General features: G+C 65.9%; 87 protein-coding genes and 2 tRNA genes (1 of these 89 only partly in view). 62 read left to right on the forward strand and 27 right to left on the reverse strand.

From position 1 onward, the window contains the following. Window positions 1–1839 carry the 5' portion of a PAS domain S-box protein gene (locus EJI00_RS09730; RefSeq protein ID WP_126747258.1) on the reverse strand. The gene continues 702 nt to the left of window position 1, outside the view, so only the first 1839 of its 2541 coding nucleotides appear in the window; the start codon lies at window positions 1837–1839; its stop codon lies beyond the left edge, outside the window. Between the two features lie 216 nt (window positions 1840–2055). Here EJI00_RS09730 and aceE point away from each other — a divergent pair, with 216 nt between their 5' ends. From aceE to lpdA (EJI00_RS09750), 4 genes are read left to right on the forward strand one after another with little or no spacing between them, the layout of a single operon-like run. Beyond that, complete coding sequence (aceE, locus tag EJI00_RS09735; RefSeq protein WP_126747259.1) at window positions 2056–4770, forward strand: pyruvate dehydrogenase (acetyl-transferring), homodimeric type; 2715 nt, start codon at window positions 2056–2058, stop codon at window positions 4768–4770. A gap of 49 nt (window positions 4771–4819) precedes the next feature. Then, window positions 4820–6487 (forward strand): dihydrolipoyllysine-residue acetyltransferase, encoded by a 1668-nt coding sequence (aceF, locus tag EJI00_RS09740; RefSeq protein WP_126747260.1) that lies wholly within the window; start codon window positions 4820–4822, stop codon window positions 6485–6487. Then, complete coding sequence (locus EJI00_RS09745; RefSeq protein WP_126747261.1) at window positions 6484–7077, forward strand: MFS transporter; 594 nt, start codon at window positions 6484–6486, stop codon at window positions 7075–7077. The genes aceF and EJI00_RS09745 overlap by 4 nt, the downstream gene beginning before the upstream one ends. Next, window positions 7074–8900, forward strand: a complete 1827-nt coding sequence (gene lpdA, locus EJI00_RS09750) for a dihydrolipoyl dehydrogenase (RefSeq protein ID WP_126747262.1) — start codon at window positions 7074–7076, stop codon at window positions 8898–8900. The genes EJI00_RS09745 and lpdA (EJI00_RS09750) overlap by 4 nt, the downstream gene beginning before the upstream one ends. Window positions 8901–8984: 84 nt before the next feature. Here the strand turns inward: lpdA (EJI00_RS09750) and EJI00_RS09755 are convergent, their stop codons facing one another. Then, window positions 8985–9566, reverse strand: a complete 582-nt coding sequence (locus tag EJI00_RS09755; RefSeq protein ID WP_126747263.1) for a C40 family peptidase — start codon at window positions 9564–9566, stop codon at window positions 8985–8987. Window positions 9567–9840: 274 nt separating this feature from the next. On the opposite strand from EJI00_RS09755, the gene EJI00_RS09760 reads away from it, so the two are divergent. Then, complete coding sequence (locus EJI00_RS09760; RefSeq protein ID WP_260590633.1) at window positions 9841–10938, forward strand: PQQ-dependent sugar dehydrogenase; 1098 nt, start codon at window positions 9841–9843, stop codon at window positions 10936–10938. Window positions 10939–10947: 9 nt separating this feature from the next. On the opposite strand, the gene EJI00_RS09765 is transcribed toward EJI00_RS09760, so the two are convergent. Next, entirely contained in the window at window positions 10948–11754 is an 807-nt protein-coding gene (locus tag EJI00_RS09765; protein ID WP_126747265.1) for an alpha/beta fold hydrolase, read from the reverse strand. Between the two features lie 75 nt (window positions 11755–11829). Between EJI00_RS09765 and EJI00_RS09770 the strand changes: the two genes are divergently transcribed. From EJI00_RS09770 to EJI00_RS09800, 7 genes are all read left to right on the forward strand, one after another. After that, entirely contained in the window at window positions 11830–12426 is a 597-nt protein-coding gene (locus tag EJI00_RS09770; RefSeq protein ID WP_126747266.1) for an isochorismatase family protein, read from the forward strand. Window positions 12427–12553: 127 nt separating this feature from the next. Further along, a complete protein-coding gene (locus tag EJI00_RS09775) occupies window positions 12554–14506 on the forward strand; it encodes a propionate--CoA ligase (RefSeq protein WP_260590647.1) in 1953 nt (650 codons plus the stop codon). Window positions 14507–14684: 178 nt separating this feature from the next. Continuing rightward, entirely contained in the window at window positions 14685–17561 is a 2877-nt protein-coding gene (locus tag EJI00_RS09780) for a 2-oxoglutarate dehydrogenase E1 component (RefSeq protein ID WP_126747268.1), read from the forward strand. Window positions 17562–17616: 55 nt separating this feature from the next. Further along, window positions 17617–18879 carry a 2-oxoglutarate dehydrogenase complex dihydrolipoyllysine-residue succinyltransferase gene (odhB, locus tag EJI00_RS09785; RefSeq protein WP_126747269.1) on the forward strand — a complete coding sequence of 421 codons (1263 nt, stop codon included), beginning with the start codon at window positions 17617–17619 and terminating at the stop codon, window positions 18877–18879. Between the two features lie 13 nt (window positions 18880–18892). Beyond that, a complete protein-coding gene (lpdA, locus tag EJI00_RS09790; RefSeq protein ID WP_126747270.1) occupies window positions 18893–20323 on the forward strand; it encodes a dihydrolipoyl dehydrogenase in 1431 nt (476 codons plus the stop codon). 4 nt (window positions 20324–20327) lie between these two features. Further along, window positions 20328–21428 carry a cell division protein ZapE gene (gene zapE / locus EJI00_RS09795; protein WP_126747271.1) on the forward strand — a complete coding sequence of 367 codons (1101 nt, stop codon included), beginning with the start codon at window positions 20328–20330 and terminating at the stop codon, window positions 21426–21428. After that, window positions 21425–22099, forward strand: a complete 675-nt coding sequence (locus EJI00_RS09800; protein WP_126747272.1) for a hypothetical protein — start codon at window positions 21425–21427, stop codon at window positions 22097–22099. The genes zapE and EJI00_RS09800 overlap by 4 nt, the downstream gene beginning before the upstream one ends. Window positions 22100–22133: 34 nt before the next feature. Here the strand turns inward: EJI00_RS09800 and EJI00_RS09805 are convergent, their stop codons facing one another. After that, window positions 22134–22904 (reverse strand): PP2C family protein-serine/threonine phosphatase, encoded by a 771-nt coding sequence (locus tag EJI00_RS09805; protein WP_126747273.1) that lies wholly within the window; start codon window positions 22902–22904, stop codon window positions 22134–22136. Between the two features lie 106 nt (window positions 22905–23010). On the opposite strand from EJI00_RS09805, the gene EJI00_RS09810 reads away from it, so the two are divergent. Then, the gene (locus tag EJI00_RS09810) at window positions 23011–23214 is read left to right on the forward strand and encodes a DUF465 domain-containing protein (protein ID WP_126747274.1); all 204 of its coding nucleotides are present in this window, start codon (window positions 23011–23013) and stop codon (window positions 23212–23214) included. Then, window positions 23211–25277, forward strand: coding sequence for an ATP-dependent DNA helicase (locus EJI00_RS09815; RefSeq protein ID WP_126747275.1), 2067 nt, complete (start codon window positions 23211–23213; stop codon window positions 25275–25277). The genes EJI00_RS09810 and EJI00_RS09815 overlap by 4 nt, the downstream gene beginning before the upstream one ends. Window positions 25278–25358: 81 nt before the next feature. Here the strand turns inward: EJI00_RS09815 and EJI00_RS09820 are convergent, their stop codons facing one another. After that, on the reverse strand, window positions 25359–26168 hold the full coding sequence (locus EJI00_RS09820) for an outer membrane protein assembly factor BamD (RefSeq protein ID WP_126747276.1): 810 nt from the start codon (window positions 26166–26168) through the stop codon (window positions 25359–25361). Between the two features lie 56 nt (window positions 26169–26224). On the opposite strand from EJI00_RS09820, the gene EJI00_RS09825 reads away from it, so the two are divergent. The 21 genes from EJI00_RS09825 (at window position 26225) to EJI00_RS09925 (ending at window position 47504) form a co-directional block, all read left to right on the forward strand. Next, complete coding sequence (locus EJI00_RS09825; protein WP_126747343.1) at window positions 26225–27208, forward strand: RluA family pseudouridine synthase; 984 nt, start codon at window positions 26225–26227, stop codon at window positions 27206–27208. 129 nt (window positions 27209–27337) lie between these two features. Next, window positions 27338–28255 carry an SMC-Scp complex subunit ScpB gene (gene scpB, locus EJI00_RS09830; protein WP_126747277.1) on the forward strand — a complete coding sequence of 306 codons (918 nt, stop codon included), beginning with the start codon at window positions 27338–27340 and terminating at the stop codon, window positions 28253–28255. Then, window positions 28252–30060, forward strand: coding sequence for a pseudouridine synthase (locus EJI00_RS09835; protein WP_126747278.1), 1809 nt, complete (start codon window positions 28252–28254; stop codon window positions 30058–30060). Before scpB ends, EJI00_RS09835 begins: the two co-directional genes overlap by 4 nt. Before the next feature lie 151 nt (window positions 30061–30211). Then, entirely contained in the window at window positions 30212–30637 is a 426-nt protein-coding gene (ndk, locus tag EJI00_RS09840; RefSeq protein WP_126747279.1) for a nucleoside-diphosphate kinase, read from the forward strand. Window positions 30638–30658: 21 nt separating this feature from the next. Next, complete coding sequence (rlmN, locus tag EJI00_RS09845; RefSeq protein ID WP_126747280.1) at window positions 30659–31810, forward strand: 23S rRNA (adenine(2503)-C(2))-methyltransferase RlmN; 1152 nt, start codon at window positions 30659–30661, stop codon at window positions 31808–31810. 4 nt (window positions 31811–31814) lie between these two features. Then, window positions 31815–32669 (forward strand): type IV pilus biogenesis/stability protein PilW, encoded by an 855-nt coding sequence (pilW, locus tag EJI00_RS09850; RefSeq protein WP_126747281.1) that lies wholly within the window; start codon window positions 31815–31817, stop codon window positions 32667–32669. Next, entirely contained in the window at window positions 32662–33642 is a 981-nt protein-coding gene (locus tag EJI00_RS09855; RefSeq protein ID WP_126747282.1) for a helix-turn-helix domain-containing protein, read from the forward strand. The genes pilW and EJI00_RS09855 overlap by 8 nt, the downstream gene beginning before the upstream one ends. Next, entirely contained in the window at window positions 33639–34916 is a 1278-nt protein-coding gene (ispG, locus tag EJI00_RS09860; protein WP_126747283.1) for a flavodoxin-dependent (E)-4-hydroxy-3-methylbut-2-enyl-diphosphate synthase, read from the forward strand. Before EJI00_RS09855 ends, ispG begins: the two co-directional genes overlap by 4 nt. A 17-nt stretch (window positions 34917–34933) precedes the next feature. Next, window positions 34934–36244, forward strand: coding sequence for a histidine--tRNA ligase (hisS, locus tag EJI00_RS09865; RefSeq protein ID WP_126747284.1), 1311 nt, complete (start codon window positions 34934–34936; stop codon window positions 36242–36244). Between the two features lie 5 nt (window positions 36245–36249). Then, a complete protein-coding gene (locus tag EJI00_RS09870) occupies window positions 36250–36942 on the forward strand; it encodes a YfgM family protein (RefSeq protein ID WP_126747285.1) in 693 nt (230 codons plus the stop codon). A 12-nt stretch (window positions 36943–36954) separates the two neighbouring features. Then, window positions 36955–38097 (forward strand): outer membrane protein assembly factor BamB, encoded by a 1143-nt coding sequence (gene bamB / locus EJI00_RS09875; protein ID WP_126747286.1) that lies wholly within the window; start codon window positions 36955–36957, stop codon window positions 38095–38097. Window positions 38098–38145: 48 nt separating this feature from the next. Beyond that, on the forward strand, window positions 38146–39489 hold the full coding sequence (gene der, locus EJI00_RS09880) for a ribosome biogenesis GTPase Der (RefSeq protein WP_126747287.1): 1344 nt from the start codon (window positions 38146–38148) through the stop codon (window positions 39487–39489). 164 nt (window positions 39490–39653) lie between these two features. Next, window positions 39654–39899 carry an RNA chaperone Hfq gene (hfq, locus tag EJI00_RS09885; protein ID WP_012747311.1) on the forward strand — a complete coding sequence of 82 codons (246 nt, stop codon included), beginning with the start codon at window positions 39654–39656 and terminating at the stop codon, window positions 39897–39899. A 54-nt stretch (window positions 39900–39953) separates the two neighbouring features. Then, complete coding sequence (gene hflX, locus EJI00_RS09890) at window positions 39954–41123, forward strand: GTPase HflX (protein ID WP_126747288.1); 1170 nt, start codon at window positions 39954–39956, stop codon at window positions 41121–41123. Window positions 41124–41197: 74 nt separating this feature from the next. Next, on the forward strand, window positions 41198–42562 hold the full coding sequence (hflK, locus tag EJI00_RS09895) for an FtsH protease activity modulator HflK (RefSeq protein ID WP_126747344.1): 1365 nt from the start codon (window positions 41198–41200) through the stop codon (window positions 42560–42562). A 16-nt stretch (window positions 42563–42578) separates the two neighbouring features. Next, complete coding sequence (hflC, locus tag EJI00_RS09900; protein ID WP_126747289.1) at window positions 42579–43481, forward strand: protease modulator HflC; 903 nt, start codon at window positions 42579–42581, stop codon at window positions 43479–43481. Window positions 43482–43500: 19 nt separating this feature from the next. Next, window positions 43501–43689: a DUF2065 domain-containing protein gene (locus EJI00_RS09905; protein WP_126747290.1), complete on the forward strand. Its 189-nt coding sequence runs from the start codon at window positions 43501–43503 to the stop codon at window positions 43687–43689. Between the two features lie 44 nt (window positions 43690–43733). Further along, complete coding sequence (locus tag EJI00_RS09910; protein ID WP_126747291.1) at window positions 43734–44894, forward strand: ATP phosphoribosyltransferase regulatory subunit; 1161 nt, start codon at window positions 43734–43736, stop codon at window positions 44892–44894. 23 nt (window positions 44895–44917) lie between these two features. Further along, window positions 44918–46249 carry an adenylosuccinate synthase gene (locus EJI00_RS09915; protein ID WP_126747292.1) on the forward strand — a complete coding sequence of 444 codons (1332 nt, stop codon included), beginning with the start codon at window positions 44918–44920 and terminating at the stop codon, window positions 46247–46249. Between the two features lie 18 nt (window positions 46250–46267). Continuing rightward, complete coding sequence (locus EJI00_RS09920; RefSeq protein ID WP_126747293.1) at window positions 46268–46792, forward strand: phosphoribosyltransferase; 525 nt, start codon at window positions 46268–46270, stop codon at window positions 46790–46792. Between the two features lie 178 nt (window positions 46793–46970). Then, window positions 46971–47504 (forward strand): hemerythrin domain-containing protein, encoded by a 534-nt coding sequence (locus EJI00_RS09925; protein ID WP_126747294.1) that lies wholly within the window; start codon window positions 46971–46973, stop codon window positions 47502–47504. Window positions 47505–47530: 26 nt separating this feature from the next. On the opposite strand, the gene EJI00_RS09930 is transcribed toward EJI00_RS09925, so the two are convergent. Beyond that, complete coding sequence (locus EJI00_RS09930; protein WP_126747295.1) at window positions 47531–47983, reverse strand: VOC family protein; 453 nt, start codon at window positions 47981–47983, stop codon at window positions 47531–47533. A 63-nt stretch (window positions 47984–48046) separates the two neighbouring features. Beyond that, entirely contained in the window at window positions 48047–48913 is an 867-nt protein-coding gene (locus tag EJI00_RS09935; RefSeq protein WP_185868103.1) for an AraC family transcriptional regulator, read from the reverse strand. 52 nt (window positions 48914–48965) lie between these two features. On the opposite strand from EJI00_RS09935, the gene EJI00_RS09940 reads away from it, so the two are divergent. Genes EJI00_RS09940 through EJI00_RS09950 form a run of 3 tightly spaced genes read left to right on the forward strand, consistent with a single transcriptional unit; the run spans window position 48966 to window position 51412 of the window. After that, entirely contained in the window at window positions 48966–50159 is a 1194-nt protein-coding gene (locus tag EJI00_RS09940; RefSeq protein WP_126747297.1) for a PLP-dependent transferase, read from the forward strand. A 16-nt stretch (window positions 50160–50175) separates the two neighbouring features. Further along, window positions 50176–51165, forward strand: a complete 990-nt coding sequence (locus EJI00_RS25070) for a hypothetical protein (protein WP_126747298.1) — start codon at window positions 50176–50178, stop codon at window positions 51163–51165. 43 nt (window positions 51166–51208) lie between these two features. Then, complete coding sequence (locus tag EJI00_RS09950) at window positions 51209–51412, forward strand: hypothetical protein (RefSeq protein ID WP_126747299.1); 204 nt, start codon at window positions 51209–51211, stop codon at window positions 51410–51412. A 76-nt stretch (window positions 51413–51488) separates the two neighbouring features. On the opposite strand, the gene EJI00_RS09955 is transcribed toward EJI00_RS09950, so the two are convergent. Further along, a complete protein-coding gene (locus EJI00_RS09955) occupies window positions 51489–52169 on the reverse strand; it encodes an arylesterase (protein WP_185868104.1) in 681 nt (226 codons plus the stop codon). Here EJI00_RS09955 and EJI00_RS09960 point away from each other — a divergent pair. Genes EJI00_RS09960 through rlmB form a run of 3 tightly spaced genes read left to right on the forward strand, consistent with a single transcriptional unit; the run spans window position 52168 to window position 54647 of the window. Next, entirely contained in the window at window positions 52168–52890 is a 723-nt protein-coding gene (locus EJI00_RS09960) for an ABC transporter ATP-binding protein (RefSeq protein WP_126747300.1), read from the forward strand. The genes EJI00_RS09955 and EJI00_RS09960 overlap by 2 nt on opposite strands. Then, on the forward strand, window positions 52887–53867 hold the full coding sequence (locus EJI00_RS09965; RefSeq protein WP_126747301.1) for a hypothetical protein: 981 nt from the start codon (window positions 52887–52889) through the stop codon (window positions 53865–53867). Before EJI00_RS09960 ends, EJI00_RS09965 begins: the two co-directional genes overlap by 4 nt. Window positions 53868–53900: 33 nt before the next feature. Continuing rightward, window positions 53901–54647 carry a 23S rRNA (guanosine(2251)-2'-O)-methyltransferase RlmB gene (gene rlmB, locus EJI00_RS09970; RefSeq protein WP_126747302.1) on the forward strand — a complete coding sequence of 249 codons (747 nt, stop codon included), beginning with the start codon at window positions 53901–53903 and terminating at the stop codon, window positions 54645–54647. Window positions 54648–54687: 40 nt separating this feature from the next. Here rlmB and EJI00_RS09975 read toward each other — a convergent pair whose 3' ends face one another. The 3 genes from EJI00_RS09975 to EJI00_RS09980 form a co-directional block, all read right to left on the reverse strand. Beyond that, window positions 54688–55899 carry an NAD(P)/FAD-dependent oxidoreductase gene (locus tag EJI00_RS09975; protein ID WP_126747303.1) on the reverse strand — a complete coding sequence of 404 codons (1212 nt, stop codon included), beginning with the start codon at window positions 55897–55899 and terminating at the stop codon, window positions 54688–54690. Between the two features lie 116 nt (window positions 55900–56015). Continuing rightward, the gene (locus EJI00_RS24995; RefSeq protein WP_148110631.1) at window positions 56016–56186 is read right to left on the reverse strand and encodes a SoxR reducing system RseC family protein; all 171 of its coding nucleotides are present in this window, start codon (window positions 56184–56186) and stop codon (window positions 56016–56018) included. 121 nt (window positions 56187–56307) lie between these two features. Next, a complete protein-coding gene (locus EJI00_RS09980; protein WP_126747304.1) occupies window positions 56308–56895 on the reverse strand; it encodes a helix-turn-helix domain-containing protein in 588 nt (195 codons plus the stop codon). A 68-nt stretch (window positions 56896–56963) separates the two neighbouring features. Here EJI00_RS09980 and EJI00_RS09985 point away from each other — a divergent pair, with 68 nt between their 5' ends. Continuing rightward, window positions 56964–57485: a GNAT family N-acetyltransferase gene (locus EJI00_RS09985; RefSeq protein ID WP_126747305.1), complete on the forward strand. Its 522-nt coding sequence runs from the start codon at window positions 56964–56966 to the stop codon at window positions 57483–57485. Here EJI00_RS09985 and EJI00_RS09990 read toward each other — a convergent pair. The 3 genes from EJI00_RS09990 to EJI00_RS10005 all read right to left on the reverse strand — a co-directional run bounded on the left by EJI00_RS09990 (window position 57482) and on the right by EJI00_RS10005 (window position 59747). Next, complete coding sequence (locus EJI00_RS09990; RefSeq protein WP_126747306.1) at window positions 57482–58441, reverse strand: aldo/keto reductase; 960 nt, start codon at window positions 58439–58441, stop codon at window positions 57482–57484. The genes EJI00_RS09985 and EJI00_RS09990 overlap by 4 nt on opposite strands. Window positions 58442–58468: 27 nt before the next feature. Beyond that, the gene (locus tag EJI00_RS09995) at window positions 58469–59077 is read right to left on the reverse strand and encodes a chromate transporter (protein ID WP_126747307.1); all 609 of its coding nucleotides are present in this window, start codon (window positions 59075–59077) and stop codon (window positions 58469–58471) included. Window positions 59078–59156: 79 nt separating this feature from the next. Beyond that, window positions 59157–59747, reverse strand: a complete 591-nt coding sequence (locus tag EJI00_RS10005) for a chromate transporter (RefSeq protein ID WP_126747308.1) — start codon at window positions 59745–59747, stop codon at window positions 59157–59159. Window positions 59748–59827: 80 nt separating this feature from the next. On the opposite strand from EJI00_RS10005, the gene EJI00_RS10010 reads away from it, so the two are divergent. After that, window positions 59828–60739, forward strand: a complete 912-nt coding sequence (locus EJI00_RS10010) for a YihY/virulence factor BrkB family protein (RefSeq protein WP_185868105.1) — start codon at window positions 59828–59830, stop codon at window positions 60737–60739. Here EJI00_RS10010 and EJI00_RS10015 read toward each other — a convergent pair whose 3' ends face one another. Then, window positions 60740–61291, reverse strand: coding sequence for a DUF924 family protein (locus EJI00_RS10015; RefSeq protein ID WP_126747309.1), 552 nt, complete (start codon window positions 61289–61291; stop codon window positions 60740–60742). Window positions 61292–61415: 124 nt separating this feature from the next. Here EJI00_RS10015 and EJI00_RS10020 point away from each other — a divergent pair, with 124 nt between their 5' ends. The 6 genes from EJI00_RS10020 to EJI00_RS10045 all read left to right on the forward strand — a co-directional run bounded on the left by EJI00_RS10020 (window position 61416) and on the right by EJI00_RS10045 (window position 67171). After that, on the forward strand, window positions 61416–61865 hold the full coding sequence (locus tag EJI00_RS10020; RefSeq protein ID WP_126747310.1) for a CHRD domain-containing protein: 450 nt from the start codon (window positions 61416–61418) through the stop codon (window positions 61863–61865). A 50-nt stretch (window positions 61866–61915) separates the two neighbouring features. After that, window positions 61916–63115, forward strand: a complete 1200-nt coding sequence (locus EJI00_RS10025; protein ID WP_126747311.1) for a patatin-like phospholipase family protein — start codon at window positions 61916–61918, stop codon at window positions 63113–63115. Between the two features lie 84 nt (window positions 63116–63199). Beyond that, the gene (locus EJI00_RS10030) at window positions 63200–63982 is read left to right on the forward strand and encodes a 3-hydroxybutyrate dehydrogenase (RefSeq protein WP_126747312.1); all 783 of its coding nucleotides are present in this window, start codon (window positions 63200–63202) and stop codon (window positions 63980–63982) included. 125 nt (window positions 63983–64107) lie between these two features. Next, entirely contained in the window at window positions 64108–65130 is a 1023-nt protein-coding gene (locus EJI00_RS10035) for a tripartite tricarboxylate transporter substrate binding protein (protein WP_126747313.1), read from the forward strand. Window positions 65131–65173: 43 nt separating this feature from the next. Next, window positions 65174–65647 carry a tripartite tricarboxylate transporter TctB family protein gene (locus EJI00_RS10040; protein ID WP_126747314.1) on the forward strand — a complete coding sequence of 158 codons (474 nt, stop codon included), beginning with the start codon at window positions 65174–65176 and terminating at the stop codon, window positions 65645–65647. 15 nt (window positions 65648–65662) lie between these two features. Next, window positions 65663–67171, forward strand: a complete 1509-nt coding sequence (locus EJI00_RS10045) for a tripartite tricarboxylate transporter permease (RefSeq protein ID WP_126747315.1) — start codon at window positions 65663–65665, stop codon at window positions 67169–67171. On the opposite strand, the gene EJI00_RS10050 is transcribed toward EJI00_RS10045, so the two are convergent. After that, on the reverse strand, window positions 67158–68114 hold the full coding sequence (locus EJI00_RS10050) for a helix-turn-helix domain-containing GNAT family N-acetyltransferase (RefSeq protein WP_260590639.1): 957 nt from the start codon (window positions 68112–68114) through the stop codon (window positions 67158–67160). The genes EJI00_RS10045 and EJI00_RS10050 overlap by 14 nt on opposite strands. Before the next feature lie 152 nt (window positions 68115–68266). Between EJI00_RS10050 and EJI00_RS10055 the strand changes: the two genes are divergently transcribed. Continuing rightward, entirely contained in the window at window positions 68267–70666 is a 2400-nt protein-coding gene (locus tag EJI00_RS10055) for a YgiQ family radical SAM protein (protein WP_126747317.1), read from the forward strand. 2 nt (window positions 70667–70668) lie between these two features. Here EJI00_RS10055 and EJI00_RS10060 read toward each other — a convergent pair whose 3' ends face one another. Then, on the reverse strand, window positions 70669–70947 hold the full coding sequence (locus tag EJI00_RS10060; RefSeq protein WP_260590640.1) for a DUF1294 domain-containing protein: 279 nt from the start codon (window positions 70945–70947) through the stop codon (window positions 70669–70671). A gap of 346 nt (window positions 70948–71293) precedes the next feature. On the opposite strand from EJI00_RS10060, the gene EJI00_RS10065 reads away from it, so the two are divergent. The 3 genes from EJI00_RS10065 to EJI00_RS10075 all read left to right on the forward strand — a co-directional run bounded on the left by EJI00_RS10065 (window position 71294) and on the right by EJI00_RS10075 (window position 75402). Further along, window positions 71294–72211, forward strand: coding sequence for a DMT family transporter (locus EJI00_RS10065; RefSeq protein WP_260590642.1), 918 nt, complete (start codon window positions 71294–71296; stop codon window positions 72209–72211). Between the two features lie 36 nt (window positions 72212–72247). Continuing rightward, the gene (locus EJI00_RS10070) at window positions 72248–73168 is read left to right on the forward strand and encodes a hypothetical protein (RefSeq protein WP_185868107.1); all 921 of its coding nucleotides are present in this window, start codon (window positions 72248–72250) and stop codon (window positions 73166–73168) included. A gap of 119 nt (window positions 73169–73287) precedes the next feature. Next, window positions 73288–75402 carry an esterase-like activity of phytase family protein gene (locus EJI00_RS10075; RefSeq protein WP_312846481.1) on the forward strand — a complete coding sequence of 705 codons (2115 nt, stop codon included), beginning with the start codon at window positions 73288–73290 and terminating at the stop codon, window positions 75400–75402. Here EJI00_RS10075 and EJI00_RS10080 read toward each other — a convergent pair whose 3' ends face one another. Further along, window positions 75403–76281, reverse strand: a complete 879-nt coding sequence (locus tag EJI00_RS10080; RefSeq protein ID WP_126747320.1) for a CoA transferase — start codon at window positions 76279–76281, stop codon at window positions 75403–75405. A 146-nt stretch (window positions 76282–76427) separates the two neighbouring features. On the opposite strand from EJI00_RS10080, the gene EJI00_RS10085 reads away from it, so the two are divergent. Both EJI00_RS10085 and EJI00_RS10090 read left to right on the forward strand, forming a co-directional pair. After that, complete coding sequence (locus EJI00_RS10085) at window positions 76428–77330, forward strand: SDR family oxidoreductase (protein WP_126747321.1); 903 nt, start codon at window positions 76428–76430, stop codon at window positions 77328–77330. A 69-nt stretch (window positions 77331–77399) separates the two neighbouring features. Further along, on the forward strand, window positions 77400–78008 hold the full coding sequence (locus EJI00_RS10090; RefSeq protein WP_126747322.1) for a glutathione S-transferase: 609 nt from the start codon (window positions 77400–77402) through the stop codon (window positions 78006–78008). Between the two features lies 1 nt (window position 78009). On the opposite strand, the gene EJI00_RS10095 is transcribed toward EJI00_RS10090, so the two are convergent. Together EJI00_RS10095 and EJI00_RS10100 are read right to left on the reverse strand one after the other, a co-directional pair. Further along, entirely contained in the window at window positions 78010–78402 is a 393-nt protein-coding gene (locus EJI00_RS10095; protein ID WP_126747323.1) for a DUF488 domain-containing protein, read from the reverse strand. Window positions 78403–78428: 26 nt separating this feature from the next. Further along, window positions 78429–80282, reverse strand: coding sequence for a PhoX family protein (locus tag EJI00_RS10100; protein WP_126747324.1), 1854 nt, complete (start codon window positions 80280–80282; stop codon window positions 78429–78431). A 96-nt stretch (window positions 80283–80378) separates the two neighbouring features. Here EJI00_RS10100 and EJI00_RS10105 point away from each other — a divergent pair, with 96 nt between their 5' ends. Continuing rightward, window positions 80379–81206, forward strand: coding sequence for a crotonase/enoyl-CoA hydratase family protein (locus tag EJI00_RS10105; protein ID WP_126747325.1), 828 nt, complete (start codon window positions 80379–80381; stop codon window positions 81204–81206). A 243-nt stretch (window positions 81207–81449) separates the two neighbouring features. Then, the gene (locus tag EJI00_RS10110; RefSeq protein ID WP_126747326.1) at window positions 81450–81761 is read left to right on the forward strand and encodes a hypothetical protein; all 312 of its coding nucleotides are present in this window, start codon (window positions 81450–81452) and stop codon (window positions 81759–81761) included. A gap of 68 nt (window positions 81762–81829) precedes the next feature. On the opposite strand, the gene EJI00_RS10115 is transcribed toward EJI00_RS10110, so the two are convergent. The 3 genes from EJI00_RS10115 to EJI00_RS10125 all read right to left on the reverse strand — a co-directional run bounded on the left by EJI00_RS10115 (window position 81830) and on the right by EJI00_RS10125 (window position 84416). After that, window positions 81830–82972 (reverse strand): DSD1 family PLP-dependent enzyme, encoded by a 1143-nt coding sequence (locus EJI00_RS10115; protein ID WP_126747327.1) that lies wholly within the window; start codon window positions 82970–82972, stop codon window positions 81830–81832. A 116-nt stretch (window positions 82973–83088) separates the two neighbouring features. Continuing rightward, window positions 83089–83403, reverse strand: coding sequence for a hypothetical protein (locus tag EJI00_RS10120; protein ID WP_260590643.1), 315 nt, complete (start codon window positions 83401–83403; stop codon window positions 83089–83091). A 65-nt stretch (window positions 83404–83468) separates the two neighbouring features. Beyond that, a complete protein-coding gene (locus tag EJI00_RS10125; RefSeq protein WP_126747328.1) occupies window positions 83469–84416 on the reverse strand; it encodes a LysR family transcriptional regulator in 948 nt (315 codons plus the stop codon). A 111-nt stretch (window positions 84417–84527) separates the two neighbouring features. Between EJI00_RS10125 and EJI00_RS10130 the strand changes: the two genes are divergently transcribed. The 5 genes from EJI00_RS10130 to EJI00_RS10150 all read left to right on the forward strand — a co-directional run bounded on the left by EJI00_RS10130 (window position 84528) and on the right by EJI00_RS10150 (window position 89679). Continuing rightward, window positions 84528–85592, forward strand: a complete 1065-nt coding sequence (locus EJI00_RS10130) for a tartrate dehydrogenase (RefSeq protein ID WP_126747329.1) — start codon at window positions 84528–84530, stop codon at window positions 85590–85592. Between the two features lie 127 nt (window positions 85593–85719). Beyond that, window positions 85720–86658, forward strand: a complete 939-nt coding sequence (locus EJI00_RS10135) for a tripartite tricarboxylate transporter substrate binding protein (protein WP_260590652.1) — start codon at window positions 85720–85722, stop codon at window positions 86656–86658. 249 nt (window positions 86659–86907) lie between these two features. Next, window positions 86908–88461 (forward strand): S8 family serine peptidase, encoded by a 1554-nt coding sequence (locus tag EJI00_RS10140; RefSeq protein WP_260590645.1) that lies wholly within the window; start codon window positions 86908–86910, stop codon window positions 88459–88461. A 5-nt stretch (window positions 88462–88466) separates the two neighbouring features. Beyond that, complete coding sequence (locus EJI00_RS10145) at window positions 88467–88709, forward strand: hypothetical protein (protein WP_148110632.1); 243 nt, start codon at window positions 88467–88469, stop codon at window positions 88707–88709. Between the two features lie 55 nt (window positions 88710–88764). Then, window positions 88765–89679 carry a DNA/RNA non-specific endonuclease gene (locus EJI00_RS10150; protein ID WP_185868108.1) on the forward strand — a complete coding sequence of 305 codons (915 nt, stop codon included), beginning with the start codon at window positions 88765–88767 and terminating at the stop codon, window positions 89677–89679. Between the two features lies 1 nt (window position 89680). Here EJI00_RS10150 and EJI00_RS10155 read toward each other — a convergent pair whose 3' ends face one another. The 4 genes from EJI00_RS10155 to EJI00_RS10170 all read right to left on the reverse strand — a co-directional run bounded on the left by EJI00_RS10155 (window position 89681) and on the right by EJI00_RS10170 (window position 91512). Further along, window positions 89681–90202, reverse strand: coding sequence for an arsenate reductase ArsC (locus tag EJI00_RS10155; RefSeq protein WP_126747334.1), 522 nt, complete (start codon window positions 90200–90202; stop codon window positions 89681–89683). A 370-nt stretch (window positions 90203–90572) separates the two neighbouring features. Beyond that, window positions 90573–90649 (reverse strand) — tRNA-Arg (locus tag EJI00_RS10160). Between the two features lie 45 nt (window positions 90650–90694). Further along, window positions 90695–90771 (reverse strand) — tRNA-Pro (locus tag EJI00_RS10165). 36 nt (window positions 90772–90807) lie between these two features. Then, window positions 90808–91512, reverse strand: a complete 705-nt coding sequence (locus EJI00_RS10170; RefSeq protein ID WP_126747335.1) for a glutathione binding-like protein — start codon at window positions 91510–91512, stop codon at window positions 90808–90810.

Here is a 91512-nt window from a genome sequence, read left to right on the forward strand (position 1 = left end):
GTTGAGCTCGTGCGCCACGCTGGACGCCATTTCGCCCATCGTGATCAGGCGGCTCGCGGCTTGGGCGCGGTCGGCCTGCGCGGCGGCCTGCTCCTCTGCATCGCGCCGCGGCGTGATGTCGGTGGCAATCACCAGCTGGGCGAGCCGGCCGTCGACCCAGGTGAGATAGCGTGATCGCACTTCGAGCCACTTGCCCAAGTGCGGCACGAAGATCTCGTTATTGGCGGTCTGGGCGGCGGTCAGGGTATCGATCGGCAGGCCGGCGTAGGGGTCGACGTCGTCCAGGCCTTCGTCGTGCGCATTGGAGGCCGGCACGCCCGCCTGCGCCACCATGCCCAGGTGGCCTACGGTGTCGGAGCCGAACCAGAGCCGGTACAGCTTGTTAGCGAACAGCAGCTCCTCGCTGCCGATGGGGGCGACCGACACCGCGGCGTCCAGAGCTTCCAGCACGGTGGTGAAGCGCTCGTACGAGGCCGACAGCTGCTCGCGGATGCGCGTGGGCTCGGTGATGTCGGTCATCGAGGTCATCCAGCCGGTCTGGTGGCCGCGCGCATCGATCAGCGGCGACACGTAGAGGCGCGCATTGAACACGCTGCCGTTCTTGCGCTTTACGCGCACCTGGAAGCCGCCGGGCAGGGCGCGCCCGTGCAGCTCTTCTTCGAGCCGCTCGTTCATGACTTCGCGGTCCGACTCCAGCCAGTAGGGGAAGGGCGGCGCCTGGCCCACCAGTTCGGCTTCGCTCCAGCCCGTCATGGCGCAGAAAGCGGCGTTCACGTAGGTGATGCGCCCCTGCAGGTCGAGCACGCGCATGCCGGTGAGCATGGAGTTTTCCATGGCGCGCCGGAAATTGGTTTCGGCAACCAGCCGCTGCTGCGCCTGCTGGCGCCTTCGGGTGTGCCGCCAGGTGCCGATCAGCATCCAGCTCGTCAGCACGCTGAGCGCACAGACCAGCCAGAACAGGCCATTGCCGACCACCCCTTGCGAGGTGCGATAGGCCTGTGCTCGCAGCACCAGTGCATTGCCCACCGGCGACACCGGCACCTCGTATTCGTTGGTTCTTTCGGACCAGGGCAGCAGGCGCGTGCCGCCTTCCCTCGGGCTGACGGTGTTGCCCGCAATCGGATTGCCCTTGGCGTCGAGCAGCGACACCGCATAGCGCGCCTGCACTTCCGAGGGCATGCCGTAGCGCAGCAGGCCGTCGATCGAAAATTCGCCCAGCACGACACCCGCGAACAGGCCCTGGTCGAAAAGCGGGATGTGCAGCTGCAGCATCGCCGTGGGGTCGCCGCCGGCCGTCGGCTGGGAGAAAACGGGCTGGCGCAGCTCGCGTGCCAGCGCATAGTTGCTCTCGACGTCGCCCGGGCGCAGCACGTCGCCGATGAGGTGCTGCTGCGAGGGATGCACGCTCGGCGCGGAATAGCCGGCCTTGAAGCGGCGGCGGTCGTCGATCCACGTGACCGTTTGCAGTTCGGGGAACTGGCTCACCAGCGACTCCGCGCGGCTCGCGAACTCGACCGGATCGATTTCCCGGTTCGATGCATCGCGCGCAATGCGCATCAGCTGCTCCTGCCGCTCCAGCAGGCGCAGGCGCATGCGCTGCTGTGCGTACTCGACGTCGCGCCGGACCGATTCCTGCTCGCGCTCCACCTCTTCTGTGCGCAAATACCAGAACGCCGAAACGATGGCGGCAAGGAACAGCAGCACCGCCGCGATGGGCGCGAGCATGGCGACGGCGTCCTGCAGCACCGGCGTTTGCCGGCGCCACCAGCGGCGCCACCAGGAAAGAGGTGACGCGGTCACGGCGCTGCGGGCCACCGCCAGCGGAGAGGAAAGAGGCATCTTCCGAGTTTAGGGGATGCTCTCCTGCGCGGCGCGCCGAAGGCCCGGTGCCATTGGTTCTGGCGCGGTCGCAGCCAAACGAGTGCGGATTGCAAATATCACATTAAGAAATCGATATGCGCCATTTGAAATAGAAGCATTTCTATGCGAAACTCGCCCGCGTTTATCGAAGACCGCACTTAAATTACAGCCACAGCCCTAATAGGAGAGACAAGCATGTCGGCAAATCCCGAGAACCTGTTCGGCTCGGCCGCGAATGACGCGGACGCCCAGGAGACCCGTGAATGGATGGATGCACTGTCCTCCGTCATCCAGAGCGAGGGCCCTGAGCGGGCTCACTTCCTTCTCGAGCAGTTGCTCGAGCATGCCCGGCAGCACAGCATCGACAAGCCGTTCTCTGCCAACACCGCCTACGTCAACACCATCGAGCCCGATCAGGAAGAGCGTTGCCCCGGCAACCTCGAGATCGAAGAGCGCCTGCGCGCCTACATGCGCTGGAACGCCATGGCGATGGTGGTCAAGGCCAACCGCCATCATCCCCCCGAAGGCGGCGACCTCGGCGGCCACATCGGCTCTTTTGCCTCGTTGGCCAACATGTTCGGGGCCGGCTTCAATCACTTCTGGCACGCCGAGAGCGAAAACCATGGTGGCGACTGCCTTTATATCCAGGGCCACGTGTCGCCCGGTATCTATGCCCGCGCCTACCTGGAAGGCCGCCTGACCGAAGAGCAGCTGCTCAACTTCCGCCAGGAAGTCGACGGCAAGGGCCTGTCCAGCTACCCGCATCCGAAGCTGATGCCTGAGTTCTGGCAGTTCCCCACGGTGTCGATGGGCCTCGGCCCGCTGATGGCCATCTACCAGGCCCGCTTCCTCAAGTACCTGCACGCCCGCGGCATTGCCAACACCGAGAACCGCAAGGTCTGGGTATTCTGCGGCGACGGCGAAATGGACGAAGTCGAGTCGATGGGTGCCATTGGCCTGGCGGCGCGCGAAGGCCTCGACAACCTGATTTTCGTCATCAACTGCAACCTGCAGCGCCTCGATGGCCCGGTGCGCGGCAACGGCAAGATCATCCAGGAGCTCGAAGGCGAATTCCGTGGGTCGGGATGGAACGTCATCAAGCTGATCTGGGGCAGCAACTGGGACCCACTGATCGCACGCGACAAGGAAGGTGCGCTGCGCAAGATCATGATGGAGACCAACGACGGCGACTACCAGGCCTTCAAGGCCAATGACGGCGCCTACGTTCGCAAGCACTTCTTCGGCCGCGATCCGCGCACGCTCGAGATGGTGTCCAAGATGAGCGACGACGACATCTGGCAGCTGCGCCGCGGCGGCCACGATTCGCAAAAGGTCTATGCGGCCTTCGACGCGGCCGTGAAGCACAAGGGGCAGCCCACGGTGCTCCTGATCAAGACGGTCAAGGGCTTCGGCATGGGCAAGATCGGCGAGGGCAAGAACAACGTCCACCAGACGAAGAAGCTCAGCGACGAGGACATCATGGCCTTCCGCGACCGCTTCAACATTCCGATTCCGGACAGCAAGATTGCAGACCTGCCGTTCTACAAGCCGGCGGACGACACGCCGGAAATGAAGTACCTGCACGAGCGCCGCAAGGCCCTCGGCGGCTACCTGCCGCACCGCCGCACCAAGGCTGACGAAAGCTTCACGGTGCCTTCGCTCGACACCTTCAAGTCGGTGATGGAACCCACGGCCGAGGGCCGCGAGATCTCGACCACGCAGGCCTACGTGCGCTTCTTGACGCAGCTCTTGCGCGACAAGGCGCTGGGCCCGCGCGTCGTTCCCATTCTTGTGGACGAGGCGCGCACCTTCGGCATGGAAGGGTTGTTCCGCCAGATCGGCATCTACAACCCCGCAGGCCAGCAGTACACCCCGGTCGACAAGGACCAGGTCATGTACTACAAGGAAGACAAGGCCGGCCAGATCCTGCAGGAAGGCATCAACGAAGCCGGCGGCATGTCCAGCTGGATTGCCGCGGCCACCTCGTACAGCACCAACAACCGGATCATGGTGCCGTTCTACGTGTACTACTCGATGTTCGGCTTCCAGCGCATCGGCGACCTGGCCTGGGCAGCCGGCGACATGCAGGCGCGCGGCTTCCTGCTGGGCGGTACGTCGGGGCGCACCACGCTCAACGGCGAAGGCCTGCAGCACGAAGACGGCCACAGCCACATCCTGGCCAACACCATTCCCAACTGCGTGAGCTACGACCCGACCTTCGCGCACGAAGTGGGCGTGATCCTGCACCATGGCCTGAAGCGCATGGTCGAGAAGCAGGACAACGTCTATTACTACCTGACGCTGCTCAACGAGAACTACGCGATGCCAGGCCTGCAGCCCGGCACTGAAGAGCAGATCATCAAGGGCATGTACCTGTCGAAGCAGGGCCCCGCACTCAAGGCCAAGGCGCCCACGGTGCAACTGCTCGGCAGCGGCACCATCCTGCGCGAAAGCTTTGCCGCGCAAGAACTGCTCGAGAAGGACTGGGGCGTGTCCGCCTCGGTGTGGAGCTGCCCGAGCTTCAACGAGCTGACCCGCGACGGCCAGGACGCCGACCGCTGGAGCCTGCTGCACCCGGACCAGACGCCGCGCGTGCCCTTCGTGGCCGAGCAACTCGCGCCTACCGCAGGCCCGGTGATCGCGTCGACCGACTACATGAAGGCCTATGCCGAGCAGATCCGCCCCTTCATTCCGAAGGGCCGCAACTACAAGGTGCTGGGCACCGACGGCTTCGGCCGCAGCGACTTCCGCAACAAGCTGCGCGAGCACTTCGAGATCAACCGCCACTACATCGTGGTGGCCGCGCTCAAGGCGTTGAGCGAAGATGGCACCGTGCCCGTAGCCAAGGTGGTGGAAGCGATCAAGAAGTACGGCATCAATGTCGACAAGGTCAACCCGCTTTACGCCTGAACATCAACAACCAACGAACGAACGGCGCCTCACGGCGGGAGACAACGATATGGCAGCAGTGGAAGTGAAGGTGCCGGACATCGGCGATTTCGATGAAGTCGCGGTGATCGAGGTGCTTGTGAAGGTGGGCGACACGGTCAAGGCCGAGCAGTCGCTCATCACCGTCGAATCGGACAAGGCATCGATGGAAATTCCGTCGTCGACCGCCGGTGTGGTGAAAGAAATCAAGGTCGAGGTCGGCGGCAAGGTGAAAGAGGGCTCCGTGGTCCTCGTGCTCGAGGCCGAAGGGGCAGCGCCGGCACCGGCGCCTGTAGCAGCGGCTCCGGCGCCTGCGGCTGCCGCCCCGGCGCCCGCAGCCGCGGCGCCTGCTCCGGCTGCCGCGCCCGCGGCTTCGGGCCCCATCGAGATCAAGGTGCCCGACATCGGCGATTTCAAGGATGTCGCGGTCATCGAGTTGCTGGTGAAACCCGGTGACACCATCGCGGCCGACCAGTCGCTCATCACCGTCGAATCGGACAAGGCCTCGATGGAAATTCCGTCGTCGGCAGCGGGCGTGCTCAAGGAGCTCAAGGTCAAGGTGGGCGATACGGTCAATATCGGTGACCTGATTGCCGTGCTTGAAGGCGCAGCAGGTGGTGCGGCGCCCGCGCAGGCTGCTGCAGCCGCGCCGGCAGCTGCAACCGCCAGTGCGCCAGCTTCGGTTGCCGCTCCGCCAGCGGCCGCCGCAACTCCGCCGGCTGCTGCCGCACCGCACGAGCCCACTGTGGCGCCCACCGGCAAGCTGCCGCACGCGTCCCCCTCGGTGCGCAAGTTCGCGCGCGAACTCGGTGTGCCGCTCGAAGAAGTCAAGGGTTCCGGTCCCAAGGGCCGCATCACTCAGGAAGACGTCCAGAGCTTCACCAAGGCCGTAATGAGCGGCCAAGCGAGCACCAAGGCATCTGCAGCCAAGGCGCCAGCCGGTGGCGGCGGCGCGGACGGCGCGGCATTGGGCCTCATTCCATGGCCAAAGGTCGACTTCGCCAAGTTCGGCGCGGTCGAGCGCAAGGACCTGTCGCGCATCAAGAAGCTCAGCGGTGCCAACCTGCACCGCAACTGGGTGATGATTCCGCACGTCACCAACAACGACGAAGCCGACATCACCGAGCTGGAGGCCTTCCGCGTCTCCACCAACAAGGAAAACGAAAAGTCGGGCGTCAAGGTCACGATGCTGGCCTTCGTGATCAAGGCGGTCGTTGCGGCGCTCAAGAAATTTCCTGACTTCAACGCCAGCCTCGACGGCGACCAGCTCGTCTACAAGCAGTACTACAACATCGGCTTTGCGGCCGACACGCCCAACGGGCTCGTGGTGCCGGTGCTGAAGGATGCGGACAAGAAGGGCATCCTGCAGATCAGCGCGGAGATGGGCGAACTCGCCAAGAAGGCGCGCGACGGCAAGCTCGGCTCGGCCGACATGCAGGGCGGCTGCTTCTCGATCAGCTCGCTCGGCGGCATCGGCGGCACGCATTTCACGCCCATCATCAACGCCCCCGAAGTGGCCATCCTCGGCCTCTCCAAGGGCCAGATGAAGCCGGTGTGGGACGGCAAGCAGTTTGTGCCGCGCCTGACGCTGCCGCTGTCGCTGTCCTACGACCACCGCGTGATCGATGGTGCCCTGGCTGCGCGCTTCAACGCCTACCTGGGCCAGGTGCTCGCGGACTATCGCCGAATCCTGCTATGACCACGGTTGTGGCCGTCCGCAAAGGCGGCCAGGTCACGATGGCGGCGGATTCGCTGGTGACCTTCGGCGACACGCGGCTTTCGCACCGCGCCGAGGCGAACCAGAAGATCTTCACCATCGACGATGCGGCGGGGCAGAGCCTCTTTGCCGTGGCCGGGGCTGCTGCGCACTTTCTGGTGCTGCAGCATGCGCTGGCCGCGCAGCCGCGCGAGGCGCTGCTGTTCGGCAGCAAGCACGAGATCTTCCGCACCTTCACGCTGCTGCACCCGGTGCTGAAAGACTCGTTCTTCATGCAGACCAAGGAAGACGAGCATGAGCCCTACGAGTCGAGCCAGTTCACGATGCTGATGGCCAACCAGAGCGGCATCTACGGCATCTACAGCTACCGCGAGGTGTTCGAGTTCAAGCAGTTCTGGGCCATTGGCTCAGGGCGCAGCTTTGCACTTGGCGCCATGCACGCGGCCTACGACATGAAGTCGCGCACCTCGCGCGACGTGGCGGAGGCGGGAATTGCCGCCGCCTGCGAATTCGATCGCAATTCGGCCCCACCGGTCGACGTTCTCACACTCAAACTGAAAGTGTCCAAATGAGCGAACAACAAATCAAGGTGCCGGACATCGGCGACTTCGACGAAGTCGCGGTCATCGAGGTGCTGGTCAACGTCGGCGACACGGTCAAGGCCGAGCAGTCGCTGATCACGGTCGAGTCGGACAAGGCCTCGATGGAAATTCCATCGTCGGCTGCCGGCGTGGTGAAGTCGCTCGCCGTCAAGGTGGGCGACAAGGTCAAGGAAGGCTCCGTGGTGCTGACGCTGGAGGTGGACGGTGCCGCAGCGCCCGCGCCCGCAGCAGCCGCTCCTGCGCCAGCCGCCGCGGCGCCCGCTCCCAAGGCGGCTCCGGCACCCGCGCCGGCCGCAGCGCCCGTTGCTTCCACCTACGGCGGCAAGGTCGATGTCGAGTGCGACGTCGTCGTGCTCGGCGCCGGCCCTGGCGGCTACTCGGCCGCATTCCGCGCGGCCGACCTCGGCCTGAAGGTGGTGCTGATCGAGCGCTACGCCACGCTCGGCGGCGTTTGCCTCAACGTGGGCTGCATCCCCTCGAAGGCACTGCTGCACGTGGCGTCGGTCATGGACGAGGTCAAGCACTTCGCCGACCTGGGTGTGAGCTTTGCGGCGCCCACGGTCGATCGCGCCAAGCTGCTCGGCCACAAGAACAAGGTGGTGGGCAAGCTCACCGGCGGCCTCACGGCCATGGCCAAGATGCGCAAGGTGACGGTGCTGCGCGGTCTCGGCAACTTCATCGACCCCTATCACCTGGAAGTGGATGAGACGTCCGGCACCAGCTGGGACACCACCGGCAAGAAGCAGACCGTCAAGTTCCGCAACGCCATCATCGCGGCCGGTTCGCAAGCCGTGAGCCTGCCGTTCATGCCGAAGAACGACCCGCGCGTGGTCGACTCCACAGGCGCGCTCGAAATGGGCACGGATCCCAAGCGCATGCTGATCCTGGGCGGCGGCATCATCGGCCTGGAGATGGGCACGGTGTATTCGACGCTGGGCGCGCGCCTCGACGTGGTCGAAATGCTCGACGGCCTGATGCAGGGCGCCGACCGCGATCTGGTCAAGGTGTGGCAGAAGATGAATGCGCCGCGCTTCGACAACATCATGCTCAAGACCAAGACGGTCGGCGCCGAAGCCACGAAGGAAGGCATCAAGGTCACCTTCGAGGGCGAGAACGCACCGAAGGAGCCGCAGGTGTACGACCTGGTGCTGCAGGCGGTGGGCCGCAGCCCCAACGGCAAGAAGATCGGCGCCGAGAAGGCGGGAGTGGCGGTGAGCGACCGCGGCTTCATTCCGGTCGACATCCAGATGCGCACCAACGTGCCGCATATCTTCGCCATCGGCGACATCGTGGGCCAGCCCATGCTGGCGCACAAGGCGGTGCACGAGGCGCACGTGGCGGCCGAGGTGATTGCCGGCGAGCAGAAGGGCGACAAGGAGCTTTCGAGCGCCGCCTTCAATGCCCGCGTGATCCCGAGCGTGGCCTACACCGACCCCGAGGTGGCATGGGTCGGCCTCACGGAAGACCAGGCCAAGGCAGAAGGCATCAAGATCAAGAAGGGCCACTTCCCGTGGAGCGCTTCGGGCCGTGCCATTGCCAACGGCCGCGACGAGGGCTTCACCAAGCTGCTGTTCGATGCCGAGACGCACCGCATCCTGGGTGGCGGTATCGTGGGCACGCACGCAGGCGACATGCTCGGCGAAATCGCGCTGGCCATTGAAATGGGCGCCGACGAGATCGACATCGGCAAGACCATTCATCCGCACCCTACGCTGGGCGAAAGCATCGGCATGGCAGCCGAGGTGGCGCACGGGACCTGTACCGACCTGCCGCCGGCAAAGAAAGCCGCTTGATCGAGGCGCCATCGAGCGCCCACAAAAAATCCCGCCGCGGCGGGATTTTTTTTCGTCCTGATCCGGCGGGATCGGAAGGGGAAATCAGTCGCCGGTTCGGGCGTTGGCCGCAGCCGCCTTGATCTCTTCGGTCGGCGCGCCGCCGAGCACGCGGCGTGCGCCGTCGAAGCGGCGGCTCCAGTAGCTGCCGTTCATGTCTTCCACCCGCACCTGAGCGCCCGTGCGCGGCGAATGGATGAACTTGCCTTCGCCGACATAGATGCCGACATGGCTGAAGGCGCGGCGCATGGTGTTGAAGAAAACGAGATCGCCGGGCTTGAGCTGGCTGCGGTCGATCTTCTCGGTGGCGGCGGCTTGTTCCTCGGCACGGCGGGGCAGCAAATGGCCGACCGTCTGGTTGTACATGGCGCGAACGAAGCCGCTGCAATCGAAGCCGGATTCCGCTGTATTACCGCCGCGGCGATAGGGCACGCCGAGGAAGCCGATGGCGGTCACCACCAGATCGGAAGTCCGTTCGGTGACGGTTTGACGAACCTGCTGAAGTTGTCCGATCAGGCCCTTGTCGGCAAGCAGACGGGCCAGTTCGTCATCGGTTCGGTCCTGTTGAGGAGCGGCCTGGACGGCGACGGCAAACAGGAGGGAAGCGGGTAGGACGAAAAAACGCATGGCGCGTAGGATATTGATGACGCGCGGTTATGTCAACCTCATCTCAATTGGCGAATGTATCTGCAAATGATTGATTTGCTTGAAATTTTTTGATTTGGCTGAAGAAAAAATGTAACGGCGGACCTTTATGAACCATAAGCGATTGCCTACGAATGGGCCTTCGGGCCGAAGGCAAATCCGCTAACGGCATCGGTTGATTCGACAAAATCTCGCAACACTGGCGCAACTTCCCGCAAAAGTAATGAACTTGCAAATTCAATCGAACTTTCGGCTTATGGGCCGCACAGCTGTCTTGGCCGGGTTGGCGTTCGCGGGCACCGTTGTAGCGCAGATACGCCCTGAGACGATTTCGTCCGGTCTCGAGAATCCATGGAGCGTCGCCTTCCTGCCGGACGGCCGTTTTGCAGTGACCGAGCGTGCCGGCCGTCTGCGGGTGATTGCCGCGGACGGAAAAATCAGCCCGCCAGTGACCGGGCTGCCCGCGATTGCGGCGGGCGGCCAAGGCGGCCTGCTCGACGTGCTGGCGGATTCAGCCTTCGACAAGAACCGCACGCTGTACTTCTGTTTTTCCGAACCCCAGGCCGGGGGCTCGGCCAACGGTACCGCGCTCGCGCGCGCACAACTCTCGGAAGACGGCGCGAAGCTGGAGAACCTGCGCATCATCTTCAGCCAGCAGCCCAAGGTGGCCAGCCGCAGTCACTTCGGCTGTCGGATCGTCGAGGCGCGAGACGGCACGCTGTTTCTCACGCTGGGCGACCGGTACAGCCGCAAGGAAGATGCGCAGAAGCTCGACAGCCATATCGGGAAGGTCGTGCGCATCGCAAAGAATGGAGCCGTGCCCAAGGACAACCCTTTCGTCGGCAGGGCGGGTGCGCTGCCCGAGATCTGGAGCTACGGCCATCGCAACGGCCAGGGCGCGGCGCTTGCGCCCGACGGCCGTTTCTGGATGACGGAGCATGGTCCGCAAGGCGGCGACGAAATCAATGTGCCCCAGGCCGGCCGCAACTACGGCTGGCCGGTGATCACCTATGGCGAAAACTACGGCGGCGGCAAGATCGGAGACGGCCTCACCTCCAAGGATGGCCTGGAGCAGCCGCTGCACTACTGGGTGCCGTCGATTGCGCCATCGGGCATGGCGTTTCTGACCAGCGACCGCTATGGCGCAGGGTGGACGGGCAACCTGTTCGTCGGGTCGCTCAAGTTCGGCTATCTCGATCGCGTCGAACTGAAGGACGGCAAGGTGGTTGCCGAGCACAAGCTGTTGGCCGACGGCAGGGCACGCATTCGCGACGTGAAGCAGGGCCCGGACGGTTTGCTCTATGTGCTGACCGACGAATCCGACGGCAAGCTGCTGCGCCTGCGGCCGAACTGAATTTGCTCTTCAGCCGGGGCAGCCCGGCAGAGGCAGCGTGGGCAGCATGCGGCGCCAGAGCCGCATCCACTCGGGCCAGTCATGGGCACCTTCGGTCGTGAACACGCGGCCCTCCGGCAGCGCCGCGGCCAGCAGCCGGTGGCTGAAAGCAAAGCGGTCGTCGATGCCGTAGCCCAGGTAAAGCGGCGGGCGCGGGCCGAACGTGGCGCTGTGGCCGACGTAGCCGCGTAGCCATTGCCAAAGCTGCGTTTCGCTCGGCGTTCGCGGGTCGCTGCCTGGCGGAGCGTCCAGCGGCCCGGTCCAGCGCGCCATGCCGCCTGCATTGGCGATGTCCAGGCTGAGCGCGCGTTCCCCCAGATAAGGCGCGATGGCCACCAGGCCGGCCAGTTCGCCGGGGTGGGTTTGCGCATAGAGCAGCCCACCGAAACCGCCGACGGAAATGCCGACGATCCAGATCGACTTGTAGCCCTTGCTGCGTGCCGGTGCCATCACGTCCTTGCTCAGTCGGTCGAGGATGGTCTTGTTGTTGTAGTAGCCGAGGTGCGCATCGACCAGCATCGCGGCTACCGCGAGCCTGTTGTCGCCCAGCGCCTTGACGAAACCCTCCCGCGTGAATTCGTCCGGGTGCGAATACGCGCCGGGCAGCAGCACCAGCAGCGTGTCGGCATTCGGCGTGCAGCTGCTCTTTTCGAGCGTGCCTTTCAGCGGTGCATTGGCCGTTCGCAGCCCGCCGCAGCCGGCGACCAGGAGCACGGCGCAAAGGCTCAACAGCGAGAGAGGGCGCTGCACCGAAAGGCGCCGTGAAAAGATCCGCATCCAGCGGAGTCTAGGTGCACGGCTTTTCGGTGGTACGGTCTAGCCCAATCAATTTTCATCTGAAAGAATCAGTTCATGCTGCTCGACGCCTCGCAATCCCAACTCGTGCTGATCGACTACCAGGCGCAACTGATGCCTGCGATCTTCGAGGCCGATGCCGTGGCGCAGAACGCCGTGCGCCTGGGCAAGATGGCGCGCCTGTTCGAAGTGCCGGTCTGGGGCACCGAGCACAACCCGTCGAAGCTTGGCGAAACGGTGCCCGACATTCGCGCGCTGTACCAGCGAACCTTGCCCAAGATGCATTTCAGCGGCATGGAGGAGGGCCTCGGCGAGTGGCTGCGCGTACCGCCCAAGGCGCCGCAGGGCAATGCCCGCAGCCTGCCGAAGCACCTGCAGAAGCCCGCCGCCGAAGAGCGCAACACCGTCGTGGTTGCCGGCTGCGAGGCCCATGTGTGCCTGCTGCAGACCGCGCTCGATCTTCTGGAAGACGAGTTTGAAGTTTGGGTGGTGACCGACGCCTGCAGCTCTCGCACCGAGCGCAACCGCGATGCGGCCTTCGACCGGTTGGCCGGCGCGGGCGCCGAACTGGTGACCACCGAGATGGTCGGGTTCGAGTGGCTTCGCACGGCCGAGCACCCGGCGTTCCCCGAAGTGCTGAAGATCATCCGATAACGGGCTTGCGATCGGCCCTCGAAGCGGCCCGGAGCGGGAGCGACGCGGGCGACACCTGATTGTCCGGCGCGTCAGCTTGCTGCAAGATCGATCTCCATAATTATGAATTCAGTTTTAGGCCGCGCTGATCGCCGAGGCTGATTTCCATAACCAGGAGACATCGCAGATGAGCCGCTACGAAGAGTTCTATCGCCAGTCGGTGGATGCGCCAGAGGCGTTCTGGGCCGAGCAGGCCAGGCTGATCGACTGGAAGACGCCGCCGACTCAAGTCCTGGACGCCAGCCGGCCGCCATTTGCCCGCTGGTTCGTGGATGGAACCACCAACCTGTGCCACAACGCGGTCGACCGGCACCTGGCCGCGCGTGGCGATCAGCCTGCGTTGATCTTCGTGTCGACCGAAACCGGCACTGAAAAAACCTACAGCTTTCGCGAGTTGCATGCCGAGGTGCAGCGCACCGCGGCCAGCCTGATCGCGCTCGGGGTGGCCAAGGGCGACCGGGTGCTCATCTATATGCCGATGGTTCCGGAAGCCGCGTTCGCAATGCTGGCCTGCGCCCGGATCGGCGCGATCCACTGCGTGGTTTTCGGCGGCTTTGCCAGCGGCTCGCTGGCGGCGCGCATCGAGGACGCCGAGCCCAAGGTGGTGGTGAGTGCGGACGCCGGTTCGCGCGGCGGCAAGGTCATTGCGTACAAGCCGCTGCTCGACGAGGCCATCCGCATTTCGAAGCACAAGCCACCGGCCGTGCTGCTGACCGACCGCGGCCTGGCGCCCATGGCGTTGACTGCCGGCCGCGACCATCTGGCGGCCGAGCTGAACCTGAAGCACGGCGGCACCGAAGTGCCGTGCACCTGGCTGGCTGCCACGGGCATCAGCTACACCATCTACACGAGCGGCACCACCGGCAAGCCGAAGGGCGTGCAGCGCGATGTCGGCGGCTATGCGGTGGCGCTGGCCGCCAGCATGAAGCACATCTTCGACGGACGGCCGGGCGAAACCTATTTTTCGACCAGCGACATCGGCTGGGTGGTGGGCCACAGCTACATCGTCTATGGGCCGCTGATCGGCGGCATGGCCACCCTCATGTACGAGGGCCTCCCCACGCAGGGCATCGACAAGCAGCCCGACGGCGGCATCTGGTGGCGCCTGGTCGAGAAGTACAAGGTGACCGTGATGTTCAGCGCGCCCACCGCGGTGCGCGTGCTCAAGAAGCAAGACCCGGCGCTGCTGAAGAAGTACGACCTGTCGAGCCTGCGGGCGCTCTTCCTGGCGGGCGAACCGCTCGATGAGCCCACCGCGCGGTGGATTGCCGGCGGACTGGGCGTGCCGATCATCGACAACTATTGGCAAACCGAATCGGGCTGGCCGATCATCACCATTGCCAACGGGGTCGAGCAAAAGCCCAGCAAGTTCGGCAGCCCCGGCGTGCCGATGTACGGCTTTCGCGTGAAGATCCTGCACGAGTCCACCGGCGAGGAGCTGACCGGCGCTAACGAGAAGGGCGTGGTCGTGATCGAAGGCCCCACGCCGCCGGGCTTCATGCAAACGGTGTGGAAGGACGACAAGCGCTTCGTCGACAGCTATTGGAAATCCATACCCGGCAAGATGGTCTATTCGACCTTCGACTGGGGCATTCGCGACGAAGACGGCTACTTCTACATCCTCGGCCGCACCGACGACGTGATCAACGTGGCCGGCCACCGCCTCGGCACGCGCGAGATCGAGGAGAGCATTTCGGGCCATGCGGGCGTGGCCGAGGTGGCGGTGGTCGGCGTGGCCGACGCGCTCAAGGGGCAGGTGGCCATGGCCTTTGTCGTGCCCCGGGACGGCGGGGCTGTTACCAATGCCGGTGCGGCGTTGAAGCTCGAGGGCGAGATCATGAAAGTGGTGGCCGACCAACTCGGCGCCCTGGCACGGCCGGCTCGCGTGCGCTTTGTGAACGGGCTGCCCAAGACCCGCAGCGGCAAGCTGCTGCGGCGGGCCATCCAGGCCGTGTGCGAGCAGCGCGACCCCGGGGACCTGACCACCATCGACGACCCCGCCACGCTGCAGCAGATCAAGCAACTACTTTCTTCTGACTGAATGAGCAAGGCCTATCTTGCGAAGTTGCGCCGAGCCGTCATATGTCTGACGTGGCACAATGCCAAGGTACTCAGGCCCTTCCCCAGCCACAGTCGCATCCGCCAACCGGTTCAGCCGTGTCGCGGAAGGTTTCTTAACCAGCTAGTGCTTCCTTCAGGGAAGCGAAGGTCAGCGGAATATGAGCGATTCATCTACGCCATCGGCGTACACCGCCTATCAAGGCAACACCTACCTCTTCGGCGGCAATGCGCCCTATGTCGAGGAGATGTACGAAAACTACCTTGCCAACCCCGGCAGCGTGCCTGACAACTGGCGCTCGTATTTCGATGCGCTGCAGAACGTACCCGCCGTCGACGGCACCAATGCGCGCGACGTGCCGCACCAGCCGGTCATCAACGCCTTTGCCGAGCGTGCCAAGCAGGGCACCACCCGCGTGGTCCAGGCCAGCGGCGCAGACTCCGAACTCGGCCGCAAGCGCACCGCTGTCCAGCAACTGATTGCCGCCTACCGCAACGTCGGCGCCCGCTGGGCCGACCTCGACCCCCTCAAGCGCGCCGAGCGCCCGGCCATTCCGGAACTCGAGCCCTCGTTCTACGGCTTTACCGACGCCGACCTCGAGACGGTGTTCAACACCAGCAACACCTTTTTCGGCAAAGAGACCATGTCGCTGCGCGATCTGCTCAATGCCCTGCGTGAAACGTACTGCGGCACCATGGGCGCCGAGTACATGTACACCACCGACCAGAACCACAAGCGCTGGTGGCAGCAAAAGCTCGAAAGCGCGCGCACCAACCCCAAGCTGACGGCCGAGCAGAAGAAGCACGTGCTGAACCGCCTGACCGCGGCCGAAGGCCTCGAGCGCTTCCTGCACACCAAGTACGTGGGCCAGAAGCGCTTTTCGCTCGAAGGCGGCGAGAGCTTCATCGTCTCGATGGACGAGCTCATCAACCAGGCCGGTATCAAGGGCGTGCAGGAAATCGTGATCGGCATGGCTCACCGCGGCCGCCTGAACGTGCTGGTCAACTCGCTGGGCAAGCTGCCGGCCGACCTGTTCGCCGAGTTCGACCACACCGCACCTGAAGACCTGCCGAGCGGCGACGTCAAGTACCACCAGGGCTTCAGCTCCGACGTGACCACCCCCGGCGGCCCGGTGCACCTGAGCCTGGCGTTCAACCCCTCGCACCTTGAAATCGTGAACCCCGTGGTCGAAGGTTCCGTGCGCTCGCGCATGGACCGCCGCGCCGACCCGCAGGGCAAGCAGGTGCTGCCCGTGCTGGTGCACGGCGACGCAGCCTTCGCGGGCCAGGGCGTGGTGATGGAAACGCTGGCGCTGGCAGAAACGCGCGGCTACTTCACCGGCGGCACGGTGCACATCGTCATCAACAACCAGATCGGCTTCACCACCAGCGACCCGCGCGACAGCCGCTCGACGCTGTACTGCTCGGACATCGTCAAGATGATCGAGGCGCCGGTTCTGCACGTGAACGGCGACGACCCCGAAGCCGTGGTGCTGGCCACCCAGCTCGCCCTTGAGTTCCGCATGGAGTTCCAGAAGGACGTGGTGGTCGACATCGTCTGCTTCCGCAAGCTGGGCCACAACGAGCAGGACACCCCCTCGCTCACGCAGCCGCTCATGTACAAGAAGATCGCCCAGCACCCCGGCACGCGCAAGCTGTACGCCGACAAGCTGGCCGCCCAAGGCCTGGGCGACACGCTCGGCGACGACATGGTCAAGGCGCAGCGCGCCGCCTTCGACGAAGGCAAGAACACCATCGACCCGGTGCTCACCAACTTCAAGAGCAAGTACGCGGTCGACTGGAGCCCCTACCTCAACAAGAAGTGGACCGACGCCGGCGACACGGCCATTCCGTCGAGCGAGTGGAAGCGCCTGGCCGAGAAGATCACCACGGTGCCGGCCGGCTTCACGGTGCACCCGCTCGTGAAGAAGGTGCTGGACGACCGCGCCGCCATGGGCCGCGGCGACGTGAACGTCGACTGGGGCATGGGCGAGCACATGGCGTTTGCCTCGCTGGTCGCCAGCGGCTACCCGGTTCGCCTGTCGGGCGAAGACTGCGGCCGCGGCACGTTCACGCACCGCCACGCCGTGCTGCATGACCAGAACCGCGAGAAGTTCGACGAAGGCACCTACACGCCGCTGCAGAACGTGGCTGAAAACCAGGCACCGTTCGTCGTCATCGACTCCATCCTCTCGGAAGAAGCCGTGCTCGCGTTCGAATACGGCTACGCCTCGAACGACCCCAACACGCTCGTCATCTGGGAAGCCCAGTTCGGCGACTTCGTGAACGGCGCGCAAGTGGTGATCGACCAGTTCATCGCCTCGGGCGAAGTGAAGTGGGGCCGCGTCAACGGCCTGACCATGATGCTGCCGCACGGCTATGAAGGCCAGGGCCCCGAGCACAGCTCGGCGCGCCTGGAGCGCTTCATGCAGCTGAGCGCGGACACCAACATGCAAGTGGTGCAGCCGACCACGGCCAGCCAGATCTTCCACGTGCTGCGCCGCCAGATGGTGCGCAACCTGCGCAAGCCGCTGGTTATCCTCACGCCCAAGTCGCTGCTGCGCAACAAGGATGCAACGTCGCCGTTGTCCGAATTCACCAAGGGCAGCTTCCAGACGGTCATTCCGGACAGCAAGGGCTTGAAGGCAGAGAAGGTCAAGCGCCTGATCGCCTGCTCGGGCAAGGTCTACTACGACCTGTCCAAGAAGCGCGAAGAGCAGGGCAACGACGACGTGGCCATCGTCCGCGTCGAGCAGCTCTATCCGTTCCCGCACAAGGCCTTTGCCGCCGAGATCAAGAAGTACCCCAATCTCGTCGACGTGGTCTGGTGCCAGGACGAGCCGCAGAATCAGGGCGCCTGGTTCTTCGTGCAGCACTACATCCACGAAAACATGCAGGACGGCCAGAAGCTCGGCTACTCCGGCCGTGCCGCCTCGGCATCGCCCGCGGTAGGCTACTCGCACCTGCACCAGGAACAGCAGAAGGCGCTGGTCGATGGCGCATTTGGCAAGCTCAAGGGCTTCGTGCTGACCAAGTAATCAAAAGCCTCTTTTCACGCGAACACCCTCAAGAACAAAACGGAGCTCACTCCAAATGTCTATCGTAGAAGTCAAAGTCCCCCAGCTTTCCGAATCCGTGGCCGAAGCCACCATGCTCACCTGGAAGAAGAAGGCCGGCGAAGCCGTCGCCGTCGATGAAATCCTGATCGAGATCGAGACCGACAAGGTCGTGCTGGAAGTGCCCGCGCCTTCGGCCGGCGTGCTGGCCGAAATCGTGCAGCCCGATGGCGCCACCGTGGTGGCCGATCAGCTGATCGCCAAGATCGACACCGAAGGCAAGGGCGCGGCCGCCGCGCCTGCCGCAGCACCCGCTGCCGCCCCGGCTCCGGCCGCGGCACCTGCCCCGGCAGCCGCTGCTGCAGCCACCGGCGGTTCGAAGTCGGACGTTGCCATGCCCGCCGCCGCCAAGCTGCTGGCCGACAACAACCTGAAGACCGGCGACGTGGCCGGCACCGGCAAGGACGGCCGCGTCACCAAGGGCGACGTGCTCGGCGCCGTGGCTTCGGGCGCCAAGCCCGCCGCCACCGTGGCCGCACCGGCCGCCAAGCCCGCTCTGCCGCAAGTCTCCGCGCCCGGCAGCGCAGCCGACCTGGGCGAACGCCCCGAGCAGCGCGTGCCGATGAGCCGCCTGCGCGCCCGCATTGCCGAGCGCCTGCTGCAATCGCAATCGACCAACGCCATCCTCACGACGTTCAACGAAGTGAACATGGCGCCCGTGATGGAACTGCGCAAGCGCTTCCAGGACAGCTTCACCAAGGAACACGGCGTGAAGCTCGGCTTCATGAGCTTCTTCGTGAAGGCCGCGGTGCATGCACTCAAGAAGTACCCGGTGATCAACGCCTCGGTCGACGGCAACGACATCCTGTACCACGGCTACTTCGACATCGGTATTGCCGTCGGCTCGCCGCGCGGCCTGGTGGTGCCCATCCTGCGCAATGCCGACCAGATGAGCTTTGCCGACATCGAGAAGAAGATCGCCGAATACGGCAAGAAGGCGCAAGACGGCAAGCTCGGCATCGAAGAGATGACCGGCGGCACGTTCTCCATTTCGAACGGCGGCACCTTCGGCTCGATGCTCTCGACTCCGATCATCAACCCGCCCCAGTCCGCGATCCTCGGCGTGCACGCCACCAAGGACCGCGCCGTGGTCGAGAACGGCCAGATCGTCATCCGCCCGATGAACTACCTCGCCATGAGCTACGACCACCGCATCATCGACGGCCGCGAAGCCGTGCTGGGCCTGGTCGCCATGAAGGAAGCGCTGGAAGATCCGTCGCGTTTGCTGTTCGACATCTGAGGAGACGAATCAGATGGCCAACAAACAATTCGACGTCATCGTCATCGGCGGCGGCCCCGGCGGCTACATCGCCGCCATTCGCGCCGCGCAACTCGGCTTCAACGTCGCGTGTATCGACGAGTGGAAGAACGGCAAGGGCGGCCCGGCACCGGGCGGCACCTGCACCAACGTCGGCTGCATTCCGTCGAAGGCGCTGTTGCAATCGTCGGAGCACTTCGAGCAGGCCGGCCATCACTTTGCCGACCACGGCATCAAGGTCGAAGGCCTGGGCCTCGACCTCGACAAGATGCTGGCCCGCAAGGACCAGGTCGTGAAGCAGAACAACGACGGCATCCTGTACCTGTTCAAGAAGAACAAGATCACGTTCTTCCATGGCCGCGGCTCGTTCGTGAAGACCGATGCAACCGGCTACGAGATCAAGGTGGCCGGTGCCGCCGAAGAGTCGATCAGCGGCAAGCACATCATCGTGGCCACGGGCTCCAACGCCCGCGCATTGCCCGGCACGCCTTTCGACGAAGAGAACATTCTCTCGAACGACGGCGCGCTGCGCATCGGCGCGGTGCCGAAGAAGCTGGGCCTGATCGGCTCGGGCGTCATCGGCCTGGAAATGGGCTCGGTGTGGCGCCGTCTTGGCGCCGAAGTCACGGTGCTCGAAGCGCTGCCGACTTTCCTCGGCGCGGTGGATGAGCAGATCGCCAAGGAAGCCAAGAAGGCCTTCGACAAGCAGAAGCTCAAGATCGAACTCGGCGTCAAGGTCGGCGAGATCAAGTCGTCGAAAAAGGGCGTGAGCGTTGCCTGGACGAACGCCAAGGGCGAAGCCCAGACGCTCGAGGTCGACAAGCTGATCGTCTCGATCGGCCGCGTGCCCAACACCATCGGCCTGAACGCCGAAGCCGTGGGCCTGAAGCTCGACGAGCGCGGCGCCATTGCCGTGGACGACGACTGCAAGACCAGCCTGCCGAACGTGTGGGCCATCGGCGACGTGGTGCGCGGCCCGATGCTCGCGCACAAGGCCGAGGAAGAGGGCGTTGCCGTGGCGGAGCGCATTGCGGGCCAGCACGGCCACGTCAACTTCAACACCGTGCCGTGGGTGATCTACACCAACCCCGAGATCGCGTGGGTCGGCCAGACCGAGCAACAGCTCAAGGCCGCAGGCCGCGCCTACAAGGCCGGTACGTTCCCGTTCCTTGCGAACGGCCGCGCACGCGCGCTGGGCGACACGACCGGCATGGTCAAGTTCCTGGCCGATGCAACGACGGACGAAATCCTCGGCGTGCACATCGTGGGCCCGCAGGCCAGCGAGCTGATCTCCGAAGCCGTCGTGGCCATGGAGTTCAAGGCGAGCGCCGAAGACATCGCGCGCATCTGCCACGCGCACCCGTCGCTGTCGGAAGCCACGAAGGAAGCGGCACTCGCCGTGGACAAGCGCACGCTGAACTTCTGATCCATTGACCAGCGTCAAAGAGGCCTACGAGGCGGAACTCGCGGTGCGCGGGTTCCAGAGCGACCCCGCGCAGCTGCGTGCCGTCGAGGCGCTGGATCGCTGCGCGCGGGAGTGGGCCGGCTACAAGGCCCAGCGCTCCAACGCGCTGAAGAAGTTCATCAACCGGCCCGATCTGCCGCGCGGCGTCTACATGTATGGCGGCGTCGGGCGGGGCAAGAGCTTCCTGATGGACTTGTTCTTCAACGCCGTGCCGCTGCGGCGCAAGACCCGCCTGCACTTTCACGAGTTCATGCGCGAGGTGCACCGCGAGCTGCGCGAGCTGCAGGGCACGGTCAACCCGCTCGACGAGCTGGGGCTGCGGATTTCGAAGCGCTACAAGCTGATCTGCTTCGACGAGTTCCACGTCGCGGACATCACCGACGCGATGATTCTTCATCGCTTGCTGGTGTCGCTGTTCGAGAACGGCGTGGGCTTTGTCACCACCTCCAATTTCAGGCCCGACGACCTCTACCCCGGCGGGCTGCATCGCGACCGCATCCTGCCCGCGATCGCGCTGCTGAACGAGAAGCTCGAAGTGCTGAGCGTTGACAACGGCACCGACTACCGGCGCCGCACGCTCGAACAATTGCGCATGTACCTCACGCCCAACGATGCGGCGGCCGAGAAGGAAATGCGCAAGGCTTTCGACAAGCTGGCTGAAACGGCCGACGAAAACCCGATCCTTCACATCGAGCAGCGCGAGATCCGCGCAAGGCGCAAGGCAGGCGGCGTGGTCTGGTTCGACTTCAAGACGCTCTGCGGCGGACCGCGCTCGCAGAACGACTATCTCGAAATAGCCAGCCAGTTCCACACGGTGCTGCTCTCCGACGTGCCGCACATGCCGGTGCGCATGGCCTCTGAAGCACGCCGTTTCACCTGGCTCGTCGACGTCTTGTACGACCGCCGCGTCAAGCTCATCATGTCGGCTGAGGTGGCGCCGGAGGCGTTGTATACCGAGGGACCGCTTGCGCATGAATTTCCGCGAACGGTCTCCAGGTTGACCGAAATGCAATCGAGCGAATTTCTCTCCCTGGAGCGCCGGATCGTCGACACTCGACTGACATGAAAAATATCGTTTTCGCCGTGCTGATGAGCTTGGGCAGTCTGCCGGTCTGGGCGCAGTCCAATGCGGCCGCGGGCATTGCCGACTTCGAAGCCGAACGCAGCAGGCTGGCCGCCGAGCGCGCAGCCATCGAGGCACGCGTCGAGAAGGAGCGCGCCGCCTGCTACCAGAAGTTCGCGGTCGAGGATTGCCTGCGCGACAGCCGCAGGCGCCGCCGCAGCGAAACCGATCACATCAAGCGCCAGGAAACGGCCATCAACGATATCGAGCGCCAGCGCCGCGGTGCCGCCGAGCTCGAAAAGCTCGATCAGAAGGCCGCCACACGGCGCCCGCAAGACACGCCCGAGAAGCAGGACGAGTCCCGCCAAGCGCAAAAAGACCGCGAGCAGCGCGCTGCCGACCACGCGGCGAGCCGTGCTGCCACCGCTGCCGAGGCGGACGAGCGCCGGCGCCAGCTCGCTGCCAAGCAAAGGGCAAACGCCGAAGACCGGGCCAAGGCTGCCCAGCGCCGTGCCGAAGCACCGGCGGAGGTCGAGCGCTTCGAGAGCAAGCAGCAGAAGGCAGCGGAGCGCCGCGCCAGCCGCGAACGACAGAACGCCGATCGGAGCAAGCCGCGTGGGGCGCCTTTGCCCCCGCCGCCACCGGCATCGCCGGCGTCGTCTCCTTCTCGTTGAGCGCCGGGGCCGAGCACCGCTCGGCTGTCGGAGGTCAGGCTTCGGCTGGCAGCGCTTCGAGTTTCAACACCGCAATGGAGATGTTGTCGCCCGTACCCCGGGCGCGGCGGCGCGCCTCGCCCACCAGGATTTCAACCGCGTCGCGCGGCGGCTCCGCATACAGCACGCTCGCCAGTTCCTCGGGGCTGAAGTAATGCCAGAGCCCGTCGCTGCACGCCATGAGCAGGTCGCCAGGCTGCATTGCCGGAATGTAGTGGGGCTCGATCGGCGGCGGAGTCGTTGTCATGCCCAGGCAGCCCAGGAGAATGTTGCCCTTGGGATGGACGTTGGCCTCGGCCTCGTTGATTTCGCCGCGGTCGATGAGCACCTGCACATACGAGTGGTCGCGCGTGCGCGTGACGAGCTCGCCGTCCTGGAAGTGATAGATGCGGGAGTCGCCGGCATGAATCCAGGCGCAGTCGCCCTTGGGGTTCATGAGAAAGGCCGCCAGCGTGCTGTGCGGCTCCTGTTCGCTCGACAGGGCCGTGAGCTTGATGACCGTGTGCGCGTCTTCCAGCAATTGGCGCAGCACGGCCGTGGAGCTGTCGCGATCGGGGTGGTAGCGGGTGAAGAGCTGGCGCGCCGTCATCAGCACCTGGTCGGACGCCTTGCGCCCGCCGCTGCGCCCGCCCATGCCGTCGGCAATGACGCCCAGCATGCAGCCCGGCACGCGCGGATGGCTCATCATCAGCACCTGGTCCTGCTGGTAGGGGCGGTCTCCCTTGTGGAGGCCTGTGGCGGCGGCAAGTCGAAAGCCTGGGGTCATGAGCGCAATGCGCCAATGGCGCGCTTTCTGTCTTCTCGTGGATTCGTGTCAGGACGTATTATCGAGTGAACACGAGTGCGCGCGGAATAAGCGCGCATCGCCCACGTTGGACTCCAATCTCCACTCCCTTTCCCGCCAATTGATCGAGTTGCGCATCGAGCATGCCGACCTTGATGCCACCATCGACCGCCTGGCCGAGGCGTTGCCGCAAGACGAACTCCTGCTGCGGCGCCTGAAGAAGCGCCGCCTCGGGTTGCGCGACCAGATCGTGCGGCTGGAAAACCTGCTCGATCCGAGAGAACCCGCGTGACCGACACACTCGAGGACAAGGTGCGCGACGCCTTCGCGCACGGCGGTGCGCTTTCCCGTGCCGCCGATCAGTTTCGCGAGCGCTCGGGGCAAACCGAAATGGCGCTGGCCGTGGCGCGCACCATCGAAGACGGCGGCGTGCTGGTGGTGGAGGCCGGCACCGGCGTCGGCAAGACCTTTTCGTATCTGGTGCCGGCGTTGCTGAGCGGCGAACGCGTGCTGCTGTCGACCGCCACCAAGACCCTGCAGGACCAGCTGTTCGGCCGCGACTTGCCGCGCCTGGTCGAAGCGCTCGAACTGCCGGTGCGAACGGCGCTGCTCAAGGGCCGCGCGAGCTACCTGTGCCTGCACCGGCTCGACCTGGCGCGCCACGACGCATCGCTGCCCGAGCGCGGCAGCCTGCGAACGCTCGCCAAGATCGAGCAGTGGTCCAAAGCCACGCGAACGGGCGATCTGGCCGAGTTGCCCGGGCTGGACGAGCGCTCGCCGCTCATTCCGCTGATTACTTCCACGCGCGAGAACTGCCTGGGCGCGCAGTGTCCGCAGTTCAAGCCCTGCCACGTCAACCTCGCGCGGCGCGAGGCGCTGGCCGCCGATGTGGTGGTCATCAACCACCACCTGTTCTTCGCGGATCTCGCGGTGCGCGAGACCGGCATGGCGGAACTGTTGCCCACCGTGAGCGTGGTGGTGTTCGACGAGGCGCATCAGCTCAACGAAACCGGCGTGCAGTTTCTCGGGGCGCAGCTCGGTAGCGGCCAAGCGCTCGATTTCGCGCGCGATCTGCTTGGCGCAGGTTTGCAGCACGCGCGCGGACTGGTCGATTGGCAGCAGCTGGCAGCGGCCGTGGAGCGTGCGGCGCGCGAGCTGCGCCTTGCGGTCGGCAAGCAGTGGCCCGGCACCAAGCTGCGCTGGGTGGGGCCGTCGCCGGAAGGCATCGATCCGGGCATATGGCAGGGCGCCCTCGACGACTTCCAGCATGCATTCGAAATGGCGGCCGAAGGGCTCGATACCGTCAGCGAGATATCGCCCGATTTCGTGCGCCTGTACGAGCGGGCGCAGCAACTCGCCAAGCGCGCGGCGCGGTTCGCGCTGCCGTGCGAGCTCGAATCGGTGCGCTGGGTCGACGTGGGCACGCAATTGCGACTGGTCGAGTCACCGCTCGACATTGCCGAGGCGATGCGCACGCGCGTGCTCAAGATCAGCCACGGCGAGCGTGAACTCGATGCCTATGGCGAAGAACAGGAAGACAGCCACCCGGCGCCGGAAGACAGCGGCCGCGCCTGGATCTTCACTTCCGCCACGCTGGGCGACGAGCCCACGCTGCGCTGGTTCACCGAGCCGTGCGGCCTGGGCGATGCCGAGGTGCTGCGCGTGAAGAGCCCCTTCGACTACGCCGCCCAAGCGGGGCTCTATGTGCCGCGGATTTTTCCGAAACCCAATGATGCTTCTCACAGCGCGCGGGTTGCGCAACTCGCTGCGCGAGGCGCGAGCGAACTCGGCGGGCGCACGCTGGTGCTGACGACCACGCTGCGTGCCTTGCGCACCATCGGCGACGAGATGAAGCAGCAATTCGAGCGGCTCGAATCCGACGTGCGGCCCGAGGTGCTGGTGCAGGGCGAACTGCCCAAGCGCGTGCTCATGGATCGCTTTCGCGAAGGCGCGCAGGGCGGCCGCGCGGGTTGCGTGCTGGTGGCCTCGGCATCGTTCTGGGAAGGCTTCGACGCACCGGGCGACGCGCTGCAACTGGTGGTGATCGACAAGCTGCCGTTTCCTCCGCCGAACGACCCGCTGGTCGAGGCACGCTCGCAGCGGCTCGAAGCCCAGGGCCGTAGTTCATTCAGCGACTACTCGCTGCCCGAGGCGGCCGTGGCGCTGAAGCAGGGCGCGGGGCGGCTGATTCGCCGCGAAACGGATTGCGGGGTGCTTGCGATCTGCGACACCCGCCTGGTGGCGATGGGCTACGGACGGCGGTTGCTGTCCGCGTTGCCGCCGATGCGAAGGCTGGAGAGCGAAGCGGATTTCGAGGCCGCCATCAGCGACCTGAAGAATTCGCTGTCGGCCTGAAAGGCGAGGAGGCCAGAGGGGCAGGGGTCTGCCCTCGTCCAGACGAAGAAAAAGCCCCGAAGGGCTTTGTTCTTTATCGAGTTACCAGACTTTCCACCACGGATCGTCCTTGCCCTTGAAGCCGCGGGCCAAGTACTCGCTTTGCGGGTAGTTGGTGGTCAACACGCGCTGGGCGTCGTCGCGCAGGTCCTTCATGCCGAGCGCGTCGTAGGAGCGCACGATGATGTACAGCGCTTCTTCGAGCGCGGGCACTTCGCGGTAGTCGGACAGCGCAAGCTGCGCCCGGTTGATGGCTGCGAGGTAGGCGCCGCGGGAGTAGTAGTAGCGTGCCACGTGCACTTCGTACTGCGCGAGCGAGTTCACGATGTAGTTCATGCGCTGGCGCGCGTCGGGGGCGTAGCGCGATGCAGGGAAGCGCGTCACGAGTTCCTTGAACGACTCGAACGATTCCTTGGCCGCCTTCTGGTCGCGTTCTGACAGGTCTTGCCGCGTCAGGAACGAGAACATGCCCAGGTCGTCGTTGAAGTTGATCACGCCCTTGAGGTACAGCGCGTAATCGAGCGCAGGGCTCGCCGGGTGCAGCTTCATGAAGCGGTCGAGCGTGGAAACTGCGTTGGCCTTTTCACCCGCCTTGTATTGCGCGTAGGCCTTCTCGAGCTGGGCTTGCTGCGCGAGCGGCGTGCCGGCGGCGCGACCTTCGAGCTTCTCGTACAGCGGCACGGCCTTGTCGTAGGCACCGGAGCCAGCTTCGTCCTTGGCTTCGGCGTAAATGCGGTTGGGGCTCCAGCTCGCCGTCTTGTCGGCGGTGGGGGTGGAGGAGCAGCCGGCTGCAAGCAGCGCTGCTGCGCTGAGCGCGATCCAGGAGGGGACCGATAATTTGGCGCGAAACATCACATACGGCTTTCGTGAAACAGTTGCCTTCAATTATATCGACCGACCCTCTCGACCTGGTGCCTGAAACAGCCGAGGCCGACGAGAGCGCCGACCCGGTCGAATCCAGCGAGTTGCGGCCCTTTGCCATGGGGGTCGCCGAGCACGGCCAGCGGCTGGACCGCGCGCTGGCCGTCCTGGTGCCGGAATTTTCTCGCAACTATTTGCAACAGCTGATCGAAGCCGGGGCCGTGGAGCTGGAAGGGCGCACGGTGCTGAAGGCGTCGGCCACGGTGCGCGCCGGGCAGGCCGGCCGCATCGAACTGCGGCCCACGCCGCAAAGCCAGGCGTTCCGGCCCGAAGCCATGGACATCGTGACGGTGCACGAGGACGAGCACCTGCGAATCATCGACAAGCCGGCGGGCCTGGTGGTGCACCCGGCGCCGGGCCATTGGAGCGGTACGCTCCTGAACGGGCTGCTGGCGCTCGACCCCAAGGCCTCGCTGCTGCCGCGCGCCGGCATCGTGCACAGGCTCGACCGCGACACCAGCGGGCTGATGGTGGTGGCGCGGACCCGGGCCGCCATGGATGCCATGGTGGCGCTGATTGCCGCACGCGAGGTGAAGCGGCAATACCTTGCCGTCGGGCACAAGCCCTGGGCGGGCGCAGCCGCCCGGCAGGTCGACGCACCCATTGGCCGCGATCCGCGGAACCGTTTGCGCATGGCGGTGGTCGATCTGGAGCGCCACGCTGGCAAGACGGCCCGTACCCTCATCGAGCGGCTGGACAGCAATGCGCAGGGCTGCGCCGTGCGGTGCACGCTCGAAACCGGCCGAACCCACCAGATTCGGGTGCACATGGCATCCATCGGGCATCCGCTGGTCGGCGATGCGCTCTATGGAGGCGCCCCCGCCGCCGGGCTGGAGCGGCAGGCGCTGCATGCCTTCAGGCTGGCGTTCGTGCACCCGGTCACCCAGGCGCCGATGGAGTTCCGCTCCCTTCCGCCCGCCGATCTTGTTCATGCGCTGCAGACCTGGGGGCTGGATTACAATCGCGCCTGACGGCCCGAGGGCCGCGCCGGCCACTCGATGCCGGCCTTGCGTTGCACTCGCCGCGTGCCGGCAACGCCTACTCCTTCCATCCCTGTGAGCCAGCGTCCAACAGACGCCTTTTCCCGGATAACGCGAACCATGAATACGGCGGATGCCAAGCGCATTCTAGAAACCGCCTTGATCTGTTCGAGCCAGCCGCTGCCAGTGCGCGACATGCGCGTGCTGTTCGACGATGAGCTGGGCGTGGACACCATCAAGGTGCTGTTGCTTGAACTGCAGGAAGACTGGGCGCAACGCGGCCTGGAGCTGGTGAACGTCGCCAGCGGCTGGCGCTTTCAAAGCCGGCCGGAGATGCGCGACCACCTCGATCGCCTGCACCCCGAGAAACCGCCGCGCTACACGCGGGCTGCCCTCGAAACGCTGGCCATCATTGCCTACCGCCAACCGGTCACGCGCGGCGACATGGAAGACATTCGCGGCGTCACCATCAATTCCCTCATCTTGAAGCAGCTCGAAGACCGAGGCTGGGTCGAGGTGATCGGCCACCGCGAAACCGTGGGACGGCCGGCGCTCTATGCCACCACGCGGCAATTTCTCGACGATCTCGGCCTGGCCTCGCTGGACCAGTTACCGCTGATCGAGACGCCGGCCCAGCAGGCGGCATTGGTCGACGCGCTCGACCAGGCCTCGGGCAACCAGCCCGGCCTGCCGATGGAAATCGCCGGCGAATCAGACGCCGATGCCTCTGCTGCAGACGCGGGCCTGGAGGCGGAATTGACCCTGACCGCTGCCGAGAGCCCCGAGGCAACGGAAAATCAGGCGCAAGACGAGCCGCAGGCCGCCGAGGCGCACGCCGAAGTGTTCGATGCGGCTGAAGCCATCGAAGCGGTCGACGCCGCTGCCGCGCAATTTGCCGAGGACGCGGCCTCGCCCGAAGAGCCTTCGGGAATTCCCGCCCCCGAGGAAGTCGAGCCTCACGTTGCGCTCGAGTCCGAAGAAGTCCCGTCGCCCGACGAGACCGATCCCCACGCTGTTTCTCCCGGAAAAACCTCATGAGCTCCTCCGACACCGACGACGCGGCAATCGTACCGGTCCAGCCCGAATCCGATAAAAAAGAGGCGGTCACGGAAGTGTCCAGCCCCTCTTCGGATGCCGATGCTGGCGCATCCGCTCCTGTTGCCGGCGAAAGTGAAGGTCCCAAGAAAAAGCGTGCCCCGCGCCGCAAGAAGACGGTAGAGCCGGGTGCAGATGGCGAAGCCGCGGCAGCACCCGCGGAAAGCCCTGAGCCGGTGATCGAAGCCGTCGCGGAGGCGGCTCCCGTAGCGGCTCCCGTTTCGGCGCCAACCCCTGCCGCTCCTGTCAAGGCTGCCGCCCCGGTTGCAGCGGCTGAACAGCGCGAAGAGCGCCGCGAGGAAGAGGGCGCTCGAGGCCAGTACGACGACGAAGAAGAGGAAGACGAGCCCGACGAGGAAGAAGACGACCTCGACCGCGCACGCCGTGCCGCCGAGCGCGAGCAGCGCAATGCGCTGCCGCCCGAACCGATCCGTTTCGCGGACGTCATTTCAGGCCAGTTCGACGCCGACGAGGAGAGCCCCGAAGTCCCGCCGCTCAAGCGCGTGCTGCTGCCGGAGGCCGACTCGCCCAAGCTCCACAAGGTTCTGGCCCAAGCCGGCCTCGGCTCGCGGCTCGAAATGGAAGCGCTGATTCTCCAGGGCCGCATCTCGGTCAATAACGAACCGGCCCACATCGGCCAGCGCATCCAGTACGGCGACCAGGTCAAGATCAACGGCAAGCCCATTCGCTACCGCATCGCGCCGCCTCCGCCGCGCGTCATCGCGTACCACAAGCCCGTGGGCGAGGTCGTGACCCACGACGACCCGCAGAACCGCCCCACGGTGTTCCGAAAGCTGCCGCGCCTGCAGCAGGGCAAGTGGCAATCGGTCGGCCGGCTCGACCTGAACACCGAAGGCCTGCTGCTGTTCAGCAGCTCCGGCGATCTGGCCAACCAGCTGATGCATCCCCGTTTCGGCCTTGAGCGCGAGTACGCCGTGCGAGTGCTGGGTGCGCTCAGCGCCGAAGAAAAGAAGAAGCTGCTCGAAGGCGTGCGCCTCGACGACGGCATGGCCCAGTTCGGCACCATCGAAGAGGGCGGAGGCGAGGGCTTGAACTGCTGGTACCGCGTCACCATTTCCGAAGGCCGCAACCGCGAGGTGCGGCGCCTGTTCGAATCGGTCGGCCATGCGGTCAGCCGCCTGATCCGCATCCGCTACGGTGCCATGGTGCTTCCGCGCGGGCTGAAGCGCGGCGCCTGGATGGAACTCGACGAGCGCGACATCAGCGCTTTGTTCCAGGCCTCCGGCGGTGGCGCGCCACGCCCGCAGCAGCAGCGCGGGCCGGGGGGGCAAGACGGTCCGGGTGCCGGCGGTGGCCGCAACGGGCGCAACAAGAAGCGCCGCGGCAACAACCGCAACGCCGGCGGCGCACAGCAGCAGCCCCGCGACATGCGCGACGACGGCCGCGAAGCGCCCATTCCGAATCCGCTCGGCGACGGCCGGCCGCCGCGCGGTGAGCGCGGGGGGCGTGGCAACCGGGGCGGCGGTGGCGGTAACGCAGGCATGCCGCCGCAAGGGCGCCGCGGCAACAACAACAATCGTGGCAACCGCCAGGGTGAGGAGCGTCCGCCAAGCGGAGCGAACCAGCCCGATCCGATGAAGACCTCGCTCGGCTACATCGGCGCCGACAGCTTTTCGCGCCAGCGAAAGGAGCAGCGCCAGGGCCCAGGCCGCCGCGGCGGCGGTCCGGCAGGCGGTGGCTTTGGCGGGCAGGGCGGTTTGGGTGGCAACCGCCGCCGCGGACGCTGAAAGCCTGCCGCCAAGCGCAGCCTTTCGCGGGGTTTTCACCAAGGCCCCGGGCTGCGCCGGTTAAAATCAGAGGCTTTGTCGCCGTAGAGTGCAACATATTCGTTGCAGTCGTGACAAAACACTTCAAAATCAAAGCTCAGGAAGCACTTCAATGGCTATCGAACGTACCCTCTCCATCATCAAGCCCGACGCCGTTGCAAAGAACGTTATCGGCAAGATCGTTTCCCGCTTCGAAGCTGCCGGTCTCAAGGTCGTGGCCGCCAAGCTGGTGCACCTCTCGCGCAACGAAGCCGAGCAGTTCTACTCGGTGCACAAAGAGCGTCCGTTCTTCAAGGACCTGGTCGAGTTCATGATCTCCGGCCCCGTGTTCGTGCAAGTGCTCGAAGGCGAGAACGCAATCGCCAAGAACCGCGACCTGATGGGCGCCACCGACCCCAAGAAGGCAGCCCCCGGCACCATCCGCGCCGACTTCGCCGACAGCATCGACGCCAACGCCGTGCACGGTTCGGACGCACCCGAAACCGCAGCGAACGAAGTGGCTTTCTTCTTCGCCGGCCTCAACGTCTACGCACGCTGAAGCCGTATCCCGGCTGATTTCATGACCACGGCCAACCTGCTCGAATTCGATCTCGAGGGGCTGGCTGCGTTCTGCGAAAAGCTCGGCGAGAAGCGATTCCGCGCCACGCAGTTGTTCCGCTGGATCCACCAGCGTGGCGCCAGCGACTTCGCCCAGATGACCGATCTGGCCAAGTCGCTGCGCGAGAAGCTCGCCACAACCGCTCGCGTCGAGGCGCTCACGGTTCTCACGCAGCACGAATCCAAGGACGGCACGATCAAGTGGCTGTTCGACGTCGGCGACGGCAATGCCGTCGAAGCCGTATTCATTCCCGAAGACGACCGTGGCACGCTGTGCGTGTCGTCTCAGGCCGGCTGCGCGGTGGGTTGCCGCTTTTGCTCCACGGGGCACCAGGGCTTCAGCCGCAACTTGAGCACAGGCGAAATCGTCGCCCAGTTGTGGTTTGCCGAGCACTTCCTGCGCAAGCACCTGAAACGCGACGAGCGCGTCATTTCCAACGTGGTGATGATGGGCATGGGCGAGCCGCTGCAGAACTACTCGGCGCTGGTGCCGGCGCTGCGCACCATGCTCGACGACAACGCCTATGGGCTGTCGCGCCGCCGCGTGACCGTGTCGACTTCCGGCGTGGTGCCGATGATCGACCGCCTGGGCGTCGATTGCGCGGTCGCCATGGCCGTGTCGCTGCACGCGCCCAACGATGCGCTGCGCGACGATCTCGTGCCGCTCAATCGCAAGTACCCCATCGCAGAACTGATCGAGGCCTGCAAGCGCTATCTGGCGCATGCGCCACGCGACTTCATCACCTTCGAGTACTGCATGCTCGACGGCGTGAACGACCAGCCCGAGCATGCGCGGCAACTGGTGGAGCTCGTTCGCACGCATGGCATTTCGTGCAAGTTCAACCTGATTCCGTTCAACCCGTTTCCGGCCTCGGGCCTGCTGCGTTCGCCGCAGCCGCGGGTGCTGGCGTTTGCCAGGACGCTGAGCGAGGCCGGCCTCGTGACCACCGTGCGCAAGACGCGCGGCGACGACATCGACGCGGCCTGCGGACAGCTGGCCGGCGACGTGAAGGACCGCACGCGCGCTGCCGAACGCATGGCCCAGCGCCGTGCCGTGTCGGAGCGGCCTGTTGTTTTGCATCCGGTCCGAAAGACCACCCCCCAGGAGCACTGACCCAATGAGCATGGCCTTTCCGATGACCACCGCGAGCGCGCAGCGGCTGCTGGCTGCAAGCTTTGCCGGTGTGGCCGTGGCGTTTCTGCTCGGGGGCTGCGTCAACACGCGGACCACCACCACGAGCCTGGCCGACACCAGCTCGGGCAAGGGCGCGGAGATCGTCACCGAGTCGGACGAAAGCAGCCGGCAGCGCCGCGCGCGGCTGCGGCTGGAGTTGGCCTCGGGCTACTTCGAGCATGGCCAGAACACCGTCGCACTCGACGAAATCAAGCAGGCGCTGGTCGCCGACCCCAACTACGCGGATGCCTACAGCCTGCGGGGCCTCGTCTACATGCGGCTCGACGATGCCGGTATGGCCGAAGACAGCTTCCGTCGGGCCATTGCCATCAACCCTCGCGATCCCAACGTGCGGCACAACTACGGCTGGCTCCTGTGCCAGCAGAACCGCTATGGCGACGCGGCCCAGCAGTTCAGCGCCGCGCTCGCGGTGCCGAGCTACACCGACCGCGCCAAGACGCTGATGAACCAAGGCGTGTGCGAGCTCAGGGCCGGCCAGCGTCCGGAGGCGGAGCGCAGCCTGATGCAGGCCTACGAGATCGATGCCGGCAATCCGGTGGTCGGATTCAATCTGGCCTCGCTGCTGGCGCAACGCGAGGAATGGTCGCGTGCGCAGTTCTACATTCGCCGTGTCAACAACAGTCCTTCGGCCAGCGCCGAGACGCTGTGGCTCGGCATCAAGATCGAACGACGGCTCAACAACCGCGAGGCAGTTGCGCAGTTGGGAGGGCAACTGCAACGGCGCTTTCCGCAGTCCCGGGAGGCAATAGCGTACGAGCGCGGGAATTTCAATGACTGAACGGGTTTCGGAGTTCGGCACTTCCGCGGCACTGCCGCTCGAGGAAGGCGACATCACGCACAAGACGGCCGGCGACATGCTTCGCGAGGCGCGCGAGGCCCATGGCCTGCATATCGAAATGGTGGCCGCGGCGCTGAAGGTGCCGCCGCAGAAGCTCATGGCGCTGGAGGCGGACGATATCGATTCGCTGCCCGACCCGGTCTTTGCGCGCGCCCTGGCAAGCAGCGTCTGCCGCGCGTTGCGCATCGATGCCGCTCCCGTGCTGGCAAAGCTGCCGGGAGCGCAGCGCGCACCGCTGGCAACGGCCGACCGCACGCTCAAGAGCAACATCGTTTCCGGCACGCCGCGCTGGAACGGCAGCCGTTCCAACGGGCTGCCATCGCGCGCATTGCTGATCGTCGTCGCTTTGCTGCTGGTTGGGGCAGCGGTGCTGTTCTGGCTACCGCAGTCGGCTTTCGACCAGGTCGGTGCCGCCGTCTCGCGCTGGACGGCGCGCGGCGAAACCGAAACAGGTTCGGTGACCGAGGCGCCTTCGGCTGCAGCGGCGCCAGGCGGAGCATCCGTCGTCGAGAACACGCCGGTATCGCCCGTGCCGCCTGCGGCAAGTGGTCCGGCAACTGCGGCGGCGCCCGGAACGCGGGTAGCACCTGCCGCACCGGGTGCGCCATCCGCGATGGCCTTGCCCGCGGCCAACGCGGCCGCAACAGTTGCAACACCCGCTGCCGGTGCGGGGCAACCCCTTGTCTTCGTCGCGCGCGAAGACTGCTGGATCACGGTGACCGAAGCCGGCGGCAAGCAGTTGCTGCGCCGCATCGTGCAAGCGGGCGAAACCGTGGGGTTGTCTGGCGCGCTGCCGCTGTCGGTGGTGGTCGGGCGCGCATCGGCGGTCGATGTGCAAGTGCGCGGAAAGCCCTACGATCTGAAACCGGTCACGCGCGGTGGCGGCGTGGCGCGTTTCGAGGTGACATCTTGAGCGACTGCACTCCCCAACCCATTGAATCGGCAGCGCCGAAAGCGCGCCGCTCGCGCCAGGCCCAGGTGGTCTGGGGCGCGCGCACCGTCACGGTGGGCGGCGACGCTCCCGTGCGGGTGCAGTCCATGACCAACACCGACACGGTCGATGCCATCGGCACGGCCATCCAGGTGAAGGAGCTCGCCACCGCAGGTTCGGAGATGGTGCGCATCACCGTCAACACGCCCGAGGCCGCGGCCCAGGTGCCCTACATCCGCGAGCAGCTCGACCGCATGGGCATCGACGTGCCGCTGATCGGCGACTTCCATTACAACGGGCACCGCCTGCTCACCGACTATCCGGCCTGCGCCGAGGCGCTGAGCAAGTACCGCATCAATCCCGGCAACGTGGGCAAGGGCGACAAGCGCGATCGCCAGTTCGGCCAGATGATCGATGCGGCCATGCGGTGGAACAAGCCCGTGCGCATCGGCGTGAACTGGGGCAGCCTCGACCAGGAACTGCTTGCCAGCCTGATGGACATCAACAGCCAGCGCGCCGAACCGTGGGACGCCAAGCAGGTGATGTACGAGGCGCTGATCACCTCGGCCATCGAGTCCGCCAAGCTGGCCGAATCGATGGGCATGGCCGGCAACCAGGTCATCCTGTCGTGCAAGGTGAGCGGAGTGCAAGACCTGATCTCGGTCTACCGCGAACTTGCCCGTCGCTGCGAATACCCGTTGCATCTTGGCCTTACCGAGGCCGGCATGGGCACCAAGGGCACGGTGGCCTCGGCTACCGCGCTTTCGATCCTGCTGCAAGAGGGCATCGGCGACACGATCCGCGTGTCGCTCACGCCGCAGCCTGGCGAGTCGCGCACGCAGGAGGTGCTGATCGCCAACGAAATCCTGCAGGCTCTGGGCCTGCGTGTGTTCGTGCCGAGCGTGACGGCCTGCCCCGGCTGCGGCCGCACCACGAGCACCACCTTCCAGGAACTCGCCAAGCAGATCGACGACTACCTGCGCATGCAGATGCCGGTGTGGCGCAAGAAATATCCGGGCGTCGAAACCATGAAGGTGGCCGTCATGGGCTGCATCGTGAACGGCCCCGGCGAAAGCAAGCACGCCGACATCGGCATCAGCCTGCCCGGCACCGGCGAAGCACCCGCGGCACCGGTCTTCATCGACGGCGAAAAGGCCCTCACGCTGCGCGGCGACAATATCGCCAACGAGTTCCATCAGCTCGTCGAAAACTACATCGAAAAGCGCTTTGGCGGCGAGCACGCCGCCGTGGCCTGACACCTCCGCAGACTCTCATGGCTGAAAAACTGAATGCCGTCAAAGGCATGAACGACATATTGCCGCCCGAATCGGCGCGCTGGGAGTGGCTGGAGGCCACCGTGCGCGACCTGATGGGGCGCTTTGCATACCGCAACGTGCGCACGCCGATCCTGGAGCGCACGGCTCTTTTCGTGCGCGGCATCGGCGAGGTCACCGACATCGTCGAGAAGGAGATGTACTCCTTTGAAGATCGCGCCGACAAGCACGGCAAGTTCGAACATCTGACCATGCGCCCCGAGAACACGGCCGGACTTGTGCGCGCGGTGATCGAGCACAACATGCTGTACGAAGGCCCCAAGCGGCTCTGGTACACCGGGCCGATGTTCCGCCGCGAGAACGTGCAGCGCGGGCGGTTCCGGCAGTTCCACCAGATCGGTGCGGAAGCCCTGGGCTTTGCGGGCCCTGACGTCGATGCGGAGCTGATCCTGCTGGCCAATGCGCTTTGGAAGGCCATTGGCTTGACCGACGTGCGGCTCGAACTCAACAGCCTGGGCCAGCCCGCCGAGCGCGCGCTGCACCGCGCCCAGCTCATTGCCCATTTCGAGAAGCATGCCGACAAGCTCGACGAAGACGGCAAGCGGCGCCTGCACAGCAATCCGCTGCGCATTCTCGACACCAAGAATCCGGCGATGAAGGACGTGGTCGAATCGGCACCGAAGCTGATCGACTTTCTCGGGGCTGAATCGCTTGCGCACTTCGAGGGATTGCAAGCCATCCTCAAGGCCAACGATGTCGCATTCACGATCAATCCGCGCCTAGTGCGCGGGCTCGACTACTACAACCTCAGCGTGTTCGAGTTCGTGACCGACCGGCTGGGGGCGCAGGGCACAGTGTGTGCAGGCGGCCGCTACGACGACCTGATTGCGCAGATCGGCGGCAAGCCGGCACCGGCCGTGGGATGGGCAATGGGCATCGAACGTGTTCTCGATCTGCTGAAGGAGCAGGGCGCCGAGGTTGCTGCGCCCGTGCCCAATGCCTACGCCGTGGTGCCTGATGCCGCATCGATGCCTGTGGTGTTGCGTACCTTGCAGCAGTTGCGCGAGTCGGGTGTCAGCGTGCAGATGCATGCGGCCACTGCGGACGGGCTCAGCAGCTTCAAGGCGCAGATGAAGAAAGCCGATGCCAGCGGCGCCACCTACGCCCTGATTTTCGGCGCCGATGAACTTGCGCGCGGCGAAGTGACTCTCAAGTCGTTGCGCGACGGAAGCGGTGCGCAGAGCGCCCGCGCTCTTGCCGAAGTGGCCACCTGGGCCGCCACCCTACAATCGCCGGCTCCCAACACCTGATACGCATGGCAACCCATCTCGATCTCGACGAACAGGAACAGCTCGACCAGCTCAAGCATTTCTGGAACACCTACGGCACCCTGATCACCTGGGTGGTATTGCTCGTGGCCGGGGCTTTCGTGGCCTGGAACGGCTGGCAGTATTTCCAGCGCAGCAAGGCGGCGCAAGCCGCGGCGCTCTACGACGAGGTCGAGCGCAGCGCGCAGTCCGGCGACGTGGAGCGCATCCAGCGCGTGCTGGCCGACATGAAGGAACGCTTCGCCAAGACGGCCTATGCGCAGCAGGCCGGCCTTCTTGCCGCCAAGGCGCTGTACGAGAAGGGCAATCTGGACGCTTCGCGCGCAGCCCTCGGCTGGGTCGCCGAAAGCGCTGTCGATCCGGGCTACAAGGCGGTGGCCAAGCTCCGGCTGGCGGCCGAACTGCTCGACAGCAAGTCGTACGACGAAGCGCTGAAGCAACTCTCTGGCGATGTGCCCAAGGAATTCGAGCCTCTCGTGGCCGATCGCAAGGGCGATATCTACATGGCGCAGGGCAAACGCAACGAAGCGCAAGCCGAATACCGCAAGGCCTGGACCGGTCTTGGCGCGACGTCCGACTACCGGCGTCTCGTCGAATTCAAGCTCAATGCCTCCGGCGTCGATCCGAAAAGCCTGGCACCCGTGATCACGGTCACGCCGGCAGCCCCCCAAAAATCCTGATCGCATCGCATTATGAATTTCAAGCGTTTCATGCCTGAGTCGTCTGTCCTGCGCGCGGGTTCGGCTATTGTTTTGGTAGCAATGCTGGCTGCCTGCTCGGGCACCAGCAAGCCCAAGCCCGCCGAACTGCCGCCAAACCCCGGCCTGTTCGGGGTCCGCCAAGCCTGGAGCGTTCGCATCCCGGCCGTGAGCTTCCCCCTCGCGGTCGATGTCAGCGGCGACATCGTGACTGTGGCAGGTACCGACGGCACCGTGGTGGCCATCGATGCCCGTGCCGGGCGCGAAACCTGGCGCGGTAACGTCGGCGCCAAGCTGGCGGCGGGCGTCGGCAGCGACGGGTCGCTGGCCGCCGTCGTCACCGCCGACAATGAACTGGTCGCCATCGAAGGCGGCAAGGTCCTCTGGAAGCAGCGCCTCTCGGCCCAGGCCTTTACCGCACCGCTGGTAGCTGGCCGGCGTGTCTTCGTGCAAACGGCCGACCGCAGCATCAGCGCCTGGGACGGCCAGAGCGGCCGCCGCCTCTGGCTGCAGCAGCGCACCGCCGAAAACCTTGTGCTCAAGAAATCGGGCGTGCTGATTGCGGTGGGCGACACGCTGGTGTCGGGCATCGGTGGCCGCCTGGTCGGCATGAACCCGGGCAACGGTACCTCGCGCTGGGAAGCGCCGATTGCCGCACCGCGCGGCACCAACGACGTCGAGCGCCTGGTCGACCTGACCGGCAGCGTGAGCCGTGTCGGCGACACCGTCTGCGCCCGGGCCTACTACGCCAACGTTGGCTGCGTCGACACCGTTCGCGGCCAATTGCTCTGGACCAAGCCGGCATCCGGCGCCGAAGGCGTGAGCGGTGACGAAAGCTTTGTGTACGGCACCGAATCGGACGGCAGCGTCACGGCGTGGCGCCGCGCCGATGGCGAGCGCGCCTGGCAGTCGACCCGCTTCAAGAACCGCGTCCTGACCGGTCCGCTGGCCGTGGGACGTTCGCTCGTCATTGGCGAAAGCACCGGAACGCTGCACTTCGTCTCGCGCGAAGACGGCGCACTGCTCAATCGGGTCACGCCCGACGGCTCCGCCATTGGCGTAACCCCGGTGATGGCCGGCAATACGGTTGTCGTCGTGACGGCCAACGGCGGTGTGTTTGGCTATCGCCCTGAATAACTTTCTCGAAGGCCCGCCCATGAAAACCGCGCCAATGAAAGGCCGGCCATGAAGCCGGTCGTGGCTCTGGTCGGGCGTCCCAACGTCGGCAAGTCGACCCTTTTCAACCGCTTGACGCAGACGCGCGATGCCATAGTCGCCGACTTTGCGGGGCTCACGCGCGACCGCCATTACGGTAACGGCCGCCTGGGCAAGCACGAGTTCATCGTGATCGACACCGGCGGCTTCGAGCCCGATGCCGGCAGCGGCATTTACAAGGAAATGGCCAAGCAGACGCGGCAGGCCGTGGCCGAGGCCGACGTGGTGATCTTCGTGGTCGACGCGCGCGAAGGCCTTTCGGCGCAAGACCACGACATTGCCAACGAATTGCGCAGGCTCGGCAAGCCATGCGTGCTGGCGGCCAACAAGGCCGAAGGCATGCATGACGGCACCAAGCTCGTCGACTTCTACGAACTGGGCTTTGGCGACGTGCACGGCGTTTCCGCCGCGCACGGGCAGGGCATGCGCGATTTGGTCGAGCTGGCCCTCGCGCCGCTCAACCTGCCGGATCCGGAAGACGACACCGACGAAGACGACGTCAACAAGCCGATCAAGCTGGCGGTGGCCGGACGGCCCAACGTCGGCAAGTCCACGCTGATCAACACCTGGCTTGGCGAAGAGCGCCTGGTGGCCTTCGACATGCCGGGCACCACACGCGATGCCATTTCGGTGCCGTTCGAGCGCAACGGCCAGCGCTTCGAGCTCATCGACACGGCCGGCCTGCGCCGCAAGGGCAAGGTGTTCGAGGCGATCGAGAAGTTCTCGGTGGTCAAGACGCTGCAGGCCATCGAATCGGCCAACGTGGTGCTGCTGCTGCTCGACGCCACCCAGGGCGTGACCGACCAGGACGCGCACATTGCGGGCTACATCCTCGAGAGCGGACGGGCGGTGGTGATTGCCATCAACAAGTGGGACGCGGTCGACAGCTACCAGCGCGAGCAGATCCAGCGCCAGATCGAAACCCGCCTGCCGTTCCTCAAGTTCGCATCGCTGCATTTCATCTCGGCCATCAAGCGCCAGGGCCTCGGCCCGGTGTGGCAGGCGATTGCGCAGGCCCACAAGTCGGCCACCCGCAAGATGTCCACGCCCGTGCTGACCCGGCTGCTGCTGGAGGCGGTGCAGTTCCAGTCGCCCAAGCGCGCGGGCATGTTCCGTCCCAAGCTGCGCTATGCGCACCAGGGCGGCATGAATCCGCCGGTGATCATCATCCACGGCAATTCGCTGGAGCACGTGACCGAGGCGTACAAGCGCTTTCTCGAAGGGCGCTTTCGCAAGGAATTCGACCTCGTGGGCACGCCCTTGCGCATCCAGTTCAAAAGCTCGCAGAATCCCTTTGCGGACAAGGACGACTGAGCGCGCTTGCCGACCGATGGCAGCCAATGAGCTGCGGCTGCGCCGGAAGTTCCGCCTTTTGAGAGACGTTATTTTTCAAAGGCTTTTGACCCCGCCTGCTGCGGCGCAGAAACGCTGTGTTAAGGTCATCTCTCCAACAACTACTCTTGAACACGGAGAATATCGTGAGCAATAAAGGGCAACTTCTACAAGACCCGTTTCTGAACACCCTGCGTCGCGAGCATGTGCCGGTCTCCATTTATTTGGTGAACGGTATCAAGCTGCAGGGCCAGATCGAGTCTTTCGACCAGTACGTCGTGTTGCTTCGCAACACGGTGACACAAATGGTCTACAAGCACGCCATTTCCACTATCGTGCCGGGTCGTGCCGTCAACTTCTCGGCTGCCGAGAACGACGACGCCGCAGCCTGATCGCGCGGAGCGCGGCGGTATCCACCGCCGCGCTTTTTCCATATTTGATCCCGCTTGTCTGAACTGAACTCCCGCCAGGAAGGCGCCGCCGTTCTCGTCGGCGTCGATTTCGGGCTGCCCCATTTCGACAGCGAACTCGAGGAACTCGGCCTGCTTGCGCAGACCGCGGGCCTGGAACCTGTCGCCCGACTCATCTGCAAGCGCAAGGCGCCCGACGCAGCGCTCTTCGTCGGAAGCGGCAAAGCCGATGAAATCAAGGAACTGGCTGCGATGCACCAGGCCAGCGAGGTCATCTTCGACCAGTCGCTGAGCCCCGCGCAGCAGCGCAATCTCGAGCGTCAGCTCGATGTGGCGGTGTACGACCGCACCTTCCTCATTCTCGAAATCTTCGCGCAGCGCGCCCGCTCCCATGAAGGCAAGCTGCAGGTCGAATTGGCGCGGCTGCAATATCTCAGCACGCGTCTGGTTCGCCGCTGGTCCCACCTGGAGCGCCAGACGGGCGGTGCGGGTGTGCGCGGCGGTCCCGGCGAAAAGCAGATCGAACTCGACCGCCGGATGATCAGCGAGTCGATCAAGCGCACGCGCGAACGCCTGGCCAAGGTGCAGAAGCAGCGCGGAACGCAGCGCCGCCAGCGCGAGCGCCGCGAGACCTTCAACATCTCGCTCGTCGGCTACACCAATGCAGGCAAGTCTTCGCTGTTCAACGCGCTGGTGAAGACCCGCGCGTATGCGGCCGACCAGCTTTTTGCAACGCTCGACACCACCACGCGCAACCTGTACCTGGGCGACGCCCGTCGGCAGGTTTCCATTTCGGACACCGTCGGCTTCATTCGCGACCTGCCTCACGGCCTGGTCGACGCGTTCAAGGCCACTTTGCAAGAGGCGGTCGATGCCGACTTGCTGCTGCATGTGGTGGATGCCTCCAACCCGCATTTCCCCGAGCAGATGGCCGAGGTTCAATCGGTTCTTCGCGACATCGGGGCCGATGCCGTTCCGCAGCTTCTGGTGTTCAACAAGCTCGATGCTCTTGAAACCGCGCAACATCCGCTGCATCTGCAGGACGAGATGGAAATCGACGGCGTGCAGGTTCCGCGTATCTTCCTGAGCGCGCGAAGCGGCGAGGGCGTTCCCCTGCTGCGGGCCGAGCTGGCCCGCCGGTCGGGTTCCGTGGGCGATACGATGACCCCAGAGGCCGACACTGAATTGCACGATACCGCCAATTGATTGGGCACAATCCCGCCACTGACAAGAGAACGAAGCGAATGAATGCAAAGCCAGCGTGGAGAGGGTTTCTGGGCATGTTCAACCTGAACGATGGCCGGTGGGGGCGTGGCGATGAGCCCGCATCCAACGGCGACCGCCCGACCGGCAACCGACCTCCCGACGCAGACCCACCGGGCGCCCCGACGCCCCCGCCTTCGGGCAACAGCAACCAGAACAACGGCAACCGCCCTCGCGGGCAGGGCCCCAACCAGGGGCCGCCGGATCTGGACGAACTCTGGCGCGACCTCAATCGCAAGCTCGGCGGCTTCTTCGGCGGCAAGGGCGGCGGTAACCGCCCGAGCGGCAACGATGGCGGCGGCAACGGCTACAGGCCCGACATGAAGAATGCGGGCTTCGGCATCGGCCTCGTGGCCATCGTGGCCGTTCTCATCTGGCTGGGTACCGGCTTCTTCATCGTGAACGAAGGCCAACAGGCCGTGGTCACCCAGTTCGGCCGCTACAAGGCGACGGTGGGCGCGGGCTTCAATTGGCGCCTGCCGTACCCGATCCAGCGCCACGAAGTGGTCGTGGTCACGCAGATCCGTTCCACCGACGTGGGCCGCGACGCCATCGTGCGCACGACCGGCCTGCGCGAATCGGCCATGCTGACCGAAGACGAGAACATCGTCGAAATCAAGTTTGCCGTGCAGTACCGCCTGAGCGACGCGCGCGCCTACCTGTACGAAAGCAAGTCGCCCACCGAAACCGTGGTGCAGGTGGCCGAAACCGCCGTGCGCGAGGTGGTCGGCAAGATGAAGATGGATGCGGCCCTGGCCGAAGAGCGCGACCAGATCGCGCCTCGCGTGCGTACGCTGATGCAGACCATCCTCGACCGCTACAAGGTCGGTGTCGAGGTGGTCAACATCAACTTGCAGCAGGGCGGCGTGCGACCGCCGGAGCAGGTGCAAGCCGCGTTCGACGACGTGCTCAAGGCCGGACAGGAACGCGAGCGCGCCAAGAACGAAGCCCAGGCCTATGCCAACGACGTGGTGCCGCGTGCAACGGGTACCGCCTCGCGCCTGAAGGAAGAGTCCGAGGCGTACAAGGCACGCATCGTCGCGCAAGCGCAGGGTGATGCCGGCCGCTTCGCCGCCGTGCTGGCCGAGTACCAGAAGGCGCCGCAGGTCACGCGCGACCGCATGTACACCGATGCCATGCAGCAGATCTACGCCAGCACCACCAAGGTGCTGGTCGATACCAAGCAAGGCTCCAACCTGCTGTACCTGCCGCTCGACAAGCTCATGCAGGCGAGCGGCAACAACCAGGCAACGCCCGTCGATGCAGCCAGCCCCAGCGTGGCCGGCACTGCGCCCGCCCAGTCCTCGGTGATTCCCGTGGCCCCCGCCGCCGGCGACAACCGCGCCCGCGACGGCCGTTCGCGCGACCGCGACGTGCGTTGAAAAGGCTAAGAAGAACATGAACAGAATCGGATTCATCGCCTCGTCGATCCTCGTGCTGCTGGTGCTGCTGAGCTCGACCCTCTTCGTGGTCGACCAGCGCCAGTTCGGCGTGGTGTACGCCCTGGGGCAGATCAAGCAGGTCATTACCGAGCCGGGCCTGCATTTCAAGCTGCCGCCGCCGCTGCAGAATGTCTCGTACATCGACAAGCGCCTGCTCACGCTTTCCAGCCTCGACACCGAGCCCATGCTCACGGCCGAGAAGCAGCGCGTGGTGATCGACTGGTATGTGCGCTGGCGCATCACCGATCCGCAGGCCTACATCCGCAACGTCGGCCTCGACGAGAGCGCGGGCGCCACGCAGCTCAATCGCGTGGTTCGCAACGCCTTCCAGGAAAACATCAACAAGCGCACCGTGCGTGACCTGATCTCCGTGCGCCGCGAAGCCCTCATGGCCGACGTGCAGCGCGAAGTGCTGGCCGTGGTGAAGGGCGCCAAGCCCTGGGGCGTGGACGTGATCGACGTGCGCATCACGCGTGTCGACTACGTGGAAGCGATCACAGAATCGGTCTACCGCCGCATGGAGGCCGAGCGCAAGCGCGTTGCCAACGAGCTGCGTTCGACCGGTTTTGCCGAAGGCGAAAAGATCCGCGCCGACGCCGACCGCCAGCGCGAAGTGATCGTGGCCAACGCCTATCGCGACGCCCAGAAGATCAAGGGCGAGGGCGATGCCCAGGCTGCCGCCGCCTACAGCGAGGCCTTTGGCCGCGATGCGCAATTCGCGCAGTTCTACCGCAGCCTCGAAGCCTACAAGCAGAGCTTCAACAAGAAGAGCGACGTGATGGTGCTCGACCCGTCGTCCGACTTCTTCCGCGCCATGCAGAGCGCCGGCACGCCAGCAGGCAACGCGCCGCGCCGCTGATCCGGCGGCCGGCTTCGTCGTGAGCGCCGAGATCTTCTGGAGCGCGCTGGCGCTCGTACTGGTGATCGAAGGCATCCTGCCTTTCGTCTCGCCGGGCGGGTGGCGGCGCGGCTTCGGCCAGCTGATGCAGCTGCGCGACGGACAGCTGCGTTTCTTCGGACTTTGCAGCATCTTGCTGGGTTTGCTCCTCCTTTGGGTTTTGGGGTAGCTCGGTCCCGGTAGAATCCCGGTTTAACCACGCCCCCGATCCCCATGTCCGCCTGGGTCCTCCCGGATCACATTGCCGATGTGCTGCCTTCCGAGGCGCGCCACATCGAAGAACTTCGACGCCAGCTGCTCGATACCGCCCGTGGCTATGGCTACGAGCTGGTGATGCCGCCGCTGCTCGAGCACCTCGAGTCGTTGCTGTCGGGCACCGGCGAGGCGCTCGACCTCCAAACCTTCAAGCTCGTCGACCAGCTCTCCGGCCGCAGCATGGGCTTGCGCGCCGACACCACCCCCCAGGTGGCGCGCATCGACGCCCACTTGCTGAACCGCGAAGGCGTGGCCCGCCTGTGCTACTGCGGCCCGGTGCTGCACACCCGCCCCGATCGGCCGCACGCCACGCGCGAGCCGCTGCAGTTCGGCGCCGAAATCTACGGCCATGCCGGGCTCGAAGCCGACACCGAAACCCTGCTGCTGGCACTCGACTGCCTTCAGGCGGCCGGCATCGGCAATGGCCTGATCGTCGACCTGGCGGACGCACGCATCGTGCGGGCGCTGTTTGCCGGCGTGCCGGTCGATGCCTCGGTGCTGGCGCGCGTGCACGCGGCGCTGGTGGCCAAGGATGCAAGCGAGTTGCATGCGCTCACGCGCAACTTCCCGGCGCCATCTCGCGACGGCTTGCGCGCCCTGGTCCAGCTGTACGGCGATGCCTCGGTGCTCGACGAGGCTGCCAAGGCCCTCAAGGGCACCCCCGCCGTGAGCGCGGCGCTCGCCGGGCTGAAGCAGCTTGCCGACAGCCTGCAGGGCGATTCGGGGCGGCAGATCAGCTTCGACCTGGCCGACCTGCGCGGCTATGCCTACTACAGCGGCATGCGCTTCGGCATCTATGTGCCGGGCGCGGCCGATGCGCTGGTGCGCGGCGGCCGCTACGACGAAGTCGGTGCCGTGTTCGGCCGCAACCGCCCCGCAGTCGGCTTCAGCCTCGACGTGCGCGAACTGGTCGGCGTGCTGCCGGCCCGGCCGCTGCGCGCCGCCATCCGCGCGCCCTGGAGCGATGCGGCCGGCCTGCGCCAGGCCATTGCCGGGCTGCGCAAGGCCGGCGAGACCGTGGTCTGCGTGCTGCCCGGCCACGGCAGCGAAATCGATGAATTCCATTGCGACCGCGAGCTCGTCGAGCAAGCAGGGCAGTGGCAAGTCCGAGCCATCTGAATTTTTGAAGTAATGGAACGAGCATGAGCGTAACCACCGGAAGAAACGTGGTCGTCGTCGGTACCCAATGGGGCGACGAAGGCAAAGGCAAGCTGGTCGACTGGCTGACGGAAAGCGCCCAGGGCGTGGTCCGCTTCCAGGGCGGCCACAACGCGGGCCACACGCTGGTCATCAACGGTGTGAAAACGGCGTTGCACCTGATCCCCAGCGGCATCATGCGGCCGGGCGTCAAGTGCTACATCGGCAACGGCGTGGTGCTGTCGGCGGCCAAGCTTTTCGAGGAAATCGAAGGGCTGGAGAAGGCCGGCGTTGAAGTGCGTTCGCGCCTGCGCATCAGCGAGGCCTGCCCGCTGATCCTGCCGTTCCACGCCGCACTCGACATCGCACGCGAGACCTACCGCGAAAAGGGCGGCGTCGAGAAGATCGGCACCACCGGCCGCGGCATCGGCCCGGCCTACGAAGACAAGATTGCCCGCCGTGCGCTGCGCGTGCAAGACCTGAAGCACCCCGATCGCTTTGCAACCAAGCTGCGCGTGCTGCTCGACCTGCACAACCATGTGCTGACCCAGGTGCTCGGCGCGCCCGCCATCGACTTCGACCTGGTGTTCGACGAGGCCATGCGCCACGCCGTGCTGCTCAAGCCGATGATGGCCGACGTGTCGCGCGAGCTGAACGATGCGCACAAGGCCGGCGCCAACCTGCTGTTCGAAGGCGCACAGGGCACGCTGCTCGACGTCGACCACGGCACCTACCCGTACGTCACTTCGAGCAATTGCGTGGCCGGCAATGCCGCCGCGGGTTCGGGCGTGGGCCCGGGCATGCTGCACTACATCCTGGGCATCACCAAGGCCTACTGCACGCGCGTGGGCGGCGGTCCGTTCCCGACCGAGCTCGACTGGGCGACGCCCGGAACCCCCGGCTATCACATGAGCACCGTGGGCGCCGAAAAGGGCGTGACCACCGGCCGCAGCCGCCGCTGCGGCTGGTTCGACGCCGCGCTGCTCAAGCGCTCGGCGCAGGTCAACGGCCTGTCGGGCCTGTGCATCACCAAGCTCGACGTGCTGGACGGGCTCGAAAAGCTCGAGCTGTGCACGGGCTACGAACTCGACGGCGAGACCACCGACATCCTGCCGATGGGTGCGGACGAGATCGAACGCTGCACGCCCATCTACGAAACCCTCGAAGGCTGGAGCGAAAGCACCGTCGGCGTCACGCAGTACGACAAGCTGCCCGTCAATGCGCGGCTCTACCTGCAGCGCATCGAGCAGATCACGGGTGTGCCGATCCACATGGTGTCGACCAGCCCCGATCGCGATCACACGATCATGATGCGCCATCCTTATCTCGCCGACTGAACAGGAACGAACCAGACCATGTTGACCGAAGACGGCAAACATCTCTACGTCAGCTACGACGAGTACCACAACCTGATCGAGAAGCTAGCGATCAAGGTGCACCAGTCGGGCTGGGAGTTCGACACCATTCTTTGCCTCGCGCGCGGCGGCATGCGCCCCGGCGACGTGCTCTCGCGCATCTTCAGCAAGCCGCTCGCCATCATGTCGACCAGCTCATATCGCGCCGACGCCGGCACGGTACAGGGCCACCTCGACATTGCCCGCTACATCACCACGCCCAAGGGCGAGATCGCAGGCAGGGTGCTGCTGGTCGACGATCTCGCCGATTCGGGCCACACGCTGCACGCGGTGATGGACATGCTGCGCAACAACTACGCACCGATTACCGAACTGCGCAGCGCCGTGCTCTGGACCAAGGCGCTGTCGACCTTCACGCCTGACTACTCGGTCGAGTACCTTGCAACCAACCCGTGGATCCACCAGCCCTTCGAAGGCTACGACTCGCTCGGGCCTGAAAAGCTGCTCGAGAAGTGGTCGGTCTGACCTGATCTCGCCCCGGACGGCGACTCATCAACAGCCCGGGCGCGCGCGCATGTAGGCGCACTGCGCGTGTGCGTCGCCATGGCTTGCAGTACCCGATGCAGCGATGTAGAACGATAGCGTTAAGGCTTGAAGTTCACAGGCAGTTTCGGGGCAGTCAGCGGCTCCAAAGGAGTCAGGCATGTTGGCAGCGGAATGCGCGTGGGCCATCTTGCGCGCCGAGCACGTTCGCACCCGGGAATTGCTGGATTGCCTCCGCGAGGCGATGAAGGCAGGGGGCGAGGCGAGCGTTCGGCAACGCGCAACGTCCGCCATCGAGATCATCGAGCGGCTTCGGGCCTTCGAAGAAAACACGCATCGCCCCAAAGGCGTTGTGATGCTGAACATGTTGCGCGGCAGGTCGCGCGAAGCCGACGAGCTCCTTGAGCAGCTCGATGCCGAGAGCGAGTGCTGCAATGGCCTCATCTCGCAGGCGAAGCTGCTGCTCGAGCGGGCCCGGTCCGGCGACCCGGATGCGGCCGGACAGGCCGGGGCCCTGTTACGGCAGCACCGGCAGTTCATGTCCACGCATCTGGACAAGGAAGACACGCTCCTGCATTCGCAAACCGCGCTGCTGCTCACGGCCGAGGAGTGGGCGACCGTGGTCTCGTCCATCTCGAAGGAGGTGGGCGCAGCGAGAAAGCGCAAGTATCGGCGCTTACCGGTGCGCGGGTAAGCCGCGAGGAGGCCCGCGACCGGTGCCTACTCGCCGCCGGAGTCGAACATCGCGGTATAGCGCCGCTGCATCTCTTCGGGCGTCAGCTTCTCGATGCTGTGGCCCACGTTCCAGCGATGCCCGAACGGATCGCGGAACACGCCCGATCGCTCGCCGTAGAACTGGTCCTGCGGCGCCATGTCGAGGGTGGCGCCGGCCGCCACGGCGCGCGCCACCACGGCATCGGCGTCGTCCACGTGCAGATGCAGCGTGACCGCGGTGCCCCCGAGCGTCCTGGCGCTGTGGATGTTGTATTCGGCGAACTCGTCTGAAAGCATCAGGATCGCGCCGTTGTGGAAGTCGAGTTCCGCATGCCCGATGCGGCCGCTCGGCTCGGTCAGCCGGAAGATTTCCTTGACCTCGAAGACCTTGCAGTAGAAGTCGATGGCGGCGCCCGCGTTGTCGACGCAGAGATACGGGAACAGTTCATGGATGGCCATGGTGGTTGCCTTTCGAGAGGGGGAACGCAGTTGTCGTGGCGCCGATTCTGGGCCGCCGCACCGCTAGCGTCTTGAACGAATTTGACCTGTTGTCGTGCCCGCCGGAACATGCCGCGGCGACGCGGCCCCCGCCCGCCGCCACGCCTGCGGCGACATGCCCGCCAGCGCTGAGAATTCGCGGCTCAGGTGCGCCTGGTCGCTGTAGCCGGCGGTGAGTGCAATCTCGGCCCAGCTTTGCGAGGGGTCGCCCGCCAGCGTCAGCGCACGATTGAAACGCATCACGCGTGCGTATTCCTTGGGGCTGAGGCCGATGGCGCCGCGAAAGAGCGCGATGAAGCGGCGGTGGCTGTACCCGCTGCGAGTTACCAGTCCCTCGATCGAAGGGCTCCCACAGGCCAGCGGTCCGAGAGTTGCAGCGATGGCCGAGTGCAGGCCCCGCAAGCCGGTGCCGAGCGACTCGATAGCACGCTGCGCGAGCAAGGCTTCGAAGACTGCCAGCTGTCTGTCGAGGTCGCCCGCGGCATGAACCTGCGCGAGCGCGGCATCGGTCTGCCGTGCGCCCCACAACGCATCGAGCGGCGTGTGCTGGCTGGCCAATGCGTCTTCCGGCGCGCCGAGCAAGGCTCGGGCTGCGCCGGGCTGAAGCTGCGCGCCGACGGAGCGCGTGGCCACCGACACGTCGCGCATGTACGAGGCGGCGCGTGCGCCACCGACGATGGCGTAACCGCAGGTCTGGCCGCGCGTGTCGTCGGCGCTACCGAATAGCTTCAGCGGCGGACCCGACAGGCGGAACACCACGTGCATGCCGCCCGTAGGCAGCACGTGTTCGCGCGCGCCCAGCCGTTCGGTCGGCACGCCTTCAGGCGCAGAGGCCCACAGCAGCTTCACGAAGGGCTGCAGATGGGGAGGAGGGGGCCGCGTCAGCTGCATCAGCGCATTGTGAGCGGAAGCCGCGGCAGCCCGGTCGCGCTAGCATTCACCCATGAGCAAGCCCTCCACGACCCTGATTCACCATCCCTACAAGCCGCCCGCCAACTTCGCCGCGCCGCAGCCGGGCATCTACAAGGCCTCGACCGTGTTCTTCGCCGACGTGGCCGCCATGCGCGCACGCGACTGGAAGACCAAGGCCGGCTACACCTATGGCCTGCACGGCACGCCGACCACCTTCACGCTGGAGGAACGCCTCGCCACGCTCGAAGGCGGCACCGGATGCCTGCTGGTGCCGAGCGGGCTTGCCGCCATCTCGCTGGTCGCCTTCGCTTTCCTGAAGAGCGGCGACGAGGTGCTGATTCCCGATAACGCCTACGGCCCCAACAAGGCGCTGGCCACCGGAGAGCTGGCCAATTTCGGTATCACGCACCGCATGTACGACGCGATGAACCCGGCCGACCTGCAGGCCAAGCTCTCGGACCGTACGCGGCTCGTGTGGGTCGAGGCGGCGGGCTCGGTGACGATGGAGTTTCCCGACCTGCCGGCGCTGGTGGACGTCTGCCGCGCCCGCGGCGTGGTCACGGCGCTGGACAACACCTGGGGCGCGGGCCTGGCCTTCGCTCCCTTCGATTTCAACAGCAGCGGGCAGGGCGTGGACATCTCGGTGCATGCGCTCACCAAATACCCGAGCGGCGGCGGCGACGTGCTGATGGGCAGCGTCATCACCCGCGACGAGCGGCTGCACCGCGCGCTCAAGCTCACCCACATGCGGATGGGCTTCGGCGTGGGCGTGGGCGATGTGGAGACGCTGTTGCGCTCGCTGCCCAGCATCGGGCTGCGCTATGCCGCCCATGACCGCACCGCGCGCGAACTGGCACGCTGGCTCAGCGGCCGCGAAGAGATTGCCCAGGTGCTCCATCCGGCGCTGGAAGAATCGCCGGGCCATGAAAACTGGCGCGCCCTTTGCGGCGAAACCGACCTGGCCGCGGGCCTGTTCTCAGTCGTGTTCGACGCGAGCTACAGCACCGAACAGGTCGACCGCTTCTGCGACAGCCTGAACCTGTTCCGTCTCGGCTACTCATGGGGCGGCCCGGTCAGCCTGGTGGTGCCCTACGACATCGGCCTGATGCGCGATGCCAACGTGGCGCCCTGGCCGCACAAGGGCACGCTCGTGCGCTTCTCGATCGGCCTGGAGGACGTGGAAGACCTGCGCGCGGACCTGCAGCAGGCGCTGCTGCAGATGTAGGCCTTGCCCACGCCCCATGGCAAGAAAGCAACGCAAGAGCCCATCCATCGCCGCGCCCGCCGCCCGCGGCATGGCACCGGCACGCGCGGCCGATAGCCATGTCGCCGCGCCGCGCGTGCTCGAGGTTCCCGCGCACGTGCTGGAAGCGCTCGCGCGTGATGGAGCGGTGGAGGGTGTGCCGGACCTTGTCGCCACGCGGCTCCTGCTGGGCGGGCTGGCGGCGCTTTTAGCGCTGATGGCGCTCTCCTTTGGCGCCGCGGTGGTGCTGCAGGACGACTGGTCGAACCTGCACGGCAACGAGGGGGTCGTCGCGCTGGCCGTGCTCGGGCTTCTCGCCGGGCTGGGCGGCGGGCTCTGGTATCTGCTGCGGCAGTTTGCGCATGTGGGCCAGGGCTCGATCCGGATCGACGCCGACGGCATGCGCTGGGGCCATCCGGCGTCGCCGCAGGCGCTGGCCTGGCGCGAGGTCTGCCGCGTGCGCACCGGCCTGCAGGATGTGAAAACCGAATTCACTTCGAGCGATGCGATCGTCAAGCGGCTTGTCTTCCAGCGGGCCGCGGGCGGTGGTGAAACCATGGATGTGAGGCTGCCCTTGGCGCTGACCATGGACGCTCCGCGCGTGCTGCGCTCGCGCCGCGCTCCTGCGTGCGCTGCTGCTGAGGCTCGCCACCCAGCCCCAGCCCCGGCCGCGCCTTCGCTTTGCCGCCGAGGTGTTCATCGACGCCGGTATCGATCCCCAAACCTGGGAGCCCATGCTGGCGCCAAGGCGGTGGATGTGGCTTTCGACCCTTGCCGCGCTGCTGCCGGTGCTGGCCGTGTTTCTGTTCTGGCCGCTGGGCGAACAGGTCGGCTGGATGATTGCGGTCCTTGTCCTGGCGATGCTGGTCGGCGCCGGTGCCATGGGCTGGTTCATGGACCAGCGCTATCCAGGTTTGCAAGGTGTGTTCGAGTTCGAAACACCCGCCGGCCCCGTGCCTTGAGACTGCACCGTTATCGCTTACAGTAGGCTACGCACAGTCACCGTGACTGTCTCGCCTCAAGGAGAAGCAGTGGCAACACCAAATTACGGCTACGAAAAGCGCCAGAAGGAGCTGGCCAAGAAGAAGAAAAAGGAAGAGAAGCTCCGCGAGAAGGCCAATCGCAAGCTCTCTCCAAGCAGCGAAGGACTCGCCCCCGGCGACCCGGAAACCGACGTGGCCTCGCTCGAACGCGACCCGCCGACGGTGCCCGAGCTGCCGACCAAGAACGGTTGATTCACCGATCGACGCTTTCGAAAAAAAGCCGCTGCAAGCCCTAAGGCCTGCAGCGGCTTTTTTGTGTGTGCCGGGCCTACTTGGCGGCGAGCAGCTTGCGCAGTTCCGGCCACACGTTCTCCAGCAACCGGGGCTGCGCCGCGGCCGTGGGATGAATGCGGTCGGCCTGGAAGAGCGCAAGCGCATCGGGCGCATCGGCCACGCCCTTGAGAAGAAAGGGCACCAGCGCCGCCTTGGTGGCGCTGGCCACCTTGCCGAACACCGCCTCGAAGCGCCGCGTGTAGTCGCCGCCGTAGTTGGGCGGCACCTGGATGCCGACGATCAGCACCTTGGCTCCGGCCGCCTGCGCTGCCTTGGTGATCTGCAGCAGGTTTTCCTCGGTGTTCTGGAGCGGCAGGCCGCGCAGGGCGTCGTTGGCGCCAAGCTCCACCACCACGTGGCTGGGCTTGTGCTGCGCCAGCAACGACGCAAAACGGGCGCGCCCACCCGAGCTGGTGTCGCCGCTGATGCTGGCGTTGACCACCGTGGCCGGGATCTTTTGCTCGGCAAGCCGCTTCTCAAGCAGGGGCACCCAGCCTTCACCGCGCTTCAGGCCGTATTCGGCGCTCAGCGAATCGCCGAGCACCAGAATCACCGGTTTGCGCGGTGCCGCAGCCTGTGCGGTCTGGGCGTGTGCCGTTGCCGATGCCCCTGCAATGCCGGAAGCGGCGGCGGTCAAGATAAAGTCACGTCGATTCAAAACGAAAAGCCTTTCCATGTCCCAACTCCCGTCTGAAGCCATTGTCGCCGTCGAGCACGTGTTCAAGTCCGTTACAGACTCGACCGGTACGCTGGACATTCTGCAGGACATCGATTTCACCCTGGGCGCGCGGGAAACCGCCGCCATCGTGGGGGCTTCGGGCTCCGGCAAGAGTACCTTGCTGTCGATCATCGCAGGGCTGGACACGCCCACGCGCGGCACCGTCAAGCTCGCGGGCGACGACATCTTTGCCATTGACGAAGACGCACGCGCCGCTCTCAGGGCCCAGCGCGTGGGTTTCGTCTTCCAGAGCTTCCAGCTGCTCGGCAACCTGAGCGCACTCGAAAACGTGATGCTGCCGCTGGAGCTGGCCGGCCGCAAGGACGCGCGCAAGGCCGCCACCGAGATGCTCGGACGGGTCGGACTCGGGCAGCGGCTCGGCCACTATCCCAAGGTGCTCTCGGGCGGCGAACAGCAGCGCGTCGCACTCGCGAGGGCGTTTGTGGTCCAGCCAGCCCTGCTGCTGGCCGACGAGCCCACCGGCAGCCTTGACTTCGCAACGGGCGAGCAGGTGATGCGGCTGATGTTCGACCTGAACCGCGAACTCGGCACCACCCTCGTGCTCGTTACCCACGACCGCGGCATTGCGGCCCAGTGCGAGCGCCGCATCACCATCGAAGCCGGGCGCATGGCGCTCAACGAGTCCAAGCCTGTGCTGGTAGCCTCGCTCGAGGCATGATCGTTCCGCAGTTCTGGGCCGAAGGCCGAATTCAGGAGCGGGTCGCGGGCAAGCAGATCACCGTGCGGCGCTACGGCTGGTCCGACGACAGCCCGATTGCCGCGCAGGCGCATGCCGACCAGCGCACGCAGGAAGCCTTCGAGCGCATCGCCCGTGGCGAGCAACTCGACCGCCGCGAGCGCAAGCTGGCCTACAACGGCGCCCACGGCATGCCCATTCGCGAGGAAATCGTCGAGCGGCAGGGCGACACCGTCATCACGCGCAACAGCTACGGCGCACGCTGCCTCAACACGCCCGATGTGCTGTTCGTGGACATCGACTTCGACGAGCCGCTGCGAGGCAGCGTGTTCGGCTTTGCGCTGGCCCCTGCGCTGATCGCGGGCGTTGTTGGCGGATGGGCCGCCAAGACCTGGCTGGGCGGCCTGATTGCGGCTCTAGTGGTCTTCATCGTTGCCTACCGCATAGGCGTGGCCAAGAAGCGCGGCGAGGCCAGCAGCAACCCCTCGCCCGAAAAGCGCGCGGCCGAGCGCATCGGGCGCTTCGTGCATCAAAACCCGGACTGGCACCTGCGCCTTTACCGCACCCCGGCCGGCTTTCGCGTGCTGGCGATGCACGACGTCTTCAGCCCGGCCGACCCGGCGGTGGCGGAATGCTTCGAGGCGCTGGGGGTCGACAAGACCTATGCGCGCATGTGCCGCAACCAGAACTGCTTTCGCGCCCGGTTGAGCGCCAAGCCCTGGCGCATCGGCATCGGTGAACACATGCGGCCGCAGCCGGGCGTCTGGCCCGTGTCGCCCGAGAAGCTGCCGGTGCGCGACGCCTGGGTGGCGCGCTATGAAAAGGCGGCCGAAAGCCATGCCGCCTGCCAGTACCTGGAAAGCGCCGGCAACAGCGCCCGGGTGCATCCGAACGCGCTGGCCGTGCAGGAACTGCACGACGAAAAAGCCCGGGCACACAGCGGATTGCCGATTGCCTGAAGAGCAGGTCGCGCCGCCCTCGATAATCGGGGGATGTCTTCCCCTAAAGTGATCTTCGGCTTCCATGCCGTGGGCGTGCGCATCAAGACCGCGCCGAAATCGGTGCTCGAAGTGATGTTCGACACCAGCCGGCGCGATGCGCGCATGAAACAGTTCGTTGCGCGCGCGCAGGAAGCCGGTGTGCGGCTGGTCGAGGCGGACGGCCTGCGCCTTGCCAAGCTCAGCGGCAGCCACGGCCACCAGGGCGTGGTGGCGCGGGTCGAACCCATCGCGCAGGTCCGCTCGCTCGACGAACTGCTCGAGGGCCTTGAAGAAGCCGGCACCGTGCCCCTTCTGCTGGTGCTCGACGGGGTGACCGACCCCCACAACCTGGGCGCCTGCCTGCGCGTGGCCGACGGCGCCGGGGCGCATGCGGTCATTGCGCCCAAGGACCATGCGGCGGGCATCAACGCCACTGTGGCCAAGGTGGCGAGCGGCGCCGCCGAAACCGTGCCGTACTTCATGGTGACCAACCTGGCGCGCACGCTCAATGAACTCAAGGAACGCAACATCTGGTGCGTCGGCACCAGCGACGATGCGCCCGGCACCATCTACCAGAGCGACTTCAGGCGGCCGCTGGCACTGGTGCTCGGCGCCGAAGGCGAGGGCATGCGCCAGCTCACCCGCAAGACCTGCGACGAGCTCGTGAGCATTCCGATGGCCGGCGCGGTCGAAAGCTTGAACGTCTCGGTGGCCAGCGGTGTGTGCCTGTACGAGGCGATGCGGCAGCGCAGCACCTGAGGTCGATTGCTCGCGCCGGCCTGGCCTGCTGGCGTGATCGCTAGTTCCTGCCCAATGGGCGGGCCTTCCGGTGAAAGTACACCAGCTCCGCCACTCGCCGCAGCTGCGGCGTACCCAGCAGGCGGTTGAGCATCCAGTCGCTCTGGAAATGATCGAAAGCCCAGCGCATCGCGCGCTTGAGCCGAAAACGCGGATAGCTGCGCACGAACCAGCCGGCCGGGTCTTGCGCCTTGCCGCGAACAAACTGCGCGATGGCTTCGCCGGCACGTCCCCCGTGCTGCAGCGCCGTGTGAATGCCGCCCGCCGTCACCGGAGACACCATGCCGGCCGCGTCGCCCACCAGCAGCGCGCGCTCGCGCGAGACCACGGTCAACACGCCGCCGCAGGGGATCATCCCGGCACGAATTGCCACGGGTGGCGCGTCGCCGGGCGACACGACCGAGGCGATCTTTTGCAGCAGCGGATCGAGCCGGAGCGCCGCCGCGTCCTGCATGCCCATGCGGCGCGCAAGCCCGATCTGGCTCACGCCGACCCCGTCGAGCGCCCATCCGATATAGCCCGGCGCCAGACGGCGGTCGACGAAGCAATGGAGAAAACCCGGCGCCATGCTCGCACCTTGGTATTCGTGTTCGACGCCGTAGAGAAAACGCGTGTTCCGCGACAGGCCGAGTGCCTTGGCAACGCGCGAGTGCGGCCCGTCGGCCCCCACGATGTAGCGGGCTGAAATGCAGATGCCCTGGCCAGGGCCGTGGGCCAGCGGAATCTCCCAGCGGTCGTTCATCCACAGCGCCTGTTCGAACAGCGCGCCAAGACGCACCTCCACGCCGCTGGCCCGGGCCGAGTCGACCATCCAGTCGAGCAGCGCGGGCGCATCGGTGGCCCAGAACCAGTAGCCCGGCGCATGCAGGTCCACGTGGCGCATGTCGGGTGAATAAAGCCGCACGCCCTCGATGCGGCGTACCAGCGCGGGCGGCACTTCCGCAAGCCACGGCACCGTATCGACCGCATCCTTCACGATGATGCCGGTGGTGTGCAGCTTGGCGCCGGCGCTGGACTTTTTCTCCAGCACCAGCACGCTGAGCCCGGCCAGCGCCGCGGCGCGGGCGCAGGCCAGGCCGGCAAAGCTGGCGCCGACCACGAGCAGGTCGACCTGAACGGTCGAGACCTGTTCGGCGACCATCAGCGGAGCAGCAGTGGCAGAAAGGGGAAAAGAGGCGCCGTCGAGACGGGCAAAGGAACTGAAAGCAGACATGGGCAAGCTAACCTGTGGCGATGCACACCGCGACCTGCGGTGTGCACGCGAAGTTAGCTACGCCCTGTGCGCGCGGCGTGAAGCCTGTGTGAAGTGAGCGGCAGCCCGCATCGAGCTCAGGAAGGATCCTTGCTGCGCGTGCGTCCCACCGCGCTGAAGATGCCGATGCCCAGGATGATCAGCGCGCCAATGCCGATGTAGAGCGTAGGCACGCCGGCGACCGAGGCGCCCCATGCGAGGCCACCCAGGAAAATCAGAAAACCGATCATGTAGAGCACAAAGGACATGCTTGTTTCCCCGAAACTGTGATGCCTTGCAGTATCTCGGCCGGAGCCGGGGCCGGCACAGGCCTTCGTCGCCAGTCGCTGTGGGAACTTGCCTACTACTTCTGGGCCGGGCCGGCACCGCTTACGGCGGCGATGCAACCAGCAGATAGCGGCAGCCAGCGCGGCCAAGCGCCTTGAAGACCAGGGGCCGGTCGACGCCAAAATCCAGGCAATCGCCCTCGGCCAGTTCGAAACGCTCGTCGCCATAGTCCACCCGCAGCGCGCCCTCGAGCATCCACAGGCACTGGCGATACGGCTTGCCGCTCCATCGCGGATAGCCGACCTGCGCCGAGCGCGGCAACTCGATCTCCACCATCTCCACGCCGCCGTTCGCACCGCGCTCGGCAATTTGCCGGCGCAAATAGCCGGCCTCGGGGTCGCGCCATACCTCCTGCTCCGCCCGCGCGCGCCGCCGGTGCGGCGAGCCCTTGTCTTCGGTCAGTAGCTGGGCAAGCGGCACGCCCAGTCCGGCGGCAAGCCGGCCCAGCAACACGGCGGTCGGGCTGCTTTCCGCACGCTCGACTTTCGAGATCATCGCCTTGCTGACGCCCGAAAGCCCGGCCAGTTCCGCAAGGCTCAGCCCCTTGGCTTGGCGCAGCGCAAGAAGCCGGCTGGCAATGAGCGAGTCGATGCCGGCGGGTTCATCGGACGGAGGAGAATTGTTTCTCATATGAGACTATTATTCTCCTATATTAGACAAGCTGTCCCACATGTCGCCGCCAGTCGAAAGGAACCCACATGCGCCTGATTACCTGCACCGAAGAAGCCCACGCGGGCGCGATCCTCGCCATCCTCAACGAAGCCATCGTCAGTTCGACCGCGCTGTACGACTACAAGCCGCGGACGCCCGAGAGCATGGTCGCGTGGTTTGCGACCAAGCGCGCCAACGGTTTTCCGGTGATCGGCGCTGAAGACGAGAGCGGCAAGCTGCTGGGCTTTGCGAGCTACGGCGCGTTTCGGGCCTTTCCGGCCTACAAGTACACGGTGGAGCACTCGGTGTATGTCGAGGCCGGGCACCGCGGCGTTGGGCTCGGCCGCGCGCTCATGGAGGCGATCATTGCCGAGGCGGCGGCACGCGACGTGCATGTGATGGTCGGCGCCATCGATGCGGCGAACGCCGGCAGCATCGGCCTGCACGAACGGCTGGGCTTCGAACATGCCGGCACGGTTCGGCAGGCCGGGTTCAAGTTCGGCCGCTGGCTCGACGTGGCCTTTTATCAGCGGATTCTTTCGACGCCGCTGAATCCGGTCGACGGCTAGCTTTCTTCGCTGGCGCGGTCCAGCATCTGGATGGTGCCGGCATCGAGCTTGAGCTGGGTGGCCACGACCAGTTCTTCCAGCTGTGCAATCGAGGTTGCGCTGGCAATGGGCGCCGTGACCGAAGGCCGTGCGATCTGCCATGCGATAGCGACCTGGCCCGGTTTGGCGTTGTACTGCTGGGCCACCTTGTCCAGCGCCTCGAGAATGCGCAGCCCGCGCGGGTTCAGGTACTTCTTGGTGGTGTTGGCGCCGCGCGCGCTCTTGGAGGCGTCGGCCTCGGTGCGGTACTTGCCGGTCAGGAAACCGGCCGCCAGCGCATAGAAGTTGATGACGCCCACCTCGCGCTTCACGCACAGCGGTTCCAGTTCGTCCTCGAACGCCGCGCGGTCGTACAGGTTGTAGAGCGGCTGCAGGCTTTCGTAGCGTGCAATGCCCAGCCGCTCGGATATGTCGAGCGCTTCAGCCAGCCGCGGCGCGCTGTAGTTCGAGGCGCCGATAGCGCGCACCTTGCCGGCCTTGATGAGCTCGTCGAAAGCGCCCAGCGAATCCTCCAGCGGCGTGGCGGTATCGTCGTCGTGCGCCTGGTACAGGTCGATGAAGTCCGTCTGAAGGCGCTTGAGCGAAGCCTCCACTGCTTCGCGGATGTACGTAGGCGACAGGCCCGACTTGCCTTCACCCATGGGCTTGCCGACCTTGGTGGCCAGCACCACGCGGTTGCGCTTGCCGCTCTGCTTGAGCCACTTGCCGATGATGGTTTCGGACTCGCCGCCGGTATGGCCCGGCACCCAGCTCGAATAGACGTCGGCCGTGTCGATGAAGTTGAAGCCCGCATCGAGCCAGGCGTCGAGCAGGCGGAACGAGGTGGCTTCGTCCGCCGTCCAGCCGAACACGTTGCCGCCGAAGGCGAGCGGTGAAACCAGGAGGCCCGAGCGGCCCAGCGAGCGAAGTTGCGACATGAATTTCTTCCCTAAAAAGAGCGAGGATCAGACAAAACCGATGGCGCCGAGCAGCGCGCCCGCGCCGAGCAGCCACAGCAAATGAATGCGTGTGCGCCACACGACAAGGGTTGCCGCAGCGCTCAGCAGCCACAGGTGCCAGGCCGGCGCATCGCCCGAATGGTTGCCTGCGGCGAGCACCCAGCCGGTGGCAATCAGCAGGCCCACCACCACCGGCGCCATGCCCTGCTTGAACGCTCGCACGCCGCGCTTGTCGCGGTTGCGGTGGCCCCAGCGGGTGGCAAGGTAGGTGAGGGTGGTGCTCGGCAGCATGATGCCGACCATGGTGATCGAAAGCCCGAGAAAGCCGAGCATCCAGGCGCCCGGCCCGGCGCCGATGCCGCCGCCCGCGTTCAGGCCGATGTTCCAGCCCATGAGTGCGACGAAGAGCACGTTGGGCCCCGGCGCGGCCTGTGCAATGGCCACCGACGAGCTGAACTGCGCTTCGGTGAGCCAGCCGTGCTGCGCAACAAGGTAGCGGTGCATGTCGGGCACCGTGGTGATGGCGCCGCTGATCGACAGCAGCGACAGCAGCAGGTACTGGCCGAAGAGCGCAAGCCAGTCGTGCCACTGCATGACGATCGTGACAGGGCTCATGTGGCCCCCACGCTCGGCACTGGCGTGTCCTCGCTGCCCCCCGAGGGGGCGCTCGCACCTTGGGGCCGCCCGGCGGTGCTCATGGCGCAATCCTCCGCCAGGTCCATGCGCAGGCCACGCCGCCCACCGCCAGCAGCACCCAGCCGAGCGGAATCTTCAGTACCGCGATGGCGACGAACACCAGCGCCACGAAAACCAGGCAGGCGGCAAAGCCCAGCGGATGCTTGCGCAGCTGCGGAATCAGCTTGATGCCGGTGGCGGCAATCAGCCCGCCCGACACCGCGCCCATGCCGCGCAGCGCGCCCGCCACCTGCGGGTTGCCGGCGTAGTGCGCGTACAGCACGGCCAGCATCAGGATGACGACGAGCGGTATTGCGAGCATGCCAGCCACGGCGGCGATGGCACCGCGCAGTCCGAAATAGCGGTCGCCGATCATCAGCGCAAGGTTGACCACGTTCGGGCCCGGCATCACCTGGGCCACGGCCCAGTCCTCCAGAAACTGCTCGGGCGTGAGCCAGCGCTTTTTCTCGACCATTTCGCGCTGCACGATGGCCAGCACGCCGCCGAATCCCTGCAGCGCAAGCCAGGTGAATGAAACAAAAAGGTCGCGTGGCGACTTCGGTTGCGGAGGGGCGGATGGCGCCGCCGCGCCTGAGGGAGACGGATGCATGTGGAGCGATTATCGTAGCCCTACCTGCAACACGCCGGGCACCGGGCTGACATGCCCTGTGTCATTCAAAGGGAGACTTCATGCTCATGCAAATGCGCGCGCTTTTCGAATTGTGCAAGGAGGCCCTGGCCTCATGGTCGAACGACTATGCCCCGAGCATGGGCGCCGCGCTGGCCTACTACACGGTGTTCTCGATTGCGCCGCTGCTGCTGATCGTGATTGCCGTGGCGGGCCTGGTGTTCGGGCAGGAGGCCGCGCGAGGCGAAATCTTCCTGCAGCTTTCGGGCCTCATGGGCGAGCAGGGCGCGGCCGCGGTGCAGAGCATGCTGCAGGCGGTCAACAAGCCGGCCGAAGGCATCGTGGCCACGGTGGCCGGCATCGGCCTGCTGGTGATTGGCGCGACCACCGTCTTCGGCGAACTGCAGGACGCGCTCGACCGCATCTGGCGCGCACCGGCCCGTGCGAAGAACAAAGGACTCTTCAACTTGCTGCGCGTGCGGCTGCTGTCGTTCAGCATGATCATGGGCATCGGCTTCCTGCTCATGGTGTCTTTGGTGGCCAGCGCGGCGCTTGCCGCGCTCAGCAAGTGGTGGTCGCCGGTGTTCGGCGCCTGGGCGACGCTGGCGCAAGCGGTGAACTTCGCCTTCAGCTTTGCAATGGTGACGGTGATCTTCGCGATGATCTACAAGATCATGCCGCGGGCCAAGGTGCAATGGCGCGACGTGTGGGTGGGCGCCGCGGTCACGGCGCTGCTCTTCACCGTGGGCAAGCATCTCATCGGCCTGTACATCGGCAAGAGCAGCGTGGCCTCCGGCTATGGTGCCGCGGGCTCGCTGGTGGTGGTGCTGGTGTGGGTGTACTACTCGGCGCAGATCTTTCTTCTGGGCGCCGAGTTCACCTGGGTGTATGCCAAGACTTATGGCTCGCTCAAGAACGCGAGGGACAGCGCCGGTGCGAATCCATCGCCCACCCGTTCGGAGCCGCTGCCATAGCTAGCCGGCAAAGCCGCCTTCGTCCAGGAAGCGCTGTTCCTCGGCGCTGCTGGTGCGCCCGAGCAGCTTGTTGCGGTGCGGAAAGCGGCCGAAGCGCGCAATGATGTCGCGGTGCAATACCGCAAAGCGCTGTGTATTGGCATCGAGCGCCGCGTTGAGCTCGACCGAACGCTCCTGGTCGGCCAGCGATTCGGAGTGCATGAAGGGCAGGTAGAAAAAGCGCCGCAGCGCTTCGTCCACCTTCAGGTCGAGGCCCGCCTCGATTGCCTTGCGGGCCACGGCCAACGCCTTGGCGTCGGTCGCAAGCATGCGCGCGTTGCCGCGCCAGGTGTTGCGCGGGAACTGGTCGAGCAGCACCATCAGCGCGAGCGCGCCCTCGGCGTCGTTCGCCCAATGGTCGAGTTGGCCGAGAGCTGCGGCTTCGTGCGCAGCGAGAAAGCGCCCGCCGAACTCCGCATCGAAGGCATCGTTCTTGGCAAACCATCGGTCGGGTCCGGCGCTGCGCCAGAAGTCGACCACGTCACGGGCGGTGGGAAGGTTGGCAAGGTTCATCGCCGCATTCTCTTTCAGCCTGGGGCGCCGCGCCGGGGCCCTGAAAGTCGCGGTGGTGGCCGACATCGGCACGCGCCGGGGCTGCCTATGCTGAAGCGGTTTCATAACCCAGGAGATAAAGCTCATGAACCGATATGGCACCCTTTTGCGCGCAACCCTCATCGCCGGCGTGGCCAGCGCTGCGCTGGCCGGCTGCGGGATGATGTCGAAGTCGAACGTCGCGAGCTTCAGCGGCACCATGAACGCCGCCAGCGAAGTGCCGCCCAACATGACGCGCGGCAGCGGCCTGGCGGAAGCCTGGCTCAACAGGGACACGAACGTCCTGAAATACAAGATCACCTACAGCGGCCTCAGCGGCCCGGCCACCGCCGGCCACTTCCACGGGCCCGCGGCAGCGGGTGCCAATGCCGGCGTGGTGCTGCCCTTTGCCAGGACGGAGAGCCCGATCGAGGGCCAGGCCACGCTCACGCCGGCACAGGCCGCCGACCTGCTCGCAGGCAAGTGGTACGCCAACATCCACACCGCGGCCAATCCGGCCGGTGAGATCCGGGGACAGATGCTGCCCAAGATGTAAGGAGGGCGCGGTCAGCTTGCAGTCGCGGGGCTGGTGTCAAATGACACCATATGACGACGAAGAAGCCCCGCACGGCAAGCAAGAAGACCCCGAGCCCGTTCGCAGCGCCCCGCGAAGACATGCGCTCCGCGCGCAAGGCGCTGGTGCTGCAGGGCGGAGGTGCCCTCGGCGCCTACCAGGCCGGCGTTTATGCCGCACTCAGCGAGACCGACCTGCAGCCGCACTGGATTGCCGGCGTCTCGATCGGCGCCATCAACGCCGCGCTCATCGCGGGCAACGCACCCGAAAAGCGGGTCGACCGGCTGCGGGAGTTCTGGCACCTGGTGTCTTCCGGGCCGGCGCAGCGCCTGCCTTCATGGCTGGGCGACCGCGCCGCGCAGAACCAGTGGAGCGCCTCCATGGCGATGCTGGTCGGCATTCCAGGTTTCTTCGAGCCGCGCTATTCGCCCGCATTGTTGATGGGGGCCGCGGCACCGCTCCTGAGCTACTACGACACCACACCGCTCAAGCTCACGCTCGAACGCCTGATCGACTTCGACCGCATCAACGCGTGCGAGGCGCGCTTCAGCGTGGGCGCGGTCGACGTGCGCACCGGAAACTCGGTGTACTTCGACAACACGCGCCAGCGCATCGGGCCCGAGCACATCATGGCCAGCGGCGCGCTGCCGCCGGGCTTTGCGCCGGTAACGATCGACGGCGACGACTACTGGGACGGCGGCATCGTCTCGAACACGCCGCTGCAATACGTGCTCGACATTCATCCGCGCTCGGAGCCGCTGGTGGTGCTGCAGGTCGACCTTTTCAATGCACGCGGCGAAATGCCGCGCACGCTGTCGGGCGTGCTGGAGCGGCAGAAGGACATCACCTATTCGAGCCGCACCCGCATGAACACCGATGCACTGGCCGCCAACCTGAACCTGCAGCAGGCCATTGCGGACCTCATCTCCAAGCTGCCCGCGAACCTGCGCAACGACCCCTCGGTGCTTGCGGTGCAGGCCGAGCTCACGCACCACCCGATCGACATCTTTCACCTGATCTACCGGGACAAGCCCTACGAGGCCGAATCGAAGGACTACGAGTTCTCGCGCGCCGCCGTCGAAGAACATTGGGAAGCCGGCGCGCGCGACATGCGGCGAACGCTGGCGCACCCCGAAACGCTGCGCAGCGACGCCACGGTGAACGGCGTGACCACCTTCGACCTTGGCGAGCCAGGGGTGGGGCGCATCAAGCGGCCCGGGCTCTCCCGCTGATGCAAGGCGCCGCTCGCGTGCTCGCCTGAATCCTGCAGTTCTGTTTTCTTTCTTTTTCTTCTTTCAACCTCAAGGACGTTCACCATGCAACTCAAGGACAAGGTCGCCTACATCACAGGTTCGGCCAGCGGCATCGGCAAGGAGATTGCCGTTCTGTTTGCGCGCGAAGGCGCCAAGGTCGTCATTGCCGACCTCAACAAGCAAGCGGCCGACGCGGCGGCTGCCGAGCTCAAGGCTACGGGCGCACAGGCCATCGGCGTGGCGGTGGACGTGACCAGCGAAGAGCAGGTCAACGCTTCGGTCGAAGAAGCGGCCAAGGCCTTCGGCGGCATCGACATTCTCATCAGCAATGCCGGCGTGCAGATCGTGCACCCGGTCGATGAGTTCAGCTTTGCCGACTGGAAGAAGATGCTCGCCATTCACCTGGACGGCGCCTTCCTCACCACCAAGGCCTGCCTCAAGCACATGTATGCCCAGGGACGTGGCGGCAGCGTGATCTACATGGGCTCGGTGCATTCGAAGGAAGCTTCGCTGCTGAAGGCGCCGTACGTCACGGCCAAGCACGGCCTCATCGGCCTGGCCAAGACGGTTGCAAAAGAGGGTGCCAAGCACGGCGTGCGAGCCAACGTGATCTGCCCCGGCTTCGTGCGCACGCCGCTGGTCGAAAAGCAGATTCCCGAGCAGGCGAAGACGCTGGGCATTACCGAAGAGCAGGTCATCAAGAACGTGATGCTCAAGGAGACGGTCGACGGCGAGTTCACCACCACCGAGGACGTCGCCCGGGTGGCGCTGCTGTTCGCCGCTTTTCCGACCAATGCGCTGACCGGGCAATCGCTGGTGGTGAGCCACGGCTGGTTCATGCAGTAACCAAATGACGCCGCCGGGCGCGGCACACGATGGTTCACCCTAATGTCTCCGGCGAGTGAACTGTGCGAAAAATCGCATGGCCATTCAAACGTCATACCAATGACCTTCGCCAGGAGACAACAACCATGCGTGTCAGTTCGCCCCGTGTCAGTTCCTCCCGTGTGTTTTCGCGCCGCTCCTTCGTTGCCCATGCCGCGGGCGTTGCGGCCGGGCTCGCCATGTTTGCAGCGGCGGCTCCAGCGGCAGCGCAGGCTTATCCGAGCCGCCCGGTCACGCTGATCGTTCCCTGGGGAGCGGGCGGCGGTACCGATGCCACGGCGCGCATCATTGCAAGCCTGCTCGAAAAAGAACTGGGCCAGCCGTTCACCGTGGTCAACCGCACCGGGGGCAATGGGGTGGTGGGCCATTCGGCCATTGCCGCCGCGCCGCCCGACGGCTACACCATCGGCATGGCCACGGTCGAAATCGGCATGATGCATTGGCAGGGGCTCACGCAACTGACCAGCACGTCGTACACCCCCATCGGCCTTGCCAACCTCGATCCGGCCGGCATCCAGGTGCGCGCCGATGCGCCCTACAAGACCGTGGCCGAACTGCTGGCGGCCATCAAGGCCAGCCCCGGCAAGCTGAAGGCCTCGGGTACGGGTCAGGGCGGCATCTGGCACCTCGCCATTGCGGGCCTCTTGCGCGACCAGAAGATCGATCCCGCGGCCGTGCCTTGGGTGCCGAGCAACGGCGCCGCGCCGGGGCTGCAGGACGTGGTGGCCGGCGGCGTCGACATCGCGCCGGTCTCGCTGCCCGAGGCGCGCTCGCTCATCGACGCCGGCAAGGTCAAGAGCCTTGCAATCATGAGCGACAAGCCTTCGGCGCTGTACCCCAATGTGCCCACGCTCAAGGCGGCCATCGGCAGCGACTGGTCGATGGCGGCCTGGCGCGGCATCGTCGCGCCCAAGGGCCTTCCGGCCGACGTGCGCGACAAGCTCGCGGGCGCGCTCAAGAAAGTGGTGGCGAGCAAGGAGTACACCGACTTCATGGCCTCGCGCGGCTTTGGCGTGATCTATGCGGGCCCTGACGACTTCGCCGCCTACATGGCCAAGTCCGACGCCGAGCTCGGCGCAACCATGAAGGCCGTGGGTATCGTCAAGTGAGCGCCGCGCGGCGTGCATGCGCGCCCCGCGAGGGGGCGGCGCAATGAAGTTCAACGACGCGGTCTTCGGCTTGATTCTGCTGGTGCTCGGCGCGCTGGTGCTGGCCGTGGTGCGCAGCTATCCGGGCATACCGGGCCAGCAGGTCGGGCCGGCGCTTTTCCCGGGGCTGATTGCCATCGGCCTATGCGTCTGCGGCTTCATGCTGCTGGTCAAGGGCTGGCGCGAGTGCCAGGCCGTGGCCTGGATGCGGCTCGGCGACTGGGCCGCTTCGCCGCGCCACGTGCTGTCGGCCACGCTGGTCATCGGCGCGGTGCTGTTCTACATGTTTGCCTCGGAGCGGCTGGGCTTCCTGTTGACCGCCTCTGTCTCGCTGCTGGCACTGATGCTTGCCATGCGCGTGCCGGCGGGCCGCGCGGTGCTCATTGCGCTGGTTGCCTCGCTGCTCATCCATGCCGCGTTCTACAAGCTGTTGCGCGTTCCTCTTCCCTGGGGCGTGCTGACGCCCATTGCCTGGTAATTGGGGCCTCTACTCATGTCGGCAGCACTCTTGCAGGCTTTCTCGATGGTCTTCGAGCCCTACACCCTCCTTGTGATGGTGCTGGCCTCGCTCTATGGCCTGTTCGTTGGCGCGGTACCGGGGTTGTCGGCCACCATGGCGGTTGCGCTGCTGGTGCCGGTCACTTTTTTCATGCCGCCCATTCCCGCCATTGCGGCCATGGTGACGGCCACCGCCATGGCCATCTTCTCGGGCGACATTCCCGGCTGCCTGCTGCGCATTCCGGGCACGCCCGCATCGGCCGCCTATACCGACGAAGCCTTTGCAATGACGCGCAAGGGCATGGCCGAAACCGCGCTGGGCGCGGGGCTGGTGTTCTCCGCCGTGGGCGGGCTCTTCGGCACCGTGGTGCTCATCGTGGCGGCGCCTGCGCTGGCCGACTTTGCGCTCAACTTCAGTTCGTTCGAGTACTTCTGGCTCGTGCTGCTGGGCTTGACCTGCGCGGTGTTCATTACGTCGGACCGGCCGCTCAAGGGCATGGTCACGCTGCTGCTCGGTCTGCTGGTGGCTTGCGTGGGGCTCGGCAACCCGGCGGGCTTTCCGCGCTTTACCTTCGGCAATGCCGAGATGACGGGCGGCATCGGCATGATCCCGATGATGATCGGCATGTTCGCCGTCTCGGAGGTGATCCGCTTCGCGGTCGATACGCTGCCGCCGGGCGAGATCGTGGTCGAGAAGGTGGGCCGCGTGCTGTCGGGCCAGTGGGCGCTGGCTAAAAAGTACCCCGTGCAGATATTGCGCGGCAGCGTGCTGGGAACGGCGGTGGGCGCGTTGCCGGGTGCTGGCGCCGACATTGCGGCATGGATGTCGTACGCCATGAGCAAGAAATTCTCGAAGGAGCCCGAGAAGTTCGGCACGGGCCATGTCGAAGGCATCGTCGAATCGGGTTCGGCCAACAACAGCGCGCTGGCCGGCGCGTGGATTCCGGCGCTGGTGTTCGGCATTCCGGGCGACTCGATCACCGCCATCGTGATCGGCGTGCTCTACATGAAGAATCTCAACCCGGGGCCGACGCTCTTCACCACCAACCCGCAGAACATCTATGCGGTGTTCATGCTGTTCATCATTGCCAACATCATCATGGTTCCGCTGGGCATCCTGTGCATCAAGGTGGCCAAGCGCATCTTGCGAGTGCCGCGCAACGTGCTGATGCCGCTCATCCTTCTGTTCTGCATCGTCGGAGCATTCGCCATCAACAACTCGCTGTTCGACGTGGGCGTGATGCTCGCGGCCGGCATCGTGGCCTACCTGCTCGAGGAGAACGGCTTTCCGATTGCGCCCGCCATCCTCGGCGTGGTGCTCGGCGGCATGCTCGAGGAGAACTTCATCACCTCGATGATCAAGTCGGACGGCAACCTGGCGGGCTTCGTGTCGCGGCCCATTGCCGCTTCGCTGGCCGTGGTGGTGGTGCTGGTGTGGCTCGCGCCCTTGCTTCGAAAGCTATGGATCAGAAGCCGGCGAACGGCTTCGTCTACTGCAGCTTGAGCGACCAGGTCTCGCCGACCAGCTGCTGGCCGAAGCCTTCGTAGGGCTCGGCCTTGTCGAGCCTGAAGCCGCGCTTGGCGTAGATGGCGCGGGCGGCCTCCAGGCAGCTGTTGGTCCAGAGCACCATCTTCCGGTAGCCCTTGGCCTTCGCAAAGGCAATGCATTCGTCGGTAAGCCGGCCGCCCAGTCCCAGGCCGCGTGCAGACGGCGCGAGCAGAAGCAGCCGCAACTGGGCCGTGGTGGGCGATTTGCGCACCACGAAGATCGCGCCGACGCGCTCGCCGTCGAGCTCCGCAATCCAGCACTTCTCCCATGCCGGCTGAAACTTGCGGACGAACTGGGCCACGATGTCGGCCACCAGCGCCTCGAACTCGCTGTTCCAGCCGTACTCGCGCGCATACAACTCGCCGTGCTGCTGCACCACCCAGCCCATGTCGCCGGGCAACGGGTCGCGCAGCACGACGGTGCGGGTGCGCGCCGCAGGGGCGGCGGCGGGGTCGAGCAGGCGCTCGATGCGCGCCATGGCATCGACCACCTGCTGGCGGTCGTGCGGCGGCAACGGGGAGAGCAGGGCCGCCGCCTCGTCTCGCGACTTTTGTTGCAGCGGCGCAAATGCGGCGTGGCCCGCTTCGGTAAGGCGCAGCACGCTTTGCCGCGCGTCGCGGGCGTGGGGCTGGCGCGTGAGCCAGCCCTCGGCTTCGAAGCGGCGCAGGATGCGGCTCAGGTAGCCGGCGTCGAGCCGCAGGTCGCGGCCGATTTCGCTTGCCACGGGCGTTTGCCGGTGGGCCAATTCGTACAGCACGCGAACGTCGGTCAGCGACATGTCGCTGCCAAGGTACGGATCGAGCACGCCGATTCGGCTCGTATAGAAGCGGTTGAACTGCCGGATCGCCTTGACGGCGGCGGTATCGGGAGTGGCCAGGGTGCTCGACATGGTTGCCATTGTCATATTGATAGTTGACTTTGGCAATCAATTAAAGGCCTTGTTCCGGTCGCGCCAAAGCGGCCGGACGCGACAGAAGTGCTGGAAAACCCTAAAATCGCGGGTTGCCCACTGCGGTGCGAGCCCGCCAAGCCGCGCTGCCATACCCACTGATGAACGCCCCCGTCGACGTCTCCTTTTTTGCGCGTGCCGCCAAGCCGCTGACCAGCTACCGCAAGTACTGGGCGGCCCGTTTCGGCACGGCCAAGTTCTTGCCCACCACGCGCAAGGAAATGGACGCGCTCGGCTGGGACAGCTGCGACATCATCGTGGTGACGGGCGATGCCTATGTCGACCATCCGAGCTTCGGCATGGCCGTGATCGGCCGCATGCTCGAGGCTCAGGGCTTTCGCGTGGGCATCATCGCGCAGCCCGACTGGCAGAGCGCCGAGCCCTTCAAGGCGCTGGGCAAGCCGAATCTGTTCTTCGGCGTGACCGCCGGCAACATGGATTCGATGATCAACCGCTACACGGCGGACCGGAAGATTCGCAGCGACGACGCCTACACGCCCGGAGACGTGGGCGGCGCGCGGCCCGACCGCGCGGCCATCGTCTATTCGCAGCGCTGCAAGGAAGCCTGGAACGACGTTCCCATCATCCTCGGCGGTATCGAAGGGTCGCTGCGCCGCATTGCGCATTACGACTACTGGCAGGACAAGGTCCGCCGCTCGATCGTGGTCGACTCGAAGTGCGACCTGCTGCTGTACGGCAACGCCGAGCGCGCCATTGTCGAAATTGCGCACCGCCTGGCGGCCCGCGAACCGGTGCACGAGATCACCGACGTGCGCGGCACCGCATTCGTGCGGCGCGACACGCCTGAAGAGTGGTTCGAGATCAACTCCACCAGCGTGGACGAGCCCGGCCGCGTCGAGGCGCACGTCAACCCGTACCTCATGGTGTCGGAGCAGGCCAAGGCCAACGGCGCCACCTGCGCGAAGGAAGACGAGGCCCAGGCCGTAGCGCAAGCTGCTGAAGCAGGCGCCGCGGCGAACTCGGTGAACCCGGCCATCAAGCCGCTCACCTTCGTGCCGAACCCTGCGCTTGCGCAGCGCGCCAAGATCAAGGTGCCTCCGCGCGACCGCAGCGTGATTCGCCTGCCGTCGTACGAGCAGGTACGCGCCGACCCGGTGCTCTATGCCCACGCCAACCGCGTGCTGCACCTGGAGACCAACCCTGGCAACGCCCGCGCGCTGGTGCAGGCGCACGGCGAGGGCGCCACGGCGCGCGACGTGTGGATCAACCCGCCGCCCATTCCGCTCACCACGGCCGAGATGGACCACGTGTTCGACCTGCCGTACGCACGCAGTCCGCACCCGCGCTATGCCGACGAAAACGGCAGCCACGACGGCGCGACCAAGATCCCCGCGTGGGAAATGATCCGCTTCAGCGTGAACATCATGCGCGGCTGCTTTGGCGGCTGTACCTTCTGCTCCATTACCGAGCATGAGGGCCGCATCATCCAGAGCCGCTCGGAAGAATCGATCATCAAGGAGGTCGAGGCCATTCGCGACAGCGTGAGCGGCTTTACCGGCACCATTTCCGACCTGGGCGGCCCCACGGCCAACATGTACCGGCTCGGCTGCAAGAGCCCCGAGATCGAGGCCGCCTGCCGAAAGCCCAGTTGCGTGTACCCGGGCATCTGCCAGAACCTGGGCACCAACCACGATCCGCTCATCAAGATCTACCGCCGCGCGCGTGCGCTCAAGGGCATCAAGAAGATCCTGATCGGCTCCGGCCTGCGCTACGACCTGGCCGTGCAGTCGCCCGAGTACGTGAAGGAACTGGTGCAGCACCACGTCGGCGGCTACCTGAAGATCGCGCCCGAGCACACCGAGCAGGGCCCGCTCACCAAGATGATGAAGCCCGGCATCGGCAGCTACGACAAGTTCAAGCAGATGTTCGAGAAGTTCTCGGCCGAGGCGGGCAAGAAGCAGTACCTCATTCCGTACTTCATTGCCGCGCATCCGGGCACCAGCGACGAGGACATGATGAACCTCGCGATCTGGCTCAAGAAGAACGGTTTCCGCGCCGACCAGGTGCAAACCTTCTACCCGAGCCCGATGGCCACGGCCACCACGATGTACCACACCAACAAGAACCCGCTGCGCAAGATCACGCGCGAGAGCGAGACGGTGGACATCGTGCGCGGCGACAAGCGCCGGCGCCTGCACAAGGCCTTCCTGCGCTACCACGACGCCAACAATTGGCCGCTGCTGCGCGAGGCCTTGAAGAGCATGGGCCGCGCCGACCTCATCGGCAACGGCAAGCACCACCTCATTCCAACGTGGCAGCCGCTCACCGACGGCGGCTACACGAGCGCGCGGCGCAAGAACTCGACCAGTGCGCCGGTGGCAGCCAAGGCATCGGCACCGGTCAGGCTCGCGCCCGTGAAGCCCTCGAAGGGCCGCATGCTCACGCAGCACACCGGCCTGCCGCCGCGCGACAACGGCTCGGCCCCGCCGCGCAAGGCTGCGGCCGGCCCGGTGCGCGGCAGCATTCGCAAGCCGCGCTGAGTTCAGCCCGCGAGCAGGCTCGCCGGCAACAGCTTGCCGAACCACGCGCCCACCGCGGCGATATTCAGCACCACAGTGGTCCAGTAGCTCGCCATGAAGCTCGCCTTGCGCGACTTGTGGCGGAATAGCCGCTGCGCGCACCACGCCCCCGGCCATCCTCCCGCCAGCGACAACAGGTGCAGCGTGCTCTCCGCGGTGCGCCAGCGGCCGGCCTGGGCCGCGCTCTTGTCGACGCCGTAGATGACGACGGTCAGAAGGTTGATCAGCAGCAGTACGCCCAAGGCAAGCGGCGGCAGGCGTGCGGTCTATACGCCGTAGCCGAGCAGCGCTGCGTAACCCAGAAGCAGCACGCCGATGGGCCACGTGGACGACGAGGAAGAGGAGGGGCGCATGGCCGCGATTCTCTCTTGCAGCTGCCGAACCCGGCTCTTATCATCGGCCGCTCATGCACCTGCACCACTCTCCCCCTCCTTCGACCCGCTGCTGACGCGCGTTCAACGCTGCGCTCAGACCTGCACGTGGTCGCCGCTGCCCGCCTTCACGAGGCCGGGCTGCGGCCGGATGGTCATGCCCGCCCTCGACGAATGCGGCGGGCGTCATGGAGAGATTTCAAGAATGAACGCAAGAATGTCTGCCGCCCTGGCCTGGGGCGGCGTGTTGCTGGCCGGCGCGCTGTGGGGCGGTGGTGCGCTGGTGGCGCAGTTCCTCATCGATGGCGGCATGGCGCCGCAGAGCCTTTCGCTGGCGCGCTTCGCGCTCGGCGTGCCGTTGCTGTGGTGGCTGCACTGGCGTGCGCAGTCCGTGCAGCAGCCGGCCGGGGTGCGCTGGAACGACTTGGAAGGGCGGGAGCAGTTTCAGGTGGCCGGCACCGGCGCCGCGATGGCGCTCAATGTGAGTTGCTGGTTCGCGGGCATCGCGCACATGGGGGCCGCGTTGCCGACGGTGATTTCGATCTGCTGCGCACCGGTGATCGTCGCGTTCGTGTCGGTGATGTGCGGCTATGAACGCTTCGGCCTGCGCCTGTCTGCCGGGCTCGGATTGGCGCTGGCGGGCGTGGCGCTGCTGGTGGTGCCAGCCGGCGGCTGGGGGCCACTGCCTGCCGGGTATGCCGCGGGGCTGGCGTGGTCGTTCGGCTCGGCCTTCTGCTATGCGTTGGTGGTGCTCGGCAATGCGCGAATGCCAGTGCGCGTGCCGGCCGTCACGGCATCCGCATGGGGCATGAGCGTCGCGGCGCTCTGCATGCTCGCGATCGCATGGCCGGCCGGCATCACGTGGCCGGCCGGAACCGCGCAGTGGCTTGGCGTGAGCTACACCGGCGTGGTGACGACGTCGGTGGCCTACCTGGCCTTTGCCTGGGGCGCGCGGCACCTCTCGCCCACGGCCGCAGTGGTGGGCACGCTCATCGAGCCGCTCGTGGCCGCGCTGCTGGCAGCGCTGCTGCTCTCCGAGCCGATGGCGCCGCGGCAGTGGGCCGGTGCGGTCTTGCTGGCGCTGGCCATGCTGTTGCTCGTGCGGCGAACAGGAGCGGCCAAACCCGGTGGCTGAGTCGGCCGAGGGCTGTCCGTTGTATGGTGTGGCCCCATGAGCAGTCCGTTCTATCCGCCGGTTTCATGGTTGCGCGCCCTGGCGGGGGCTGTTCTGTTCGCAGCTTCGGTGCATGCGGTGGCGGCGCCGTCCGAATCTCCTTCTGCATCAGGTGCCGCTTCGGCCGAAGCGCTGCGCGCCACGCATCAGCGCATGAAGGGCAAGCTCGCGCGCAGCGGGTTCGGGCGGCCCATTCAGCTCGATTCGGTGGAGACGCCGGGCGGGCTGCAGGGCGACATCTATGCCGTGGTGGACCATTCGTTGCCGGAGATCAGCGCTGCGCTCAAGGAGTCGTCCCACTGGTGCGAACTGCTGAAGCTGCACGTCAACAATCGCCGATGCCGCGCGGGCACCACGCCGCAGGGGCAAGACATGCTGACGCTGTTCGTCGTGCGGCGCTACGACAAGCCGGTCGACCAGGCGTTCCAGCTGCCCTTCATCTATCGCGTGGCCAACGCAACGCCGGAGTACCTGTCGGTCGAGATGAACGCCGCCAGCGGACCGCTGGGCACGAGCAACTACCGGGTCACGCTGGAAGCGGTGGCGCTCGACGAGAAAAGAAGCTTCCTGCATTTCGGCTACAGCTACGACCACAACATGATGGTTCGCATGGCCACGCAGGCGTACCTGGCCACCTTCGGCCGCAACAAGGTCGGCTTTACCGTGGTGGGCAAGGAGGCCGATGGGCAGCCCGAGTACATCCGCGGCGCGCGCGGGTTGGTGGAGCGCAATGCGATGCGCTACTTTCTGACGCTCGACACGTATCTCTCTTCGGAAGCCGGAACGCCGGCCGAGCGGCGCGAGCGCTCCTGGTTTGCCGCGGCCGAGCAGTATCCGCGGCAGCTGCACGAGATCGAACTCGAAACCTACCTTGCGATCAAGCGCGAGGACCGCGAACGCGACGGCACGAAGCGCTGAACCGCGCGAAAAGGCGCGGCCAGCCGCAGCCTTTCGACCGCAATTTCACGGACTTGTCATCTGCCTCAGCGCTAATCCGGGGCCTGCGCCTTTGCGCGGGCGCTTAACAAGGACAAGCAATGCGGAAGACAAGAGGATCGAGGATGGGGTGGTTGGCGCTCGCGGGTGCCAGCGTGCTGTTGGGTGCCTGCGGCGGTAGCGATGGCGGCGGGACTGGCGGATGGGCGTTTCCCCCCGCGTCCAGCGGCGGAGGCGGCGGCGGTGGCACCACGAATCCGCCTGTCGCCCAGTCGAAGACCGGCACCTTCCTCGATTCGGCGGTCGAAGGCCTGGACTACGTTGCCGGCAGCGCCGCCAAGGCCGCCACCAACGCGGCGGGCGAATTCACCTGCAAGGACGGCGAGACCGTTGTCTTCAGCGTCGGCGCGCTCGCGCTCGGCAGTGCCGCCTGCGGCGACGCGATCACCCCGTTGACCCTGGCCGGCGGCACCGATGTGAAAGCCGATGCCGTCGTCAACCGCCTGCTCGCGCTGCAGAGCTTCGACGAGGACCGCGATCCTTCGAATGGCATTCGCCTGACCCCGGCGCTGAAGGCCGCGCTCACGGCCGGGTCCATCGATTTCAGCGCCGCGGCCGCGAGCTTCGACACCGCGTTCAACGCGGTGCTCGCGGGTCTGCCCGCTCCCTACAATGCCCGCATGGTCGATTCAAGCCGCCGCACGCTGGCACGTGAGCACTTCGAGAACACGCTGGCTTCGCGCCTTGCCGCGCCGGTGACCGAAGCCTCGACGCAGACCAACGCGCTCGGCACCCTCGGTATCGGCGTCACGCGCTACCAGCTGCAGGCCGATGCCAGCTTCAACGTGCCCTACGAGGGCGACAACGAGAAAACCAAGGCCGACTTTCCCGCGGGCTTCCTGCCGGCCTACGGATCGGGTCTGGCATTCAAGGGCAAGGCCGACGACGGCACGCTCGAGTTCTATGCCATTACCGACCGCGGCCCGAACGGCGACGGCCCGACCGCACCCGTGCCCAACGGCGGCGGCGCCACCAGCATCAGCAAGGTGTTTCCCGCGCCGTCGTTCGCGCCGAGCTTCGGCATCGTGCGCATCGGCAAGACGGGTGCGGTGCTCTCGTCGAGCGTGCCGCTCAAGCTCGATGCCGGCAAGAAGATCACCGGCCTGCCGCCGCAGTCGGGCGTGGGCTCGACGGGCGAAACGCCGCTGACCGACCGCTATGTGTTCGATGCCGCCAAGGCGAACTACGACGCGAACGGCCTCGACCCCGAGACGATGGTGCTCGACAAGGCGCGCAACGTGCTGTGGACCAGCGACGAGTACGGCCCGTTCATCGCACGCATCAACATCGCGACCGGCGTGATCGAGAAGAAATACGCCCCCGGCAGCGGCGCCGCCGACCTGCCGTTGGTGCTCGCGCAGCGCCGCGCCAACCGCGGCATGGAGGGGCTGACGCTCGACGCGGCGGACGGCAAGCTGCACGGCTTTCTGCAAAGCCCGATCGATCCGAAGGACGGCGCGGGCAAGTCGATCCAGGCCACGCCGCCTGGCGGCAGCAAGACCGATGTGCGCCACATCGCGAAGTTCACGCGCTGGCTCGCATTCGATCCGGCCACCGAGACATCGAAGCTCTACGCTTACCCGATCGACGGCAGCCAGTACGACAAGAACCGCACCGGCAACGCCAAGCTCGGCGACGTGGTGAGCCTGGGCAACGGCCGCTTCATCGTGATCGAGCAGGGTGCGCGCAAGAGCGACGGCAAGGTGTTCAACAAGCTCATGCTGGTCGAGCTGCCGGCCAATGCAACCGACATTGCTGGCTTCGACCACAACCTTGAGATCAGCAGCATCACGCAGGCGCCTTCGGGAGCCGCTGACTACTCTGCGGTGGTGACCATGCGCAAGACCGAACTGCTCGATCTCAACGCACTGGGCTGGCTGGCCGAAAAGGCCGAGGGCCTCACGGTGGTGGACGACCAGACCTTGGCGCTGGTGAACGACAACGACTTCGGCCTGAGCACGATCCTGCTCGATGCCGACGGCAAGACTGTTGCAGGCAGCGTCGAGGACTGTACGGTGGATGCCGCTGGCGCGATCATTGCCAAGTGCCCGGCTGGCGTGACTGGCGCGCGCATCACGCGCGGCAGCGACCTGGAACGGCCGGTGCGCATCTGGCTCATCAAGCTCGATCGCAAGCTGAGCGAACTGCGCCTTTGATCAGTCGGCCAGCGTGAGCAGCGGCACGTCGCGCTCCCGCGCCATGGCGTCGAATTGCGCGCGGGTGCGGGTGCGGATCCACGCGGCAATGCCTTCATGCGTGGCTACCGCGAACATGTCGCGCGAAGCCACGCCGGCCGCTTCGCAGAGGCGCTCTGCAAAGTGCGGCTCCAGCGCGGCAACTGCCACGCGTCCGTCAGCGCAGGGATACACGCGATAGCCCGCGTGCGCGCCGCCCACAGCGCCTTCGGGCCGGGTCAGGCCCCATGTGCGCGGCAGCGCCAGCCAGTCGGCCGAGGCATTGAGTGCCACTTCGAGGTACACGCCGTTCGCCTTGGCCGCGGACCGGGCATGCAATGTGGCCTGCAGCACCGCTTCGCTTGCGAGCAGGGCGCCGCCCATGTCGGCGTAGAGCGTGGGCGGCAGTTCGGTGCCGGTGACCAGGCCGCTTTCCGCAACATAAGTCAGGTCGTGGCCCGGCTCCTCGGCACGCTCGCCAGGGGCGCCGATGATGGCGACCTGAGACAGCGACGGATGGCGCGCCTGGAGCGATGCCCAGTCGAGCTTCAGCTTGACGAGCGCTGAAGGCCGGAAAGAGGTCAGCAACACGTCCGTGCGCGCCAGTTCGGCATGCAGCAGTTGCTGGCCGGCTTCGGTCTTCAGGTCGGCCGTGCGAACCTCGATGCCTTCGTGCAGCGCGGCGTACGCGGCCTTGTTGTAGAGCGCCATCGGATCGCGGCCCGGCGGCTCGAACTTCAGGCAGGTGGCACCCATGCCGCGGCAGCGCAGCAGTGCCGCAGGGCCCGGAAGGTTGAGCGCAAGGCTCAGCACACGCACGCCGGCGAGCGATTGGAAAGACGAGGCAGCGGGGCTTTGCATGGTCATGTATCCGGTGATCAGGGCGAAGGACATTTTTACCCGCTCAGAGCCAGATTTCGCAAGCCATGGCATTTGCCGGCGGCGTAGCATGCGCCATGGCGGCGCCGCGCCTTGCCGCTCTGTTGCAACGACCAAGGAGATTCACCATGTTTGAAGCTTCCCTCATGAGCGGCCAGCGCATTCTCGTGACTGGCGGTGGCACCGGCCTCGGCCGTGCGATGGCCGAGCGCTTTCTGGGCCTGGGGGCCGACGTTGCAATCTGCGGCCGACGCCAATCGGTCTGCGAAGAAACCGCGGCCGAATGGCGCCGGCAGTTCCCCGAGCGCCGCATCGACACCTTCGGCGTGGACATCCGCATTGCGCAGAACGTCGATGAGATGGTCGAGAGCCTGTTTCAGAGCGGCGGCCTCACGGGCCTCGTCAACAACGCGGCGGGCAACTTCGTGGCGCCGACCGAAAGCCTCTCGCCCCGCGCTTTCGACGCCATTGCGAACATCGTCTTTCACGGCAGCTTCTACGTCACGCAGGCTGTGGGCAAGCGCTGGGTCGCGGAAGCCAAGTCCGGCAAATGGAAGGCGGGCGATGCGTTCCGAAGCGTCATGAGCATCATCGTGACCTGGGTCGACAACGGCAGCCCCTACGTAGTGCCGTCGGCCATGAGCAAGGCCGGCATCGAAGTCATGACCAAGTCGCTGGCGGTGGAGTGGGCGCGCCACGGCATTCGCCTGAATGCCGTGGGGCCGGGCGAAATTCCGACCGAGGGCATGAGCAAACGCCTGAACCCCGGCGAGGAGCCCGGCGCGCGCAGCAAGAAGACCAACCCGATGGCGCGCACCGGCCGCATGAGCGAGCTGCAGAACCTGGCGGCCTTTCTCATGGCGCCGGGCCAGTGCGACTGGCTCACCGGCCAGAGCATCATGATGGACGGCGGCAACGCGCTGGCCACCGGCGGCAACTTCTACGAGTTGCGCCAATGGAGCCACGATGACTGGCAGGCCGCGCGCGAGCGCATCGAGGCGCAGAACCAGAAGGACAAGGCGCAGCGCTGACGGCCCTGCATGCCGCCAGCAGACGGATCGCGCGGTATCGTTGTGCCATATCAACCAGGAAAAAAGCAGATGCAACTCATCGGCATGCTCGATTCGCCCTATGTCCGCCGCGTGGCCGTCTCGCTGCGGCTGCTCGGGCTTTCGTTCGAACACCGGTCGATCTCGGTCTTCAGCACCTTCGAACAGTTTCGGGAGATCAATCCCGTGGTCAAGGCGCCGACCTTGGTGTGTGACGACGGCACGCTGCTGATGGATTCCACGTTGATCATCGACTACGCCGAAACGGTCGCCGGCCGCAGTCTCATGCCCTCCGGACTTGCGGAACGGCAGCATGCGCTGAAGGTGCTCGGGCTTGCGCTGGCGGCGTGCGAGAAGTCGGTGCAAATCGTCTATGAGCGCAAACTGCGTCCACCGGAAAAGCAGCACGCGCCATGGGTCGACAGGGTCCGAGGCCAGCTTGGTGCGGCCTACGCAGGGCTCCAGGCCGAGCTGCGGAAGCTGCCTGCGCCGGGCGCCGAAGGCACCATCGGGCAGGCCGCGCTGACAAGCGCCGTGGCATGGAGCTTCACTCAGCTGGTGCTCCCGGACGTGATTGCGCCCGCCGATTACCCGTCGCTCGCAGCCTTTGCGGCCGACGTGGAAAAGCTGCCGGCGTTCGTGGCTCTTCCACAGGTCTGAATCAGTTCGCGGCGATGTCCGCCCCGCGCTCGGCCAGCAGGGCGCGCAGCAGCGAGCGATGGCAGCGCGACTCGTCTTCGCAATAGCAGCCCACCGAAAGCGCCGTGCTGTGCGAGAGCGCCGCGAGCAGGTCGAGGCTACGGCTCGCGTCGGCCTCGGCCATCTCGACCTTGTACTTGCGCATGAAGGCGTTCCATTGCGCGGGCGTTTCCGCCTCCTGGCCCAGTTTCATGGTCTCGGCCGAAGGCGCGAGGTTCGGGTACCACACGTCGTACCAGTCTTGCGAGGCGAACTCCGTCTTGGGAACGCCGCGCGGCGGACGGCGCACGGTGCCGATGCGCAGGCCTTCGCCGTGGGCGCGCGGTGTGCCGAGGCGAACGATGCGAATGCTCATGCAGGTCTCCTTTTTATGAACGGGCTTCAGGTGCCGACGATACCGCCGTCGCGCCGGCGAATTGCCAGCGTGGCCGAGCGTGGGCGTGCGCTGCCGGGCTCGGTGCCGTCGGGCCAGGCGCTGGTCGGCGTTCCGCTGCCGTCGTCGCGCGATTCGCCTGGATGCTGGATGTTGACGAACAGCGTACGCCGGTCGGGCGTTACCACGCAGCCGGTAACTTCGCTGCCGTTCGGCGCCGTCAGAAAGCGCTTGATGCGGCCCGTCGCCGGATCGGCGCACAGCATCTGGTTGTTACCCAGCGAGGCATAGGGCGGCTTGCCGATGAGCTGGCCGCTCATGTCGGTCTGGATCCAGAGCAGGCCGCCGCTGTCGAAATGCAAGCCATCGGGGCTGCCGAAGATGTCCGCCTGGCCGGAGGGATAGCGCGCGCCGCTGTCTGTTTGTGCCGGGTCGCCGGCGAGCGCGAAGTGGTCCCAGGCGAAGCTTTCGCTGCCCGCATCGCCGCCATCCTCGCGCCACCGCAGGATCCCGCCAAAGAGGTTGGCGGCGCGCGGATTGGCTGCGTCCGTCGCGGGCTTGCCGAACTCGCCGCGCTGGCTGTTGTTGGTGAGCGTCACGTACACCTCGCCGGTTTGCGGGTGCACCGCAATCCATTCCGGACGGTCCATGCGGGTGCCGCCCACCACGTCGCCCGCCAGCCGGGCGTGGATCAGCACCTCGGCCTGATCGGCAAAGCCGCCCGCCGCATCGAGGCCGTTGCGCCCGTGGACGAGTTCGAGCCATCGGCCGCGTCCGTCGGCGTCGAACCGGGCGACGTAGAGCGTGCCTTCGTCGAGCAGGCTGCTGTTGGCGGCACTGCCGCCGCTGGCTGAAACCTTTCCGTGGCTGACGAACTTGTAGATGTATTCGAACCGCGCATCGTCGCCCATGTAGACCACGAGGCGCTGGTCCCTGGTGAGCGTGCAGGTGGCGCTTTCCTGGCGCTTGCGGCCGAGCGCCGTGCGTTTGATCGGTTTGGCCGCGGGATCGAAGGGGTCGATTTCGACCACCCAGCCGAAGCGGTGGGCCTCGTTCGGATGCCGGCTCATGTCGAAGCGTTCGTCGAAGCGCCAGTACTCCACCCACTGCGAACCCGGCACCGTGCCGTAGCGGCGCTGCGCGGGCGTGAGGCCTTTGGCCGCTTCCTTGGGGCCGCCGAAGTAGCCGTGAAAGTTTTCTTCGCAGGTCAGGTAGGTGCCCCATGGCGTCACGCCCATCGCGCAGTTGGCGAAGGTGCCGAACACCTCGTCACCCGCCGGATTGGTCTGTGTGCGCATCAGCGGCGTACCCGCCGCGGGGCCTGCAATGCGCATGGGCGTGTTGCCGTGCACGCGCCGGGCATAGGGCGACGGGCGCACCTGCCGCCAGCCATCGCGCGTGCGCCGGATTTCGATGACCGACACACCCATGGCATGCAGCGACTTGCGCACCTTCTCGGCGGTCCATTCCTTGATGCCGTCCGCGTGGAGCAATTGCTCGTCGGTGTATTCGTGGTTCATCACGAGCAGTGCGCGGTCCGGCGCTGCAAGCGCAAAGAAGTGCATCCCGTCATGGTGCATGCCCGCCTGCAGCGCCTGGTCGGCCGCGCTGTGCGAGCCATCGGGCGCAAAGGCCGGCATCGGCTGGCCCTTCACGCCCGTGGGGGTGCCCCACGGATAGAGCAGCTGCCATTCGTATTCCGGCGGCACCACGACCGCGTCTCGCAGCGAAGCGGGCACGGCCGTGAAGCCGAGCATGGCCGGCTCGTTGGGGCTGGGGGATGCGTGGACACCGCTTCGGTGGAGCAGCGCCACCACGGCGGCGGCGCCCGATTGCAGAAAGATCCGGCGATCCAGGGGCATGGGTCGAAGCAGGTGTTGGGCGGGCGACAGGCGCCATCATCGCCGAGCGCCCGTACCGGGCGATACTGGCGCGAAGAAAACCGAAGGAGACACGACATGGCCGACCGGATCGAATGGACCTGCCACCCCGACGGCGTGGTGGAACTGCAGCTTGCGCGCGCCGACAAGATGAACGCGCTCGACCCCGCGATGTTCGACGCGCTGATCGAGGCCGGCGAAGCCTTGCGCCGTGATGCCGCGGTGCGCGCCGTGGTGATCTCGGGCCAGGGCAGGGCGTTTTGCGCCGGGCTCGACATGGCTTCGTTCGAGCGCATGGGGCAGGGCGCGGCGAGTGCCGTGCTGGGCGCTGCGGCCGGCGGCACCGACCTGGCCATCCGGACCCACGGTATTTCGAACGCGGCCCAATACGTGGCGATGGTCTGGCGCGAAGTGCCGGTGCCCGTCATCGCGGCCGTGCACGGCGTGGCTTTTGGCGACGGCCTGCAGGTGGCGCTGGGCGCCGATGTCCGCATCGTGGCGCCCGACACCAAGCTTTCGGTGATGGAGATCAAGTGGGGCCTGGTGCCTGATATGGGCGGCATGGTGCTGATGCGCGAACTTGCCCGCAGCGACGTGGTGCGCGAGCTCACCTTCACGGGGCGCATCTTCTCGGGCCAGGAGGCGCTGCAGCTTGGCTTTGCCACCCGGCTGGCCGCCGACCCGTTGTCCGACGCCCTCCGGATGGCGCGCGACATCGCGGGCAAGAGCCCCGATGCGATCCGGGCAGGCAAGCGCCTGCTCAACGCCGCGCTGTCGCACAGCGCGGCCGATCTGCTGGTCGCCGAGTCGGTGGAGCAGCGCGCGCTGATCGGGAGCGCAAACCAGACCGAGGCGGTCAAGGCCAACGTCGAGCGGCGGCCGCCCCGATTCAGCGCAGCTGCCTGACTGCATCGCCGCGTAGAAAACCCTGTGTTTTCACCTTTGGCCGCTAAAAGCGGCCAATTTCGGCGCGGACGGGATTTCGATTGTGAGGATTAAGCGTTCTTGCCGAGGGCTGGTCGCCGCGCGGACAAACATGACCTTTGTGTGACTAAGGTCACGTCTTGGCGGGATTAAGGGTTCGGAAGGGTGGCTGATTTAGTCACATTCCTTAACAATTAATCCTTTTGACTGCGACGGCGATCCTGCATGTCGACCACGTTTTTCTGCAATCTCAGCGTGCCCATCCTGGTGGGCGAGGATCGCTACAAGTACATCCCTGTCGTCGGCGTCTTCCGAAGCATTCCGTTCGAGCAAATAGACGAGTGGGTGATGCACCCCGACGGCAAGCCCCGGAGCGACCGCGAGCTCGCGGCTGAAGTTCTTGTCGAGATCCGCGTACCGCCCGAAATGAGCGGAAGCGCTGCTGCGCGCGCGTTCGACGTTGCCGACATCCTGCAGCTGGACCGCGCGGCTGCGATCGTGGTCTCTACCTACCTGGCGGCGCTGCCGCGGGTCTGACCCGCCCGCTCGGCGATTCTTCGCCATTGCTTCAGCCCGGAGCCGCAGCGCCAGCCCTTGCGCCGACCCTAGTGCCTGCCGCGCGCATCCACCGGCCAGATGGCCACCAGGGTGTCGCCATCGACCACGTGATAGGCGTCATGCAGGTTGACCGTCGGGTCGCAATGCGGGGTGACGAACTCGACACGCTCTCCCAGCGCCGGCCTCGCCCCGGCAAACAGCAGCTTGCCATGCTCGTCGCCAAAAAACGCGTAGCGGCTCGCCGGCTCGGCGCCACGCGCCACCAGCGGCACGCCGGCGTCGGTGGCAAAGCACTTGGTGCCGCCGTCGACCGTGACCCAATCTGCCGCATTGGCGCTCACCACCGCCGTCTGCACGAACAAGGACACCTCGAAGGGCGAGGGCTGTCCGGGGGCGCCAAGCACTTGGGTGTATTCCGCGTCCATGAAGACATAGGACCCCGCCTGCAGCTCGGTGAACGCGTCGCGCTGCGCGTCGAGATCGTGGGTGCCGGTGCCGGCGCCCGTCACGATCTCGAAATGAATGCCCTCCTGCCTAGCCTGCGCGACGATACGCGCAACGGTTTCGCGCAGGCCGGCGGCCGCGGCGCTGCGCTGTTCCCGGTCAACAATGTGCTGCAGGTTGCCGGCGTAGGCCTGCAAGCCGCGCAGCTTGAGGCGAGGCTCGGCCGCGATGCGGCGCGCGAGCTCGAGCACCTGTGCTTCGGTTGCGGCGCCGGTGCGGTTGTAGCCCGCGCCGTAGTCGACCAGCACCTCGAGCGGATGCGGCAGCCCCAGCGTGGCGGCGGCAAGGTCCGCGGCGTTGCGCGGGTCATCCACCACCACCATCATTCCGCCGGGGCCCGCGAGCCTGGCAAGCTTGACCACCCGCGCGATCTTGCTCGGGGTCACGGCGGGCGAGGTGATCAGCACATCCGGAATTCCGGCCTTGACCATGACCTCCGCCTCGCCCAGCGTGACGCAGCTCACGCCGATGGCGCCCGCGGCCACCTGGCGCCGCGCGATTTCCACCGACTTGTGCGTCTTCACGTGCGGGCGCAGGCCCACACCGCGCGCTTTGGCAAAGGCGGCCATGCGCTCGATGTTGCGCATGAGCGCGCCCAGGTCGAGCAGGAGGGCGGGTGTATCGAGCGATTGCCGGCCGCCGGTCAGCCCGATCAGCGGCGTGTTGACTTGCGTATCAGAGAGCATGGGAAACCTTCGTATGCAGAGTTCGGGGTGCGCGCGCCAGGCACGAGGCAGGCGAAATGATCGCATCGAAAAGCCGCTTGCGGTACGCGCGCAGCGGCCGAAAAAAGGAGTGTCGCTCAGTCGCCCCGTGACGGCGCCCGGTGCCTCGAGCGCCCCGAGCGCTTGACCGCCAACCACCAGAGCAGCGCCGCATTGACGGCCCAGCCACCCGCGAGCAGGAGCAGCGCCGTCTGCGCAACGCCCGGTTCGAGATCGAGCGTCAGCAGGGCCAGCGACCATGGCAGCGCCCCCGCGATGGCAGCCAGCATGGCCAGTTCGTTTTCAGGAAAAGCGGCGGACGAGACCACGCACACCACGCCCACGGTGGAATAGGCGAGCGCACCAATGCGCCACCAGGAGGGGAAGGGCGACCGAGGGTCTGCGGTGTCCATGTGGCAACGATTGCAGGCGCTTGCAGTGTGCCGCGACAGCCGCCTGCGCGAAGCGATGTAAGTCTTCAGGCGATGCCTGCCGAGCCAGGGTCGCTCTTGTTCCCCAGGCGTGCGAAGGCGTCGGACAGGCAATCCACGAACACCCGTATGCGCGAAGAAAGCCGATGCCGCTGCGCGTACACGGCATAGATGTCGGCGCCGGGCGTGCGGTACTGCGGCAGCACCTGCACGAGGCGGCCACTCGCGAGATACCGCTCGATGTCCCATTCGGCCCGCATGACGATGCCATGGCCGTCCAGCGCCCAGCGCACCGCAATCTCCCCGTCGTTGGTGGTCAGCGCGCCGCGGACCTTGATGGTTTCGGTCTGTTCGCGGCGGCCTTTTCCGCTGGAAAGGCGCCACACCCCATAGGCGTCGTTGCCCTGGCGAATGCCGATGCAGTCATGGCGCGCCAGGTCGCTCGGAACCACCGGCGTTCCGCGCTGCGCGAGGTACTTGGGCGAGGCGCACAGCAGCCGCCGGTTCGGCGCCAGGCGCTTGGCGATCACTCTCGCGTCCGGCGGCTCGCCGAAGCGCACGCAGACGTCGAAGGCATCGTCCGTCAATGGCGGTGGATCGGCCGACAACTGCAACTGCACCTCGACGTCGGGACACAGCCGGCTGTAGCGCGAGATCACCGGGGCCACGTGCATGCGACCGAAGCCCAATGTCGCATTCACGCGCAGCAGGCCCTTCGGCGACCCCCGGCCCTTGGCCAGGAGCTGGTCCAGGTCGTCGAGCTCGCCGAGGATGCGGCGCGCATGCTCCAGGAACACCTCGCCCTCGGGCGTCAGGCTCATGCGCCGCGTGGTGCGGTTCACCAGCGGCATGCGAAGCCGTTGCTCCATCTGCGAGAGCCGCTTGCTCACCGCCGGCGTGGAGACGCCCAGGTTACGCGCCGCGGCGCTCAGGCTGCCGCCGGTAGCAATCTGCACGAAGAAGCCCAGTTCGGAGGGCTGGATGCCGTGGCTCATTGGTCGAAACGATTGTTGACTTGCAGTTAATGATGAATTCACTTTACCTGTGCGATGCCATCGGATGCAAACCACAGAATCGGCCGAACCACTCAAAGGACGACGGCGCAAATGAAGACGTACAAGATCGCAACCATCCCCGGAGACGGCATCGGCAAGGAAGTGATTCCCGCGGGCCAGCAGGTGCTCCAGGCGCTGGCCTCGGCCGGCGAAAGCTTCGATTTCGAGTTCGAGAATTTCGGCTGGGGCGGCGACTACTACCGCGAGCACGGCGTGATGATGCCGAACGACGGGCTCGATGCGCTGCGGGGCAAGGACGCCATCCTGTTCGGCTCGGCGGGCGATCCGCACATTCCCGACCACATCACGTTGTGGGGCCTGCGCCTGAAGATCTGCCAGGGCTTCGACCAGTACGCCAACGTGCGCCCGACGCGCATCCTGCCCGGCATCGACGGTCCCCTGAAGCGCTGCGGCCCTGATGACCTCAACTGGGTGATCGTGCGCGAGAACTCCGAAGGCGAATACGCCGGCGTCGGTGGCCGCGTGCACCAGGGCCACCCCATCGAAGCCGCCACCGATGTCTCGATGATGACCCGCGCAGGCGTCGAACGCATCATGCGCTTTGCCTTCAAGCTGGCGCAGTCGCGGCCCCGCAAGCTCCTCACCGTCATCACCAAGAGCAACGCCCAGCGCCATGCCATGGTGATGTGGGACGAGATCGCTCTGCAGGTCTCCAGGGAATTTCCGGACGTCACCTGGGACAAGGAACTGGTCGATGCATCGACCGCGCGCATGATCAACCGGCCGGCCTCGCTCGACACCATCGTTGCCACCAACCTGCATGCCGACATCCTCAGCGACCTGGCCGCCGCCCTCGCGGGCAGCCTGGGCATCGCGCCGACCGGCAACATCGACCCCGAGCGCCGCTACCCGTCGATGTTCGAGCCCATCCACGGCTCCGCCTTCGACATCATGGGCAAGGGCCTGGCCAATCCGATCGGCACCTTCTGGTCGGTCGTGATGATGCTCGAGCACCTGGGCGAGGCCGAGGCCGCAAGGCGCGTCATGCAGGCGGTCGAAGCCGTGACGGCCGACCCCTCGCTTCATACCCGCGATCTCGGCGGCACTGCTACTACGGCGCAGGTGACGCAGGCCGTGTGCGCGCGGCTGGCATAGAGACCGCCGCATTTCCGCTGCCAACCGCAAGAAGAACGGCGCACGTCGTCAGCCTGGAGACAAAGACATGAAGAAGCAACCATTCGCCACGGGGCGCCGCGCCGTCGCGGGAACTGTGCTGGCAGCCATGGCATTCGCTGCCGCGCCCTGGGCCGCTGCGCAGGAGCCGTGGCCGGCCAAGCCGATCAGCCTGGTCGTTCCTTTTCCGTCCGGCGGCACCACCGACGTGCTGGCCCGGGCGCTCGCCGATGCGCTCTCCAAGAGCCTGGGGCAGCCCGTGATCGTGGAAAGCAAGCCGGGCGCCGGCGCCACGCTCGGTGCCGACTACGTCGCCAAGGCCAAGCCCGACGGTTACACGCTGCTGATGGGCGCGGTGCACCACACCATTGCCACCAGCGTGTACAAGAAGCTCCCCTACGACTTCCAGAAAGACCTGGCGCCCATCACCACGGTGGCCATGGTGCCGAACGTGCTGGTGGTCAATGCGTCGCTCACGCCCGCAAAGTCGGTGGCCGAGCTGGTTGCCGCGGGCAAGTCATCGTCCAGGGAACTGGCCTATGGTTCGAATGGCAACGGCACCGCGCAGCACCTCATCGGCACGCAGTTCCAGGCCAGCACCGGCGTGAAGCTGCTGCACGTGCCCTACACGGGGAGCGGCCCGCTCACCACCGACCTGCTGGGCGGGCAGGTGGACATGTCCTTCGACACCATCACGCCCGTGCTGCAGCACATCAAGGGCGGCAAGCTGCGCGCCCTGGCCGTGACCACGGCCAGGCGCTCGGCCGTGCTGCCCGATGTGCCGACGCTCGAACAGGCAGGCCTGAAAGGCTTCGACATCGGCACGTGGTTCGGCGTGCTGGCGCCGGCCGCAACGCCGAAAGACATCGTCGCGAAGCTGAATGCCGAGATGGTGAAGATCATCAAGTCGCCGGACTTCGCAGAAAGAATGCGCGCGATTGGCGCCGACCCGATAGGCGACAGCTCCACCGACATGGTGGCACGAATCCGCGACGAGACGGCGAAGTTCGCAAGGCTCGCGAAAGAAGGCAAGGTGGCGGTGGAGTAGGTCGAAGCGATGCAGCCCCGGACGAAGTAGCCGCCGCCGAAGGGCTTTATGCCCTTCAAGCTGTAGCATTTCATTCGGCGCCTGCTCGGCCTGCATGAGCGCGGTTCGTCATCCACATGAAACTCCTTCGTGCGACAAGCAGGCAACAGGAGAGAACGCATGGCTGCACCGAGCAAGCGACAAAAACCGCAGAAACAAACCACCCCAGCACATCGAACGGAGCGCGCCTACCAGCACGCGAAGGGCGACATGTCGAAGTCCGACAGCGAGAAGATGGAGCGGCTGCTGCATGAATTGCGCCTGCGCCGCATCGCGGCCGAGCCCAAGTTTTCTGACGACGTCATCGTGTGGCCGTCGAAGGGCGCCGCGCCCGGTGGCACCGAGTTGGCGGCCCTTGGCGCCATCAATCTGGGCAACGCCGAAGAGGCGCTTGGGCAAGGAGTGCAAGGCCGCGGTGCGCCGCGGATGAATCTCGTCAAGCAGCTGGACGGCGTGTCGGTGATGAAGGCCAATTCATCCGCGTTGCTGGCGATGCGCCGGAATACGCCGGGCCTTCGGATTGCGCCCGCTGCATGGGCATACCTCCAATACATTCGCCCGCTGGGCGACGAGCTGGAAGCTTCCGCAATCCAGGTGGCGGCAGGGGCCAAGGTCAAGAGGTTCGAGCTGCGCCTTGCCGATCCGAAGGGAAACCCCGTGGCGGGCGTTCGGGTCAAGGCGCTTGTCGATTGGGACGGCGCGCACGTGCCTGCGGTAACCGACGCGCAGGGAATCGCGAGCCTGGGAATTCCGGTGCTCTACCCTCGTGTCGAACTGATTCTGGTCGAACCGGAACACACGCACTGGTCGGTCTTCGTGAAGGGGTTCGACCGTGTTGCCGCACCGAAGCGCCTGGATGTCCAGATCACGCCGCTGGTGCCTGATGCTTACCAACTGCTCTCGAATTACGCGCCCTACGATCCCCAGGCGGGAGCGGGCGTCACTGTCGGCGTGATCGATAGCGGCGTCGGGCCGCACGCCGACATTGCCGTGGCGGGTGGCGGCTGCTTCGTTACCGGCGAAGACCCGGCGGATTTTCTCGACAACGGCATCGGGCACGGCACGCACGTCGCGGGCATCATCGCGGGCAAGATGGCCGCGGGCAGTGGCATCTACGGCCTGGCGCCGTCCTGCCGCCTGCTGGCGTACCGCGTGTGTCCCAAGACCGGTGAGCGCGGGCGCGCCAAATCCAGCGACATTGCCAGCGCGCTCGAACGCGCGATCGGCGACGGCTGCGACATCGTCAACATCAGCATGGGCAGCCTCGAGCCGATGCCGGAGATGCCCGACATTCTTGAAAAAGCGCGCAACGCCGGCATTGCCGTGTTCGCGGCCACCGGCAACGATGGCCAGTCGCTGCTGCGCTATCCCGCCCGGTACAGCCACACGCTGGCGGTCGGCGCGCTCGGCCGCGATGGCACGTTTCCGGCAGACTGTCCGGAGAGCTTTCAGGAGAGCGAGATTCGCCGCAAGAAAGAGTTTGTTGCCGAGTTTTCGAACTACGGCCTTTCGACCGATTTCATCGGCCCCGGCGTTGCCGTCCTGTCGGCGTTTCCGGGCGGGCGATACGCGATGATGTCCGGCACTTCGATGGCCACGCCGTTCACATCGGGCATGGCGGCCCGTCTGTTGTCAGGGAATCCGAACCTGCTTAACATGCCCAGAGGTCCTGAAAAGGCCGACGCCATCGTCAAGATGCTGTCGCAGGCAGCCCGCAAGGTGGGCTGGTCGGCCGAGTACGAAGGGTTTGGAGTTCTGAAGTGACAAGCGTGGTATTGACCTATACGGGCAGTCCCGACCAGAAGTTGTCGGCCGAGGCGCGGCTGCGGCGCTGCGTGCCGGGTGTCGTGCTGACGCCGAAAACGGGCACCCTGGTCGAGGCCCAGGTCGACGACACGCAACTCGCGGCACTCGAGCAGAACCCCGAATGGGTCGTGACCCAATCGACATTCGCGGAAATCCGCAAGCCTGTCTTCAATCTGAAAAACGCACGCGCCAAGCTCGGCAAATAGTCGCAAGGCGCCCATGGCCGCTGTTGGCCGTTGGGTTTTTTGGAGAGGAAGTCCCATGTCCGATACAGACGTCCAGGTCGTGAGCAACTCCTGGGCCGGAATTCAGCGCGTTGCCGTAACGCCCAAGCCACCGGAATTCTTCAGCGGCCGGGAAGGTTATGCGCCGGACTTTTTCGGAGAAGACAGCCGTGTGGAACTGCCTTCGATGAGCGACGCCATATCGATGGACGACATCGCCACGCTCGAAGACGGCTCGTACGAACTCAAGTACCAGCACTTCAGTACCGTGCAGTGCATTTCCCGCCGCGTGCCGCTTTATTCCGCCTGCAACGTCGACGGGTCGAAGTCCAAGAACGTTCCGCGCCACGACACCTGGAACTACGACGGCCGCATCAAGAAGGAGTACCAGATGCTGCGGGAAGCTTATGGCCCCGAGCAGGACAAGAAGTTTTCCCGCGGCCACATGACGCGCCGGCAGGACCCGAACTGGGGCTCGCTGGCCACCGCGCAGCGGGCCAACATCGACACCTTCTTTGCAACCAATGCATGCCCGCAGTGGCAGCCTTTCAATGACGGACTGTGGGGCGACCTGGAGGACTACATCCTCGCCAACGCCCAGGGCGACGACAAGCGCATCAGCGTCTTCACAGGGCCCATTCTCCGGACGGACGATGCCGAGAGATTCGGCATCCAGATCCCGCGCGACTTCTGGAAGGTCGTCGCATTCATCAGCGAGGCGACCGGCGAGCTGACCGCCATCGCCTACCTGATGAGCCAGGGCATCTACCTCGATTCAGGCGTGGCGCGCGACCTGGAGGACTTCGGTACCTCGCAGCGCCCGCTGTCGTTCATCGAAGCCGAGACCGGCCTCGGGTTCGAAAGCCTCCAGGGCCGCGATGTGCTCGATGGCGTGGACATCAGCTTCGTGCAGCCGATCCGGCGCTTCGCCGACACCCGGCTTCCGGGCTGATCTATGGGGTAGGGGAGGCGTGCTCCCCGGTGGTGGAGCCGATACGCCGAGCCTCGGACTCGATCACCAGGCGATCGATGCGCTCGTCCGGCAGGTTGACCAGCAGTTCCACGTGCCTTCGAATCGCGTGCATCGTCTTCACGAATGCCTCGGCGCCGCCGGCGTCGTCGGCTCGGGGGTCTGGGTGCGACCAGTGCGCGGCGGCGGGTTGTCCGGGCCAGACCGGGCAGGTTTCGCCCGCGGCCTCGTCGCACAGCGTGACCACCAGGTCCATGTGCGGCGCCGAGGCGAGGCCGTACTCGTCCCAATTCTTGCTGCGCAACCCGTCGGTGGGCAGGCCGGCACCCTTCAGCGCTTCGATGGTGCGCGGATCGGGCTGCCCGTCCGGCGTCGGCTCATGGCCCGCGGAATACGCGGCGAAGCGGCCCTTGCCGAGATGGTTGAGCAGTGCCTCCGCAATCAGGCTGCGTGCCGCATTGCTGTTGCAGAGGAAGAGAACATGAACAGGGTGTGTGGGAGTCATGGTGCGTCAAGGTGGCCGCTCACAGGCGGCCTTCAAGTGGTTGACTGCACCATTGATCCCGACGGGGATGACGTGTGTATGACGACCGCAAGATGCGGCCGATTCTTTCCCGTGGTGTCCCTTGGAGTTCTGCCGCAAACAGGGTGAGGGAGTTTCGTCCCGATACTCGCAAGGCTCGCAGACTCGGCGCAAAGTCATCGACCCTTCACGCCTCGGAGCCATACTGCAGTGGATGCCTGTCGGCGCTGGTAGAGGTTGCCTTTGGCACCCGCCCACAGTGCGGGACCTCGAGGCCGGCGGCATCCTCGGTTCAATGCGAGGCGGCTGCGGCATGAAGCGAACGCCGAGCCGCTTGGTTAAAGAGAGGGATTGGCCTGCCCGGAGGGGATCGAACCCCCGACAACCTGCTTAGAAGGCAGGTGCTCTATCCAACTGAGCTACGGGCAGATTCCGGGCCGGACAGAAGCAAAAACGAAAGATACAGAAGAAACTTGGTCGGGGCGAAAGGATTCGAACCTTCGACCCTCTGGTCCCAAACCAGATGCGCTACCAGGCTGCGCTACACCCCGACAAGCCTTCTATTCTAGCTTGAATACCGGGTGCTCTCAGCGTTTCTCGTATTGCGTCTTGCCGAAAAGAATCTCGCGCTCTTTATCGCCGGTGATCGGCTGGCGCAAATCGGCCAGCACTTTCACGCCGCGCTGCACGGCGGGCCTTGCGGCAATGGCGTCGAACCAGGCTTTCAGGTGCGGGTAGTCGGTGAGGGTGATGCCTTGTTTGTCCCAGCTGCGCAGCCACGGAAAGATGGCGATGTCGGCAATCGAATAGGTCTTGCCGGCAATGAACTTGTTCTTCGACAGCTGCTTGTCGATCACGCCGTAGAGCCGCTTGGCTTCGTTGCTGTAGCGGTCTATGGCATAGCTGATCTTTTCAGGCGCATACATGCGGAAGTGATGCGCCTGGCCGAGCATGGGCCCCACGCCGCCCATCTGGAACATGAGCCACTGCAGCACGTCGTAGCGCTCGCGGTCGGTCTTGGGTAGCAGCTTGCCGGTCTTGCCGGCCAGGTACACGAGGATGGCGCCCGATTCGAAGAGCGAGATCGGCTTGCCGTCCGGCCCGTCCGGGTCGGTAATGGCGGGAATCTTGTTGTTCGGGCTGATCTGCAGGAAGTCGGGCGCGAACTGGTCGCCTTTGCCGATGTTGATCGGGCGGGCGTTGTACGGCAGGCCGCACTCCTCCAGCATGATGTGAATCTTGTGGCCGTTGGGCGTGGGCCAGGAATAGACCTCGATGGGCGATGCGGGCAT

The sequence above is a fragment of the Variovorax sp. DXTD-1 genome (genome assembly GCF_003984625.1).
Lineage (GTDB): Bacteria > Pseudomonadota > Gammaproteobacteria > Burkholderiales > Burkholderiaceae_C > Variovorax.

Bases quoted from the DNA above. Each gene is read 5' to 3' on its own strand.
- EJI00_RS09975 (WP_126747303.1), bottom strand. From the start codon at position 55,899: ATGTCTGCTTTCAGTTCCTTTGCCCGTCTCGACGGCGCCTCTTTTCCC.
- EJI00_RS10105 (WP_126747325.1), top strand. From the start codon at position 80,379: ATGGCCGACCGGATCGAATGGACCTGCCACCCCGACGGCGTGGTGGAA.
- EJI00_RS10115 (WP_126747327.1), bottom strand. From the start codon at position 82,972: ATGCTCTCTGATACGCAAGTCAACACGCCGCTGATCGGGCTGACCGGC.
- EJI00_RS10055 (WP_126747317.1), top strand. From the start codon at position 68,267: ATGAACGCCCCCGTCGACGTCTCCTTTTTTGCGCGTGCCGCCAAGCCG.
- EJI00_RS09985 (WP_126747305.1), top strand. From the start codon at position 56,964: ATGCGCCTGATTACCTGCACCGAAGAAGCCCACGCGGGCGCGATCCTC.
- der (WP_126747287.1), top strand. From the start codon at position 38,146: ATGAAGCCGGTCGTGGCTCTGGTCGGGCGTCCCAACGTCGGCAAGTCG.
- EJI00_RS10010 (WP_185868105.1), top strand. From the start codon at position 59,828: ATGCTCATGCAAATGCGCGCGCTTTTCGAATTGTGCAAGGAGGCCCTG.
- EJI00_RS09915 (WP_126747292.1), top strand. From the start codon at position 44,918: ATGAGCGTAACCACCGGAAGAAACGTGGTCGTCGTCGGTACCCAATGG.
- EJI00_RS10130 (WP_126747329.1), top strand. From the start codon at position 84,528: ATGAAGACGTACAAGATCGCAACCATCCCCGGAGACGGCATCGGCAAG.
- EJI00_RS10110 (WP_126747326.1), top strand. From the start codon at position 81,450: ATGTCGACCACGTTTTTCTGCAATCTCAGCGTGCCCATCCTGGTGGGC.
- EJI00_RS09980 (WP_126747304.1), bottom strand. From the start codon at position 56,895: ATGAGAAACAATTCTCCTCCGTCCGATGAACCCGCCGGCATCGACTCG.
- EJI00_RS10150 (WP_185868108.1), top strand. From the start codon at position 88,765: ATGTCCGATACAGACGTCCAGGTCGTGAGCAACTCCTGGGCCGGAATT.
- rlmN (WP_126747280.1), top strand. From the start codon at position 30,659: ATGACCACGGCCAACCTGCTCGAATTCGATCTCGAGGGGCTGGCTGCG.
- hisS (WP_126747284.1), top strand. From the start codon at position 34,934: ATGGCTGAAAAACTGAATGCCGTCAAAGGCATGAACGACATATTGCCG.
- EJI00_RS09780 (WP_126747268.1), top strand. From the start codon at position 14,685: ATGAGCGATTCATCTACGCCATCGGCGTACACCGCCTATCAAGGCAAC.
- EJI00_RS10125 (WP_126747328.1), bottom strand. From the start codon at position 84,416: ATGAGCCACGGCATCCAGCCCTCCGAACTGGGCTTCTTCGTGCAGATT.
- EJI00_RS09965 (WP_126747301.1), top strand. From the start codon at position 52,887: ATGATCGTTCCGCAGTTCTGGGCCGAAGGCCGAATTCAGGAGCGGGTC.
- EJI00_RS09805 (WP_126747273.1), bottom strand. From the start codon at position 22,904: ATGACCCCAGGCTTTCGACTTGCCGCCGCCACAGGCCTCCACAAGGGA.
- EJI00_RS09855 (WP_126747282.1), top strand. From the start codon at position 32,662: ATGACTGAACGGGTTTCGGAGTTCGGCACTTCCGCGGCACTGCCGCTC.
- hflK (WP_126747344.1), top strand. From the start codon at position 41,198: ATGTTCAACCTGAACGATGGCCGGTGGGGGCGTGGCGATGAGCCCGCA.
- EJI00_RS10045 (WP_126747315.1), top strand. From the start codon at position 65,663: ATGTCGGCAGCACTCTTGCAGGCTTTCTCGATGGTCTTCGAGCCCTAC.
- bamB (WP_126747286.1), top strand. From the start codon at position 36,955: ATGAATTTCAAGCGTTTCATGCCTGAGTCGTCTGTCCTGCGCGCGGGT.
- EJI00_RS10040 (WP_126747314.1), top strand. From the start codon at position 65,174: ATGAAGTTCAACGACGCGGTCTTCGGCTTGATTCTGCTGGTGCTCGGC.
- EJI00_RS09835 (WP_126747278.1), top strand. From the start codon at position 28,252: ATGAGCTCCTCCGACACCGACGACGCGGCAATCGTACCGGTCCAGCCC.
- EJI00_RS09960 (WP_126747300.1), top strand. From the start codon at position 52,168: ATGTCCCAACTCCCGTCTGAAGCCATTGTCGCCGTCGAGCACGTGTTC.
- EJI00_RS09995 (WP_126747307.1), bottom strand. From the start codon at position 59,077: ATGAGCCCTGTCACGATCGTCATGCAGTGGCACGACTGGCTTGCGCTC.
- EJI00_RS09920 (WP_126747293.1), top strand. From the start codon at position 46,268: ATGTTGACCGAAGACGGCAAACATCTCTACGTCAGCTACGACGAGTAC.
- EJI00_RS10015 (WP_126747309.1), bottom strand. From the start codon at position 61,291: ATGAACCTTGCCAACCTTCCCACCGCCCGTGACGTGGTCGACTTCTGG.
- EJI00_RS10140 (WP_260590645.1), top strand. From the start codon at position 86,908: ATGTCGAAGTCCGACAGCGAGAAGATGGAGCGGCTGCTGCATGAATTG.
- EJI00_RS10005 (WP_126747308.1), bottom strand. From the start codon at position 59,747: ATGCATCCGTCTCCCTCAGGCGCGGCGGCGCCATCCGCCCCTCCGCAA.
- EJI00_RS09955 (WP_185868104.1), bottom strand. From the start codon at position 52,169: ATGGAAAGGCTTTTCGTTTTGAATCGACGTGACTTTATCTTGACCGCC.
- EJI00_RS09820 (WP_126747276.1), bottom strand. From the start codon at position 26,168: ATGTTTCGCGCCAAATTATCGGTCCCCTCCTGGATCGCGCTCAGCGCA.
- EJI00_RS25070 (WP_126747298.1), top strand. From the start codon at position 50,176: ATGGCAAGAAAGCAACGCAAGAGCCCATCCATCGCCGCGCCCGCCGCC.
- lpdA (WP_126747262.1), top strand. From the start codon at position 7,074: ATGAGCGAACAACAAATCAAGGTGCCGGACATCGGCGACTTCGACGAA.
- EJI00_RS09930 (WP_126747295.1), bottom strand. From the start codon at position 47,983: ATGGCCATCCATGAACTGTTCCCGTATCTCTGCGTCGACAACGCGGGC.
- EJI00_RS10070 (WP_185868107.1), top strand. From the start codon at position 72,248: ATGAGCAGTCCGTTCTATCCGCCGGTTTCATGGTTGCGCGCCCTGGCG.
- EJI00_RS09990 (WP_126747306.1), bottom strand. From the start codon at position 58,441: ATGTCGCAACTTCGCTCGCTGGGCCGCTCGGGCCTCCTGGTTTCACCG.
- EJI00_RS09935 (WP_185868103.1), bottom strand. From the start codon at position 48,913: ATGCAGCTGACGCGGCCCCCTCCTCCCCATCTGCAGCCCTTCGTGAAG.
- EJI00_RS10050 (WP_260590639.1), bottom strand. From the start codon at position 68,114: ATGGCAACCATGTCGAGCACCCTGGCCACTCCCGATACCGCCGCCGTC.
- aceF (WP_126747260.1), top strand. From the start codon at position 4,820: ATGGCAGCAGTGGAAGTGAAGGTGCCGGACATCGGCGATTTCGATGAA.
- EJI00_RS09910 (WP_126747291.1), top strand. From the start codon at position 43,734: ATGTCCGCCTGGGTCCTCCCGGATCACATTGCCGATGTGCTGCCTTCC.
- EJI00_RS10025 (WP_126747311.1), top strand. From the start codon at position 61,916: ATGACGACGAAGAAGCCCCGCACGGCAAGCAAGAAGACCCCGAGCCCG.
- rlmB (WP_126747302.1), top strand. From the start codon at position 53,901: ATGTCTTCCCCTAAAGTGATCTTCGGCTTCCATGCCGTGGGCGTGCGC.
- EJI00_RS09800 (WP_126747272.1), top strand. From the start codon at position 21,425: ATGAAAAATATCGTTTTCGCCGTGCTGATGAGCTTGGGCAGTCTGCCG.
- EJI00_RS10095 (WP_126747323.1), bottom strand. From the start codon at position 78,402: ATGAGCATTCGCATCGTTCGCCTCGGCACACCGCGCGCCCACGGCGAA.
- lpdA (WP_126747270.1), top strand. From the start codon at position 18,893: ATGGCCAACAAACAATTCGACGTCATCGTCATCGGCGGCGGCCCCGGC.
- EJI00_RS09745 (WP_126747261.1), top strand. From the start codon at position 6,484: ATGACCACGGTTGTGGCCGTCCGCAAAGGCGGCCAGGTCACGATGGCG.
- EJI00_RS09765 (WP_126747265.1), bottom strand. From the start codon at position 11,754: ATGCGGATCTTTTCACGGCGCCTTTCGGTGCAGCGCCCTCTCTCGCTG.
- aceE (WP_126747259.1), top strand. From the start codon at position 2,056: ATGTCGGCAAATCCCGAGAACCTGTTCGGCTCGGCCGCGAATGACGCG.
- EJI00_RS10030 (WP_126747312.1), top strand. From the start codon at position 63,200: ATGCAACTCAAGGACAAGGTCGCCTACATCACAGGTTCGGCCAGCGGC.
- EJI00_RS09870 (WP_126747285.1), top strand. From the start codon at position 36,250: ATGGCAACCCATCTCGATCTCGACGAACAGGAACAGCTCGACCAGCTC.
- EJI00_RS09770 (WP_126747266.1), top strand. From the start codon at position 11,830: ATGCTGCTCGACGCCTCGCAATCCCAACTCGTGCTGATCGACTACCAG.
- hflC (WP_126747289.1), top strand. From the start codon at position 42,579: ATGAACAGAATCGGATTCATCGCCTCGTCGATCCTCGTGCTGCTGGTG.
- ndk (WP_126747279.1), top strand. From the start codon at position 30,212: ATGGCTATCGAACGTACCCTCTCCATCATCAAGCCCGACGCCGTTGCA.
- EJI00_RS10085 (WP_126747321.1), top strand. From the start codon at position 76,428: ATGTTTGAAGCTTCCCTCATGAGCGGCCAGCGCATTCTCGTGACTGGC.
- EJI00_RS10100 (WP_126747324.1), bottom strand. From the start codon at position 80,282: ATGCCCCTGGATCGCCGGATCTTTCTGCAATCGGGCGCCGCCGCCGTG.
- EJI00_RS10065 (WP_260590642.1), top strand. From the start codon at position 71,294: ATGTCTGCCGCCCTGGCCTGGGGCGGCGTGTTGCTGGCCGGCGCGCTG.
- EJI00_RS10020 (WP_126747310.1), top strand. From the start codon at position 61,416: ATGAACCGATATGGCACCCTTTTGCGCGCAACCCTCATCGCCGGCGTG.
- odhB (WP_126747269.1), top strand. From the start codon at position 17,617: ATGTCTATCGTAGAAGTCAAAGTCCCCCAGCTTTCCGAATCCGTGGCC.
- EJI00_RS24995 (WP_148110631.1), bottom strand. From the start codon at position 56,186: ATGTCCTTTGTGCTCTACATGATCGGTTTTCTGATTTTCCTGGGTGGC.
- scpB (WP_126747277.1), top strand. From the start codon at position 27,338: ATGAATACGGCGGATGCCAAGCGCATTCTAGAAACCGCCTTGATCTGT.
- EJI00_RS10090 (WP_126747322.1), top strand. From the start codon at position 77,400: ATGCAACTCATCGGCATGCTCGATTCGCCCTATGTCCGCCGCGTGGCC.
- EJI00_RS10120 (WP_260590643.1), bottom strand. From the start codon at position 83,403: ATGGACACCGCAGACCCTCGGTCGCCCTTCCCCTCCTGGTGGCGCATT.
- EJI00_RS09755 (WP_126747263.1), bottom strand. From the start codon at position 9,566: ATGCGTTTTTTCGTCCTACCCGCTTCCCTCCTGTTTGCCGTCGCCGTC.
- EJI00_RS10135 (WP_260590652.1), top strand. From the start codon at position 85,720: ATGGCATTCGCTGCCGCGCCCTGGGCCGCTGCGCAGGAGCCGTGGCCG.
- EJI00_RS10170 (WP_126747335.1), bottom strand. From the start codon at position 91,512: ATGCCCGCATCGCCCATCGAGGTCTATTCCTGGCCCACGCCCAACGGC.
- EJI00_RS10155 (WP_126747334.1), bottom strand. From the start codon at position 90,202: ATGACTCCCACACACCCTGTTCATGTTCTCTTCCTCTGCAACAGCAAT.
- EJI00_RS09925 (WP_126747294.1), top strand. From the start codon at position 46,971: ATGTTGGCAGCGGAATGCGCGTGGGCCATCTTGCGCGCCGAGCACGTT.
- EJI00_RS09760 (WP_260590633.1), top strand. From the start codon at position 9,841: ATGGGCCGCACAGCTGTCTTGGCCGGGTTGGCGTTCGCGGGCACCGTT.
- EJI00_RS10035 (WP_126747313.1), top strand. From the start codon at position 64,108: ATGCGTGTCAGTTCGCCCCGTGTCAGTTCCTCCCGTGTGTTTTCGCGC.
- EJI00_RS10080 (WP_126747320.1), bottom strand. From the start codon at position 76,281: ATGCAAAGCCCCGCTGCCTCGTCTTTCCAATCGCTCGCCGGCGTGCGT.
- EJI00_RS10075 (WP_312846481.1), top strand. From the start codon at position 73,288: ATGCGGAAGACAAGAGGATCGAGGATGGGGTGGTTGGCGCTCGCGGGT.
- EJI00_RS09940 (WP_126747297.1), top strand. From the start codon at position 48,966: ATGAGCAAGCCCTCCACGACCCTGATTCACCATCCCTACAAGCCGCCC.
- pilW (WP_126747281.1), top strand. From the start codon at position 31,815: ATGAGCATGGCCTTTCCGATGACCACCGCGAGCGCGCAGCGGCTGCTG.